At 70.8% G+C, this 115,343-nt stretch carries 96 protein-coding genes, 1 tRNA gene and 1 pseudogene (2 of these 98 only partly in view); 68 read left to right on the top strand and 30 right to left on the bottom strand.

Going from position 1 to position 115,343, the window contains the following annotated elements; all coding sequences use genetic code 11:
* From CP970_RS04430 to CP970_RS04410, 5 genes are all read left to right on the top strand, one after another.
* Nucleotides 1-1,444, top strand: partial view of a Xaa-Pro dipeptidyl-peptidase gene (locus CP970_RS04430; protein ID WP_150492979.1) — the 3' portion only. 560 nt of this gene lie to the left of the window's left edge; 1,444 of the gene's 2,004 nt are visible here — the last part of the coding sequence; its start codon lies off the left edge, out of view; its stop codon occupies nucleotides 1,442-1,444.
* Nucleotides 1,441-2,721: a M14 family metallopeptidase gene (locus CP970_RS04425; RefSeq protein WP_055545730.1), complete on the top strand. Its 1,281-nt coding sequence runs from the start codon at nucleotides 1,441-1,443 to the stop codon at nucleotides 2,719-2,721. The genes CP970_RS04430 and CP970_RS04425 overlap by 4 nt, the downstream gene beginning before the upstream one ends.
* An 83-nt stretch (nucleotides 2,722-2,804) precedes the next feature.
* On the top strand, nucleotides 2,805-4,529 hold the full coding sequence (locus CP970_RS04420) for a BCCT family transporter (protein ID WP_055545732.1): 1,725 nt from the start codon (nucleotides 2,805-2,807) through the stop codon (nucleotides 4,527-4,529).
* 143 nt (nucleotides 4,530-4,672) lie between these two features.
* A complete protein-coding gene (locus tag CP970_RS04415) occupies nucleotides 4,673-5,704 on the top strand; it encodes a hypothetical protein (protein WP_055545734.1) in 1,032 nt (343 codons plus the stop codon).
* A 41-nt stretch (nucleotides 5,705-5,745) separates the two neighbouring features.
* A complete protein-coding gene (locus CP970_RS04410) occupies nucleotides 5,746-7,398 on the top strand; it encodes an ABC-F family ATP-binding cassette domain-containing protein (RefSeq protein WP_055545736.1) in 1,653 nt (550 codons plus the stop codon).
* Between the two features lie 44 nt (nucleotides 7,399-7,442).
* Here the strand turns inward: CP970_RS04410 and CP970_RS04405 are convergent, their stop codons facing one another.
* The 3 genes from CP970_RS04405 to CP970_RS04400 form a co-directional block, all read right to left on the bottom strand.
* On the bottom strand, nucleotides 7,443-9,890 hold the full coding sequence (locus CP970_RS04405) for a Tex family protein (RefSeq protein ID WP_107098886.1): 2,448 nt from the start codon (nucleotides 9,888-9,890) through the stop codon (nucleotides 7,443-7,445).
* Nucleotides 9,891-9,970: 80 nt separating this feature from the next.
* A complete protein-coding gene (locus CP970_RS44010) occupies nucleotides 9,971-10,123 on the bottom strand; it encodes an LPFR motif small protein (RefSeq protein WP_169801217.1) in 153 nt (50 codons plus the stop codon).
* A 104-nt stretch (nucleotides 10,124-10,227) separates the two neighbouring features.
* A complete protein-coding gene (locus CP970_RS04400) occupies nucleotides 10,228-11,118 on the bottom strand; it encodes an SCO6745 family protein (protein WP_055545740.1) in 891 nt (296 codons plus the stop codon).
* Nucleotides 11,119-11,230: 112 nt separating this feature from the next.
* Here CP970_RS04400 and CP970_RS04395 point away from each other — a divergent pair, with 112 nt between their 5' ends.
* Both CP970_RS04395 and CP970_RS04390 read left to right on the top strand, forming a co-directional pair.
* Nucleotides 11,231-12,217, top strand: coding sequence for a GlxA family transcriptional regulator (locus CP970_RS04395; RefSeq protein ID WP_055545742.1), 987 nt, complete (start codon nucleotides 11,231-11,233; stop codon nucleotides 12,215-12,217).
* A 7-nt stretch (nucleotides 12,218-12,224) separates the two neighbouring features.
* A complete protein-coding gene (locus tag CP970_RS04390) occupies nucleotides 12,225-12,857 on the top strand; it encodes a DJ-1/PfpI family protein (RefSeq protein ID WP_055545744.1) in 633 nt (210 codons plus the stop codon).
* A gap of 20 nt (nucleotides 12,858-12,877) precedes the next feature.
* On the opposite strand, the gene CP970_RS04385 is transcribed toward CP970_RS04390, so the two are convergent.
* Complete coding sequence (locus tag CP970_RS04385; RefSeq protein ID WP_055545746.1) at nucleotides 12,878-13,630, bottom strand: enoyl-CoA hydratase/isomerase family protein; 753 nt, start codon at nucleotides 13,628-13,630, stop codon at nucleotides 12,878-12,880.
* Between the two features lie 80 nt (nucleotides 13,631-13,710).
* On the opposite strand from CP970_RS04385, the gene CP970_RS04380 reads away from it, so the two are divergent.
* Nucleotides 13,711-14,358 carry an HdeD family acid-resistance protein gene (locus tag CP970_RS04380; protein WP_055545748.1) on the top strand — a complete coding sequence of 216 codons (648 nt, stop codon included), beginning with the start codon at nucleotides 13,711-13,713 and terminating at the stop codon, nucleotides 14,356-14,358.
* Nucleotides 14,359-14,487: 129 nt separating this feature from the next.
* Nucleotides 14,488-14,964, top strand: coding sequence for an ATP-binding protein (locus CP970_RS04375; RefSeq protein ID WP_055545822.1), 477 nt, complete (start codon nucleotides 14,488-14,490; stop codon nucleotides 14,962-14,964).
* Between the two features lie 13 nt (nucleotides 14,965-14,977).
* On the opposite strand, the gene idi is transcribed toward CP970_RS04375, so the two are convergent.
* From idi to galE, 5 genes are all read right to left on the bottom strand, one after another.
* Nucleotides 14,978-15,571, bottom strand: coding sequence for an isopentenyl-diphosphate Delta-isomerase (gene idi / locus CP970_RS04370; protein ID WP_055545750.1), 594 nt, complete (start codon nucleotides 15,569-15,571; stop codon nucleotides 14,978-14,980).
* Nucleotides 15,572-15,713: 142 nt separating this feature from the next.
* Entirely contained in the window at nucleotides 15,714-16,973 is a 1,260-nt protein-coding gene (locus tag CP970_RS04365; protein WP_055545753.1) for a bifunctional class I SAM-dependent methyltransferase/N-acetyltransferase, read from the bottom strand.
* Between the two features lie 191 nt (nucleotides 16,974-17,164).
* Nucleotides 17,165-17,680 (bottom strand): hypothetical protein, encoded by a 516-nt coding sequence (locus CP970_RS04360; protein WP_055545754.1) that lies wholly within the window; start codon nucleotides 17,678-17,680, stop codon nucleotides 17,165-17,167.
* A 240-nt stretch (nucleotides 17,681-17,920) separates the two neighbouring features.
* The gene (locus tag CP970_RS04355; RefSeq protein WP_055545756.1) at nucleotides 17,921-18,859 is read right to left on the bottom strand and encodes a cation diffusion facilitator family transporter; all 939 of its coding nucleotides are present in this window, start codon (nucleotides 18,857-18,859) and stop codon (nucleotides 17,921-17,923) included.
* Nucleotides 18,860-19,039: 180 nt separating this feature from the next.
* Nucleotides 19,040-20,023 (bottom strand): UDP-glucose 4-epimerase GalE, encoded by a 984-nt coding sequence (galE, locus tag CP970_RS04350; protein ID WP_055545758.1) that lies wholly within the window; start codon nucleotides 20,021-20,023, stop codon nucleotides 19,040-19,042.
* A gap of 258 nt (nucleotides 20,024-20,281) precedes the next feature.
* On the opposite strand from galE, the gene CP970_RS04345 reads away from it, so the two are divergent.
* The 19 genes from CP970_RS04345 to CP970_RS04255 all read left to right on the top strand — a co-directional run bounded on the left by CP970_RS04345 (nucleotide 20,282) and on the right by CP970_RS04255 (nucleotide 41,410).
* The gene (locus tag CP970_RS04345) at nucleotides 20,282-22,075 is read left to right on the top strand and encodes a DUF5941 domain-containing protein (RefSeq protein ID WP_055545760.1); all 1,794 of its coding nucleotides are present in this window, start codon (nucleotides 20,282-20,284) and stop codon (nucleotides 22,073-22,075) included.
* Entirely contained in the window at nucleotides 22,072-22,824 is a 753-nt protein-coding gene (locus CP970_RS04340; protein ID WP_055545762.1) for a phosphocholine cytidylyltransferase family protein, read from the top strand. The genes CP970_RS04345 and CP970_RS04340 overlap by 4 nt, the downstream gene beginning before the upstream one ends.
* Nucleotides 22,812-23,876 carry an iron-containing alcohol dehydrogenase family protein gene (locus CP970_RS04335; protein ID WP_055545764.1) on the top strand — a complete coding sequence of 355 codons (1,065 nt, stop codon included), beginning with the start codon at nucleotides 22,812-22,814 and terminating at the stop codon, nucleotides 23,874-23,876. The genes CP970_RS04340 and CP970_RS04335 overlap by 13 nt, the downstream gene beginning before the upstream one ends.
* A complete protein-coding gene (locus tag CP970_RS04330) occupies nucleotides 23,854-24,633 on the top strand; it encodes a CDP-alcohol phosphatidyltransferase family protein (protein WP_079043370.1) in 780 nt (259 codons plus the stop codon). Before CP970_RS04335 ends, CP970_RS04330 begins: the two co-directional genes overlap by 23 nt.
* 20 nt (nucleotides 24,634-24,653) lie before the next feature.
* Nucleotides 24,654-25,526: a glycosyltransferase family 2 protein gene (locus CP970_RS04325; RefSeq protein WP_055545768.1), complete on the top strand. Its 873-nt coding sequence runs from the start codon at nucleotides 24,654-24,656 to the stop codon at nucleotides 25,524-25,526.
* A 95-nt stretch (nucleotides 25,527-25,621) separates the two neighbouring features.
* Nucleotides 25,622-26,569: an ABC transporter permease gene (locus tag CP970_RS04320; protein ID WP_055545770.1), complete on the top strand. Its 948-nt coding sequence runs from the start codon at nucleotides 25,622-25,624 to the stop codon at nucleotides 26,567-26,569.
* Nucleotides 26,562-27,347 (top strand): ABC transporter ATP-binding protein, encoded by a 786-nt coding sequence (locus CP970_RS04315; protein WP_191094870.1) that lies wholly within the window; start codon nucleotides 26,562-26,564, stop codon nucleotides 27,345-27,347. The genes CP970_RS04320 and CP970_RS04315 overlap by 8 nt, the downstream gene beginning before the upstream one ends.
* A gap of 347 nt (nucleotides 27,348-27,694) precedes the next feature.
* Complete coding sequence (gene hpnC, locus CP970_RS04310) at nucleotides 27,695-28,591, top strand: squalene synthase HpnC (RefSeq protein WP_055545772.1); 897 nt, start codon at nucleotides 27,695-27,697, stop codon at nucleotides 28,589-28,591.
* Nucleotides 28,588-29,538, top strand: coding sequence for a presqualene diphosphate synthase HpnD (gene hpnD, locus CP970_RS04305; protein WP_055545774.1), 951 nt, complete (start codon nucleotides 28,588-28,590; stop codon nucleotides 29,536-29,538). Before hpnC ends, hpnD begins: the two co-directional genes overlap by 4 nt.
* 124 nt (nucleotides 29,539-29,662) lie before the next feature.
* Entirely contained in the window at nucleotides 29,663-31,072 is a 1,410-nt protein-coding gene (hpnE, locus tag CP970_RS04300) for a hydroxysqualene dehydroxylase HpnE (protein ID WP_055545826.1), read from the top strand.
* A complete protein-coding gene (locus tag CP970_RS04295) occupies nucleotides 31,069-32,199 on the top strand; it encodes a polyprenyl synthetase family protein (protein WP_079043368.1) in 1,131 nt (376 codons plus the stop codon). Before hpnE ends, CP970_RS04295 begins: the two co-directional genes overlap by 4 nt.
* A 104-nt stretch (nucleotides 32,200-32,303) precedes the next feature.
* The gene (shc, locus tag CP970_RS04290; RefSeq protein WP_055545778.1) at nucleotides 32,304-34,298 is read left to right on the top strand and encodes a squalene--hopene cyclase; all 1,995 of its coding nucleotides are present in this window, start codon (nucleotides 32,304-32,306) and stop codon (nucleotides 34,296-34,298) included.
* Nucleotides 34,298-34,951 carry a phosphorylase family protein gene (locus CP970_RS04285; RefSeq protein ID WP_055545780.1) on the top strand — a complete coding sequence of 218 codons (654 nt, stop codon included), beginning with the start codon at nucleotides 34,298-34,300 and terminating at the stop codon, nucleotides 34,949-34,951. The genes shc and CP970_RS04285 overlap by 1 nt, the downstream gene beginning before the upstream one ends.
* A 5-nt stretch (nucleotides 34,952-34,956) precedes the next feature.
* The gene (gene hpnH, locus CP970_RS04280; RefSeq protein ID WP_055545782.1) at nucleotides 34,957-35,979 is read left to right on the top strand and encodes an adenosyl-hopene transferase HpnH; all 1,023 of its coding nucleotides are present in this window, start codon (nucleotides 34,957-34,959) and stop codon (nucleotides 35,977-35,979) included.
* 4 nt (nucleotides 35,980-35,983) lie between these two features.
* A complete protein-coding gene (gene ispG, locus CP970_RS04275) occupies nucleotides 35,984-37,150 on the top strand; it encodes a flavodoxin-dependent (E)-4-hydroxy-3-methylbut-2-enyl-diphosphate synthase (RefSeq protein WP_055545784.1) in 1,167 nt (388 codons plus the stop codon).
* 25 nt (nucleotides 37,151-37,175) lie between these two features.
* Nucleotides 37,176-39,086, top strand: coding sequence for a 1-deoxy-D-xylulose-5-phosphate synthase (dxs, locus tag CP970_RS04270; RefSeq protein WP_055545786.1), 1,911 nt, complete (start codon nucleotides 37,176-37,178; stop codon nucleotides 39,084-39,086).
* Nucleotides 39,083-40,492: an aspartate aminotransferase family protein gene (locus tag CP970_RS04265; RefSeq protein WP_055545788.1), complete on the top strand. Its 1,410-nt coding sequence runs from the start codon at nucleotides 39,083-39,085 to the stop codon at nucleotides 40,490-40,492. The genes dxs and CP970_RS04265 overlap by 4 nt, the downstream gene beginning before the upstream one ends.
* A 79-nt stretch (nucleotides 40,493-40,571) precedes the next feature.
* Nucleotides 40,572-41,207, top strand: coding sequence for a helix-turn-helix domain-containing protein (locus tag CP970_RS04260; protein WP_055545790.1), 636 nt, complete (start codon nucleotides 40,572-40,574; stop codon nucleotides 41,205-41,207).
* Between the two features lie 77 nt (nucleotides 41,208-41,284).
* Entirely contained in the window at nucleotides 41,285-41,410 is a 126-nt protein-coding gene (locus tag CP970_RS04255; RefSeq protein ID WP_107098888.1) for a DUF6126 family protein, read from the top strand.
* Nucleotides 41,411-41,415: 5 nt separating this feature from the next.
* On the opposite strand, the gene CP970_RS04250 is transcribed toward CP970_RS04255, so the two are convergent.
* On the bottom strand, nucleotides 41,416-42,213 hold the full coding sequence (locus CP970_RS04250; RefSeq protein WP_055545792.1) for a tyrosine-protein phosphatase: 798 nt from the start codon (nucleotides 42,211-42,213) through the stop codon (nucleotides 41,416-41,418).
* A 181-nt stretch (nucleotides 42,214-42,394) separates the two neighbouring features.
* Here CP970_RS04250 and CP970_RS04245 point away from each other — a divergent pair, with 181 nt between their 5' ends.
* Both CP970_RS04245 and CP970_RS04240 read left to right on the top strand, forming a co-directional pair.
* Entirely contained in the window at nucleotides 42,395-44,485 is a 2,091-nt protein-coding gene (locus CP970_RS04245) for an alpha-galactosidase (RefSeq protein WP_055545794.1), read from the top strand.
* A gap of 121 nt (nucleotides 44,486-44,606) precedes the next feature.
* The gene (locus tag CP970_RS04240) at nucleotides 44,607-45,440 is read left to right on the top strand and encodes an SGNH/GDSL hydrolase family protein (RefSeq protein ID WP_224058216.1); all 834 of its coding nucleotides are present in this window, start codon (nucleotides 44,607-44,609) and stop codon (nucleotides 45,438-45,440) included.
* A 110-nt stretch (nucleotides 45,441-45,550) separates the two neighbouring features.
* On the opposite strand, the gene CP970_RS04235 is transcribed toward CP970_RS04240, so the two are convergent.
* Nucleotides 45,551-46,939: an MFS transporter gene (locus CP970_RS04235; RefSeq protein WP_224058214.1), complete on the bottom strand. Its 1,389-nt coding sequence runs from the start codon at nucleotides 46,937-46,939 to the stop codon at nucleotides 45,551-45,553.
* 743 nt (nucleotides 46,940-47,682) lie between these two features.
* Here CP970_RS04235 and CP970_RS04230 point away from each other — a divergent pair.
* The 8 genes from CP970_RS04230 (at nucleotide 47,683) to CP970_RS04195 (ending at nucleotide 55,588) form a co-directional block, all read left to right on the top strand.
* On the top strand, nucleotides 47,683-48,429 hold the full coding sequence (locus CP970_RS04230; protein ID WP_063806046.1) for a tRNA-dependent cyclodipeptide synthase: 747 nt from the start codon (nucleotides 47,683-47,685) through the stop codon (nucleotides 48,427-48,429).
* A gap of 61 nt (nucleotides 48,430-48,490) precedes the next feature.
* Entirely contained in the window at nucleotides 48,491-49,408 is a 918-nt protein-coding gene (locus tag CP970_RS04225) for a 2OG-Fe(II) oxygenase family protein (RefSeq protein WP_169801218.1), read from the top strand.
* Nucleotides 49,405-50,289, top strand: a complete 885-nt coding sequence (locus tag CP970_RS04220; RefSeq protein ID WP_055545803.1) for a 2OG-Fe(II) oxygenase family protein — start codon at nucleotides 49,405-49,407, stop codon at nucleotides 50,287-50,289. The genes CP970_RS04225 and CP970_RS04220 overlap by 4 nt, the downstream gene beginning before the upstream one ends.
* Complete coding sequence (locus CP970_RS04215) at nucleotides 50,286-51,821, top strand: cytochrome P450 (RefSeq protein WP_063806045.1); 1,536 nt, start codon at nucleotides 50,286-50,288, stop codon at nucleotides 51,819-51,821. The genes CP970_RS04220 and CP970_RS04215 overlap by 4 nt, the downstream gene beginning before the upstream one ends.
* Nucleotides 51,818-52,786 carry a 2OG-Fe(II) oxygenase family protein gene (locus CP970_RS04210; protein ID WP_055545805.1) on the top strand — a complete coding sequence of 323 codons (969 nt, stop codon included), beginning with the start codon at nucleotides 51,818-51,820 and terminating at the stop codon, nucleotides 52,784-52,786. Before CP970_RS04215 ends, CP970_RS04210 begins: the two co-directional genes overlap by 4 nt.
* Nucleotides 52,787-52,903: 117 nt before the next feature.
* Entirely contained in the window at nucleotides 52,904-53,782 is an 879-nt protein-coding gene (locus CP970_RS04205; RefSeq protein WP_055545807.1) for a 2OG-Fe(II) oxygenase family protein, read from the top strand.
* The gene (locus CP970_RS04200; protein ID WP_055545809.1) at nucleotides 53,779-54,714 is read left to right on the top strand and encodes a 2OG-Fe(II) oxygenase family protein; all 936 of its coding nucleotides are present in this window, start codon (nucleotides 53,779-53,781) and stop codon (nucleotides 54,712-54,714) included. Before CP970_RS04205 ends, CP970_RS04200 begins: the two co-directional genes overlap by 4 nt.
* 139 nt (nucleotides 54,715-54,853) lie before the next feature.
* Nucleotides 54,854-55,588, top strand: coding sequence for an SIMPL domain-containing protein (locus CP970_RS04195; protein WP_055545811.1), 735 nt, complete (start codon nucleotides 54,854-54,856; stop codon nucleotides 55,586-55,588).
* 19 nt (nucleotides 55,589-55,607) lie between these two features.
* Here the strand turns inward: CP970_RS04195 and CP970_RS04190 are convergent, their stop codons facing one another.
* Both CP970_RS04190 and CP970_RS04185 read right to left on the bottom strand, forming a co-directional pair.
* Nucleotides 55,608-56,207, bottom strand: coding sequence for a TetR/AcrR family transcriptional regulator (locus CP970_RS04190; RefSeq protein WP_107098890.1), 600 nt, complete (start codon nucleotides 56,205-56,207; stop codon nucleotides 55,608-55,610).
* Between the two features lie 49 nt (nucleotides 56,208-56,256).
* Entirely contained in the window at nucleotides 56,257-56,835 is a 579-nt protein-coding gene (locus CP970_RS04185; RefSeq protein WP_055545819.1) for a carboxymuconolactone decarboxylase family protein, read from the bottom strand.
* Between the two features lie 185 nt (nucleotides 56,836-57,020).
* Here CP970_RS04185 and CP970_RS04180 point away from each other — a divergent pair, with 185 nt between their 5' ends.
* From CP970_RS04180 to CP970_RS04155, 6 genes are all read left to right on the top strand, one after another.
* Nucleotides 57,021-58,259, top strand: coding sequence for an MBL fold metallo-hydrolase (locus CP970_RS04180; protein WP_055545820.1), 1,239 nt, complete (start codon nucleotides 57,021-57,023; stop codon nucleotides 58,257-58,259).
* A 566-nt stretch (nucleotides 58,260-58,825) separates the two neighbouring features.
* Nucleotides 58,826-60,709 (top strand): sensor histidine kinase, encoded by a 1,884-nt coding sequence (locus tag CP970_RS04175; protein ID WP_150492977.1) that lies wholly within the window; start codon nucleotides 58,826-58,828, stop codon nucleotides 60,707-60,709.
* Nucleotides 60,710-60,809: 100 nt separating this feature from the next.
* Entirely contained in the window at nucleotides 60,810-61,244 is a 435-nt protein-coding gene (locus CP970_RS04170) for a roadblock/LC7 domain-containing protein (RefSeq protein ID WP_055552651.1), read from the top strand.
* A 2-nt stretch (nucleotides 61,245-61,246) separates the two neighbouring features.
* Nucleotides 61,247-61,618 (top strand): DUF742 domain-containing protein, encoded by a 372-nt coding sequence (locus CP970_RS04165; protein ID WP_055552649.1) that lies wholly within the window; start codon nucleotides 61,247-61,249, stop codon nucleotides 61,616-61,618.
* Entirely contained in the window at nucleotides 61,596-62,189 is a 594-nt protein-coding gene (locus tag CP970_RS04160; RefSeq protein ID WP_055552646.1) for a GTP-binding protein, read from the top strand. The genes CP970_RS04165 and CP970_RS04160 overlap by 23 nt, the downstream gene beginning before the upstream one ends.
* Nucleotides 62,186-62,722 carry a GAF domain-containing protein gene (locus CP970_RS04155; protein ID WP_055552644.1) on the top strand — a complete coding sequence of 179 codons (537 nt, stop codon included), beginning with the start codon at nucleotides 62,186-62,188 and terminating at the stop codon, nucleotides 62,720-62,722. Before CP970_RS04160 ends, CP970_RS04155 begins: the two co-directional genes overlap by 4 nt.
* Before the next feature lie 6 nt (nucleotides 62,723-62,728).
* Here CP970_RS04155 and CP970_RS04150 read toward each other — a convergent pair whose 3' ends face one another.
* The 3 genes from CP970_RS04150 to CP970_RS04140 form a co-directional block, all read right to left on the bottom strand.
* Nucleotides 62,729-64,612 (bottom strand): DUF2264 domain-containing protein, encoded by a 1,884-nt coding sequence (locus CP970_RS04150; protein WP_055552642.1) that lies wholly within the window; start codon nucleotides 64,610-64,612, stop codon nucleotides 62,729-62,731.
* Nucleotides 64,613-64,699: 87 nt separating this feature from the next.
* Entirely contained in the window at nucleotides 64,700-67,150 is a 2,451-nt protein-coding gene (locus CP970_RS04145; RefSeq protein WP_079043827.1) for a polysaccharide lyase 8 family protein, read from the bottom strand.
* 165 nt (nucleotides 67,151-67,315) lie between these two features.
* A complete protein-coding gene (locus CP970_RS04140) occupies nucleotides 67,316-68,407 on the bottom strand; it encodes a LacI family DNA-binding transcriptional regulator (RefSeq protein WP_055552640.1) in 1,092 nt (363 codons plus the stop codon).
* Between the two features lie 250 nt (nucleotides 68,408-68,657).
* Here CP970_RS04140 and CP970_RS04135 point away from each other — a divergent pair, with 250 nt between their 5' ends.
* The 6 genes from CP970_RS04135 (at nucleotide 68,658) to CP970_RS04110 (ending at nucleotide 77,103) form a co-directional block, all read left to right on the top strand.
* Nucleotides 68,658-70,100 (top strand): M1 family metallopeptidase, encoded by a 1,443-nt coding sequence (locus CP970_RS04135; RefSeq protein WP_224058208.1) that lies wholly within the window; start codon nucleotides 68,658-68,660, stop codon nucleotides 70,098-70,100.
* Complete coding sequence (locus tag CP970_RS04130; protein ID WP_398654557.1) at nucleotides 70,097-72,325, top strand: galactose-binding domain-containing protein; 2,229 nt, start codon at nucleotides 70,097-70,099, stop codon at nucleotides 72,323-72,325. The genes CP970_RS04135 and CP970_RS04130 overlap by 4 nt, the downstream gene beginning before the upstream one ends.
* A 144-nt stretch (nucleotides 72,326-72,469) precedes the next feature.
* The gene (locus CP970_RS04125) at nucleotides 72,470-73,654 is read left to right on the top strand and encodes a Gfo/Idh/MocA family protein (protein WP_055552108.1); all 1,185 of its coding nucleotides are present in this window, start codon (nucleotides 72,470-72,472) and stop codon (nucleotides 73,652-73,654) included.
* Nucleotides 73,655-73,792: 138 nt separating this feature from the next.
* Nucleotides 73,793-74,821, top strand: coding sequence for an L-threonine 3-dehydrogenase (gene tdh / locus CP970_RS04120; RefSeq protein ID WP_055552106.1), 1,029 nt, complete (start codon nucleotides 73,793-73,795; stop codon nucleotides 74,819-74,821).
* Between the two features lie 39 nt (nucleotides 74,822-74,860).
* Nucleotides 74,861-76,060, top strand: a complete 1,200-nt coding sequence (locus CP970_RS04115) for a glycine C-acetyltransferase (RefSeq protein WP_055552103.1) — start codon at nucleotides 74,861-74,863, stop codon at nucleotides 76,058-76,060.
* A 143-nt stretch (nucleotides 76,061-76,203) separates the two neighbouring features.
* A complete protein-coding gene (locus tag CP970_RS04110) occupies nucleotides 76,204-77,103 on the top strand; it encodes a LysR family transcriptional regulator (RefSeq protein ID WP_055552100.1) in 900 nt (299 codons plus the stop codon).
* 38 nt (nucleotides 77,104-77,141) lie between these two features.
* On the opposite strand, the gene CP970_RS04105 is transcribed toward CP970_RS04110, so the two are convergent.
* Nucleotides 77,142-77,843, bottom strand: coding sequence for a restriction endonuclease (locus CP970_RS04105; protein ID WP_055552098.1), 702 nt, complete (start codon nucleotides 77,841-77,843; stop codon nucleotides 77,142-77,144).
* A 300-nt stretch (nucleotides 77,844-78,143) separates the two neighbouring features.
* Here CP970_RS04105 and CP970_RS04100 point away from each other — a divergent pair, with 300 nt between their 5' ends.
* From CP970_RS04100 to CP970_RS04080, 5 genes are all read left to right on the top strand, one after another.
* Entirely contained in the window at nucleotides 78,144-79,022 is an 879-nt protein-coding gene (locus tag CP970_RS04100) for an ABC transporter permease (protein WP_398654554.1), read from the top strand.
* A gap of 71 nt (nucleotides 79,023-79,093) precedes the next feature.
* Nucleotides 79,094-80,122 carry an ABC transporter substrate-binding protein gene (locus CP970_RS04095; protein ID WP_055552096.1) on the top strand — a complete coding sequence of 343 codons (1,029 nt, stop codon included), beginning with the start codon at nucleotides 79,094-79,096 and terminating at the stop codon, nucleotides 80,120-80,122.
* Between the two features lie 56 nt (nucleotides 80,123-80,178).
* Nucleotides 80,179-80,973, top strand: a complete 795-nt coding sequence (locus CP970_RS04090; protein ID WP_055552110.1) for an ABC transporter ATP-binding protein — start codon at nucleotides 80,179-80,181, stop codon at nucleotides 80,971-80,973.
* A gap of 72 nt (nucleotides 80,974-81,045) precedes the next feature.
* Nucleotides 81,046-81,609: a helix-turn-helix domain-containing protein gene (locus CP970_RS04085; RefSeq protein WP_107099036.1), complete on the top strand. Its 564-nt coding sequence runs from the start codon at nucleotides 81,046-81,048 to the stop codon at nucleotides 81,607-81,609.
* Entirely contained in the window at nucleotides 81,606-82,145 is a 540-nt protein-coding gene (locus CP970_RS04080) for a GNAT family N-acetyltransferase (RefSeq protein ID WP_055552092.1), read from the top strand. Before CP970_RS04085 ends, CP970_RS04080 begins: the two co-directional genes overlap by 4 nt.
* Nucleotides 82,146-82,155: 10 nt before the next feature.
* Here the strand turns inward: CP970_RS04080 and CP970_RS04075 are convergent, their stop codons facing one another.
* A complete protein-coding gene (locus CP970_RS04075; protein ID WP_055552090.1) occupies nucleotides 82,156-83,061 on the bottom strand; it encodes a sugar phosphate isomerase/epimerase family protein in 906 nt (301 codons plus the stop codon).
* Between the two features lie 8 nt (nucleotides 83,062-83,069).
* Nucleotides 83,070-86,537 (bottom strand): ThuA domain-containing protein, encoded by a 3,468-nt coding sequence (locus tag CP970_RS04070; RefSeq protein WP_055552088.1) that lies wholly within the window; start codon nucleotides 86,535-86,537, stop codon nucleotides 83,070-83,072.
* 331 nt (nucleotides 86,538-86,868) lie between these two features.
* Here CP970_RS04070 and CP970_RS04065 point away from each other — a divergent pair, with 331 nt between their 5' ends.
* The 3 genes from CP970_RS04065 (at nucleotide 86,869) to CP970_RS04055 (ending at nucleotide 89,750) form a co-directional block, all read left to right on the top strand.
* On the top strand, nucleotides 86,869-87,867 hold the full coding sequence (locus tag CP970_RS04065; RefSeq protein ID WP_150492973.1) for an alpha/beta fold hydrolase: 999 nt from the start codon (nucleotides 86,869-86,871) through the stop codon (nucleotides 87,865-87,867).
* An 81-nt stretch (nucleotides 87,868-87,948) separates the two neighbouring features.
* Nucleotides 87,949-88,329: an MmcQ/YjbR family DNA-binding protein gene (locus CP970_RS04060; RefSeq protein ID WP_150492971.1), complete on the top strand. Its 381-nt coding sequence runs from the start codon at nucleotides 87,949-87,951 to the stop codon at nucleotides 88,327-88,329.
* A gap of 65 nt (nucleotides 88,330-88,394) precedes the next feature.
* On the top strand, nucleotides 88,395-89,750 hold the full coding sequence (locus tag CP970_RS04055; RefSeq protein ID WP_150492969.1) for an MFS transporter: 1,356 nt from the start codon (nucleotides 88,395-88,397) through the stop codon (nucleotides 89,748-89,750).
* Here CP970_RS04055 and CP970_RS04050 read toward each other — a convergent pair.
* Nucleotides 89,695-90,630 carry a transketolase family protein gene (locus CP970_RS04050; RefSeq protein ID WP_150492967.1) on the bottom strand — a complete coding sequence of 312 codons (936 nt, stop codon included), beginning with the start codon at nucleotides 90,628-90,630 and terminating at the stop codon, nucleotides 89,695-89,697. The two genes, CP970_RS04055 and CP970_RS04050, sit on opposite strands and share 56 nt — an antisense overlap.
* Nucleotides 90,631-90,722: 92 nt before the next feature.
* Complete coding sequence (locus CP970_RS04045) at nucleotides 90,723-91,445, bottom strand: thiamine pyrophosphate-dependent enzyme (RefSeq protein ID WP_150492965.1); 723 nt, start codon at nucleotides 91,443-91,445, stop codon at nucleotides 90,723-90,725.
* Nucleotides 91,446-91,583: 138 nt separating this feature from the next.
* On the opposite strand from CP970_RS04045, the gene CP970_RS04040 reads away from it, so the two are divergent.
* Nucleotides 91,584-91,657 (top strand) — tRNA-Pro (locus CP970_RS04040).
* A 100-nt stretch (nucleotides 91,658-91,757) separates the two neighbouring features.
* On the opposite strand, the gene CP970_RS04035 is transcribed toward CP970_RS04040, so the two are convergent.
* Nucleotides 91,758-92,375 carry a site-specific integrase gene (locus CP970_RS04035; RefSeq protein ID WP_224058206.1) on the bottom strand — a complete coding sequence of 206 codons (618 nt, stop codon included), beginning with the start codon at nucleotides 92,373-92,375 and terminating at the stop codon, nucleotides 91,758-91,760.
* A 351-nt stretch (nucleotides 92,376-92,726) separates the two neighbouring features.
* On the opposite strand from CP970_RS04035, the pseudogene CP970_RS04030 reads away from it, so the two are divergent.
* Nucleotides 92,727-93,494: pseudogene (locus CP970_RS04030) on the top strand (transcriptional regulator); the annotation flags it as partial.
* A 63-nt stretch (nucleotides 93,495-93,557) separates the two neighbouring features.
* Here the strand turns inward: CP970_RS04030 and cutA are convergent.
* On the bottom strand, nucleotides 93,558-93,884 hold the full coding sequence (gene cutA, locus CP970_RS04025) for a divalent-cation tolerance protein CutA (RefSeq protein ID WP_055556219.1): 327 nt from the start codon (nucleotides 93,882-93,884) through the stop codon (nucleotides 93,558-93,560).
* A gap of 482 nt (nucleotides 93,885-94,366) precedes the next feature.
* On the opposite strand from cutA, the gene CP970_RS04020 reads away from it, so the two are divergent.
* Nucleotides 94,367-95,359 (top strand): helicase associated domain-containing protein, encoded by a 993-nt coding sequence (locus CP970_RS04020; protein WP_398654549.1) that lies wholly within the window; start codon nucleotides 94,367-94,369, stop codon nucleotides 95,357-95,359.
* 159 nt (nucleotides 95,360-95,518) lie between these two features.
* On the opposite strand, the gene CP970_RS04015 is transcribed toward CP970_RS04020, so the two are convergent.
* The 7 genes from CP970_RS04015 to CP970_RS03985 form a co-directional block, all read right to left on the bottom strand.
* Entirely contained in the window at nucleotides 95,519-96,283 is a 765-nt protein-coding gene (locus CP970_RS04015; RefSeq protein ID WP_055556216.1) for an SDR family NAD(P)-dependent oxidoreductase, read from the bottom strand.
* Nucleotides 96,284-96,506: 223 nt separating this feature from the next.
* Nucleotides 96,507-97,433: a S1 family peptidase gene (locus CP970_RS04010; protein WP_150492963.1), complete on the bottom strand. Its 927-nt coding sequence runs from the start codon at nucleotides 97,431-97,433 to the stop codon at nucleotides 96,507-96,509.
* Between the two features lie 909 nt (nucleotides 97,434-98,342).
* Complete coding sequence (locus CP970_RS04005) at nucleotides 98,343-98,981, bottom strand: carbonic anhydrase (protein WP_079044106.1); 639 nt, start codon at nucleotides 98,979-98,981, stop codon at nucleotides 98,343-98,345.
* 538 nt (nucleotides 98,982-99,519) lie between these two features.
* Nucleotides 99,520-100,857, bottom strand: coding sequence for a cation:proton antiporter (locus tag CP970_RS04000; protein WP_191094868.1), 1,338 nt, complete (start codon nucleotides 100,855-100,857; stop codon nucleotides 99,520-99,522).
* Between the two features lie 9 nt (nucleotides 100,858-100,866).
* The gene (locus CP970_RS03995) at nucleotides 100,867-102,096 is read right to left on the bottom strand and encodes a beta-ketoacyl-[acyl-carrier-protein] synthase family protein (protein WP_398654546.1); all 1,230 of its coding nucleotides are present in this window, start codon (nucleotides 102,094-102,096) and stop codon (nucleotides 100,867-100,869) included.
* The gene (locus CP970_RS03990; protein ID WP_055546913.1) at nucleotides 102,093-102,374 is read right to left on the bottom strand and encodes an acyl carrier protein; all 282 of its coding nucleotides are present in this window, start codon (nucleotides 102,372-102,374) and stop codon (nucleotides 102,093-102,095) included. The genes CP970_RS03995 and CP970_RS03990 overlap by 4 nt, the downstream gene beginning before the upstream one ends.
* Nucleotides 102,375-102,476: 102 nt before the next feature.
* Nucleotides 102,477-103,490 carry a beta-ketoacyl-ACP synthase III gene (locus tag CP970_RS03985; protein ID WP_107098916.1) on the bottom strand — a complete coding sequence of 338 codons (1,014 nt, stop codon included), beginning with the start codon at nucleotides 103,488-103,490 and terminating at the stop codon, nucleotides 102,477-102,479.
* A 506-nt stretch (nucleotides 103,491-103,996) separates the two neighbouring features.
* On the opposite strand from CP970_RS03985, the gene CP970_RS03980 reads away from it, so the two are divergent.
* The 7 genes in view from CP970_RS03980 to CP970_RS03950 are tightly spaced (at most 9 nt apart) and all read left to right on the top strand, a layout consistent with a single transcriptional unit that may run on beyond the window.
* Complete coding sequence (locus CP970_RS03980) at nucleotides 103,997-105,004, top strand: GNAT family N-acetyltransferase (protein WP_150492959.1); 1,008 nt, start codon at nucleotides 103,997-103,999, stop codon at nucleotides 105,002-105,004.
* Entirely contained in the window at nucleotides 105,001-106,074 is a 1,074-nt protein-coding gene (locus CP970_RS03975; RefSeq protein ID WP_150492957.1) for an NAD-dependent epimerase/dehydratase family protein, read from the top strand. Before CP970_RS03980 ends, CP970_RS03975 begins: the two co-directional genes overlap by 4 nt.
* Nucleotides 106,067-107,860 carry a fatty acyl-AMP ligase gene (locus CP970_RS03970; protein WP_157877701.1) on the top strand — a complete coding sequence of 598 codons (1,794 nt, stop codon included), beginning with the start codon at nucleotides 106,067-106,069 and terminating at the stop codon, nucleotides 107,858-107,860. The genes CP970_RS03975 and CP970_RS03970 overlap by 8 nt, the downstream gene beginning before the upstream one ends.
* Nucleotides 107,857-108,141 (top strand): acyl carrier protein, encoded by a 285-nt coding sequence (locus tag CP970_RS03965; protein WP_055546921.1) that lies wholly within the window; start codon nucleotides 107,857-107,859, stop codon nucleotides 108,139-108,141. The genes CP970_RS03970 and CP970_RS03965 overlap by 4 nt, the downstream gene beginning before the upstream one ends.
* Nucleotides 108,134-112,000, top strand: coding sequence for a type I polyketide synthase (locus CP970_RS03960; RefSeq protein WP_055546923.1), 3,867 nt, complete (start codon nucleotides 108,134-108,136; stop codon nucleotides 111,998-112,000). The genes CP970_RS03965 and CP970_RS03960 overlap by 8 nt, the downstream gene beginning before the upstream one ends.
* A gap of 9 nt (nucleotides 112,001-112,009) precedes the next feature.
* Nucleotides 112,010-115,192 (top strand): type I polyketide synthase, encoded by a 3,183-nt coding sequence (locus CP970_RS03955; RefSeq protein WP_055546926.1) that lies wholly within the window; start codon nucleotides 112,010-112,012, stop codon nucleotides 115,190-115,192.
* A gap of 7 nt (nucleotides 115,193-115,199) precedes the next feature.
* Nucleotides 115,200-115,343 carry the 5' end (the start) of an aminotransferase class III-fold pyridoxal phosphate-dependent enzyme gene (locus CP970_RS03950; protein WP_169801226.1) on the top strand. The gene runs 2,544 nt beyond the window's last position, so the window shows 144 of its 2,688 coding nt (coding positions 1-144); its start codon is at nucleotides 115,200-115,202; the stop codon falls past the right edge of the window.

Raw genomic sequence — 115,343 nt, 5'->3', positions numbered from 1 at the left:
CGGCTACACCAGCCGCACCGGCGGTGAACCCGCGAAGGCCGCCTGGTCCAACGGCAAGACCGGAATGATCGGCAAGAGCTACGACGGCACCATCGCTAATGGTGTCGCCGCCACCGGCGTCAAGGGTCTCAAGACCATTGTGCCGATCGGCGCCATCTCCTCCTGGTACGACTACTACTTCGCCAAGGGCGCCCCGCTCTACGACAGCGGCCCCGAGTGGCTGTCGGACTACGTGGAGAGCCCCGAGGCCCGCGCCCGCTGCGGCGCGGTGCAGCAGCGCCTGGTCGACGAGGCGCCGCGCACCGGCGACTGGACCCGGCTGTGGAGCGAGCGCGACTACGTCCCCGACGCCGACAAGGTGAAGGCCAGCGTCTTCGTCGTGCACGGCATGCAGGACCTGAACGTCCGCACCAAGCACTTCGGCCAGTGGTGGGACGCCCTCGCCGAGAACGGCGTCGACCGCAAGATCTGGCTCAGCCAGACCGGCCACGTCGACCCCTTCGACTTCCGTCGCGCGGACTGGGTGCGCACCCTGCACCGGTGGTTCGACCACGAGCTCATGGGCTACGACAACGGCGTCGACCGCGAGCCGATGGCCGACATCGAGCGCGCCCCGGACCGCTGGACCACCGACCGCGTCTGGCCCCCGCGCGCCACCGACACCGTCAAGCTCCGCCCCGCCAAGGGCACGTCGCCCGGCGTCGGGACCTTCGGCCCGCGCCCGGGATCGGGCACCGAGACCTTCACCGACGACCCGAAGCTGGGCGAGACGGACTGGGCCGCGCGGATCGGCACGTCGACCCCTGAGAAGGCCGGATTCCTCAGCAAGCCGCTCGCCCGCGACCTGCGCCTGTCCGGCTCCTCCAAGGTCACCGTGACCGCGACCCCGACGACCCGCACCGCCCACCTCTCCGCGGTCCTCGTCGACCTCGGCCCCGACACCATCCGTGACTACGCCGGGTCCGGCGAGGGCATCAGCACGCTGCCCGAGCGCAGCTGCTGGGGCGCGAGCACCACGGGTGACAGCGCCTGCTTCAAGGAGACCCGCGCGAAGACCGCCGCCGTCGACTACACGATCTTCAGCCGCGGCTGGGCCGACCTCGGCAACTGGGCCGACGAGGAGAAGGGCCGCCCGCTCACCCCGGGCAAGCCGTACACCATCACCCTCGACCTCGCCGCGAGCGACCACGTCGTACCGAAGGGCCACCGCCTCGCACTGATCATCGGCGGTACGGACAAGAACCTCATCGACCCTCCCGCCGACACCCCGACGCTCGGCATCGACCTGTCCCGTACGTACGCGAAGGTCCCGCTGGTCGGCGGCGCGAAGGCGTTCACCACCTCCGCCACCGCCCCCGAAACCGTCACCCCCCGCGAATCCCGTCTCGACGGCGTGGCCCCGCCGCGTCCGCTCAACCCCGTACCGGGAGGCCGTACTTCATGACACCCCGCATCCGCACCCTGGCGCTCGCCTGCGCCACCGTCGCGCTTGCCGCGCCGCTCCTGACCGCGCCCGCACAGGCGACACCGGAGCCGCCCCGTACCGGATTCGAGGAGACGAACGGCGCCCGCTGGACGACGCAGCCCGAGGAGCAGAAGCTCCTGGCCGCCGTCGACAAGGCGAGCGACCGGGTCTCCGTCTCGCGCATCGGCACCACCAAGCAGGACCGCCCCGTCCAGCTGGTGCGCATCGGGGAACGCTCCACGAAGAACACCGTGTTGCTGATCTGCAGCCAGCACGGCGACGAACCCTCGGGCCGCGACGCCTGTCTGTCCACGATCCGCGACCTGGCGTACGCGAAGGACAAGAAGACCGAGCGGTTCCTGAACCGCACCACGCTGCTCGTGGTCCCCACCGCCAACCCGGACGGCCGCGCCGCCGACACCCGCGGCAACTCCGACGGCGTCGACATCAACCGCGACCACATCGCCCTCAAGACCGCGGAGGCCCGCGCCACGGCCGCCGTGATCCGCGACCGGCGGCCCGACGTCATCTACGACCTGCACGAGTACGGCGCCACCCCCAAGTACTACGACAAGGACCTCTTCGACCTCTGGCCGCGCAACCTCAACACCGACGAGGCCGTGCACGGCGAGGCGCAGACCCTGTCGAAGAGCTATGTGCGACCGGCCGCCGAGCACGCCGGACACACCACCGGCACGTACGGCATCTGGACCGACCCGGTCACCGGCGAGCCCATCAAGCAGACCGCGGGCGACGGCCAGGAGCGCATCCTGCGCAACGTCTCCGGGATCAAGCACGCTGCGGGCCTGCTCATCGAGAGCCGCGTCGACCCCCTGACCGACGCCGAGAAGAACGACGAGGCGCTCAACAACCGCCGCCGGGTGACGTCCCAGCAGGCGGCGCTCGGCGGCCTCTTCGACTACACCGACGAACGGCGCGCGCGCCTGGAGCGGGCCACGGACGCGGCCCGCGCCGAGGGCTACCGCGACCGCGGCCCGGTCTACCTCGGCGGCGCCGACAACGACCCCGCAGAGCCGTCCGAGATCATCCAGGACCCGCCGTGCGGCTACCGCCTCGACGCCGCCCAGTACGCCGACATCAAGGACGAACTGGCCCTGCACGGCGTCACGGTGAAGCGCCAGAAGAGCGGCGCCTACGTCCCGCTGCGGCAGTCCGCGAGGGCCCTGGTGCCGCTGCTTCTGGACGAGCGCGCGCCGTACCACCTCGCCAAAGGGCGGCCCGACATGAGCTGTTGATGAGGTGAGATGTGCGTCACATGTGGTAGGGGGTAACGGAGGACAAAGTCCCGACGTAATCAACCCCTCGAAAGGTGTCACTTGTGACGCAGGATCATCAGAAAGCGGACGACGGGGGAGGATCGCCGGACATCGCGGCGACCGCCCCCGTCGACCGGCACCCACAGACGGACAAGGTGGTGTTCGGTGTCACCGCCGTGCTCACCCTGGCGTTCGTGGTCTGGGGCGGGGTGGCGACGGACTCGCTCCAGAACGTCTCCACGGACATGCTCAACGGCCTGATGCACAACGGCGGTTGGTTCTTCATGCTGACCGCCACGGGCTTCGTGGTCTTCGCGCTCTGGCTGGCCGTCAGCCGGTACGGGAAGATCACGCTGGGCCAGGAGGGCGAGGAGCCGGAGTTCAAGACCGTCTCCTGGGTCGCGATGATGTTCAGCGCCGGTATGGGCATCGGTCTGATGTTCTACGGCGTGAGCGAGCCGCTCTCCCACTTCATGACGCCACCGCCGGGCACCGACCCGGCGGACTCCGCGGCGAAGATGGAAACGGCCATGGCCACCACCCTCTTCCACTGGACGCTCCACCCGTGGGCGATCTACGCGGTCGTGGGCCTCGCCATCGCGTACAGCACCTTCCGCCGTCAGCGCAGGCAGACCATCAGTGCCGTCTTCGAGCCGCTCATCGGCGAGAAGCACGCCCACGGCACCTGGGGCAGGATCATCGACATCCTCGCCATCTTCGCCACGCTCTTCGGCTCGGCCGCGTCGCTCGGCCTCGGCGCCCTGCAGATCGGCAGCGGCATCGAGGTGCTCGACTGGATGGACGAAGCGAGCACCGGGCTGCTCGTCGTCATCATCGCCGTACTGACCCTGGCCTTCGTGGCGTCCGCCATCTCCGGTGTGGAGAAGGGCGTGCAGTGGCTCTCGAACATCAACATGGTGCTCGCCGGGGTGCTCGTGCTCTTCGTCTTCATCGCGGGCCCGACCGTCATCATGCTCGACATGCTGCCGACCTCGCTGGGCGCCTATCTCGACGACCTCCCGCAGCTGATCGGCCGCACCGAGGCGGCCAGCGGCAAGGGCGTCGCCGACTGGCTCAGCGCCTGGACGGTCTTCTACTGGGCCTGGTGGATCTCCTGGACGCCCTTCGTCGGCATGTTCATCGCGCGCATCAGCCGCGGCCGTACGATCCGTCAGTTCGTCGGCGGCGTCATCCTGGTGCCCAGCACGGTCAGCCTGATCTGGTTCTGCGTCTTCGGCGGCAGCGCCATGACGGTCGCCGACCGGGGCGGGCTCAAGGGTGACACGACACCGGAGGCGCAGCTCTTCGGCCTGCTGCACGAGTACCCCATCGCCACGGCCACCAGCCTGCTCGTGATGATCCTCGTCGGCATCTTCTTCGTCTCCGGCGCGGACGCGGCGTCCATCGTGATGGGCACGCTCTCGCAGAAGGGCGCACTCGAACCCGGCCGGTTCGTCGTGGTCTTCTGGGGCATCGTCACCGGCGCCGTCGGCGCGATCATGCTGCTCATCGGCGACGGCTCCGACGACGCGCTGACAGGTCTGCGCAACCTCACCATCCTGGTCGCGGCGCCGTTCACCATCGTGATGATCGGGATGTGCGTGTCCCTCATGCGCGACCTGCGCCACGACCCGCTGATCGTGCGCGGCGAGCACGGCACCGAAGCCGTCGAGAAGGCCGTGATCGCGGGCCACGAGCAGTACGACGGCGAATTCGAGATCCGGATCGGCCCCGCCCAGGACGAGGAGGGTCCCGAGGCCGACAACGCCACCGTCGAGACCCGCTGATCCGGGTCGGCCAGGCAGCTTGAGGAGGCGGCGGTCGCCGGACGCGCCGCCTCCTGGGTCGCATCGTCACCACTCATCCCAGGAACGCGGCGGAATGTGCGATGCCGTGCTCACATCACACATCAGGTGGGGATACTCCAAGCATGTCTGCCGAGTACGCGACCTTCGGTCTGGCACCGGCCATGCGCGCCGGTGGAGTTCTCGCCAACGGTGACTATCAAGTGCACCGCGATTTCGTCGACTTCATCGTCGACGGGCGGCCCCTCCTCTTCCAGCTCTCCGACCTCGACGCCGTGTCCCCGCTGGCCTCCGACATCCCACCCGCGATCTTCACCGCGCACGTGCGCAGACTCCTCCTGGAAGCGGAGGCACCACTGCGCGACGGCCGGTACGTCATCTACGGCTGCCCCGAGTGCGAGGGCCTGGACTGCGGGGCCGTCACCGCCGTCATCGAGCGCGCCGCCGACGGGGCCGACGACTTCGTCTGGCGCGACTTCGCCTGGCAGACGGCCGAACCCGCCGATCTGGAGCTCAACGGCTACCACGGCATAGGGCCCTTCCGCTTCCGCGGCGCCGAATACCGCACGGCGCTGGGCCAGTTGCTCGCCGCCGACGAACCCCCCGCCCGCCGCAGGGTCCTGCTGATCGGGGCCCGGGTCGCCGTACTCGCCAAGCTGGCCGCCGCCCTGCGCACCATCGGCATCGGCGCGGAGATCGCGGCGGACGCGGCCGGGGTCCCGCCGGACGAGCTGCGCACCTACGGGGCCGTCGCCTTCGGCCGCGCCGTGCCCTCCGCCGACCGCGACGCCGTGCGCGCCGCGTTCGACTCGGCGGGCGTCGGCGTCGCCTACGTGGACGGGCTCGCGCCCATCATTCCGCTCCTGGTGGCCCAGATAGAGCACGCCCTGGACCGCAGCCCCGGGGACCTGCGCCGCCTCACCCGGCTCGCGGCCACTCCCGGCACGGCATCGGTCGAGGTCACGTCGACGTGCCGGGTCCAGCTCATCGCGTACCGCCTCGACCGCCTCTACCGCACCCACACCCAGGAACTCCTCGACGCCGTCCTCGAACCGGGCGAGCACCGGGTCCCGCTCTCCGCGAAGGCCACCAAGGGCGAGTCGTACGTGGTGGCCCGCACCACCGGCAGCGTCCTGGTCGCCCCCACATCGGCCTGACCTCCGCGTGACCTCCGGGCTCGCCTAGAATCACGTCCCTGATGACCGCAACCCTCGTCGCCAAAGACCTCGCCGCCGGCCACGGCGACCGCACCCTGTTCGCCGGCCTTGAACTGGTCGTCGCCCCCGGCGACGTCATCGGCCTGGTGGGCGCCAACGGAGCGGGGAAGTCCACCCTCCTGCGGCTGCTCGCGGGCCTGGACACCCCGGAGGGCGGCGAGCTGCGGCTCTCGCCGCCGACCGCCGCGGTGGGCCATCTGCCGCAGGAACCCGACCGCCGCCCCGGCGAGAGCATCCGGGCGTTCCTGGCCCGCCGCACCGGCGTCGCCGAGGCGCAGCGCGTCATGGACGAGGCCACCCAGGCCCTGGTCGACGGCGCCCCCGGTGCCGACGACGCCTACGCCGAGAGCCTGGAGCGCTGGCTCGCACTCGGCGGCGCCGACCTGGACGAGCGGGCCGACGAGGTCACGGATTCGCTCGGCCTCGCCGTCGGCCTCGACCAGCCGATGACCTCGCTCTCCGGAGGCCAGGCCGCCCGCGCGGGACTCGCCTCGCTGCTCCTGTCCCGCTACGACGTGTTCCTCCTGGACGAGCCGACCAACGACCTGGACCTCGCGGGTCTGGAACGCCTGGAGAGCTTCGTGCGCGGCCTGCGCGCGGGCACCGTCGTGGTCAGCCACGACCGCGAGTTCCTCACCCGCACAGTCACCAAGGTCCTCGAACTCGACCTGGCCCAGCAGCAGATCAACCTCTACGGCGGCGGCTACGACGCCTACCTGGAGGAGCGGGAAGTGGCCCGCCGCCACGCCCGCGACGACTACGAGGAGTACGAGGGCAAGAAGTCGGCGCTCCAGGGCCGCGCCCAGATGCAGCGTTCCTGGGCGGACAAGGGCGTCAAGAACGCCCGCCGCAAGGCCGCCAAGGGCGGCGACAACGACAAGATCGGCCGGAACTTCCGCAGCGACACCAGCGAGAAGCAGGCCGCCAAGGCCCGCCAGACCCAGCGCATGATCGAGCGCCTCGACGTGGTCGAGGAGCCCCGCAAGGAGTGGGAGCTGCGCATGGAGATCGCGGCGGCACCGCGCTCAGGATCGGTCGTCGCGTCCCTGCGCGAGGCGGAGGTGCGCCGCGGTGCCTTCACGCTCGGCCCCGTCACCCTGCAGATCGACTGGGCGGACCGGGTCGCGATCACCGGCGCCAACGGCTCGGGCAAGTCGACGCTGCTCGGCGCCCTGCTCGGCCGGGTCCCGCTGGACGCGGGCCACGCGGCGCTCGGCTCGGGCGTCCTGGTCGGCGAGGTCGACCAGGCCCGCGCGCTCTTCCACGGCGAGGAGTCGCTGCTCGACGCGTTCTGCGCGGCCGTGCCCGACACCGAGCCCGCCGAGGTCCGCACGCTGCTCGCCAAGTTCGGCCTGAAGGCGGAGCACGTGCTGCGCTCCGCCGCCACGCTCTCACCGGGCGAGCGCACCCGCGCGGCGCTCGCGCTGCTCCAGGGCAGGGGCGTCAACCTGCTCGTCCTCGACGAGCCGACGAACCATCTCGACCTGCCCGCCATCGAACAGCTGGAGGCGGCCCTCGACTCCTACGAGGGCACGCTGCTCCTGGTCACGCACGACCGCAGGATGCTCGACGCGGTGCGGGTGACGCGGCGCGTCGAGGTCGCGGAGGGCAAGGTGACGGAGCTGTCACTGTGACGTGACCGCGCTGCCCCCTCGCCCTCGTCCGGACTCCCGGTGCCTCAGCGGCGCTTGGGATCGACGAGCCCTGCCTTGCGCAGCGCCTCGGCCATCGCGTCGTTCGCCGGCGGCGGGCCCTGGCGCTGCGGCTTCTGACCGCCGCGCTGGCCCCCGCCGCGCTGACCGCCACCACGCTGTCCGCCGCCGCGCTGGCCCTGGCCCTGGCCCTGTCCTTGGCCCTGACCCTGCTGTCCCTGCTGGCGCTGCTGCGGCGGACGGCCGCCCCGCTTGGGGCGTGCGTCGCCCTCGGGGGCCGCCTCGTCGTCCAGGCGCAGCGTCAGCGAGATCCGCTTGCGCGGAATGTCGATGTCCATCACCTTGACCTTGACGATGTCGCCGGGCTTGACGACGTCGCGCGGGTCCTTGACGAACGTCTTGGACATCGCCGAGACGTGTACGAGACCGTCCTGGTGCACGCCCACGTCCACGAAGGCACCGAAGGCGGCCACGTTCGTGACGACCCCTTCGAGCACCATCCCCGCGGCCAGGTCCGAGATCTTCTCGACGCCGTCCTTGAAGGTCGCCGTCTTGAAGGCGGGTCGCGGGTCGCGGCCGGGCTTCTCCAGCTCCTTGAGGATGTCCGTCACCGTCGGCAGACCGAAGACGTCGTCCACGAAGTCGTCGGGCCGCAGCGAGCGCAGCGCCGCCGCGTCACCGATCAGCGAGGCGACCTCGCCGCCCGACGACTTCACCATCTTGCGCACCACGGGATACGCCTCAGGGTGCACGCTGGAGGCGTCGAGCGGGTCGTCGCCGCCGCGGATGCGGAGGAAGCCCGCGCACTGCTCGTACGCCTTGGGGCCGAGCCGCGCCACGTCCTTGAGGCCCTTGCGGCTCGTGAACGGGCCGTTGGCGTCGCGGTGCGCCACGATGTTCTCCGAGAGGCCCGCGCCGATGCCGGAGACCCGGGCGAGCAGCGGGGCGGACGCCGTGTTCACGTCCACGCCGACGCCGTTCACACAGTCCTCGACGACCGCGTCGAGGGAGCGCGACAGCTTCACCTCGGAGAGGTCGTGCTGGTACTGCCCGACGCCGATCGACTTCGGGTCGATCTTCACCAGCTCGGCGAGCGGGTCCTGGAGGCGGCGCGCGATGGAGACCGCGCCGCGCAGCGACACGTCCATGTCCGGCAGCTCCTGCGAGGCGAACGCGGAGGCCGAGTACACCGAGGCGCCCGCCTCGGACACCATCACCTTCGTGAGCTTCAACTCCGGGTGCTTGGTGATCAGTTCACCGGCGAGCTTGTCCGTCTCGCGCGACGCGGTGCCGTTGCCGATGGCGATCAGGTCGACCGCATGCTCGGCGGCGAGCCGCGCGAGCTTGGCGATCGCCTCGTCCCACTTGTTCGCGGGCACGTGCGGGTGGATCACGTCCGTCGCGACGACCTTGCCGGTGGCGTCCACGACGGCGACCTTCACGCCGGTACGGAAACCGGGGTCGAGCCCCAGCGTCGCGCGCGTGCCCGCGGGCGCCGCGAGCAGCAGGTCGCGCAGGTTCGACGCGAAGACCCGCACCGCCTCGTCCTCGGCGCCCGTCCGCAGCCGAAGGCGCAGGTCGATGCCGAGGTGCACGAGGATCCGGGTCCGCCACGACCAGCGCACCGTGTCCTTGAGCCACTTGTCGCCGGGGCGGCCGCGGTCGGCCACGCCGAAGCGGTGGGCCACGATCCCCTCGTACGACGAAGGGGTACCGGGCTCGGCGGCCTCCTCGGGCTCCAGGACCAGGTCGAGGACCTCCTCCTTCTCGCCGCGCAGCATCGCGAGGACGCGGTGCGAGGGAAGCTCGGTGAAGGGCTCGGCGAAGTCGAAGTAGTCGGCGAACTTGGCGCCCGCCTCCTCCTTGCCTTCGCGGACCTTCGCGGCGAGGCGGCCGCGCACCCACATCCGTTCGCGCAGCTCGCCGATGAGGTCGGCGTCCTCGGAGAACCGCTCGGCGAGGATCGCGCGGGCGCCGTCCAGGGCGGCCTGCGCGTCCGCGACGCCCTTGTCGGCGTCCACGAACGCGGCGGCCGCGGCCACCGGCTCCACGCCCGGGTCGCCGAGCAGCCCGTCGGCCAGCGGCTCGAGTCCCGCCTCGCGGGCGATCTGTGCCTTGGTGCGCCGCTTCGGCTTGAACGGCAGGTAGATGTCCTCCAGGCGCGCCTTGGTGTCCGCCTCGCGGATCCGCGCCTCCAGTTCGTCGGTGAGCTTGCCCTGCTCACGGACCGAGTCGAGGATCGCGGCGCGCCGCTCCTCCAGCTCGCGCAGATACCGCAGCCGCTCCTCGAGCGTGCGCAGCTGCGCGTCGTCGAGCATCTCGGTCGCTTCCTTGCGGTAGCGCGCGATGAAGGGCACCGTGGAGCCGCCGTCGAGCAGGTCGACGGCGGCCTTCACCTGCCGCTCCCGTACGCCGAGTTCTTCGGCGATCCTGCTTTCGATGGACGCTGGAGTGGACGTCGTCAAAGCTGCCACGTTCCGGTACCGCCTTCTCACAGAGGTTGCCGGGCAATTGTGGCAGGTGGCGCCGACAACGCATGATCAGACCCGGCTGATCAGGCCCGGCGCGCCCGCCCTCCTCGGCCGCCACGTCCCGCGGAACCGGAGGCTCCGCCGAACAGCCGGGCCAGCGCCCGGAAGGGCAGGGTGACGACCGTGGCGATGGCGCCCGCGATCTGGCGCAGAACATCCGCGATGGCACGGAACATGTGTGTTCCCCTTTCGTCTCCCGGTCCGGCCGGGGTGGCGCGGCCGGGTGACGGGCGGGTACCTCGGTGGGCGACGGCCATGCCCCGCCGGTGCGCTTCGGCGCTCAGGCCTTGCCGAGCATGTCCGCGGGGAACGCCCCGGCCTGCAGCGCCGTCCCGATGAACGCCGTGCCGAGCTCGGTGAGGCGCTCCACGCCCGCCTCGCCCAGGTGCTCGTAGGGCGCCCGGTCCAGGCGGTCCGTCTCCGCCTCGATGTGCCGACGCAACTCCACGCCCGACTCGGTCAACTCGCCCTCGCCGTCGATGAGTCCGCGGTCACGGAGCCTCTCGGTCGCCGCTTCCCACTCCTCCTGGTTCCAGCCGCGCGTCGCGAAGTTCCACTTCGGCGTCATGCCCTTGCCGGTCGCGGTGTGACTCACCAGCGCCTCGATGCCGTCGAGTTCGGCGCCGAGCAGCGCGCTGACGTGCCCGTCGCCGCGGTGCTCGCGCAGCAGCGTCGCCGCGTGCCAGTACGCCAGGTGCGGCGCGTCGGGCACCGGCAGGTCGGCGTGGGCGGAGTAGAGCGGGCGCGCGGAGCGCGAGCAGGCCTCGGTGGCGCGCAGCGCGAGCCCGGCGGCCTCGGCCATCTCGGGCGAGGAGACGACCTCGTCGCCGAGGAGCCTGCGCAGTGTCGTGTCGACGCCACGCGCGCGTGCCGCGAGGACGTCCTCGGGCGAGGCCGTGCGCCACACCGCGGGCAGGTGCTCGGCGACGAGCGCGTGCTTGTAGTTGTAGAAGGCTGCGGTCACCACTCCGGCGCCGACGGGGCCAAGCGCGGCCGCCCGCACGGCGAAGTTGACCGCGCTGGGGTGGGTGATGCCGAGCCCGGCGAGCTCCCGCGACACGTCGGGGGAGAAGTAGTGCGTCGAGTGGAGCCCGTTCAGCACGTTGTGACAGCGGCGTCCGGCGCGCGGGGGCAGCGCGGCGTGCGTGGGGGAGGTCGTCGAAGAGGTCATGGGAGCACGGTACCTACTGGTTGGTATGTCGGTCAGGGTGCTGCCGTCGATGGCAGGAAAAGTGGGGAACTCGTCATTGCGGCCATCCGTGCCCCCGTCAAGAATCGGGGTCATGGAGCAGCGAACCGTCCTGGTCGTCCTCTTCGAAGGCGTCCAGAGTCTTGATGTCACCGGCCCCGTGGAGGTCTTCGCGGGTGCGGCCCACGCCATCGGCGACCCCGACGGCGCGTACCGCCTCCACACCGCCTCGCTGGACGGCGGCCCGGTGCGCACCTCCGGCGGGCTCACGCTGCTGCCTGACTCCTCGCTCGCGGACGCCCCCGCCCCGCACACGCTGCTCGTGCCGGGCGGCCAGGGCACCCGCCCCGAGGACCGCGGGCTGATCGACTGGCTGCGCGAGCACGGCCCGCGCGCCGAGCGCCTGGTGTCGGTCTGCACCGGCGCCATCAGGCTCGCCGAGGCGGGCCTCCTGGAAGGGCGCAGGGTGACCACGCACTGGGCGTACTGCGACCAGCTCGCCAAGGACTTCCCCGGCATCGAGGTCGACCCGGACCCCATCTACGTACGCGATGGCCACGTGGCGACGTCCGCGGGGGTCACCGCGGGCATCGATCTCGCCCTGGCCCTGGTCGAGGAGGACCTGGGCAGACAGGCGGCGCTCACCATCGCCCGCTATCTGGTCGTCTTCCTGCGCCGACCGGGAAACCAGGCGCAGTTCAGCGCCCAGCTCGCCGCGCAGACCGCACGGCGCGAACCGCTGCGCGAGGTCCAGCAGTGGATCACCGAGCACCCGGACGACGACCTCTCGGTCGACGCGCTCGCCGTCCGCGCCCGCCTCTCGCCCCGCCACTTCGCCCGTGCCTTCCAGGCGGAGACCGGCATGACACCCGGCAAGTACGTCGAGCGGGTCCGCATCGAGCACGCGCGCCGCCTCCTGGAAGACACCGCCGACGGGGTGGAGGAGGTCTCGCGCGCCTGTGGATACGGCACTCCGGAGGCGATGCGCCGCTCCTTCGTCAAGACGCTCGGTGCCTCGCCCGCCGAGTACCGGCGCCGTTTCCACCGCACACCGCACGTCACATCCACCACTCACCGATAGGGACACCATGCAGATCGCCATCGCCCTGTACGAGCGCTTCACCGTCCTGGACGCGATCGGTCCTTACCAGACCCTCAGCAGCCTGCCCGGCGCCGAGACCGTCTTCGTGGCCGCGCAGGCGGGCCCGGTGCGCGACGACAGCGGCAACCTCGCGCTCGTCGCCGACAAGTCGTTCGACGAGGTCAGGCGGCCCGACATCGTGGTCGTGCCCGGCGGACCCGGGCAGAGCGACCAGATGGAGAACGCGCCGCTCCTGGACTGGCTGCGCGCCGTGGACCCCACCACGACCTGGACGACGTCGGTGTGCACGGGCTCCCTGGCGCTCGCCGCGGCCGGACTGCTCAAGGGCCGCCGCGCCACCTCGCACTGGCTGGCCCTGACCGAGCTGGAGCGGCTCGGCGTCGAGTCGACGGGGGAGCGGGTGGTCTTCGACGGCAAGTACGTCACCGGGGCCGGTGTCTCGGCGGGCATCGACATGGGGCTCACCCTGGCGGGGAAGATCGCGGGCGACGAGCACGCGCAGACCGTGCAGCTGCTCACCGAGTACGACCCGCAGCCGCCCTACGACGCCGGGTCTCCGGAGAAGGCGCCCGCGCACATCGTGGCCAAGTTCCGCGACGGAAGCCGCTTCGACCAGTAAGGGCCGGAGCAGGGGGGAGTTCAGTCGGCGGCCGGGCTCCACGTGAAGCGCGGCCGCCTGCGCTCCAGGAAGGCGGCGACACCCTCGGCGGTGTCGTCGCTGCCGCGCGCCTGCTCCGCCCAGTACGCGTCCCGGTCCGCGCGGCCCGCCGCGAACTCCTTCGCCGCCGCCTGGGTGAGCTGGGAGCGCGCGGCGAGGACCCGGGTGAACTCCGCGACCCGCTTGTCGAGTTCGTCCGCGGGCAGCACCTCGTCCACCAGGCCGGTGCGCAGGGCCCGCTCGGTGTCGATCAACTCGCCCGAGAAGAGCAGGTACTTGGCGGTGGCGGGCCCCACGAGCGACACCAGGCGCCGGGTGGTCGACGCCGGGTACACGATGCCGAGCTTCGCCGGGGTGACCCCGAAGGAGGCGTCATCGGCCGCGAACCTCAGGTCGCACGCCGCGGCCAGCTGGCAGCCGCCGCCCACGCAGTAGCCCCGCACCACGGCGAGCGTCGGCTTGGGGAAGGCCGCCAGGGCCTCCTCGGCCCGCACCGCGAGGTCCTGGGCGGACCCGGCCGACTCCCGGAGCGAGGAGATGTCGGCGCCCGCGCAGAAGGTGTCGCCCGCCCCGGTGAGCACGACCGCGCGTACGGCGGGGTCGGCGGCGAGCCCCGCGAAGAGCGGCGGCACCTGGCCCCACATCCGCGTGGTCATGGCATTGCGCTTGGCCGGGTGATCGATGACGACGGTGGCGACGCCGTCCGTGACGGTGTGCCTCAGCTGCGGCTCCATGCGCCGGATGCTATCCGCACCCCTCGAACGTACGATCAAGAAGGGGGCGGTCCGCAAGACCGTACGGGACGGAGACGCTGATGGCCCGATCCAAGGACGCCGGTGCCCCCCGGCAGGAGACCGGCTCGCCCGCGGCCAAGGGCGCCCGGCTCAGCCGCAGCTTCGGCTGGCTGGCGCTGCTCGGCGCGATCCTGGCGGTGGCCGGACTCGTCGGCCTCGTCTACACCGGCCTCGCCACGCTCACCTCGATGCTCCTGTTCGGCTGGCTGCTGCTGATCGGCGGCTTCGTCGGCCTGCTGCACGCCGTTCAGTCGCGCGGCAGCAACTTCTTCTGGCTGGGCGTCGTCGTCGCGGCGCTGAACCTCGCGGCGGGCGTCGTCGTCATCCGCAGGCCCGAGGTGGCCGCGGAGGCGCTGACCATGTTCGCGGCGCTGCTCTTCCTCACCGGCGGAGTGTTCCGCCTCGTCGGCAGCCTGGTGGTGCGCGGCCCGCAGTTCGGCTGGACGCTGGTGCAGGGCGCCTTCGGCCTGCTGCTCGGCATCCTGGTGCTCGGCGGGTGGCCCAGCGACAGCCAGTACGTGATCGGCTGCTTCTTCTCCCTCTCGCTGCTCTTCGACGGCCTCGGCCTGATCGCCACGGGCGTCGGCGGGCGCCGCATCGTCAGCCTCGTACAACCTGAAGAAAGCTTGAAGCCGGAAGAGGAAGGACAGGATCAGTCGCACAGCTGACGGGGTCAAGCGCCGACGGTCAAATCGCGTCGATAGTCGCTGACTTCTGGTCAGTAGCGGGGTCCGGACCTGAGCATTCCCAACACTCGATGTGTGGTGACAATCGAGCGCAAGGGCGGCGACCGGACGATGGAGAACGACGGGAGGGGGTCCTGCCTACCTCCCAGGGGGGAGGGAACGGTCCCGTACGAGGGTGTCTGGCGCTTCACCGCCCCCGCAGTCGACGCCTCCGTGCCCCAGGCGCGGCACGCCGTGCGGGATCTGCTCGCCAGGCAGGGAGTACCCGCGTCCGACGACCTCATTCATGGCCTGCTGGTCATCGTCTCCGAACTGGTCACCAACGCGGTGCGGCATGCGGCTCTGCTCTCGCCGATGCTCGCCGTGGAAGTGGCGGTCGGCGCCGAATGGGTGCGGGTCTCCGTGGAGGACAACCACCCCTACCGCCCGACGGCCCTGGTGGCGGACCACGGCCAGACGGGCGGGCGGGGGCTGCTGCTCGTCCGCGAGATCACGGCGGAGGCGGGCGGCGCCTGCGACGTCGAGCACACGGCGAGCGGGGGCAAGGTCATCTGGGCGGCCCTGCCCCTGAAGCCCGACGAGGATTAGCGCGGGATGGTGGCTACCAGCCCGCTGAGGGGCCGGTCAGCTCCTTGATCGCGGGGCGCGCGGCGTCGAGGACGGTCATGAACCAGGCGGAGAACGGGCCCTGCGCGTGCCGGGCCGCGAGCTCCTCCGCGGTCACGAACGCGGTCTCGCCGACCTCGGAGGGGTCGGGGCGCAGCGGCGACTGGACCATGCCGACGAAGAGGTGGTTGAACTCCTGCTCCACCAGGCCCGAGTCCGGGTCCGGGTGGTTGTAGCGCACCGTGCCCGCCTCGGCGAGCAGCGAGGGCGAGACCCCCAGCTCCTCGTACGTACGCCGGGCGGCCGCGGCGAACGGCGCCTCGCCGGGGTACGGGTGCCCGCAGCAGGTGTTCGACCAGACGCCGGGGGAGTGGTACTTGCCGAGCGCGCGCTGCTGCAGGAGCAGCCGCCCCTGTTCGTCGAAGAGGAAAACGGAGAACGCCCGGTGCAGCTGCCCGGGCGCCTGATGCGCGGAGAGTTTCTCCGCTGTGCCGATCGTCCTGCCGTCCTCGTCGACGAGTTCGAGCAAGATCGCTTCTCCGGTGCCGTTCGACGAGCTGTTCGTCGCGGTGGCAGGTGTGATCGGCATACCCATCCTTCGCTTCGGTCTTCGAGCCTCAAGTCTGCCGTACGTTTCGGACACTCCCGGCACTCCCGGGGCCCGCATGTCCGCCGTGCGAGGGCACGGCGGACATGCGGAGGGCGTCAGGAACGCCTGCGCCCGGGGCGTGTCAGACGCCGAAAGCGGCCGGATAACTGATGGTGCCCCGCGGTACGCACGAGGAATCGTCCGGACCGTTCAGGACGAGCGCCATCATGGCCTCGTCGGGCACCTCGAACCCTGGCCGGATTCCGTACCCGGAAGCGGGGCTGAAACCGAACCTCGGGTAGTACTCGGGATGCCCGAGCACGAGGACGAGACGCTCCCCACGCGCGCGTGCCGCGTCGAGCACCGCGCGGATGACGGCCGAACCGGCCCCCGTCCGCTGGTACTTCGGCAGGACGGCGCAGGGGGCGAGGGCGAGGGCGGGTGCCCCGTCCACCCGGCAGCGGGTGATCAGCGCGTGTGCCGCGACCTCGCCGTCCGGCGCCTGCGCGACGTACGACAGGCCGGGCAGCCAGGCATCGGCGTCCCCGCGCAGCGCGTCGACCAGGTCGGCCTCGTCCTCGGTGTCGAAGGCGGCGGCGTTCACGGCGTGCACGGCGGCGACGTCGGAGCCGGTCTCGGGCCGACAGGGCCACGCGTCCACGGGACGCAGGACGTAGCCCGCGTAGCCGAACTCCGTTCCGTGCTCGCGCCGCATCGCGATCTCCTCGCGCGTGGCGGCGAGCGCCTCGGCCATGCCCGGAGCCGCCGGTTCCGCGGCGTCCGCGCGGGCGGCCAGCGGCCCGTAGTACTCGTCCCAGTCGGACTCGGGCTGCGCGTGCACGCCGAGCACGGAGTAACCGGCGCCGGTGGCGGCCCGGAGGTTCTCCTCGCCCGTACGCAGCGGGTAGTGCTGGTCCCAGAACGCGCGCGCGGCGGCGGAAGGACCGGCGGTCGTCCACTCGCACTCGGTGACGACGAGTGCCCCACCGGGGGCGAGCAGTCGGCGCCAGGCGCGCAGGGCGGTGTCGAAGCCGATGTTGTAGACCGAGCTCTCCGCCCAGATGAGGTCGAACGAACCGTCCGGATGGGGGAGTTCGGTCATGTCGGCGTTGACGGCGGTGATCGATCCGGCGAGCCCGCGCGCCTTGGCGGACGCGCGGAGCTCGTCGAGGAACGGCTCGTGCAGATCGACGGCGGTCACCTCGGCGCCGGTCTCGGCGGCGAGCAGGAGCGCGGCGCGGCCCGGGCCGCAGCCCAGGTCGAGCACGCGCGGACGCTCGGGCAGTGCCCCCACGAGGGAGAGCAGCTGCCGGGTTGTGGCGTCGGAGCCCGGGCCCTGCCGCGGCAGACCGTGGTGCAGGGCGAAGAAGGCGTCGTGGATGCTGGAAGTGTTGTCAGACAACGGGAAATCCTTGAGTGAAGGACGCGCCGACCCGACGTACGACTGGCGTACGAAGGTCAGACGTGCGCCCGGAAGGTGGGGATGCACGTGTCGCCGCGCAGAGCAGCGCAAGCCACGACAGTCATCAACCCACCTCCTAGGAACTCAAGAACTCTGGCCACTGTAACACCGTCCGTGACGGAGCCGCGCGGCTATCCGTCGGCGAAGCTGTTCTCCGCCACGACCTGCCGCACCCCGTTCGCGTCGTTCTGCAGGCGCTTGATCTGCATCACCACCGTGTTCTCCTCGGTCGTCCTGAAGCAGTAGGACTGGCCGATCTCGATGGTGGCCGACGTCATCTCCGTGTCGGAGACGCGCTTGCGGCACTCCTCCACCGTCGGTTTGCCGTGCGTGGTGATGACGGCCATCGTCGCGCCGTTCATCGCCGCGAGGGTGTCCCGGTCGCTCCCGGCGACCTGCACGTCCGAGCCCGAGACCCGTGCGTCGGCGTGCGCCCACGGGCTGTCCAGGTCGTAGGGCTGGGCGGGCACGTTGAGGAAGAACTCGGTGCCGGACTTCCAGGGCTGTGCGGGCTTGGCGGCCCGGTGCTCGGGCGATGTCGTCGGCGGTGCGGTGGTCGGGCCGGGATCGCCGCCGCTGTCGGAGAGCTTGACGCCGATGACGGCCGCTGCCACCGCCCCGAGAGCGCCGATGACGGCGGCGGCCATCTGCCAGAACGGCCGCGGGCGGCCTACGAAATCGGGATCGTGCGCAGGCCGCGGCGGACCGGGCGGGGCAGGAGGTTGTGGATGTGACACTGCTTTCCCCCGGAGCAAGTGCGTTTGTGAACTCTCCGTCGACTGTCCCACAAGAGCACAGGGGCGTGAAGGGAATTCCGGACTGTCAGGGGGCGCACGGAGGTGCGTCGACGGGGCCCCTCAGCGGCAGGGGTCCGACGACGGAGTCCGTCAGTGGCAGAGCTTCGCCTCGTGCTCCGCGTGGCCGCTCGGCTCCAGCTGGAAGGTGCAGTGCTCCAGGTCGAAGTGGTCGCCGAGGCAGCCCTGCAGTTCGTGCAGCATCTTCTCGTGGCCGATCGCGTCGAGCGCGTCGGAGCTGACGACCACGTGCGCGGAGAGCACGGGCATGCCCGAGGTGATCGTCCAGGCGTGCAGGTCGTGGACGTCCTCGACGCCGGGCAGGTCGAGCATGTGGGCCCGCACCTCACCCATGTCGACGTCCTTGGGCGCCGATTCGAGCAGGACGTTCAGGGTCTCCTTGAGCAGCTTCACCGTGCGCGGGACGATCATGACGCCGATGACGAGCGAGGCGATCGGGTCGGCGGCCTGCCAGCCGGTGAGCATGATGACGCTCGCCGCGATGATCACCGTCAGCGAGCCCAGGGTGTCCGCGAGGACCTCCAGGAAGGCGCCGCGCACATTGAGGCTGTCCTTCTGGCCGCGCATGAGCAGCGACAGCGAGATCATGTTCGCCACGAGCCCGAAGACGCCGAAGAAGACGGCGAGTCCGCCCTCCGTCTGCGCGGGCGTGATGAACCGCTCGACCGCCTCGTAGAGCACGTAGCCGCCGACGCCGAGCAGCAGCAGACAGTTGGCGAGCGCGGCGAGGATCTCGGCGCGCGCGTAGCCGAAGGTGCGGTTCGCGGTGGGCGGTCTGTTCGCGAAGTGAATCGCGAGCAGGGCCATGCCGAGCCCGAGCGCGTCCGTCGCCATGTGCGCCGAGTCCGCGATGAGCGCGAGCGAGTCGGCCATGATGCCGCCGATGATCTGGGCGAACATCACGATGATCGTGATGGTGAGTGCTATGCGCAGCCGCCCCTTGTAGGCGTTGGCCGCCGTGCCCGTGGTCGGTGCCCCGTGTGTGTGTCCGTGATCGTGCCCAGCCCCCATGGAGCCGCCCTCCCGCAGTCGGTCATCGGTCTGCTCTTCGCTGGTCGCGCGAGAGCAGTGAACTACGGGTGGGGGGTATCGCGCAACGCGGCACTGAACACCGTTGTCATCTGCCCTGACCTGCGAAAATGGCAATGATTGCCGGTAGTGGAAGGGGTGCAGGTCAGGGCTCCGCGACGATCACACGCGAGGGGCTCCCGGGTGGTGCAGACACCATCCCGCCCACGCCGAATCGACCATCTCGCGCACCCCGCGCCGGGCGGCCCAGCCCAGTTCGCGCGCGGCGAGCGAGGCGTCGGCGACGGCGCGCGGGGCGTCCCCGGCGCGCATCGGCTCCACCACGGCGGGGCGGCGGTCGCCGCTCACCTCGCCGATGAGGGTGACCAGTTCGCGTACGGAAACACCCTCGCCCCTGCCGATGTTCACCGTCAGATCGCCCCCGTCGGCGCTCGCGAGCCGACGGGCCGCCGCCAGATGGGCCTCCGCGAGGTCGGACACGTGGATGTAGTCCCGCACGCAGGTGCCGTCCGGGGTCGGATGGGTGTCGCCGAAGATCCGCGGCGCCTCGTCGCGGGTCAGCCGGTCGAAGACCATCGGGATCACGTTGTAGACACCGGTGTCCGCGAGCTCGGGGCTCGCCGAGCCCGCCACGTTGAAGTAGCGCAGGCACACGGTCGCCATGCCGTGCGCCCGCCCGGCCGCCCGCACCAGCCACTCACCGGCGAGCTTCGTCTCGCCGTACGGGCTCACCGGAACGCACGGGGTGTCCTCGGAGACCAGGTCCACGTCCGGCGGGTTGCCGTACACCGCGGCCGACGAGGAGAACACGAACCGCCGCACACCGGCCTCGGCCGCCGCTTCGAGCAGCGTCGTCAGGCCGCCCAGGTTCTCCCGGTAGTAGCGCAGCGGCTGCTCCACGGACTCCCCGACCTGCTTGCGGGCGGCCAGGTGCACGATGCCCGTCACGTCGTGTTCGGCGAAGACCCGGCGCAGCAGCTCCGCGTCGAGCGATGAGCCCTTGATGAGCGGGACGTCCCCCGGCAGCCGCCGCGGCACCCCCGAGGAAATGTCGTCGAGTACGACGACGTCCTCCCCGGCAGCGGCCATCACCCGCGCCACATGTGCCCCGATATATCCTGCTCCGCCTGTGATCAGCCATGTCATGGGCGCCCACCCTAAGCGAACGGTATGCGGGCAAGACGGACGCGGTTTGTGGGGGCGGCCCCCCATCGACCATGATGATCGCGAACGCCGAGGCCCTGGCAGGTCGCGTTGATCGGGCCGTGAACGGGTGGTGAATTCCCGCTCCCCAGCATCCGATAGCCTCTGCCGACATGCCGCCGGGCCAGTCATGGCCAGGGGCGTTCCCCTTCACGCATGCGCCCGGCGCGAGCCGCGCCGGGATTCAAGGAGTGAGTTCGTCTGTCGACCGCCATCCTCACCGGACAGCCGGTCCCCGGGTCGCCGCTCGAAGGTGATCTGCGGTCCCTCGGCTTCGACGTGCGGGTCGCCTCGGACGCGGCGGACGCGGAGACGCTGCTCGCGGCGGTGCCCGTCGACCAGCGGGTCGCGGTCGTCGACGCGCGCTTCGTCGGCCACGTCCACGCCCTGCGCCTCGGTCTCACCGACCCCCGCTTCGCCACCGCGGCGGTGCCCGGCGCCGTCACGGCCAAGCCCGAGGCCCGCAGGGAACTGACGAGCGCCCTGCGCGCCACGGCGGGAACCGCGGGCGGCGTCGTGACGCTCGACGCGCTCCCCGACTCGATCGCCTCGGCGCTGGAGTCGGCCGACGCCGCCGTGCACCGCCCCGAGCTCGGCACCCTCGTCGCCACCGTGCCCAGCGACCCGCAGGCCCGCAACGAGGCACGGCAGGCCGTCGCCGCCGTCGACGACGAGGCCGTACGCCTGCGCACCGCGGTCAAGTCGCGGGACGGCTTCTTCACGACGTACTGCATCTCCCCGTACTCCCGCTACCTCGCCCGCTGGTGCGCCCGCCGGGGCCTGACCCCGAACCAGGTCACCACGGCCTCGCTGCTCACCGCGCTGATCGCGGCGGGCTGCGCGGCGACCGGCACCCGCGGCGGCTTCGTCGCGGCGGGCCTCCTCCTCCTCTTCTCCTTCGTCCTGGACTGCACGGACGGGCAGCTCGCCCGCTACTCCCTGCAGTACTCGACGCTCGGCGCCTGGCTGGACGCGACGTTCGACCGCGCCAAGGAGTACGCCTACTACGCGGGCCTCGCGCTCGGCGCGGCCCGCGGCGGCGACGACGTATGGGCACTGGCGCTCGGCGCGATGGTCCTGCAGACCTGTCGGCACGTCGTGGACTTCTCCTTCAACGAGGCGAACCACGACGCCACCGCCAACACCAGCCCCACCGCCGCCCTCTCGGACAAGCTCGACAGCGTCGGGTGGACGGTCTGGGTGCGCCGGATGATAGTGCTGCCGATCGGCGAGCGCTGGGCGATGATCGCCGTGCTCACCGCGGTCACCACCCCGCGCGTCACCCTCGTCGTCCTGATCATCGGCTGCGCGCTCGCCGCCTGCTACACCACGGCAGGACGCGTCCTTCGCTCGCTGACCCGCAAGGCGACCCGCACCGACCGCGCCGCGCTCGCCCTCGGCGAGCTCGCCGACAACGGCCCGCTGGCCTCGGCGTTCGCCGCGCTCAAGCGGACGGGCCTGCCGGTGCCCGCGCCCGTCATCGCCTTCGTCGGCGGCGCCGCGGTGGTCGCGGTGGCCGCCTTCACCTCCTACGGCAGCCCGTGGGTGGTCGTCGCCGCCGTGGCCTACGTCATCACCTCGGGCCTCGCGCTCTCGCGCTCCCTCAAGGCCCCCCTCGACTGGCTGGTGCCGCCGTTCTTCCGGGCGGCCGAGTACGGCACGGTCCTGGTACTGGCGGCCAAAGCCGATGTGAACGGAGCGCTGCCCGCGGCTTTCGGGCTGGTGGCCGCGGTCGCCTACCATCACTACGACACGGTGTACCGCATCAAGGGCGGCACCGGCGCGCCCCCGCGCTGGCTGGTGCGGGCCATCGGCGGCCAAGAAGGCAGGACCCTCGTGGTCGTGCTCGCCGCCGCCCTGCTGCCCACCACAGATTTCACCGTCGCGCTCACGGCACTCGCCGTGGCCGTGGCACTCGTGGTGCTCGTCGAGAGCATCCGCTTCTGGGTCTCCTCCGGAGCACCCGCCGTACACGATGAAGGAGAACCCGCATGATCGGCCTCGTGCTGGCGGCCGGCGCCGGACGGCGTCTTCGCCCCTACACCGACACCCTGCCCAAGGCCCTGGTGCCGGTGGGTCCGGAGGGCAACGAGGACAGCCTCACCGTCCTGGACCTCACCCTCGGCAACTTCGCCGAGATCGGCCTGACCGAGGTCGCGATCATCGTCGGGTACCGCAAGGAGGCGGTCTACGAGCGCAAGGCGGCGCTCGAGGCCAAGTACAACCTCAAGCTGACCCTGATCGACAACGACAAGGCCGAGGAGTGGAACAACGCCTACTCCCTGTGGTGCGGCCGTGACTCGATCAAGCACTCGGTGATCCTCGCCAACGGCGACACCGTGCACCCGGTCTCCGTCGAGAAGACGCTGCTCGCCGCCCGCGGCGACGGCAAGAAGATCATCCTCGCCCTCGACACGGTGAAGAACCTCGCCGACGAGGAGATGAAGGTCATCGTGGACCCCGCCAAGGGCGTCCAGAAGATCACCAAGCTCATGGACCCGGCGACGGCCACCGGTGAGTACATCGGCGTCACCCTCATCGAGGGCGAGGCGGCCGACGAGCTCGCCGACGCGCTGAAGACCACCTTCGAGCGCGACCCCGACCTCTACTACGAGGACGGCTACCAGGAGCTCGTGAACCGCGGCTTCAAGATCGACGTGGCGCCGATCGGTGACGTCAAGTGGGTCGAGATCGACAACCACGAGGACCTCGCCAAGGGCCGGGAGATCGCGTGCCAGTACTGACGAGGCTCATCCCCTCGCCGGTCGTCGTCGACATCCGGCCGGGGGCGCTCAACGACCTGGCCGGGGTCCTCGCCGACCAGCGGATCTGCTCGTCGACCGGCAAGCTCGCCATCGCCATCAGCGGTGGCTCCGGCGCGGTCCTGCGGGACCGCCTGATGTCGTCGCTGCCCGGCGCCGAGTGGTTCGAGGTGGGCGGCGGCACCCTCGACGACGCCATCAAGCTCGCCGACGCCATGAAGAAGGGCCGCTACGACGCGGTCGTCGGCCTCGGCGGCGGCAAGATCATCGACTGTGCCAAGTTCGCCGCGGCGCGCGTCGGCCTGCCGCTGGTCGCCGTCGCGACGAACCTGTCGCACGACGGCCTCTGCTCGCCCGTCGCGACCCTCGACAACGACGCGGGCCGCGGTTCCTACGGCGTACCGAACCCCATAGCGGTCGTCATCGACCTCGACGTCATCCGTGAGGCGCCGGTCCGCTTCGTTCGCTCCGGCATCGGTGACGCCCTGTCCAACATCTCCGCGATCGCGGACTGGGAGCTCGCCGCCCGCGAGCGCGGCGAGGACATCGACGGCCTCGCGGCCGCGATGGCCCGCCAGGCCGGCGAGGCCGTGCTCCGCCACCCCGGCGGCGTCGGCGACGACGCCTTCCTCCAGGTCCTCGCCGAGGGTCTCGTCCTCACGGGCATCGCGATGTCGGTCTCGGGTGACTCCCGCCCGGCGTCCGGCGCCTGTCACGAGATCAACCACGCCTTCGACCTCCTCTTCCCCAAGCGCGCCGCGAGCCACGGCGAGCAGTGCGGCCTCGGCGCGGCCTTCGCGATGCACCTGCGCGGTGCCCGCGAGGAGTCCGGGTACATGGCCTCGGTGCTGCGCCGCCACGGCCTGCCCGTGCTGCCGGAGGAGATCGGTTTCACCGTGGACGAGTTCGTGCAGGTCGTGGAGTTCGCTCCGCAGACCAGGCCGGGCCGCTACACGATCCTCGAACACCTCGACCTGTCCACCGACCAGATCAGGGACGCATACGCCGACTATGCAAAAGCCATCGGTAGCTGAGCTCCGCCCGGTTGTTCACCCCCCGGGGGTGAAGGACCGACGGAGCGGCGAGCACTGGGGCGGACGGCTCTACATGCGCGAGATCTCGCTGCGCATCGACCGTCACCTGGTGAACACCAAGGTCACGCCCAACCAGCTGACCTACCTGATGACCGTCTGCGGCGTCCTCGCGGCCCCGGCCCTGCTCGTGCCGGGCATCTGGGGCGCGGTCCTCGGTGTCGTCGCGGTCCAGCTGTATCTGTTGCTCGACTGCGTCGACGGCGAGATCGCCCGGTGGCGCAAGCAGTACTCGCTGGCCGGTGTCTGGATGGACCGCGTCGGCGCCTACCTCACCGACGCGGCCGTCCTCGTGGGCTTCGGCCTGCGCGCCGCCGACCTGTTGGGCTCGGGCCGGATCGACTGGCTGTGGGCGTTCCTCGGTACGCTCGCCGCGCTCGGCGCCATCATGATCAAGGCCGAGACGGACCTGGTCGCCGTGGCCCGTGCGCAGAACGGCAAGGAGCAGGTGAAGGAGACCGCGTCCGAGATGCGCGGCTCCGGCATGGCCCTGGCCCGCAAGGCCGCCGCCGCGCTGAAGTTCCACCGGCTGATCCTGGGCATCGAGGCGTCCCTCCTCATCCTGGTCCTGGCGATCGTGGACCAGGTCCGGGGCGACCTGTTCTTCACGCGGCTCGGCGTCGCCGTGCTGGCCGGGATCGCGGTCCTGCAGACCCTGCTGCACCTCGTGTCCATCCTGGCTTCGAGCAGGCTCAAGTGAGTACGACAGGGGAGCGGACGATGAAGGTCGGCGCCGTCATCATCACGATGGGCAACCGGCCCCAGGAGCTGCGCGCCCTCCTCGACTCGGTCGCCAAGCAGGACGGCGACCCGGTCGAGGTGGTCGTGGTCGGCAACGGCGCCCCCGTGCCGGACGTCCCCGCGGGCGTACGCACCGTCGAGCTGCCCGAGAACCTCGGCATCCCCGGCGGTCGCAACGTCGGCATCGAGGCCTTCGGCCCCGGCGGCACCGACGTCGACATCCTGCTCTTCCTGGACGACGACGGCCTGCTCGCGAACATGGACACGGCCCAGCTGTGCCGCGAGGCCTTCGCCGCCGACCCGGAGCTCGGCATCATCAGCTTCCGCATCGCGGACCCGGAGACGGGGGAGACGCAGCGCCGCCACGTGCCGCGCCTGCGCGCCGCCGACCCGATGCGCTCCTCGCGCGTGACGACCTTCCTCGGCGGCGCCAACGCCGTCCGCACCAAGGTCACCGAGGAGGTCGGCGGGCTGCCCGACGAGTTCTTCTACGCCCACGAGGAGACCGACCTCGCCTGGCGTGCCCTCGACGCGGGCTGGATGATCGACTACCGCGCCGACATGGTGCTCTTCCACCCGACGACCGCCCCCTCGCGGCACGCGGTCTACCACCGGATGGTCGCCCGCAACCGCGTCTGGCTGGCCCGTCGCAACCTCCCCGCCCCGCTGGTCCCCGTCTACCTCGGGGTCTGGCTGCTCCTGACCCTGGCCCGGCGCCCCTCGCGGCCCGCGCTCAAGGCCTGGTTCGGCGGTTTCAAGGAGGGCTGGACCACGCCCTGCGGACCTCGGCGTCCCATGAAGTGGCGTACGGTGTGGCGGCTGACCCGACTGGGCCGCCCTCCCGTCATCTGACAAGCTCGGGTCTGAGAGCATCTGGGCCATACCCCGGTCCCTGGCCCACGCCTACGCCCGACCGGCTGCGCTTCTGAAGACGAAAGTTTCCACTCGTGAGTGAGACAACGCATGACGGCGGGGTCGCGGTGACTGCGTCACCGTCGACTCCGTCGCCCGATGACGGGCTCTCCCGGGCCGAACTCGCCGCCAAGTACGGTCTGACCGTCAGCGGCGCACGGCCCGGACTTTTCGAGTACGTCCGCCAGCTCTGGGGACGGCGTCACTTCATCCTCGCCTTCTCGCAGGCGAAGCTGACCGCCCAGTACAGCCAGGCCAAGCTCGGCCAGTTGTGGCAGGTGGCGACGCCCCTGCTGAACGCGGCGGTCTACTTCTTCATCTTCGGACTCCTGCTCGGTGCCAGGAAGGGCATCCCGCACGAGATCTACGTGCCGTTCCTGGTGACGGGCGTGTTCGTCTTCACGTTCACCCAGAGCTCGGTCATGGCGGGCGTGCGGGCGATCTCGGGCAACCTCGGCCTGGTGCGGGCGCTGCACTTCCCGCGCGCCTCGCTGCCGATCTCCTTCGCGCTCCAGCAGCTCCAGCAGCTGCTCTTCTCGATGCTCGTGCTCGTGCTGATCATGGTCGGGTTCGGCATCTTCCCGACCTGGTCCTGGCTCCTCGTGCTGCCCGCGCTCGCCCTCCAGTTCGTCTTCAACACGGGCCTCGCGCTGATCTTCGCCAGGATGGGCAGCAAGACGCCCGACCTCGCGCAGCTGATGCCGTTCGTGATGCGGACCTGGATGTACGCGTCGGGCGTCATGTTCAGCATCCCCGCGATGCTCGCGGACAAGAAGGGCGTGCCCGAGTGGGTCGGGGACGTGCTCCAGTGGAACCCCGCCTCCATCTACATGGACCTGATCCGCTTCGCCATGATCGACGACTACGGGTCCTCGTACCTGCCGCCGCACGTGTGGGCCTTCGCCGCGGGCTGGGCCGTCGTGATCGGTGCGCTCGGTTTCGTGTACTTCTGGAAGGCTGAGGAGCGTTACGGCCGTGGCTGACGACATCGGCGTCGACAAGACGCACATCCCCACCGTCATCGCCGACGAGCTGCACATCGTCTACCGCGTCAACGGCGCGAAGACGGGCAAGGGCAGTGCCACCTCCGCCCTCAGCCGCATCCTCAAGCGGGGCGAGGAGCGCGGTGTCCGCAAGGTGCACGCGGTGCGAGGCGTCAGCTTCACCTCCTACCGAGGCGAGGCCATCGGCCTGATCGGCTCGAACGGCTCCGGCAAGTCCACGCTGCTGCGCGCCATCGCGGGCCTGCTGCCCGCCGAGAAGGGCAAGGTCTACACCGATGGCCAGCCCTCGCTGCTCGGTGTGAACGCGGCCCTGATGAACGACCTGACCGGCGAGCGCAACGTCATCCTCGGCGGGCTCGCGATGGGCATGTCCCGCGAGCAGATCAAGGCGCGCTACCAGGAGATCGTCGACTTCTCGGGCATCAATGAGAAGGGCGACTTCATCACCCTGCCGATGCGCACCTACTCCTCCGGCATGGCGGCGCGCCTGCGCTTCTCCATCGCGGCGGCCAAGGACCACGACGTCCTCATGATCGACGAGGCCCTGGCCACCGGCGACCGCAAGTTCCAAAAGCGCTCCGAGGCCCGCATCCGCGAGCTCCGCAAGGAAGCGGGAACGGTCTTCCTGGTCAGCCACAACAACAAGTCCATCCGCGACACCTGCGACCGCGTGCTCTGGCTGGAACGCGGCGAGCTGCGCATGGACGGGCCGACCGACGAGGTCATCAAGGAGTACGAGAAGTTCACGGGCAAGTAGCCCGATCGCGCCACGCGGCGCCCACTCGTTCGGCGGCGGGGCCCCACCGGGAGCAGTCCGGTGGGGCCCCGCCGCGTGCCCGGTCGGCTGGAGTCCCAGAAATCCCTCAACTCACTTGCGTTCAGGGAAGATTGACGCCAATCGGTGTGTTGTTGTGACGTGCGGAACACCCCGACGATGCGTGCTGGGTTGTACAACGTAAGCTGTACCGGTGCTGATTCGCGGCAAGTGGGGCGAAATGGCGCGGCGCCCCGGTTCCCGGCATGTTCCGCCTTGGGGAGGGATGGGCGGCGTGTCCGAAATAGGATGTATTGGGTCGGCAGTGTAGAACGGGAGATGTGACGGCAATGGGTACGGATGATCTCCAGCTCCGCGATGCATCAGCCGTCCTCGACAAGGCCGCGGACGAGAACTTCCCCGTGGCGCCCTTCTTCCTGCCCAGGGCCTGGCGCGAAGACCTCATGGCCGTGTACGGCTACGCCCGCCTCGTCGACGACATCGGCGACGGCGACCTGGCCCCCGGCGGCGCGGACGCCCGCTACCTCGGCGTCGACCCGGCGGCGACCGAGGACAGGATCGCCTTCCTCGACGCCTTCGAGACCGATCTGCACCGGGTCTTCGACGGCACCCCGCACCATCCGCTGCTGCGCGCGCTCCAGCCCACGGTGCGCCGCCGCGGCCTCACCCCCGAGCCGTTCCTCGGCCTGATCGAGGCCAACCGCCAGGACCAGCTCGTCAGGCGCTACGAGACGTACGACGACCTCCTGGCGTACTGCGAGCTCTCCGCCAACCCCGTCGGGCGCCTCGTCCTCGCCATCACCGGCACGGCCACCCCCGAACGCATCCGTCGCTCCGACGCCGTCTGCACCGCGCTGCAGATCGTCGAGCACCTCCAGGACGTCAGTGAGGACCTCAGGCGTGACCGTGTCTATCTGCCGGCCGAGGACATGAAGCGCTTCCATGTCCAGGAGCGCGATCTGGCCGCACCGAGCGCAGGCGCGTCGGTGCGCGCCCTGGTCGCATTCGAAGCGGAACGCGCCCGCTGCCTCCTGAATGAAGGCACCCCCCTGGTGGGTAGCGTCCACGGCAGGCTGAAGCTGCTGCTGGCGGGGTTCGTGGCAGGGGGGAGGGCGGCGGTCCAGTCGATCGCCGCCGCCGGCTACGACGTACTTCCAGGACCACCCAAGCCCACCAAGCCCCGATTGCTGCGTGCGGCCGGGGCGGTTCTGCGAGGAGAGGGGTGAGCCGGACCGTGGAGTCAGATGCGCACGTGTCCGCACCGGTACTCGCCGCGTACAGCTACTGCGAGGCCGTGACCGGACAGCAGGCCCGGAATTTCGCGTACGGCATCAGGCTGCTGCCGACGCCCAAGCGGCGCGCCATGTCCGCGCTCTACGCGCTCTCGCGGCGCGTGGACGACATCGGCGACGGCGCGCTCGCGCCGGACGTCAAGGCGGCCCGGCTCGGTGACACCCGGGCGCTGCTCGCCCGGATCCGCGAGGGCGAGGTCGAGGAGGACGACACCGACCCGGTGGCGGTCGCCCTCGCGCACGCCGCGACCCACTTCTCCATTCCGCTGGGCGGCCTGGACGAGCTCATCGACGGCGTCCTGATGGACGTACGCGGTGAGACGTACGAGACGTGGGACGACCTGAAGGTCTACTGCCGCTGTGTGGCCGGTGCCATCGGGCGGCTCTCGCTCGGCGTGTTCGGCACGGAACGGGGGGCGCTCCACGCCGAGCGCGCGCCGGAGTATGCAGACACGCTCGGCCTCGCGCTCCAACTGACCAACATTCTGCGGGACGTTCGCGAGGACGCCGAGGACGGGCGGACCTATCTGCCCGCCGAGGACCTCGCCAAGTTCGGCTGCTCCGCCGGGTTCTCGGGCTCCGAGCCGCCCGCCGGATCCGACTTCGCGGGGCTCGTGCACTTCGAGGTCAGGCGCGCGCGGGCCCTCTTCGCCGAGGGCTACCGACTGCTCCCGATGCTGGACCGGCGCAGTGGTGCCTGTGTGGCGGCCATGGCGGGGATCTACCGGCGCCTGCTCGACCGCATCGAGCGCGAACCGGAGGCGGTCCTGCGCGGCCGCGTCTCGCTGCCGGGCCGCGAGAAGGCGTACGTCGCCGTGCGCGGCCTGTCCGGGCTCGACGCGCGCAACGTCTCACGAGGGACCGTCAGGAGGCGTGCGTGATGTGCGCCCTGAGTGATCGTGGGGAAGTTGGGGCGAGCGCCGTCAAGCGGCGGGCAACCCTCCGCTCTATGGTCGCGTCCCAGACTGCAACGGCCGAAAAGGAGGGTGCGTGAACAGCGAGAACATGCAGCCCGATGGGCTGCTCGCGGACGCCGAAGGCCGCCCTGGAGGGGCGGCCGCCGTAGTGGTCGGCGGCGGGCTCGCCGGAATCACGGCAGCCCTCTCGCTCGCCGACGCCGGACTGCGCGTCACCCTGCTCGAAGGCCGCCCGCGGCTCGGCGGACTCGCCTTCTCCTTCCAGCGCGGCGACCTGACCGTCGACAACGGCCAGCACGTGTATCTGCGCTGCTGCACCGCCTACCGATGGTTCCTCGACCGCGTCGAAGGCGCGCACCTGGCACCCGTGCAGGAACGTCTCGACGTGCCCGTGCTCGACGCCGACCGCAATCGCCTCGGGCGTCTCAGGCGCACCGCGCTGCCCGTGCCGCTGCACCTGGCGGCGAGCCTCGCCACCTATCCGCACCTGTCGGTCGCCGAGCGCGCCAAGGTGGGGCGCGCGGCGCTCGCCCTCAAGGGGCTGGATCCGGCCGACCCCGTGCTCGACGGCCAGGACTTCGGCAGCTGGCTGGCCGCGCACGGCCAGTCCGCGCGCGCCATCGAGGCCCTCTGGGACCTGGTGGGCGTCGCGACGCTCAACGCCGTCGCGGGCGATGCCTCGCTCGGGCTCGCCGCGATGGTCTTCAAGACCGGGCTGCTCTCCGACCCCGGCGCCGCCGACATCGGCTGGGCCAGGGTGCCCCTCGGTGATCTGCACGACGGACTGGCCCGCAAGGCGCTCGACGCCGCGGGAGTCCGTACCGAACTGAAGACACGAGTCACCTCCATCTCCCGTACGGAGAACGGCGGTTGGAGCGTAGAGGTTCCCGGCGAGCGCATCGAGGCCGACACCGTCGTGCTCGCCGTGCCGCAGCACGAGACGCACGACCTGCTCCCGGACGGCGCGCTCGACGAGCCCGACCGGCTGCTCGACATCGACGACGCGCCGATCCTCAACATCCACGTCGTGTACGACCGCAAGGTGCTCAAGCGGCCGTTCTTCGCCGCGCTCGGCTCGCCGATCCAGTGGGTCTTCGACCGGACCGACGCCTCGGGCCTCACCTCGGGGCAGTACCTGGCGCTCTCCCAGTCGGCCGCCCAGGACGAGATCGACGCCCCCGTCGCCGCGCTGCGAGAGCGCTATCTTCCGGAGCTCGAGCGGCTGCTGCCCGCCGCGCACGGCGCCGAAGTGCGGGACTTCTTCGTGACCCGCGAGCGCACCGCCACCTTCGCGCCGACGCCCGGCGTCGGCAGGCTCAGGCCCGGGGCCCGTACGAAGGCCCCCGGCCTGTACCTCGCGGGCGCGTGGACCGCCACCGGCTGGCCCGCGACCATGGAGAGCGCGGTACGCAGCGGCATCAGCGCGGCCGAGGCCGCCCTGGCCACCCTCGACCGCCCCCGTGATCACCTCTTCGCATTCGAGGAGGCGGCGGCGTGAAGCTCGACCTTCTGGGGTCAGGTCCCCAGAACACCAGCACCGGACCAAGAGGAGAAACTGTGCCGACTGTGCCCTCGGCCGAAACGGCTGCCGACACGGTGGACGTGACCTCACTGCTCGAGCGCGGAAGGACGCTGGCCACCCCGGTGCTGCGGGCCGCGGTGGACCGCCTCGCGCCGCCCATGGACACCGTGGCCGCCTACCACTTCGGGTGGATCGACGCCGCGGGCAACCCGTCCGACGGCGACGGCGGCAAGGCGGTGCGCCCCGCGCTCGCCCTGCTCTCCGCCGAGGCGGCGGGCGCGGCCCCCGAGGTCGGCGTGCCCGGCGCGGTCGCCGTCGAGCTCGTGCACAACTTCTCGCTCCTGCACGACGACCTGATGGACGGCGACGAACAGCGCCGCCACCGCGACACCGTGTGGAAGGTGCACGGCCCCGCGCAGGCCATCCTCGTCGGCGACGCCCTCTTCGCGCTCGCCAACGAGATCCTCCTGGAGATCGGCACGGTCGAGGCGGGCCGCGCCACGCGCCGCCTCACCACCGCGACGCGCGCGCTGATCGACGGCCAGGCACAGGACATCTCCTACGAGCACCGCGAGCGGGTCACCGTCGAGGAGTGCCTGGAGATGGAGGGCAACAAGACCGGCGCCCTGCTCGCCTGCGCGGTCTCCATCGGTGCCGTGCTCGGCGGCGCGGACGACCGCACCGCCGACATCCTGGAGAAGTACGGCTACCACCTCGGCCTCGCCTTCCAGGCCGTGGACGACCTGCTCGGCATCTGGGGCGACCCCGAGGCCACCGGCAAGCAGACGTGGAGCGATCTGCGTCAGCGCAAGAAGTCCCTGCCGGTCGTCGCCGCGCTCGCCGCGGGCGGACCCGCCTCCGAGCGGCTCGGCGAACTGCTCGCCGCCGACGCCAAGAGCAGTGACTTCGAGAACTTCTCCGAGCAGGAGTTCGCCGCGCGCGCCGCCCTGATCGAAGAGGCGGGCGGGCGCGAGTGGACCGCCGAGGAGGCCCGGCGCCAGCACGCCATCGCCATCGAGGCACTGGACACCGTCCAGATGCCGGACCGGGTACGGGCGCAGCTCGTCGCGCTCGCGGACTTCGTCGTCGTACGAAAGAGATGATCACTATCGGCCGCATATGACTCGCAGTCGCCGGCCGGCGCTTCGCGTCGGCCGACGGCGGACCCACAGCAGACGTAGCCACCGCACTGCACGAAGGGGAAGCCATGACAGCGACGACCGACGGAAGCACCGGAGCGGCCCCGCCCCGCGCAGCCTCGGCCAGCCAGCCACTCGACACGACCGCCGCGACGGCAGGCACACGTGACGCCGCCGCGCGCGCCATGCAACGCTCCACGGATTTCCTGCTCTCCCGACAGGACGCCCAGGGCTGGTGGAAGGGCGACCTCGAGACCAACGTGACGATGGACGCCGAGGACCTCCTCCTGCGGCAGTTCCTCGGGATCAGGGACGAGCCGACCACGCGCGCCGCCGCGCTCTTCATCCGCGGCGAGCAGCGCGACGACGGCACCTGGGCCACCTTCTTCGGCGGGCCCGGCGAACTCTCCGCCACCATCGAGGCGTACGTCGCGCTGCGCCTGGCGGGCGACCGGCCCGACGAGCCGCACATGGTGAAGGCTTCCGCGTGGGTCAGGGAGCAGGGCGGCATCGCCGCGAGCCGGGTCTTCACCCGCATCTGGCTGGCCCTCTTCGGCTGGTGGAAATGGGACGACCTGCCCGAACTCCCGCCGGAGCTCATCTACTTCCCCAAGTGGTTCCCGCTCAACATCTATGACTTCGGCTGCTGGGCGCGGCAGACCATCGTGCCGCTCACGATCGTCTCCGCCAAGCGGCCCGTGCGCCCCGCGCCGTTCGCCCTGGACGAGCTGCACGCCGACGCGCGCCGCCCGAACCCCGTCAAACCCCTTGCGCCGGTGGCGAGTTGGGACGGGGTCTTCCAGCGGCTCGACAAGGCGCTGCATGTCTACCGCAAGGTCGCGCCGCGCCGGGTGCGCAAGGCCGCGATGAACAGCGCGGCGCGCTGGATCATCGAGCGGCAGGAGAACGACGGCTGCTGGGGCGGGATCCAGCCGCCCGCCGTCTACTCCGTGATCGCCCTGCACCTGCTCGGCTACGACCTGGACCACCCGGTCCTGAAGGCCGGGCTCGACTCGCTCGACCGGTTCGCTGTGTGGCGCGACGACGGCGCCCGGATGATCGAGGCGTGTCAGTCGCCGGTGTGGGACACCTGCCTGGCGACCATCGCGCTCGCGGACGCCGGAGTGCCCGCCGACCACCCGCAGTTGGTCAAGGCCGCGGACTGGATGCTGGGCGAGCAGATCGTCCGCCCCGGGGACTGGTCGGTGCGCAGACCGGGACTGACCCCCGGGGGCTGGGCGTTCGAGTTCCACAACGACAACTACCCCGACATCGACGACACCGCGGAAGTCGCCCTCGCGCTGCGCCGGGTCAAGCACCCGGACAAGGCGCGCATGGAGAACGCCATCGAGCGCGGGGTGCGCTGGAACCTCGGCATGCAGTCGAAGAACGGTGCCTGGGGCGCCTTCGACGTCGACAACACCAGCGCCTTCCCCAACCGCCTTCCGTTCTGCGACTTCGGCGAGGTCATCGACCCGCCGTCCGCCGACGTCACCGGGCACGTGGTGGAGATGCTCGCCGTCGAGGGCAAGTCGCACGACCCGCGCACCCGGCGCGGCATCGAGTGGCTGCTCGCCGAACAGGAGGAGAGCGGCGCCTGGTTCGGCCGCTGGGGCGTCAACTACGTCTACGGCACCGGGTCCGTGGTGCCCGCGCTCGTCGCCGCGGGGCTGCCCGCCTCGCACCGGGCGATCCGCCGCGCCGTCAGCTGGGTCGAGTCGGTGCAGAACGACGACGGCGGCTGGGGCGAGGACCTGCGCTCCTACCGCGAGCGCGGCTGGGCTGGGCACGGCACGTCGAGCGCCTCGCAGACCGCGTGGGCGCTGCTCGCGCTCCTCTCGGCCGGTGAACGCGAGGCCAAGTCCGTGGAGCGGGGCATCGCCTGGCTCGCCGAGACGCAGCGCGAGGACGGCTCCTGGGACGAGCCGTACTTCACCGGTACCGGCTTCCCCTGGGACTTCTCCATCAACTACCACCTCTACCGGCAGGTGTTCCCGCTGACCGCGCTCGGCAGGTACGTCAACGGCGAGCCGTTCACGGGCGGCTCCGGCAAGGGGAGCTGATGGCCGAGGTCCCGGCCCGCCCGCCGGGCCACCCGCCGCTGCTGATCGCCTGCGCGCTCGGCATCGAGCACCTCGCCCTGCGCACGGGTGACCGTGGCGGCGCGCCGGGCGCCACGACCGTGCTGCGTACGGGCATGGGTCCCAAGAACGCCGACAGCGCTGTCACCAAGGCGCTCGGCAAGGAGGCGCTGCGCGACGCGGCCGTCCTGGCGACCGGCTTCTGCGCCGGGCTCGCCCCCGGCATGCACCCCGGTGACCTGGTCGTCGCCGAGGAGACCAGGGACGCGCGCGGCAGCATCCGGTGCGAGGGTACAGGTCTGCTGGTCCAGGAGCTGGTGAAGGCCGTGCCCGGGCGCACGGTGCACACCGGCCCGCTGACCGGCTCCGATCACGTCGTCCGTGGCCACGAGCGGGAGGACCTGCTGGCCACGGGCGCGATCGCGGTGGACATGGAGTCCGCGGCGACACTGCACAGCGCGATGCGCGCCGGACGGCGTCCCGTTGCCGCCGTCCGGGTGGTCGTGGACGCTCCACAGCACGAACTCGTCCGCATCGGCACGGTGCGCGGTGGAATATCGGCTTTCCGCGTTCTCCGTGCCGTTCTTCCTGCATTTTTCGAATGGCACCGTTCTTCTTTGCTCCCTCGGAGGTGAGCCAGATGGCCATGCCGCTGCGCCAGACCATCAAGGTCGCGACGTATCTCTTTGAACAGAAGCTGCGCAAGCGGGAGAAGTTCCCGCTGATCGTGGAGTTGGAGCCGCTCTTCGCATGCAACCTCGCGTGCGAGGGCTGCGGGAAGATCCAGCACCCGGCCGGTGTGCTCAAGCAGCGCATGCCGGTGGCGCAGGCCGTGGGCGCCGTGCTCGAATCCGGTGCGCCGATGGTGTCCATCGCCGGTGGCGAGCCGCTGATGCACCCTCAGATCGACGAGATCGTGCGGCAGTTGGTGGCCAAGAAGAAATACGTCTTCCTGTGCACCAACGCGATGCTGCTGCGCAAGAAGCTGGAGAAATTCACGCCTTCGCCGTACTTCGCGTTCGCCGTGCACATCGACGGAATGCGGGAGCGGCACGACGAATCCGTCGCCAAGGAGGGAGTGTTCGACGAGGCGGTGGCGGCCATCAAGGAGGCCAAGAGGCGTGGTTTCCGCGTCACCACCAACTCGACCTTCTTCAGCAACGACACCCCGCAGAACATCATCGAGGTCCTCAACTACCTCAATGACGAGCTGGAAGTCGACGAGATGATGCTGTCGCCCGCGTACGCCTATGAGAAGGCGCCCGACCAGGAGCACTTCCTGGGCGTCGAGCAGACCCGCGAACTCTTCAAGAAGGCCTTCGCGGGCGGCAACAGGCGGCGCTGGCGGCTGAACCACTCGCCGCTGTTCCTCGACTTCCTGGAGGGCAAGGCGGACTTCCCGTGCACGGCGTGGGCGATCCCGAACTACTCGCTCTTCGGCTGGCAGCGACCCTGCTACCTGATGAGCGACGGGTACGTCCCCACGTACCGGCAGCTCATCGAGGAGACCGACTGGAGCAAGTACGGCCGCGGCAAGGACCCGCGCTGCGCCAACTGCATGGCCCACTGCGGCTACGAGCCGACCGCCGTCCTCGCCACCATGGGCTCCCTCAAGGAATCCATCCGCGCGGCCCGCGAGACGGTCTCCGGAAACCGCGGGTGACGTCGTGACCTCTGGAGAGCCCGTCTCTTTGGGCCTCCCCGAGCTGCCGGTCCGGCCGATCTCGGAGCGCCGCGTCTCGCGGCGCATCGAGGTCGGGCCGGTGGCTGTGGGAGGCGGTGCGCCGGTCTCGGTGCAGTCGATGACGACGACGCGTACGTCTGACATCGGTGCGACGTTGCAGCAGATCGCGGAGCTGACGGCGTCGGGCTGCCAGATCGTGCGGGTGGCGTGTCCGACGCAGGACGACGCGGACGCGCTGGCGACGATCGCGCGGAAGTCGCAGATCCCGGTGATCGCGGACATTCACTTCCAGCCGAAGTACGTGTTCGCGGCGATCGATGCGGGGTGTGCGGCGGTCCGGGTGAATCCCGGGAACATCAAGCAGTTCGACGACAAGGTCAAGGAGATCGCGAAGGCGGCTTCGGCGGCCGGGACGCCGATCCGGATCGGGGTCAACGCGGGGTCGTTGGACGCGCGGTTGCTGAAGAAGTACGGGAAGGCGACGCCGGAGGCGCTGGTGGAGTCGGCGCTGTGGGAGGCGTCGCTGTTCGAGGAGCACGGGTTCCGGGACATCAAGATCTCGGTGAAGCACAACGACCCGGTGGTGATGGTGAATGCCTACCGGCAGTTGGCGGCGGCCTGTGACTATCCGCTGCACCTGGGTGTGACGGAAGCCGGGCCCGCGTTCCAGGGCACGATCAAGTCGGCTGTGGCCTTCGGGGCGCTGCTGAGTGAGGGCATCGGCGACACGATCCGGGTGTCCTTGTCGGCGCCGCCCGCCGAGGAGGTCAAGGTCGGCATCCAGATCCTGGAGTCCCTGAACCTGCGCCAACGGCGCCTGGAGATCGTGTCGTGCCCGTCCTGCGGGCGCGCCCAGGTCGACGTCTACAAGCTGGCCGACGAGGTGACCGCGGGGCTCGACGGCATGGAGGTGCCGCTTCGGGTCGCTGTCATGGGGTGTGTCGTGAACGGTCCCGGTGAGGCCCGTGAGGCGGACCTCGGGGTCGCGTCCGGCAACGGCAAGGGGCAGATCTTCGTGAAGGGCGAGGTCATCAAGACCGTTCCCGAGTCGAAGATCGTCGAGACGCTCATCGAAGAGGCGATGAAGATCGCCGCACAGATGGAGGGCGACGGCATCCCGTCAGGGGTGCCCGACGTCACCGTGAGCTGAGAACAACCGGAGAGGGGGCCCGAGCATGACCATTCTGGACACCATTCGGGGGCCGCGCGATCTGAAGGCGCTGACCGAGGCGGAGCTCGACGAACTGGCAGAGGAGATCCGGGAGTTCCTGGTGCACGCGGTGGCCAGGACCGGCGGTCACCTCGGGCCCAACCTGGGGGTGGTGGAGCTCTCCATCGCCCTGCACCGGGTCTTCGAGTCGCCCGTCGACCGGATCGTGTGGGACACCGGCCACCAGAGCTATGTGCACAAGCTCCTGACGGGTCGGCAGGACTTCTCCAAACTGCGCGGCAAGGGCGGTCTCTCGGGCTACCCCTCGCGCGAGGAGTCCGAGCACGACATCGTCGAGAACAGCCACGCCTCCACCGCGCTCGGCTGGGCCGACGGCCTCGCCAAGGCGCGCCAGGTGCTCGGCGAGCACGGCCACGTCGTCGCCGTCATCGGCGACGGCGCGCTGACCGGCGGCATGGCCTGGGAGGCGCTGAACAACATCGCCGCCGCCAAGGACCGGCCGCTGATCATCGTCGTCAACGACAACGAGCGCTCCTACGCCCCGACCATCGGCGGCCTCGCCAACCACCTCGCCACGCTCCGCACGACGGACAGCTACGAGCAGGTGCTCGCCTGGGGCAAGGACATACTCCAGCGCACCCCCGTGGTCGGGCGCACGCTCTACGAATCGCTGCACGGCGCCAAGAAGGGCTTCAAGGACGCCTTCGCGCCGCAGGGAATGTTCGAGGACCTGGGGCTCAAGTACGTCGGTCCCATCGACGGGCACGACATCGGGGCCGTCGAGTCGGCGCTGCGGCGCGCGAAACGCTTCCACGGGCCCGTCCTGATCCACTGCCTGACCGAGAAGGGGCGCGGCTACGAGCCCGCGCTCGCCGACGAGGCCGACCGTTTCCACACCGTCGGCGTGATGGACCCGCTCACCTGCGAGCCGCTCGCGCCGTCCAACGGACCTTCCTGGACCTCGGTGTTCGGGGACGAGATCGTCCGCATCGGCGCCGAGCGCGACGACGTGGTCGCCATCACCGCGGCGATGCTGGGGCCCGTCGGCCTGACCAAGTTCGCCGAGGCGTACCCGGACCGCGTGTGGGACGTCGGCATCGCCGAGCAGCACGCCGCGGTGTCGGCCGCCGGGCTCGCGACGGGCGGGCTGCATCCCGTGGTCGCGCTCTACGCGACCTTCCTCAACCGGGCCTTCGACCAGCTCCTGATGGACGTGGCGCTGCACAAGTGCGGGGTGACCTTCGTCCTGGACCGGGCCGGTGTGACCGGCGTCGACGGGGCCTCGCACAACGGCATGTGGGACATGTCGATCCTCCAGGTCGTCCCTGGCCTGCGGATCGCGGCGCCGCGCGACGCCGACCAGCTGCGGCTGCAGCTGCGCGAGGCGGTCACGGTGGACGACGCGCCGACCCTGCTCCGCTTCCCCAAGGAGTCGGTGGGGCCCGCGATCCCGGCCGTCGACCGGCTCGGCGGGATGGACGTCCTGCTCCAGGACGACGCCGCCGATGTGCTGCTCGTCGCCGTCGGTGTGATGGCGCCGGTCTGTCTGCAGGCCGCCGAGCTGCTCCAGGCGCGCGGTCTGCGCTGCACCGTCGTCGACCCGCGCTGGGTCAAGCCGGTCGACGCGGAGCTGCCGGGGCTCGCCGGGCGCCACCGCGTCGTGGCGGTCGTCGAGGACAACAGCCGCACCGCCGGTGTCGGCGCCGCGGTCGCGCTGGCGCTCGGCGAGGCCGAAGTGGACGTACCGGTAAGGCGGTTCGGGATCCCCGAGCAGTTCCTCGCGCACGCCAAGCGCGGCGAGGTGCTCGCGGACCTCGGGCTCACGCCGGTCGAGATCGCGGGGCGGATCAGCGCCACACTGGCGGCCAAGGAGAGCTCGGGGGAGCAGGGTCCAGGCAAGGAGCACAGCGCATGACCAAGGAGTTCGACACCCAGGGCGCCAAGGAGTTCGACCTCGGCAGACTCCTCGCCGAGCGGGGCGCCGAGCGGTACGAACTGCACGCGCGCCACCTCAATCACCAACTGCCGCGCATGCTGCACACCATCGGCTTCGACAAGGTCTACGAGCGGGCCGAGGGCGCGTACTTCTGGGACGCGGACGGCAACGACTACCTCGACATGCTCGCGGGCTTCGGCGTGATGGGCCTCGGCAGGCACCACCCCGTCGTACGCAAGGCGCTGCACGACGTCCTGGACGCCTCGCTCGCCGACCTGACCCGCTTCGACTGCCAGCCGCTGCCGGGGCTGCTGGCCGAGCGGCTGCTCACGCACAGCCCGCACCTGGACCGGGTGTTCTTCGGCAACAGCGGGACCGAAGCGGTCGAGACGGCGCTGAAGTTCGCCCGGTACGTCACCGGCAGGCCACGGGTGCTCTACTGCGCGCACGCCTTCCACGGGCTGACCACCGGAGCCCTCTCCGTCAACGGCGAGGACGGCTTCCGTGACGGCTTCGCGCCGCTGCTCCCCGACACCGCCGTACCGCTCGGAGATCTGGACGCGCTGCGCAAGGAGCTGAAGAAGGGCGACGTCGCCGGTCTGATCGTCGAGCCCATCCAGGGCAAGGGGGTGCACGAGACGCCGCCCGGCTATCTGCGCGCCGCCCAGGAGCTGCTCCACCAGCACAAGGCGCTGCTGATCGTCGACGAGGTGCAGACGGGCCTCGGCAGGACCGGCGACTTCTACGCCTACCAGCACGAGGAGGGCGTCGAGCCCGATCTGGTCTGTGTCGCCAAGGCGCTGTCGGGCGGCTACGTGCCGGTCGGCGCGACCCTCGGCAAGGACTGGATCTTCAAGAAGGTCTACTCCTCGATGGACCGGGTGCTGGTGCACTCGGCGAGCTTCGGATCCAACGCGCAGGCCATGGCGGCCGGACTCGCCGTCCTGTCCGTGATGGCGGACGAGAAGGTCGTCGAGAACGCCCGGGTGACCGGGGAGCTGCTCAAGACGCGGCTCGCGGCCCTGGTGGAGCGCTATGAGCTGCTGAGCGAGGTGCGCGGCCGCGGACTCATGGTCGGCATCGAGTTCGGCAGGCCCAAGTCGCTGAAGCTGCGCGGGCGTTGGACGATGCTCCAGGCCGCGCGCAAGGGGCTCTTCGCGCAGATGGTGGTCGTACCGCTGCTCCAGAAGCACCGCATCCTCACCCAGGTGTCCGGCGATCACCTGGAGGTGATCAAGCTGATCCCGCCGCTGACGGTGGGGGAGGCGGAGGTGGACCGCTTCGTCGAGGCGTTCACCGCCGTGATGGACGACGCGCACAGCGGGGGCGGTCTGATGTGGGACTTCGGCAAGACGCTGGTGAAGCAGGCGGTCGCGAACCGATGACGTGACGGCTCACCTCTGAGGATTTTGCCTCTGGGGCAAGAAAGTTGCCCCAGAGGCAAGCCTCTGGCTCAATCGGAGCATGAGTCAAGCCGAGCCCTCGGAGCCCGCCGAGCCGTCCCCCGCGGACGAGGCGCTGCCCGCCGTCGCCCCCCAGCTGCGTGAGCTGCGCCGCCGCGCGTCGCTCACCCTGGAGGCCGCGGCCCGCACCGCCGGACTCTCGCCCGCCCATCTGTCCCGCCTGGAGACCGGGCAACGACAGCCCTCGCTGCCCATGCTGCTCGCGCTCGCACGCATCTACGGTACGACGGTCTCCGAGCTGCTCGGCGAGACGGTCGCCGACCGGGACTCGATCGTGCGCGCGGCCGCCATGGAGCCGACCCGCGCGGGCGGCTGGACCTACTGGCAGGCGGGCGCCCCCGGCCGCGGCATGCAGGCGCTGCGCGTGCACGTCCCGTACGGGGCGCAGGGCGACATCGTGCGCGTCCACCCCGGTGAGGAGTGGCTGTACGTCCTCACCGGGCGGCTGCGGCTGCGCCTCGGGGACACCGCACACCTGCTCGGGCCAGGGGACAGCGCGCACTTCGACTCGCTGACCCCCCACCGGATCGCCGCCGCCGACCAGGACGGCGCCGATCTCCTCTTCGTCCACACGTTGCTGCAGAGCCCCGCCACCGCGCTGTGCCTCGGGGGCCCCACTCAGGGAGAGTCGACATGACGGAATCCGACCCGCAGGGACCTGTCAGGGCCGAGCAGTTCGAACAGCCCGAACAGCCCGAGCAGCCCGCCAAGAAGGTGATGCGCCTTGAGGAGAAGTTCCCCCGGGCCCTATGGGTCCGGCTGATCATCTACGTGGCGGTGGGTCACATCTTCGCGGCCTTCATCTACCTGCTGTTCGAGCTGGGGGCGCAGAACCAGTAGCCGCGTCAGTCGAGCAGACGCTCGCGGAGCCGCTCGCGGGTCGCCGGGGTCACCTTGAGGCCGTCGGCGAGATAGGTGTCCACGTCGCCCCAGGTGGCGTCGATCGTCTCGAACGCCGCCGCCAGATACTCGGCGCGGGCGTCGAAGAGCGGGCTGAGCAGCTCCATGACCTCGGGGGACATCGCGTTGGGGGAGTCGTCGGTGCGGTGCACGCGGTAGCGCCGGTGCGCCGCGTTCGACGCCAGGTAGTCCGCCTCGATGGCGTCCCGCTCCACGCCGACGGCAAGCAGCGTCACGGCTATGGAGAGCCCCGCGCGGTCCTTGCCCGCCGCGCAGTGCATCAGGGCGGGCACGCTGTCCTCGGCGAGCGCGTGCAGCACCTGGCTGTGCTCGGACGTGCGCTGCTTGATGATCGAGCGGTACGAGGTCGACATGCGGTCGGCGGCCTTGCCGTCGGCGAGGACCGAGCGCAGCTGGTCGAGCTCGCCGTCGCGGACCATCTTCCAGAACTCGGCGCCGTCGGCCGGGTCGGTCAGCGGCAGGTTCACGTTGCGCACGCCGGGCAGCGTGACGTCGGGGCCCTCCAGGCGCTGGTCGGCGGCGTTGCGGAAGTCGAAGATCGTGTGCAGCCCCAGCGAGCCGAGGAAGACGGCGTCGGCCTCGGTGGCGTGCGCCAGGTGGCCGCTGCGGAAGAGCCTGCCAGGGCGGACGCGGCGGCCGTCCACGGTCGGCAGCCCGCCCACGTCACGGAAGTTGCGCACTCCGGCAAGCTCGGGCTCTGTCGACGGGACCTGCTGGGTCACGGGCTCTCCTCGGACTCTGCTGCCGGCGCGGCTCGCCGGTGGACGCGCCTTCGACGATACGACATGGGTTCCTGAGGCAATCACCCCTGCGCGGGCGTTGCCCCAGCGGCGAAACGCCCACCAGGATGTGCCCACGCGCGCGTGGCGGCGCGGACCGTGGAACCGGGCCGGTGGGGGCTTGATGATCGAGATCGGTAAGGACGGCCGCACCTGGCTGCTCTCGGGCCCCACCAGCAGCTACGCCCTGCGGCTCACGGACCGCGACGAGCTGCTGCACCTCTACTGGGGCGCACGGATCGCCCTCGCCGACGCCGAGGCCCTGGCCGCCGAGCCGCCGCCCCCGGAGCGCGGCTTCGAGTCGTGGCTCGACGGGCGCGAGGAGTATCCGGTGGAGGGCGGCCGCCGCTTCGTACGGCCCGCGTTGTCCGTCCGCGACGAACGGGTCCGCGGCACCGAGTGGCGGCACAACGGCTCGGCCGCGCACGACGACGAACTCCAGCTGCACTTCGAGGACCCCCTGCACCACCTCGTGATCAACCTCGTCCACCGGCTGCGCGGCGATGTCGTCGAGCGGTTCGTGATCCTCATCCACGAGGGAGACCACCGCACGCGGCCCTTGGAAATACTGCGCGCGGATTCCGCGACCTGGACACTGCCGCGCCGCGAACGCTGGCGGCTCTCGCAGTTGCACGGCCGGTGGGGCGCCGAGTCACGCCTGGCACGGAGCGACCTCACGTACGGCGAGCAGACCATCGGCAGCAGGCGCGGGCACACCGGTCACGCCCATCTGCCCTGGGTCGCGCTCGACGCGGAGGGCGCGAGCGAGGAGAGCGGCGAGGTCTACAGCTGCGCCCTCGCCTGGTCGGGGTCCTGGCGGATCACCGTGCACCAGCTGCCCGACGGCGCCGTGCAGATCAGTGGTGGCGTGGGCCACGACGACGCCGGGGTCACCGTCCTGCGGCCCGGCACGGCGATCGTCACGCCGGTCTTCGCCGGGTTGTGGAGCGGCGCGGGCTTCGGCGGCGCGAGCCGGGCCTGGCACGCCTACCAGCGCGCGCACGTCATCCCGGACGCGCGGACGGTCCGTCCGGTGCTCTACAACTCCTGGGAGGCCACCGGCTTCGACATCTCCGAGGAGCAGCAGCGGGCGCTCGCGCACCGGGCCGCGGACCTCGGCGTCGAGCTGTTCGTCGTCGACGACGCGTGGTTCGGCGGCCGCGTCAGCGACCGGGCGGGACTCGGCGACTGGACACCCAACCCCGACCGCTTCCCCGACGGTCTCGGGCCCCTCGCCGACGAGGTGCACGGGCTCGGCATGCGGTTCGGGATCTGGGTGGAGCCGGAGATGGTCAACCCCGACAGCGACCTCTACCGCGCACACCCCGACTGGGTGCAGCACCAGCCAGGCCGCACCCGCACGGAGTTCCGCAACCAGCTGGTGCTCGACCTCTCGCGCGCGGACGTGCGCGCGTACCTGTGGGGACAGCTCGACGGGCTGCTCTCCAGCGCGCCCATCGACTACGTGAAGTGGGACTTCAACCGGAGCTTCACCGATGCGGGACGCCCTGGCGACGCCGATCTGCCGGAGCTGTGGTGGGCCCACCCGCAGCACCTCTACGACCTCCTCGACCAGCTCAGGGCCGCGCACCCCACGGTGTCCTTCGAGTCCTGCTCGGGCGGCGGCGGACGCATCGACCTCGGCATCCTCGCCAGGACCGACCAGGTGTGGACCTCCGACAACACCGACCCGCTCGACCGGCTCGCCATCCAGCACGGCTTCAGCCAGTTGCACCCCGCGCGCGTGATGGCCGCCTGGGTCACCGACAGCCCCAACGTCCAGCTCAACGACCGGGTCAGCTCGCTGCGCTTCCGTTTCGTCAGCGCGATGGCCGGGGTGCTCGGGATCGGCGGCGACCTCACCCGGTGGGACGAGGGCGAACTCGCCGAAGCGCGCGAATGGGTGGATCTGTACAAGGAGATCAGACCCCTGGTACAACTCGGCGACCTGTACCGGCTGCGTCCTCGGGACGGCGGCCTGAGCGCCGTGCAGTACGTGCTCGGGGACCATGCCGTGGTCCTCGCCTGGCTGCCGAAACAGTCGTACGGGCAGGAGCAGGCGCCGCTGCGGCTGCGCGCGCTCGATCCGGGGGCGCTCTACGAGTGCCGGGACACCGGGGAGACCTACCGGGGCGGAGTGCTGCTGCGGCGCGGGCTGCGGACCGGCCTCCGGGGCGACCTGGACGCCGGGGTGTTTCGGCTGCGACGGATCTGACGGCGTAAGGCCCTGTCGTTATTCCGGCTTGGTTGAATCTTGACCGGTGGCTTATCTCACGCTCCGTCAACCCCTCCCTACGGTGGCGTAGGTCACTTAGGGAGGTGAAAGATGTGACTTTGTGAGCGCAGAGTCGACATCCTTCATCAATCACCCCATCAACAACGGTGTATTCAACTCCTACGCAGCGGTCGGCGACAGCTTCACGGAAGGGGTGGGCGACCCCGGTCCCGACGGTACGTTCGTCGGGTGGGCCGACCGTCTCGCCGTCCTGCTGGACGACCGGGTGCCCGAGCACACCTTCCGATACGCCAACCTCGCCGTACGCGGGAAGCTCCTCGACCAGATCGTCGAGGACCAGCTGCCGCGTGCCAAGGAGCTCGCTCCCGACCTGGTGACCTTCTGCGCCGGGGGCAACGACATCATCCGTCCCGGCACCGACCCCGACGAGGTCGCCGAGCGCTTCGAGCGGGCCGTCGCCGACCTCTCGTCGGCGGTCGGCACGGTCATGGTGACCACCGGCTTCGACACCCGGGGCGTGGCCCTCCTGAAGCACCTGCGCGGCAAGATCGCCACCTACAACATGCACGTGCGCGCGATCGCCGACCGGTACGGCTGCCCCGTGCTCGACCTCTGGTCCCTCAAGACCGTCCAGGACCGCCGGGCCTGGGACGGCGACCGTCTGCACCTCTCCGCCGAGGGGCACACGCGCGTGGCGCTGCGCGCCGGACAGGTGCTCGGCATGCAGGTGCCCGCCGACCCGGACCAGGCCTGGCCGCCGCTGCCGCCGCGCGGCACGCTGGAGGTGCGGCGCGACGACATCCACTGGGCCCGCGAGTACCTGGTGCCGTGGATCGGGCGGCGCATCCGGGGCGAGAGCTCCGGGGACCACGTGGAGGCGAAGGGCTTCCGCAACCCGCACACCATCAAGATGCAGATCGAGGCGGCCTCCTGAGTCCTCTTGACTCCTCCTGAGGACAGGAGGGCGACTCTGCCGACACCGAAGGCGTCCTTCCCTGGAAGGGCGCCTTTGTGGTGACCGCCTTTGTCGTGACCGTGGTGGAGTCACCGGCCCTCCCGCGTCCTGATCCATACGACCAGGACCAGGCACGCGGCCAGACAGCCCGACGCGGTGATCAGCAGGGCCGTGTCGGCGGCCGCCTCCGCCCCCACGCCGTGGCCCTGGTCGGTGACGGCTCCGGCCAGGCCGACGCCGAGCCCCGCGGCCACGGTGATGACCGTCTTGGTGACTCCGGACGCCTCACCGGCCCGCTCCGGCCGGATGACCCCCTGAGTGGCGATGAGCGTCAGGGAGTTGGCCACTCCGAGGACCGCACCGCCCACCGTGGCGACGGCGACGTACAGCGTGAGGGACGAGGTCAGGGCGAGGCAGCCGAGAACCAGCGCTCCCGCGCACAGGCAGGCCGTCATCAGCCGGACCGCGGCACGCGGTGGCACCCGCCCGGCGAGCGGCCCGGCAAGGGCCATGGCGAGGGCGGGGGCGAGGAACGCGGTGCCCGCGACGACGACTGACAGGTTCCACTGGCCCTGGAGTGTCAGGGGCACGACGAACAGGAACATCACCGTCGTGGTGTTGGCGGCGGCACCGGCGAGCGTGAGCGCCATGTACGGCCCGTTGCGGAAGAGCGTGAGCTGCACCAGCGGGTTGGCGGCGGACCGTTCACGTCGTACGAAGAGGGCCAGCAGGCTCGCCGTGACGGCCGCGCCCGCCAGGGTGGCGGGCCACGGCCAGCGGGGTCCGCGGTCGATGACGACGCTGAGCGCCGCGAGCGCGGCCGTGGCGCTGAGCAGTCCGCTCCAGTCGACGGTGCGGGGCGCGCTGGTGTCGAAGCTCTCGGCGGTGCGCGCGGCGCAGAGCGCGCCGAGCGCGGCGAGGGGGACGTTGAGCCAGAAGATCGCCCGCCAGGACACCGTCTCGGTCAGGGCGCCGCCGACGAAAGGGCCGCAGGCGGTGGCGATGCCGCCGATGCCGAGGGCCCAGCCCGTGGCGCGGCCGCGCAGCTCGGCCGGGTAGACGTTGGTCAGCAGGGAGAGGCCCACCGGCATGATCATGGCGGCACCCGCGCCCTGGGCGACGCGGGCGCCCACGAGGACGGGCAGGGTCGGCGCGAGCGCGCAGACCAGCGAGGCCGCGCCGAACACGGAGAGCCCCGCGACGAGGAGCCGCCGACGGCCGAACAGGTCGCCGAGTCTGCCCGTTCCCAGCATCAGCGTGCCGGTCGAGAGCAGGTAGGCGCTGATCACCCACTGGAGTCCGGCGCCGCCCGCGTCCAGGTCGCGGCCGATCCGCGGCAGCGCGAGGTTCAGGCCGAACGAGTCGAGCTGGATGCAGAACACGCCCACGGACATGGCGATCAGCGCCCATCGCCGGGCGGCGAAGGGCGACGGTGTCGCGCCGCCGGTGCCCTTCCTCACGGTCGTGCCCTCGCTCACGATGGCCCACTTCTCCTCACGGCCGCCCCTGCGGGACGGGCCTGGTCGCCGTCGCACGGGCGTGCGGCGGTCGAGATGGTGCCGGTGGCGGGGGAGAGGGTGCAGCCGAAGAGCGCTTCCGGGTACGGAGCGCCGCTGCTGGAGAAGTTGGGAGAACTGGAGAGGTCTCGAAATGCCATGTCGGCGGGGCCGGTTGCGAAGGTCGCTCTCGCAGGTCCCTCGTTCGACGACAGGTCTGTCGCTCGATGAGCGGTGGAGACGAGATCACCGTAACGGACGTGGAGGTGCTTGCCAACACGTCCCCGAAAGGCGGCTTGTCGGGCACGGAGAAAGCATTGAGCCATCACGGGCGGGGGCGGATACCAGTCCGCCCTTCGGTCGTATCGCGGTGCTCCCAGCCTGTGCGGGTGGCGCCGCGCGCACCTGCCTTCACGTCGGCAACTCCCTGCTCAGCGAGGAGCGTTGAGCGATATCCGGATCCATGTGCCGAACGGCGCCTGGAAGGGCTCCGCACGCGGTGCGACCGCACGGTGACCTTCCGTACCGAACGGTCGGGTTCATGGTGCCTACACGGACTGGATCCCTGGTCAGTTGCCGTGAAACGCCCGGAGGGTGCGGCTCCTTGACGGTGCGGCCTGAATCCAACCCGGGGTATTGGCCGCTGCTTCAACTTCCTGTTAGTAATTTCATGCGGCAGACGAATGTCATTCCTGTACCTCCCCCCATGGACCCAGGCGGATGTGATGTCGTTAGATGCGCAGGAGATCGCTGCTCCGATACCACGGATAGCGCCCACCCGCAGGACGCGCTACAAGGCGGAGATCGCGTCAGTTTCCCCGGAATCGAGCAGGAACACCTTCGAACGGCGCGATACGTGTTTTCTCGGCGTCAGCCTCGAGAACAGCAACTTCACCACTGCCAAACTCACGAGCATGGTCAAGTGGATCTCCCGGAGGTTCGACAGGTGCACCGTGCTCGTCGGCGACAGCATTCACAGGCTCACCCTGCAGTCGACTCAGGGAATGGCGCCCGAGTGTGCCCGTGAAAGGGCTCTCGCGCTCGGCCGGAGATTTGTGGAGGACGCGGGACAGGTCTTCGACGAGTACCGGGAGAGCACCGACTTCACCTTCCTGAACTGCAATGACGTGCAGAAACGGGAGGAGTACGCCCAGTTCCACAACAAACTCCTCGCCTTCTTCGACGAGAACGAAGAGTTCCGCTCCTCGGTGGAATCCTTCGGCCGCGCCTATCACCGGAAGCGGGCCGAAGGGGTCAGTGCGGACGACCTGGAAAAGCGCATCCGAATGTCCAGCGACTACTTTCTGGAAGAGTTCGCCGTCTTCGCCTGCCTCAAGGAGCAGGGGCTGCCCGTCATGGTCTATCCCGGATCGTTCAGCACTCTGTCCGAGATAGCCAAGGGTCAGCATCCCGGAGCCCCTGAAGAGCTGCGTGACCTCGTCGTGGTGTCCCTCCACCTGAAAGGCCGGTGAGATGACAGCCGAAGCCCGTGATCCGATCCCCGAGATCCGACGGGGAAAGATATACCGAGACGTGTACGCGAAGCGGTCTCCCGACAATCCCGCCCTCGGTGACGCCCACCTCGAAAGGGCCCGCATAGCCGACGGAGCCCTTGACTTCGGAGATTCCGGGGTGCGCAACCGGGCTTTCCGGGACGGCGTCTTCCTCCTGGAGATCCCGCCCGAACTCGATGTGTCGGCGGGTGACGCGTTCGCGCGGCAGTTCTACGAAGGGCCCGCCGCGACGCCGTACGGCCGGTTCCGCGACATCGGCAGCGACCGCTTCGGTGATCCGCTGCTCGGCTTCCACCAACGGATCAACCAGATCGAGCAGTTCCTCCTGGAGCGCCGGTTCTGGGCCGCCGACTATCCGCCGGAGATCGCCGCGCTCGGCGAGGCGCTCACCCGGCTCTCGCGGCAGGTGCTGCGTTCCGTCCTGGCCGAGGTGGGCATTCCCGAGGAGGACTGGCGGCGGGCGACCGGCGGCTGCTCGCAGTGCGCGGGCTCGTACCACCTGACGTTCAATCACTACCGGCCCGCGCACGAGGACATCGGGCTCAGCTCCCACAAGGACGACGGGTTCCTCACCATCCTGCGGACGACCGCCCCGGGCCTGGAGGTCAGCCGCGAGGACCACTGGGAGACCGTCCCCGCCCATCCGGACTGCCTCATCGTCAACTTCGGCCTGTCCATGGAGATCCTGACCGCCGGAAGCCGCATGCCCGTCGCCGCCATCATGCACAGGGTCGCCCGCCAACAGGAGGACCGGTCCAGCTTCGGGCACTTCAGCTCGAGCGGCTGCCTGCCCGGCGAGGACGAGGGCATCCACCGCTACGTACGCGGCAGGGGCCTGGAACGCGTCTGCGGCTCGCGCGAACTCATCGACGAGAACGACTACGAGATCTACGCGGGCACGGACGCGCCGGTCGGCGCGAAGGGCGCACGCCGATGAGCGCCGCGACCATGACCCTCCAGCGCGCCGGCGTCACGGCCACCGGCCTGTGCTTCGACGCGGCCGACGGCCTGTCCCGCGCGCTGCGCGACGGTTGCTTCCTGCTCGCCATCCCCGCCGGGTTCGATCCGGCCCCCGGCATCACCCTGTGCCGCGAGTTCCACCGTGCGCCCGACGACGGGACGGCGGCGACCCGGGCGTACCGCGGCTTCAAGGACCTGACGGGCGTCTACTTCGACCGGGAACACTTCCAGACCGAGCACCTGCTCATCGACGGCCCCGGGCGCGACCGGCACTTCCCGCGCGAACTCCTCGTCATGACCGAGCGGATGAGCGCCCTGACGCTGCTCGTACTGCGCGCTGCGATGACCGAACTCGGCATCGCCCCCTCGCTGTGGAGCGAGATCACCGGCGGCGCCGTCGACGGCCTCGGCACCCACTGGTTCGCGGCGAACCACTACCGTCCTGAGCGGGTCCAGCCGGGCTGTGCCCCGCACAAGGACACCGGATTCGTGACCGTGCTCTACAACGAGGAGCCCGGTCTCGAAGCGTCCGTCGACGGCGCCTGGGTGCCCGTCGACCCGGTGCCGGGCCACTTCGTGGTGAACTTCGGCGGCGCCTTCGAACTGCTCACCGCCGCGCTCGACCGCCCGGTGCGGGCGATCCTGCACCACGTACGGCAGTGCACCCCGGCCCCTGGCGCCGCGGACCGCTTCTCCTTCGCCGCCTTCGCCAACCCGCCCGCCACGGGCGACCTCTACCAGGTGCGCGAGGACGGCACGGCCGCCGCGGTGCGCAGCTCCGAGGACTTCCTGCGCGAGTTCAACGAGCGGACCTGGTCCGACCGGCACGCCGACTTCGGCATCGGCGGTACGTCATGAGCGTCTCCGCAGACCGTCCCCGCACCCTGCGCCGGGCCGCCGGGACCATTGCCCTGCCGCAAGGCCCCGGCGCCCCCTTCCCCGGCGTCGTCGCCCACCACGAAGGTCCGAGCCGGCGGCACGGCCACGCCCCGGCGTTCCACGAGTCGACCGTGGTGCGCGGCGAGCCCGCGTCGCACTACTTCCGCGCCAGTGGCATCAGCGCCCGCGCCGAGGAGAACGGCGGCCTGTGCACGTTCTGGATGGGGGAGAAGCTCGCCCTCTACCAGATCACCAACGAGGCCCTCGTCGGCGACGACGTCCTGGCGCCCTCCACCGACGCCAACCGCGAACTGTTCGGCGACTTCATGGGCTCCATGCCGCACGACCATCCGGATCGCCCCGCGAAGCGGGCCGCGGTCGAACGGTCCCTGGGCAATGCCAAGTTCGTCGAGCGCCTCGAGCCCGCCGTCCGGCGGCACGCGGCCGACCACCTCGGCCGCGCGGCGGGTCGCGCCGTCCCGCTCGACGACTTCGCGCTGTCCCTGACGGCGTACGTGGACAGCATGATCCCCGGTGTCCTCGACCTCACCCAGCGACCGCTGCCCGACTACCTGGACTCCGCCGAGTACGGCCGTGTGGTGCGCGGCTTCTTCGACCTCGCGTCCGACGTCATCAGCAACGACAACCCGGCGGCGATGCGCGAGTTCGATGTCATCGTGCCCTTCGTACGCGACCTCCTGACGGCCAACTTCGACGCCCTGGCCGCCGCGCCCGCGTCCAACATGATCCGGCGTCACTTCGTCCTGTGGGGCCTGCCGTTCACCCGCGCCTCCGTCGCCGCCCTCGACACCGCGCGGATCAAGGAACTCGGCACCGTCATCGTCGCCACGTACGACACGACGGCGCTCAGCCTGACCTGGGCGATCGGCTACGTGGAGGCGACGCCCGAGGTCAAGGCGGCCGTTGTGGCGGAGGCCGGACGGGGCGGCGGGGCGGGGTGCCCGCGCGCGGCCGCTTCGCCGTCCGTGATCGACCTCGCGGTCCTCGAGGCCGTACGCCTGGGCGGCAGCAATCCCAGCGCCCTGTGGCGCCGTACGACCCAACCCTTCACCCTGCACCACGAGGGCGCGGCGGTGATCGTCCCCGCGGGCACCATGATGTGGCTGGACCGGCGGCAGGCCAACCGCGACCCCGCCGTCTTCCCCGAGCCGTGCCGCTTCGCCCCCGCCAACATCGAGGCCATCGTCCGCACCGACCGGGAGACGGTCTCCTCGCTGCTCTCCCGCGGGCGCTACGAGATCAACTCGTTCAGCATGGTCAACGCCGACCGGAACCCCCGCAAATGCCCCGGCCGCCTCTTCTCGGTGCGGATGCAGTCCGTGGTCCTCGCGGAGCTGTACGGCCACTACACGGTCGCCACGCGGGGCGTCGACCTCCGCCTGAAGCGCCACGCCTCCATGCCGCGCCCCGCAAGCCCCGGAACCATCACGATCCGGCCCGACGCGGACGTGGCCCGCGATCCCGCGACCCGGAGGGAGCCGACCCCATGACCACCTCCAACTCCCGTACGGCACGGGACCTCGGCCACCCCGACACCGTCAGGCCCCCGGTCAGCCTGCCGCCGATGCCGGGCGAGCGGCAGGCGAGGACCGCCTACCCCGCGGTCGACCTCGAACGCTCCAGGATCGACGGCGACGAGCTGCTCTTCGAACGCGAAGGAGGCTTCGACCGCGCCCTGGCCATGGGGTTCTTCCTGCTGCGCATCCCCGAAGGGCTCGACACCGACGCCGGGGACCGGTTCGCCGCGCACTTCCACGAGGACCCGGCGGGCGATGCCCTCGACCGCTACCGGGGCTTCCGCGACACCGACGTACCCGGCGACTACCAGGGCTACTTCGACCGCGAGCACGACCAGTGGGAGAACTTCTACGTAGAGAAGGGCAACTGGCCGCTGCTGCCGTCCGAGGTCGCGGCCCTCGGACAGCGGATGACCGGCCTCGGCGTCGGCGTCCTCCGCGCGGTCCTGCGGCACGTGGACGTCCCGCCGCACCTGTGGAACGAGGTGTCCGGCGGCCTCTCCGAGCACGGCGGACACCAGATGCTCGCCTTCAACCACTTCCGCTCGCGCAAGGCGACCCGCGGCTGCAAGTTCCACCGTGACTCGGGGTGGGTGACCGTACTGCGCTCCACCGAGCCGGGCCTGCTCGCGCTCATCGACGGGGAGCTGGGGGCCGTGAACCCCGAACCCGGCTGCTTCATCGTGAACTTCGGCAGCTCGATCGAGGTGCTCACCTCCGCCCTGTCCCGGCCGGTGCGCGCGAACGTGCACGGCGTGGTCTCCACCGAGCGCCCCGCGGGCAGGCCCGACCGCATCTCGTACGTGACGTTCCTCGACTCCGCACTCGACGGCACCGTCTACCGGCTCGACGAGGGTACGGCGCACCCCGTGCAGTCGGTCGCGGACTTCGCCGCCCAGGAGGTGAGACGGACCTATGACGACGACGGCGCGCTGTAGCGGCGACGCGGGCACCACGGCAGGCACCGGCACAGCACCTTCGGGACCTTCAGCACCTTCGGGATCTCTGGAGCCTTCGGGATCTCTGGGAACCGACCGAGACAGGAGCGTCGCACCATGACGACGGACACCCTCACCCTCCCCGCGGCCGAGGTCGACGAGGCGGGCACCCTGCGGTTCGCCTCCCAGGCCGACGCCGAACAGTCGCTCACTCTCGGCGCGTTCAACGTGGCGGTCCCCGACGGCCTCGACGTGAGCGCGGGCCTCGCCTTCTGCCGCAGCTTCTACGAACCCGCGACCGGACACCCCGGCGAACGCCACCGAGGCCACCGCGAACACGGCCACGCGGCCTCCAAACTGGGCTACGAGGACCGGCCCGACCAGGTCGAACAGCTCCAGCTCGAAAGCTTCCTGTGGCAGGAGTACCTGCCGGACGACGTCACCGCGGTGCTGCGGTGGATGCGGCAGCTGACCCTGGACGTCCTCTACGGAGTGTTCGATACGGCGGGCGTGCCCGAGGGCGACCGCGACCTCATCACCGGCGGCGCCCGCCAGGACACCGGCCTGTGCTACACGACGGTCAACCACTACCGCGCGGGCCTGAGCGACCGTGCCGGGATCGTCGAGCACTCCGACAGCGGGTTCATCACCACGATCTGCACCGACAAGCCCGGCTACGAGATCCTCCACGAGGGCCGCTGGCTGCCGGTGCGCGAGCGCCCAGGACACTTCACCGTCAATCTCGGCGACGCCTTCCGGGTCCTGACCAGGAAGCTGCCGAGGCCCGTGACCGCCGTCTACCACCGCGTGCCGGAGCTGCGCCCGGACGCGGGCACCCCGGACCGCTCCTCCTTCACGGTCTACATGGGCCCCCGCTACGACATGTCGCTCTACCAGTACGACACCGGGGGGAGACTGCGCGAGTACCAGAGCTTCCGCGACTTCTCGGTGGAGAAGGCGGGCAAGCTCGGCTACGCATTCCACTCCCGCGTATGAGCACGGCAGCGGGACACCCGATCCCCGCCGCCGCCCTGCGGGGCTGGCAGCTGGCCGAACTGCGCGGCGGACAGCTGCACTTCACCGCCACCGACGGACTGCGGCGCGCGCTGAAGGACGGCTTCTTCTACGTGAAGCAGCCCGCCGGGACCGAACTGTCGGCGGGGGACCGCTTCGCGCGCTCCTTCTACCTGCGGGGAGGAGGAGCCGGGGACGGGCCGCAAGACTCCTACCGCGGCTTCCACCGCTGGACCTCGGAGCAACTCGGCCGACACCAGGGCTACTTCTGCCGCGACGCCGACCAGACCGAACAGTTCTTCCTGGAGAAGACCTGGTGGGACCGGGTCTATCCGGCCGCGCTCGCCCGGCAGGCCGAGCACATGCGTGACTTCGCGCTCGCCGTCCAGCGTGCGGTGCTCGCCCGCCTCGACCTGCCGCGCGCGCTGTGGGACGAGGCCACCGGGCACAGCCTGACCCCGCACGGCACGCACACCCTGACCTTCAACCACTTCCGTCCCGAGGTCGCCGCGCGCGGCCTGAACATCCACAAGGACTCGGGCTGGGTGACGGTCCTGCGGTCCACCGAGCGCGGTCTCGAGGTGGACAGGGACGGCGGCTGGCGTCCCATCGACCCGATTCCCGGCACCTTCATCGTCAACTTCGGCTGTGCGATGGAGATCCTGACCCGGCACACCGCGACGCCGGTGGCCGCGGTGGCCCACCGCGTGGTGCGCCAGCCGCCGAGCGGCGGGGCCAAGCCCGACCGCTTCTCGTACGCCCTGTTCGTGGACAGCACGCTCGACGACCGCGTCTGTCCCGGCCTGTTCGCCTACGAGCCGGGCGGCGGCCTGCGCCTGGAGGCGGGGTTCGGGACCTTCCTCGACGACATCCTCGACAACACCTACCGGGAGGACACCACGGGTCTGTACTGAGGCGGGGCGCGCACCTGGCGGCCGGTACTGGACCGGTGAGGTGACAGGGCGGGAGTGGCGCGGGCGCGGCCGCGGGCGCCGGTGCTGGGATGACCGCGAACCGTCCCTGGAGGGGCGGAGAGCCGGAAGGAACCCCCGTATGCACGCAGTACGTTCCGTCAGTGCCGTCGTCGTGGCGCTCGCCGCACTCGGACTGCCCGCCGCGCCCGCCGTCGCCGCGCCCGCCCCCGCCGCACCGGCGACCGCCCCCGCTCCCGTCACCACGGTCACCGTGACCGGCGCGGGCAGCGCGTCCGCCGCGCCCGACCTGGCCGTGCTCAGTGCGGGCGTCGAGGTCACCGAGAAGACCGCGGACAAGGCGCTGGCCGCGCAGAACTCGGCGGCGAACGCGCTGCTGGCAGCCGTCCGCAAGGCGGGCGTGGCCGACAAGGACGTCACGACGGAGAGCCTGTCGCTCGCCGCCGTCCACCAGGACGAGAACGGGTCCTCGAAGCTCACCGGCTACCAGGCGTCGCAGGCGTTCTCGATCAAGATCCGCGCGATCGACAGGACGGGCGTGGTGGTCCAGGCGGTCGTGGCCGCGACCGGTGACGCGGGGCGCGTCCACTCGGTGGCGTTCGACGTCGCGGACGCGGGCGCGCTGCGGGCCCGGGCGCGCGACGCCGCGTACAAGGACGCCCGCGCCAAGGCCGCGCAGTACGCCAAGCTGTCCGGGCGTCGCCTTGGCCGACTGGTCTCGCTCGACGAGAGTGACGGCGGGCGCCCGCGGCCGGTGCCGATGCCGGTGGCCGCGTTCGCGAAGGAGGACGTGCCGGTGGCGCCGGGACAGATCCAGGACGAGGTCTCCGTGACGGCGGTGTTCGAACTGCGCTAGCCGCCGCGGGCCCCGGGGGCTACGCCGCCCGCAAGTCGTTCTCCGACAGGCCCAGTTCACGGGCCAGGGCGGCGTCGGCCCAGGCCCGCGTCCTGGCGCGGGACACCGCGCCGTCGTACGCCGTCATCTGCACGGCGAGCCCGTCGAGCAGCGCGGTGAGCCGCAGGGCCGCGCCCTTCGGATCCGCGCAGCGGAACTCGCCCGTGGCCGTGCCCTCCTCGATGACCTCGGCGAGCGCGGCCTTCCACTGCTGGTCGAGGTCGCGCGTGACCGCCCGCAGCGCGGCCGACCAGCCCTCTATCAACAGGCGCCAGCCCTTGGCCTGCCCGGTCGGCGCGTACCAGCGCACGGCCGCGCGCAGCCTGCGCAGCGCGGAGGTGCGGCGGGTGAGGATCCCGCGCAGCCGCGCCAGGTCGGCCCGCGCCGCGTGCTCGAAGGCCGCGGCGACGAGCCGCTCCTTGGTCGAGAAGTGGTACAGGACCAGCGCGTTGCTCACCCCGAGCGACGCGGCGACATCGGCGATGCGCACGGCGGCGACTCCCCGCGCCTCGATCTGTTCGACGGTGGCGGCGAGGAGTTCCGCCCGACGCTCCGCCACGCTCAGCCGCACCCCAGTCACGCCGTGCACCCTACCCACGCGCGCGTGCGCCACCCGAATCGGCGTTCGCTCACCCGGTGACCCGGCCCTGTGCACCCCGTGCGTCCCGCAGGTCGCAGGAGTCCTTGAAGCCCTGGCTGGTGAGGCCGAGCGCGGAGTTGAAGCGCGAGCGGTAGTTCTCCATGGCGATCATCGCGGTCAGCTCGACGAAGGCGGGCTCGCCGAGGCGGATGCGTAGCCGTTCGGCGAGGTCGTCGTCGACGGTCGGCGGGTTCGCGGTCATCGCCTCCGCGTACTCCATGACGTCCCGCTCCAGCGGGGTGTACGCGTCGCTGTCGCGCCAGGCGGGCACGTCGTGCAGCTTGCGCACGTCCATGCCGTGCTTGTGCCCCTCCCAGAATCCGAAGTCCATGCACCAGGAGCAGCCGATCGAGGCGGCGGACGCCATCACGGCCAGCTGCTTGAGGCCGGCGTCCAGCTTGTTCCACTTCGCCAGGCTCTGCTCGAAGCGGAGGTAGGACCAGAGGGCGCGCGGGTTGTGGGCCAGGGCCTTGCCCGGGTCGAGGACCTTTCCGTAGACGCGCTTGGAGTACCACTCCATGATCCGGAAGAGGAGCGTGCGGCGCGGGGTGAGCGAGATGCGGGCCATGGGGGCCACCTCCGAGGTCGTACGTCGTACGTCGTACGTCGTACGTGGTGTCGTGCTCCGGTGCCGTTCACCGGGTACTGATGCGACGGATGGCGGGGCTCGGAATGTGACATCCGGGCAGGCACCCCCTGGAAGCAGCCGTAACGGCCCCCTCGGAGCGGCCGCTGTCGGAGGCCTTGGACATAATGGTGTGGCCTATCCACCCCCCTTCAGGAGGTCCCGTGTCCCGGTCCCTGATTCCCGGGCTGCGCTCCCTGCGGCCCGCCGCCTTCGGAGCGGATCCGACGGGTGCGCGGATGGCGCGGATCCGCAGGTCCCCGAACTTCTCCGTCGCGGAGGGCACGTTCCAGAACCCCGTCGGGGCGCGGACCAGGCCGACCGGGTCGACCGCGGAGTTCGCGAAGATCTACTTCCGCAAGGAGGAGCGCGTGCGGCGCGGCCCCACCGGCACGGTCCCGGTGCACGCCACGACCCTCGCCGACCTGGCGAGGCCACCGGCCGACGGGCTGCGGGTCACCTGGATGGGGCACTCCAGCGTTCTCGTCGAGATCGACGGGCGCCGGGTGCTCATCGACCCGGTCTGGGGCGAGCGCTGCTCGCCGTTCGCCTTCGCGGGGCCCAAGCGGCTGCACCCGGTGCCGGTGCCCCTCGACGCGCTCGGCCCGGTCGACGCCGTGGTGATCTCGCACGATCACTACGACCACCTGGACATGCCGACGATCAAGGCCCTGGCCGGTACGGACACGGTGTTCGCGGTGCCGCTGGGCGTCGGCGCCCACCTGGAGCGCTGGGGCGTGCCCGCCGAGCGGCTGCACGAGCTGGACTGGCACGAGTCGGCGAAGGTGGCGGACCTGACCCTGACGGCCACGCCCGCGCGGCACTTCTGCGGCCGTGGCCTGCGCAATCAGCAGCACACGCTGTGGGCGTCCTGGGTGGTCGCGGGGCCCGAGCACCGGGTGTACCACAGCGGGGACACCGGCTATATGCCTGATACACCACAGAGCGCGGCCAGCTTCAGCAGCATCGGTGCGGCTCACGGGCCCTTTGACGTCACCATGATCCAGATCGGCGCCTACAGCGATTTCTGGCCCGACATCCACATGACTCCGCAGGAGGGCATGCGGGCCCATCTGGATCTCCAGGGCGGGCGGCCGCAGGGCGTCATGCTGCCGATCCACTGGGGCACCTTCAACCTCGCCCCGCACCCGTGGTCGGAGCCCGGCGAGGGCAGCCTCGCCGCCGCGCGCGACGAAGGGGCCAGGATCGCGCTGCCCTGCCCCGGCGAGCCGTTCGAGCCCGGGTCGGACGCGGTGCCCGGTGTGCCGTGGTGGCGGGGCGTCGCGGTAGTGCCGGACGGCGGCTGGGCCACCGGCGCCGAGGCGGCCGCGGCGAGCGGGGAGCCCGAGGCGGCGCCGGTCGGATAACCCCCGGCGCCCTGTGCCTCCCGCGACGGAGGAGGCACGGCGCGCCATACCCGCACGTGGGTCGGCCCGGACGGTGGGCCGCCCGCCGTGCTTGCCCCCGCGATGGCCGACCGCTGACGGCCCCGGGTCAACTCGCCGTACGCGGTGGAGGGTTCTTCGAGAGCCGCGCGTTGACGCCGTGCCCCGCCCGGGTCGTGACGGCCGACGGGTCGACGTACGGGGGCGGCGCGAGGGCGCTCGTCCGGAGCGAATACCCGGCGTACGCACGGCAGTAGCCGTCTGAGCCCTCCCGCCGCCAGGCGGCGCGCCGTCGGCCCCCGAACGAGGCGGGAATCGGACCTGCGTACGAGGCTAATCGGACCCCCGTGCGAGGCGTCATACCAGAGCGGGACTCGGCCCGGCTGACTTTGTCAACTGCCCACCGCACATGATGCGTTGCCGACTACCGTGAGTGGCCGTCGGGCGACGCAGGGATCACATCGCGGACCTGCCGACCGGCACGGCGATGCCGCAATCAGCAGTCGGGCCGACCCCTGGACCCCCGTCGCAACGTACCGAGGACGCAGATGTCTCACCTACGCGCACCCGCCGCACGCGCAGACCGCCGTGAGGGCGGGCGGCACGGCAGGCCGGGCAGCCGTGCCGCCACGCTGCCCGAGACCCACATACGGCCCCAGCTGCTGCGCATCGCGGTGCTGCCCGCCGTCGCGGTGGGGCTGAGCGCCTGCGCGGCCGTCCTGTTCACGCTCCGCTCGACCGGCACGCGGCCGGGCCCCGCCCTGCTGGCCGTGCTCGCCGCCGCCACCGTGGTCGGGCTCTCCGGCATCGTGATCGCCGCGGTGGCCGCCGACCGCGCCGCGCGGGCCCTGCGCGACCGGGTCGGCACGCTGCGCCGCGCCACCGCGCGCGGCCAGGCCGACCTGCGCGGCGTCGTGGAGAAGCTGCGCCGCGGCGACCAGCCGCCCGCCCCCAGACCGGCCCGCCGCACCCGCCCGGGCGGCGACGAATTCGACCTGCTCTCCGACGAGTTGAACCGCGCTCACGACTCCGCCGTCGACGCCGTCGTACAGGCGGCCCAGCTCTCCAGCCAGGCGGGCAGCGAACAGAAGGTCGAGGTCTTCGTCAACCTCGCCCGGCGCCTGCAGTCGCTGGTGCACCGCGAGATCTCCCTGCTCGACGAGATGGAGAGCGAGGTCGAGGACCCCGAGCTGCTCAAGGGCCTCTTCCACGTCGACCACCTGGCGACCCGCATCCGCAGGCACGCCGAGAACCTCGCCGTGCTCGGCGGCGCCGTCTCGCGCCGCCAGTGGAGCAATCCGGTCTCCATGACGGAGGTGATGCGCTCCGCGATCGCCGAGGTCGAGCAGTACTCACGGGTCAAGCTGGTGCCGCCGATCGACGGCACGCTGCGCGGGCACGCGGTGGCCGACGTCATCCACCTGCTCGCCGAACTCGTCGAGAACGCCACCGTGTTCTCCGCGCCGCACACCCAAGTGCTGCTCCGCGCCAACCTCGTGACCGCGGGACTCGCCGTCGAGGTGGAGGACCGGGGCCTGGGCATGCCCCTCGCCGAGCAGAGCAGGATGAACCGGCTGCTCGCCGACCCCGACCAGGTCAATGTCGCAAGGCTGCTGCAGGACGGGCGGATCGGCCTCTTCGTGGTCTCCGCGCTCGCCCGCAGACACGGCGTCGCGGTCCGGCTGCAGACCAACATCTACGGCGGTGTGCAGGCCGTACTGATCGTCCCGCAGGAACTGCTCGGCGCCGAGCAGCAGATGGAGCCCGCCGAGCGGCGGCGCCCGGCGGCCGAGGCGGCGGCGCGGGGGGCAGCCGCCCCCGGGGACGTACGACGGGACGCGCCCATGCCGTCGCCGGGCGGGGCGCCCGACGGCGCACCTCCGCGGCACGACGCCCGGGCCGCGCCCGCCGCTGCCGCCACTCCCGTCGCTCCTGTCACACACGCCGCGCATGCCGCCCCCGCTCCGGCCCCCGCCCCACCGGCCCAGCCGGTAGCGACCGCCGTACCGCCGCACCAGGACCTGCCCGGGCGCGGCGGCGACGGTGCGGGACCCGCCCCGCTGCCCGTACGCGGAGCACGCGGCGCGCGGCCGACGCCCGCCGACGCCGTGCCCGGCATCCGGCCCACGGACCGGCCCGCCGCCGACGAGCACGCGGGCGCGCTCCCGACCCCCCGCAACGGCGGCGCCGTGCGCGGCCGGGTCGGCAAGCCCCAACTCCCCAAGCGGCGCGCCCAGGAGCACCTCGCGCCCCAGCTGCGCGACGCCCCCGCGCCGCGCCCCGACGCGGAGCACCCCGTCGGCCACGACCCGGGCCTGATGGCCGCGTTCCAGCGCGGCATCGGCCTCGCCCAGGCACAGGACGTCCGCGATCCCACTCCCGGGGGGCGCGGGTCCGGCGTCCCGCACGACGGGAGCGAACACGGCGGCTGACCCGCGCACCACCACGCCCGATCACCCCCCACCACTGCTGCCGAGGCGGAGCGCCGACGCAGACCTACGTACGTTCGTACCCCCAAGGAGTCGATCCACCATGGCGAGCGATGTGCCGACCGGCCATGTATCCGATCTCGACTGGCTGATGAGCGGCCTCGTCCAGCGCGTGCCGCACACCCACAGCGCCGTTCTGCTCTCCTCCGACGGACTCGTGAAGTCGGTGCACGGCCTCGACCAGGACAGCGCCGACCACATGGCGGCCCTCGCCTCGGGGCTCTACTCGCTGGGACGCAGCGCGGGCATCCGCTTCGGGGACGGCGGGGACGTCCGCCAGGTCGTCGTGGAGCTGGACTCCACCCTCCTGTTCGTCTCCACCGCGGGCTCGGGTACCTGTCTCGCCGTGCTCGCGGGCCGGGACGCGGACGCGGCCGTCCTCGGGTACGAGATGGCGATGCTGGTCAAGAGCGTGCGCCCGTACCTGATCACCGCGCCCCGGCAGCCCGCCGGGGAACCCGCTCCGATGAGGAACTGAGCATGGCGGCCCCGCACGACGGGCCCTGGCTCGACGACGCCGCGGGGCGGCTCGTCCGCCCCTACACGGTCAGCAACGGGCGGACCAGGCCGACCAGCCAACTCGACCTGCTCTCCCAGGTGATGGCCACCGGGGCGGCCCCCATCGGCTACCTCGGACCCGAACACACCACGGCCATAGGTCTGTGCGAGGCGCCCAGATCGGTCGCCGAGATCGCGGCGCAGCTGAAACTGCCCGCGGTCGTCACCAAAGTGATCCTCTCGGATCTCATCGACTGCGGGGCCCTCACCACGAAGGCTCCGGACTTCTACCACAACCCCACTGACCGGTCCTTGTTGGAGGCAGTGCTCGATGGATTACGACGACAGCTCTGACCCCTTCCCCACCGCACTGAAAATCTTGGTCGCCGGTGGCTTCGGGGTCGGCAAGACGACCTTCGTGGGCGCGGTCAGCGAGATCGCGCCGCTGAGCACGGAGGAGTTGCTCACCACGGTCAGCGAGGCCACCGACGACCTTTCGGGCGTGGAGAACAAGACCACGACGACCGTCGCCATGGACTTTGGACGGATCACGCTCGACCCGCAGCACGTGCTGTACCTCTTCGGCACGCCCGGCCAGGAGCGCTTCTGGTTCATGTGGGACGAGCTCTCCGAAGGCGCGCTCGGCGCGGTGGTGCTCGCCGACACACGGCGCCTCGAGGACTGCTTCGCCGCCGTGGACTTCTTCGAACAGCGCGGCATGGGCTTCATCGTGGCGATCAACGAGTTCGACGGCGCCCACCGCTACGAGCCCGACGAGGTCCGCTCCGCCATCGACCTCGACCCCCACGTGCCCGTGGTGCGCTGCGACGCGCGGATCTCCAGCTCCGGGATCCAGACGCTCCTGACCCTCGTCAAGCACCTGCTCAACCATGCCCCCGCGCCGAGCTATGGAGCACACACGTGATGTACGACCCGACCGCGCACCTGTTACTCACCCCCGTCGACAAGGAGGCACCCGCGCGGGTGCGGCGGTTGCGCGGTCTCGGGCTCGGACAGCGTCCGGACCCGGCCCTCGACCGGTTCGCCGACCGGCTCGCCGAGCTGACCGGGGCGCCCTACTCCATGGTCAACTTCCTCGGCGAGGACCGGCAGTTCTTCGCGGGCCTGCACACCCCCCAGGGCCCGGTCGGGGACGACTGCCGGTTCATGGCCCGCGACCACGGCTACTGCCCGCACGTGGTGGCGCGCCGCAAGGCCCTCGTCCTGGAGGACGTCCGCGACTATCCGCGGTTCGCGGGCAATCCCGTGGTGGACGAGGTCGGCATCCGCTCCTATCTGGGGGCACCGCTCATCGACCGTACGGGCGTGGTGCTCGGCACGGTCTGTGTCGTCGACGTCGAGCCGCGGCCCTGGGGGCGGGCCGGACTCGACACGATCAAGACGATGGCCGCCGATCTCGTCGGACAGATCCACCGCCGTGAGGACGGCGGGATCTGACCGTGCTCACAGGCGCAGTTCGGCCCCGTCGGGGAAGCGGACACGGACGTCGCCGTCGTCGTCGACGGCGCAGCTGACGGAGTCGCGCAGCGCCTGCGGCTCGACCGTGTCACCGGACAGCGCGACGAGCGTGACGTGCACGCTGTCGGCGCCGGGGCGGGCGGCGCACGACAGGAACGGGGTCGCCGAGTGCGGTCCGTACGCGTTGGCCGCCACCTCGCGGGCGATCCCGGCCTGTTCGTCCCAGCCGTGCAGCGCGACCACGGCGCTGGTCAGCCCCGACTCCGTACGCGTCAGGGCCCAGCCGGGGCCGAGTTCGGCGTGCGGCCGCGTCGCGTCGGCCACCGGGTGCCCGCCCTCGCGGACGGCGAGCTCCGCGGGGGCCCGCACGCGGTGTACGCGGATCTCCCACGGACCGTGCAGCGCGCTGGTCGTCCGGATGGGAAACTCGCCGTCCTGGTGCGGAAGTTGTGCGTCGTGCCGGGAAGACGCGATGCGGCCCTCGCAGGTCAGCGGGTGGATGCGGCGGCGGCGCGAGGCGGTGCCGTCCGGTGCGACGAGGGCGAAGTGGCCGTCCACGGCGCGCTCCCACGCGCGCGTGGCCGTCTCCGGGGCGGTCGCCGTGGAGTAGGCGAACTTGGCGTAGTGCGGGTCGTCCTGGGCGGGGCCTTCGAGGGGATTGTGGTCGCTGCCGTGGTTGACCAGGCGGACGATGCCGTCGTGCCGCGTGCCGTGAAGGAGCCAGCCCGGCTGGGGGAGCGCCGTGTAACGGTCGGACTCCTCGACGGGCAGCGGCACTTCGCGCGCGGTCCACACCGGGTGGTCGGCGGGGAGCAGCAGGCCGAGGAAGCCCTTGCTCGCCCAGTACGGCGATGCCGGGCCCGAGTACGCCTGGGTGGTGGAGAGGAACGTGCCGTACCAGCCGAGCGGCAGCAGACCCCGCTCGTCGGGGACGCCGCGCTCCACGAAGTGCCGTGCCGTGCCGGAGGCGAGCCGCCGGGTCAGTCCCGGCGCGAGCGGGGTGCACTCCGCGAGGGCGCCCATCCACACGGGCGCCGCGGCGGCGAACCGGTACGTCAGGGACCGGCCCTGGTGGACGGGGGCGCCGTCGCCGCCGAAGAAGTGCGGGTAGGTGGTGAGGAACTGGGTGAGACGCTCGCGGTAGACCTCGCCGCGGCCGCCGTCGTCCGTACCGGCCATGCGCGCCCACAGCAGCGGGTACAGGTGCATCGCCCAGCCGATGTAGTAGTCGAAGTTGCGTCCGTCGCCGTCGCTGTACCAGCCGTCGCCGCGGTACCAGTCCTCGATGCGGTCCAGGCCGCCGTCGATGTCCGACTGGCTGTACGGGGCGCCGACCGAGGCGAGGAACTGCTCCGAGACCACCTGGAAGAGCCGCCAGTTGTTGTCCCAGGTCTTGCCGCCGACGAACCCGGAGAACCAGTCGACCACCCGCTCCTGGACCCGCGTATCGAGCTTGTCCCAGATCCAGGGGCGGGTCTCGTGCAGCCCGATGGCGATCGAGGCGGCCTCCACCATCTGCTGGGAGCAGTCGGTGAGTTCGGGCCACGCCTCGCCGCTATCGCGGTCCGTGCCCGTTGTCAGACCCCGCGCGTAGCGTTCTACGAGGCGGGGATCCACCTCGCCGCCCGCTCCGGCGATCCGGAACGAGACGAGGAGGAATGACCGTGCGTACCCTTCGAGGCCGTCCGACACGACCCCCGACCAGCTGTTGCGTCCCGGCAGGCGGTACTGCGCGAAGCCCGGTGTCGCGTAGGGGACGAGTGCGGCCAACTGCCGGTCGGCGAGCGCCTCCCAGTGCGCCCTGGTCCAGCCGGTGAGCGGGGACAGGACGCGGTCGGTGGGCGGCAGGTGCAGGTGCGGTGCGGGCATGGGGTCCGTAACTCCTTGCGGGGTGATGCGGGTCGGGTGACCCTATGCGCGGTAGGTGCTCGCGTCGACGGCGCCGGGCGGTGGTATTCAGACCAGCTCCGCGGCATGCGTACGACCCCGGGAGCCGCCGACCTGGACGGTGACCACAGGACGCCGCCCCGGCCGCACGGCCACCGTGTCGTCCGCACGGACCACCTTCCGCACCGGAAACGGCAGTTCGACGGCGAGAGAAGTCTCCGTACGCCCCGGGTCGGCGACGGCCAGGGACACCCCCCGGTGCGAGCGCCGCACAAGAACCGTTCCGGGCCCGGAGACGGAGAGCCCTCCGACGCGGCCGGGCCCCCAGAAGTGCGCGGCCAGCACCCCGTCGCGCCGCGCCTCGACGGCCTGAACGACGTCGTTGGCGACGACCCGCACGGGCCGGGTGCGCGCCCACGCCGCCGTCGCCGCAGCGCTCGCGCCGGGCAGCAGGACGTACGCGTACGAGGCGTCGACCGGAGAGACACCGTGGTCGAACCAGAGCGTCAGATAGCGGCGTGTCACCGGAGAGGCGCTGCCGCCCGTGTCCGCGCCAGTGTTGATGTCGCGCCAGGCACCCGTGCGCTCCTCACGCAGGGCGCGCAGGCCGTGATCGTCGGCCCGGCCGGGAAAGTCGGGGAAGACGTATCCGCCGGTGCCGTCGAGATGGGCCCACCGGGCCCTTTCGAACCGCGCCGACCAGCCGTCACGGCCCGGCTGCCCGCGTCCGTCCACGGTCAGCCGCCGCGCGGGCCCGCCGAGGTGCAGATTGCGGTTCTCGACGACCGTCTCGACCGTGCGTCCTTCGCTCGCTCCGATGCCCGCGCCGAGTGCGACGACCGCGTTGTCGAGGCAGAACCACGCCTTGCGGGCCCGCAGGGTGCTGCCCTCGGCGAGCAGTTCCATGGCGGACGCGCCGTACCGGCCTTCGAGGACCGCGCCGCCCGCCACGGCGTTCTTGGGCCGGTACGTCCCGGTGCCGCCGCCGGTGCCGATGTCGTCCCGCGCGCGGGTGTCCACGGTCGTGCCCGGGAGGCGGTAGGGATCGACGGTCGCCCAGAAGGCGTCGCCGAACTGTCCGAGGTCGTCGCCGTCGTACAGATAGCTCATGCCGTCGCCCGTGTACCAGCCGTGCAGGTTCTCGCCGTTGCCCGCCTCGTAGGCGGCGATCCGCTTCGAGGAGAGCGAGAGGGCGAGCGCCCAGCCGGGCCGCCGGTGCACCACCCGGTCCATGCTGGTGAACGCGTGGTGCCCGGTGATGCGGTCCGCGGCTGGGACGGCGGGGTCGTCGAGGACGGCCTTGGCTCGGGCGATCGCGGGGATGCCGACCAGGCCGGGGTAGGGGGTGACCTTGTTGCGCCGGATCCAGCCCTTGGCGAGCGCGCGCCAGCGTTCGGCGTACGGGGCGGGGGCGCCGGAGGCCAGCTTCAGGATGTGGGAGAGCGTCGCCGCCCCGTCGTCGTGGTCGCGGGCGCGCTCCCTGGATATCGCCCGGCCGCGCACGGCGTCCATCATCAGCCCGTCGAAGACCACGGGCGAGAACGTCCGCTCCACCGCCTCGTACAGGACGGACGTCTTGGGGTCGGTGACCGCCCAGGCGGAGTCCGCGAGCAGCGCGATGAGCTGGCCGACGCCGCCGAGCAGGACACTGCCGTACGTCCCCGTGTACGCGACGGAGCCGTGCTGCACGAACGAACCGTCCTCGTAGAAGCCGTCGCCCGAAGTGACGTACTGGAAAAGGCTGTTGCGGCCGCCGTCCCTGATGTCGGAGAGGCCGTCGCGGGCGAGCGCCACCGTGGCCGCGTCACGGGCGAGCAGTCCGCGCAGGGCCACGATGACGGCTTTGTCGGCACGGTTGGCGCCGGTCTCGGCGAGGGAGGGGGAGTTGGTGCGGCGATCAGGATCCGGACAGAACCGCGCGACGGCCGCGGTGTAGGCGGCCAATTCGTCGGCGGGCAGCCGTGCCCGGAGCAGGACACAGGTGTCCATGAGGGCGCGGGGCGCGCCGATCTCCCAGAACCACCAGTTGCCGGACTCGGGGCGGCCGGGGTGGTAGGCGGTGGAGTGCAGGAAGCGCAGCGCGTCGAGGAGGGCGTCGGCGGTCTCCGCGCTGTCGCTGAGCGAGGTGCCCGGCGTGGCCCAGGCGGTGGCGAGGGTGCGCAGCCGGGTGTAGCTCTGGCCGAAGTTGCCGGGCTCCGTGGCGGGGGAGAGGTCGGCCCACAGCGCGGTCCTGCCCGTACTGCGGTCCAACTGCCGCCACCAGTCCGACGCCTGGGTGTCGAGGGCCGTGAGGGCCGCGGCGAAGTCAGGGTCGGCCGCGTCGAAGGCACCGCCGGTGAGCTGTTCGGCGGCGCGGGCCAGCAACGTGTCGTAGGAGGCGTCATACGCGTCGTCGCGGGGCGCGCCGCCCCACGCCGTACCGCCCGTGGCCGACGACACGGCGACGGCGGCCGCGCCCGCCACGAGGAGCGTGCGGCGTCTTGGCCCCTGCCCGGTGGAGTCGGAGACAGGAGTGGGCATGCGAACTCCCAGAGGTGTCGGAGGCACACGAGGCGATCCCGCGACAGCATGTAAGCGGTTGCTATGACGCGCAAGAGGGTCCGGGATCTTTCTACGTTCTTTCTGTCCTGCCAGGGGAGTGCGCGCGCCTGGCCTTGCATAAACCGCTTTCTATCGAAGGCGATCTCACGAGGGCGAACGTGCCGCCACCGAGTCGCGTACGACGATGTGCGTGCCGAGCCGCACCCCGCCGTCGACCGGCGGCCGCCACGCGTCGGACTCCGCGTCGGGCACCGCGCTGCGCACCGCCTGCCGGCCCATCTCCTCCAGCGGTACGTGCACGGTGGTGAGCCGGGGCCGCAGGGTCGCCGCCGCGGGCACGTCGTCGTACCCGACCAGCGAGATGTCGTCGGGCACGCGCAGCCCGGCCTCCTCGATGGCCCCCAGCGCCCCGATCGCCACCATGTCGTTCGCCGCGAAGACCGCGCTGAACTCCAGCCCCGAGGCGAGGAGTTCGGCCAGTCTGCGATGGCCGAAGGCCGGGCTGAACGCCCCGGTGTGCACCAGTTCGGGGGCCGCGGGCAGGCCGCGCAGCGCCAGCGCCCTGCGGTGCCCGGCGAGCCGGTCGTGGGTGGTGGAGAGGTTCGGCGGGCCGCCCAGGTAGAGGACGCGCTCGTGCCCCTGCGTGAGCAGGTGGTCGGTGAGGGCGAACGCGCCGCCCTCGTTGTCGTACTCCACCGACAGCGTCGGCACGTCGCGCCCCACCGACGGCCTGCCGCACAGGACGAGCCTGGCCCCGCCCGCGTGCAGGCTCCGTGCCCTGCGGGCGACTTCACGGGCGTACGCACGGTCCTGGTGCGCGCCGCCGACCAGGACGACCGCGTCCGCGCGCTGCTCGTGAAGGAGGTCGACGAAGGCGAGTTCGCGCCGCGGGTCGCCGTGGGAGCAGCAGACCATGCAGAGCCGCCCCGCCTCGGAGGCCGCCCGTTCCACGCCGCGGGCGATGTGGGCGAAGAACGGGTCGACGACGTCGTGCACGATGATGCCGACCGTGCGGTTGGAGGTGCCCGCGAGGGCGCGGGCGTGCGCGTTGACCACGTAGCCGAGTTCGGTCACTGCCGCGTGGACGCGAGCCCGGGTGGGGCCTGCCACGGGGTAGTTGCCGTTGAGCACCCGCGAGACGGTGGCTGACGAGACGTTGGCTCGCGCCGCGACGTCGGTGATCGTTGCCCGTCGGCGACGTGTCGGTTCCGTGCCCTCCGTTGTTGCGTCTGCCATGTTCCGTCTCTTTCCGGTGCGGGTTCGTCGTGGCTTGTCGCGCCCACGCGGCGGAGCCGCAAATGTCGCAGCCCCGCGCCCTGACGGGGCCCGGACCTCCCCGATGTTGACGGTAAGCGTGTACTGAGAATGACTCTGATACCAGAGAGTCGGTGAGGAAAATCCAAGATACCTGGGAGCTCTGGGTGTTGACGGCGACAGTAAGCGATTACTACGTTGCCGCCCCATGGCTGAGAAAAGGACCCGAACCGTGCGTGCCGCCATCGCTACGGCGGCCGCGGCCGCCACCCTCGCGCTCGCCGCCCCCGCCCAGGCCACCCCCTTCACCTCCACGCCCTTCACGCCGACCCCCGGCTCGGACGGCGTGGGCGACCCGCTGTTCCCGACGCTCGGCAACGGCGGCTACGACGTCCGCCACTACGACCTCTCCTTCGACTTCACGCCCGTCACCTACGACTTCGCCGCCACCATGAAGATCCGGGCGAGAGCCACCCAGGACCTGTCGTCCTTCAACCTCGACGTCGACTCCCTCGCCGTCGACCGGGTCACCGTGAACGGCGCGCCCGCCACCTGGGCGACCGGCCCCGGCCAGACCGGCCAGGAGCTCACCGTCACCCCCGCCCGGGCGCTGCGCGAGCGCCGCTCCTTCGACGTCGAGGTGACGTACCACGGCAACGGCAAGACGAAGCCGATCGGCCAGCCCGGCTGGCGGTACATGTCCGACGGCGGCTTCGCCTCGGCCGCCCAGGCGTCGCGCGCCGACACCTTCGCGCCGGTCAACGACCATCCGTCCGACAAGGCGACGTGGACCTTCCACCTCACCGCACCCAAGGGCTGGACGCCCGCGGCCAACGGCGACCTCACCGGGCGGCGCGGCGCGCCCGGCGCCAAGGAGACCTGGGACTTCGCCCTCAAGTCCCCGATGGCCCCTGAGCTGTTGGGGATCTCCGTCAACAAGCAGAGCTACGTCTACGGGCGCGGCCCGCACGGCGTGAAGCTGCGCCACCTCGTGCCCGAGGACCAGTTGGCGAAGTACCGCCCGATCGTCGAGGAGACCGGCGGGCAGCTCGCCTGGCTGGAGAAGACCCTCGGCGTGCGCTACCCCTTCGACACCTACGGCGTGCAGATCGTGCGCGACGGCTACGGCGACGCCCTGGAGAACCAGACCCTCTCCCTCTTCGGCCCCGGCTGGTTCGAGCGCCCCACCTACTCCACCACCATGGTCCACGAGCTGACCCACCAGTGGTTCGGCGACTCCGTCACCCCCGCGACCTGGCAGGACGCCTGGCTGAACGAGGGGCCCGCCGTCTACTACGCGGCCGTGTGGGCGGACCAGAGGGGGTTCAAGGCCATCGAGGAGAAGATGAAGGCCGCGTACGAGAAGCTCGACGCGGTCCGCAAGAGCGAAGGACCGCCCGGCAAGCCCACCGGGCTCGGCGGCTTCAACATCTACGACGGAGCCGCCGTCTCTCTCTACGCCCTCCAACAGCGGCTCGGGCAGGACGAGTTCGACGCCGTCATGAAGGCGTGGCTGACCAAGTACCGGCACGGCAACGCCTCCACCAAGGACTTCGTCGACAACGCGGTCAAGGTGACGGGGGACGCGTCCGTCCGCACCTTCCTGAACCACTGGCTGTTCGACCTCGACAACCCGCCCATGCCGGGCCACCCGGACTGGGGCGTCACCCCGTGAGGCGCCGCCCCGCCGCCCTCGCGGCGGCCCTCGTCACCGTGGCGCTCGGCGCTCTGCTCACCCCGGCGGCCGCGGCCGCGCCCGCGCCGCACGTCCTGCACGTGGCACCGCGCGGCAGCGGCGACGCGTGCTCCATGGCACGCCCCTGCTCGCCGACCGCCGCGCGGGACGCCGCACGGGACATCGCGGACCGGGACGTACGCGTCGAACTGGCCGACGGCACCTACGCGTTGACCGAGCCCCTGACGCTGGGCGAGGCCGACTCGGGGCGTGCCGGTCGCGCCGTCACCTGGACCGCTGCCCCCGGCGCCGACCCCGTCCTGTCCGGTGGCCGGGAGATCAAGGGGTGGACCAGGAACCAGGACGGGACCTGGACCGCCACCGCCCCCGAAGGCGTCGCCCCGCGCCAGCTGTTCGTGGACGGCCGCCGGGCGCAGCGCGCACGGGGCGCGGCCTGTCCCGCCGCCACCTGCGACGCGACGAAGACCGGGATGACGGGCGCGATCGCCTCGGGCGTCGCCGCCTGGCAGCGGCCCACCGGCGCGGAGGCGGTCATCAAGGTCCGCTGGCGCGACTACCACTGCCGCGTCACCGGCGTCCGAGGGGACAACCTCACCTTCGCCCAGCCGTGTTGGGCCAATTCCGCGAGCGGCACCGACCGCACGGGCCCCGCCTGGGACTCCACCACCGTCGACTCCGCCCGCTACCACGGCGTCGCCTTCTTCGAGAACGCCCGCGAACTCCTCGACGAACCGGGCGAGTTCGTGTGGGACGCCGAGGACAGGACCGTCACCTACCTGCCGCGCGCGGGCGAGAACCCGCGCCGCGCGCGCATGGTCACCCCGGTCACCGAGCGGCTCATGGTCATCGACGGCGCCCACGACGTGCGCGTCGACGGCATCGACTTCGCGTACGCCGCCTACCGTCAGCCCGGCACCGACGAGGGCTACGCGGGCACCCAGGCGGGCCTCAGCCTCACCGGGACCACCGGGCCCGTCGACCACGCGGGCCGCTACTACACCAAACCGGCCGCGGCCCTCACCGTGCGCGGAGGGCGCCAAGTGAGCGTCACCCGAGCCGAGTTCACCCATCTCGCGGGCGCGGGCGTCATCCTGGAGGAGGGCACCAAGGACTCGTCCGTCACCCGCTCCCGCTTCACGGACCTGTCGTCGGGCGCCGCCTACATCGGCGACACCGAGCCGGACCCGGAGCCCGCGCTCGCGGGGGAGCGCAACACCGTCGCGTACAACACCATCCGGCGCACCGGAGTCGAGTACACGGACTCCGTGGGCATCTGGGCGGGGTACGAGGCGGAGCTGAGCGTCGACCACAACACCCTAGAAGAGCTGCCCTACTCGGGGATCTCGGTCGGCTGGGGCTGGAACCAGCCCGAGGCGAGAGAGTCCGTCCTGCGCGACAACCGCGTCACCGCCAACCGGATCACCGACGTGATGCGCGTCGAGCACGACCAGCACGACGGCGGCGCCGTCTACACCCAGGGCGCGCAGCCGGGCACGCTCGTCGCGGGGAACTACATCAACCGCTCGGCGTACGGCAACACCGAGCGCGACGGCAACGGCATCTACCTGGACGAGCAGTCGTCACACATCCGCGTCGAGGGCAACGTGCTGACCAGGCTCGGCTACAAGTGGGTCTCCAACTGGGCGGACTACGGCATCCGGAACCACGCCACGGGCAACTGGACCGACACCGACGCACCTGCCCTGACCGGCACCGGGTCCACCATGAAGGACAACCGCACGAAGCTCGACCGGCTGCCCGCCGAAGCGCTCGCCGTGGCCCGGCGCGCGGGCGCCCACCCGGGTCCCGTCGAACAGCTGCGCCCCGACCTCGCCCGCGCGGGCACCGCGTCGCAGTCCTCCACGGACGGCGCCGCCGGAGCCTCGTACGCCCTCGACGGGGACACCTCGACCGACACCCGCACGCTCGCCGAGCCGGGTGCCTGGTGGCAGGTCGACCTCGGCGCCGTCCGGCGGGTGCGCCAGGTCGAGGTGTGGAACGCCGCGGCGATGACCACGGCGGACTTCGACGTCCAGCTGTCGCGGACCGCGGACTTCGCCGACGCCACCACCCGGCAGGTGCGGGGGAAGGCGCTGCGTCCCACGCTGCTGGAATTCACCGGGGGCGATACGGCCAGGTTCGTACGGATCAGGCTCACCGGCACCGGGCGGGTGGGCCTCGCGCACGTGCTCGTCCACCCGTAGAGATCGGGGTGCCGTCCGGCTGCCCGGCCTCTCGACACGGGCGGCCGGGGCCGGATAGATAAGGATCAAGCTCGGCCACCCACCGGCATCGAGCCCAGCACCCGCACCGGCACCCGCAACACCGGCACAAGCGAAGGAAGTTCCATGACCGACCTCCGTCTCGGCGTTCTCGGCTACGGGCTGCGCGGCTCGCTCGCCCGTACCGCCCACCGGCCGGGAGAGGGCTCGCGCGTCACCGCCCTGGCCGACCACGACGCCACCGCACGGGCCGGGGCCGCCGTGGCCTTCCCCGGCGCGCTGATATCCAGCGACCACCGCAAGGTCGTCGAGGACCCGGACGTCGACGCGATCGTCGTCCTCACGCCCGACCACACCCACGCGGCCCTCGCCTGCGAGGCGCTGCGCGAAGGCAAGCCCGTCTTCGTCGAGAAGCCGCTGGAGACGAGCGTCGAGGCGTGCGACGAGATCCTGCGCACCGCGTACGAGACCGGCACGCGCCTGTACGTCGGGCACAACATGCGACACATGCCCGTGGTCCGGCTGATGCGCGACATCATCGAGCGTGGTGAGATCGGCGCGGTCAAGACCGTCTGGGTGCGGCACTTCGTCGGCTACGGCGGCGACTGGTACTTCAAGGACTGGCACGCCGAACGGCAGCACACCACCGGCCTGTTGCTGCAGAAGGGCGCCCACGACATCGACGTCCTGCACTGGCTCGCGAACGGCTACACGCGCCGGGTGCAGGCACTCGGGGACCTCATGGTCTACGGCGACAATCCGCACCGCCGCGCGCCGGGCGAGCCCAAGACGGACGACTGGTACACCAAGGAAGGACACTGGCCGCCGCACACCCAGCGCGACCTGAACCCCGTCATCGACGTCGAGGACGTGTCGCTGGTCAACATGCGCCTGGACAACGGGGTGTTGGCGGCCTACCAGCAGTGCCACTTCACGCCCGACTACTGGCGCAACTACACCGTCATCGGCGATGCGGGGCGCCTGGAGAACTTCGGCGACGGGCCCGGGGGAGTGGTCAAGGTGTGGAACTCCCGCCGGTCCTCCTACCGGGGAGAGGCGGACGCCGAGTACCCGGTGCCGGACGCGCAGGACGACGGCGGGCACGGTGGCGCCGACCCGCTGCTCGTCGACGAGTTCGTCCGCTTCGTCCGCGCGGGCGGGCGCACCGACACCTCGCCCGTCGCGGCGCGGATGGCCGTGGCGGCGGGGGCGGGGGCGACCCAGTCGCTGCGGGACGGCGGGACGCCGCGCGAGGTGCCCGCGCTCGACCCGGAGCTGATCGCCTACTTCGAACGCGGTCAGATCCGCTGACGCGCCGTTCTGACGCGGGGGCCTGAAGGAAAGCTGCGGCGGCGCTTAAGAAATCCTCGATGGACCGGGGCGCCGCCGTAGGGAAGATTCCTGTGTCGTCGGAGGAAGAAGCGACGTACGACGACAGGAGCCGTGGCGTTGAAGGCGCTGGTCAAGGAGAAGGCGGAGCCGGGACTCCGGCTGATGGACGTACCGGAGCCGGAGATCGGCCACGGAGACGTCCTGATCAAGGTGCTCCGCACCGGGATCTGCGGCACCGATCTGCACATCCGGGCCTGGGACGGCTGGGCACAGCAGACGATCGCCGCGCCGCTGGTCGTCGGGCACGAGTTCGTCGGCGAGGTCGTCGAGACCGGCCGTGACGTCGCGGACATCAAGGCCGGCGACCTGGTCAGCGGCGAGGGCCACCTGGTCTGCGGCAAGTGCCGCAACTGCCTGGCCGGGCGGCGGCACCTGTGCCGCGCCACCGTCGGACTCGGCGTCGGAAGGGACGGCGCCTTCGCGGAGTACGTCGCGCTGCCCGCGACCAACGTCTGGGTGCACCGCGTCCCGGTGGACCTGGACGTGGCCGCGATCTTCGACCCGTTCGGCAACGCCGTGCACACCGCGCTCTCCTTCCCGCTGGTCGGCGAGGACGTGCTGATCACCGGGGCCGGGCCGATCGGCCTGATGGCGGCGGCCGTCGCCCGGCACGCGGGCGCCCGCAACATCATGATCACCGACGTCAGCGAGGAGCGCCTCGAACTGGCCCGCAAGACCGGTGTCACGCTCGCGCTCAACGTCGCCGAGACCCCGATCGCCGAGGGGCAGCGCACCCTCGGGCTCCGTGAGGGCTTCGACATCGGCCTGGAGATGTCCGGCAACCCGCGCGCGATGCGCGACATGGTCGCCAACATGACCCACGGCGGCAGGATCGCCATGCTCGGACTGCCCGCCGAGGAGTTCGCGGTCGACTGGTCCCGGATCGTCACCTCGATGATCACGATCAAGGGCATCTACGGCCGCGAGATGTTCGAGACCTGGTACGCGATGTCCGTGCTGCTCGAAGGGGGACTCGACCTGGCCCCCGTGATCACCGGCCGGTACGGCCACCGTGACTTCGAGGCCGCCTTCGACGACGCGGCCAGCGGCCGCGGCGGCAAGGTCATCCTCGACTGGACCTCCTGACGCCCTCGCCGCCCGCTGAACTCCCTTAAGGAATTACGCATGTTCGACTCCGTACGCGCAGACCTCCAGGCCACCCTCGACGAGATCGTCGCCGCCGGACTGCACAAGCCCGAGCGCGTCATCGGCACCCCGCAGTCCGCCACCGTCGCGGTGACCGCGGGCGGCCGCCCCGGTGAGGTCCTCAACTTCTGCGCGAACAACTACCTCGGTCTCGCCGACCACCCCGAGGTCGTCGCCGCGGCCCACGAGGCGCTCGACCGCTGGGGCTACGGCATGGCGTCCGTCCGCTTCATCTGCGGTACGCAGGAGGTGCACAAGGAGCTGGAGGCGCGCCTGTCCGCGTTCCTCGGCCAGGAGGACACGATCCTCTACTCCTCCTGCTTCGACGCCAACGGCGGCGTCTTCGAGACGCTGCTCGGCGCCGAGGACGCGGTGATCTCCGACGCGCTCAACCACGCGTCGATCATCGACGGCATCCGCCTGTCCAAGGCCCGCCGCTTCCGCTACGCCAACCGCGACATGGCCGAGCTGGAGAAGCAGCTCAAGGAGGCCACCGAGGGCGGCGCCCGGCGCAAGCTGATCGTCACCGACGGCGTCTTCTCCATGGACGGCTACGTCGCCCCGCTCGCCGACATCTGCGACCTCGCCGAGCGCTACGACGCGATGGTCATGGTCGACGACTCGCACGCCGTCGGCTTCGTGGGCCCCGGCGGGCGCGGCACCCCCGAGCTGCACGGCGTCATGGACCGCGTCGACATCATCACGGGCACCCTGGGCAAGGCGCTCGGCGGCGCGTCCGGCGGCTACGTCGCGGCCCGCGCGGAGATCGTCGCACTGCTGCGCCAGCGCTCGCGTCCCTACCTCTTCTCGAACACGCTCGCCCCAGTGATCGCGGCGGCCTCGCTCAAGGTCATCGACCTCCTCGAGTCGGCCGGTGACCTGCGCGAACAGCTCGCCGCCAATACGGCCCTGTTCCGCTCGCGGATGACCGAGGAGGGCTTCGACATCCTGCCCGGCGACCACGCCATCGCCCCCGTCATGATCGGCGACGCGTCGGTCGCGGGCCGCATGGCCGAGCTCCTCCTGGAGCGCGGCGTGTACGTGATCGGCTTCTCGTACCCGGTGGTGCCGCAGGGGGCGGCGCGGATCCGCGTGCAGCTGTCGGCCGCGCACTCGACGGAGGACGTCAACCGGGCGGTCGACGCGTTCGTCGCCGCGCGGGCCGAGCTGGACGTGTAGGGGCCGCACCGGGCTCCCCTCGGCCCGCCCGGTTGCCCGTCCGCGGGGCGGTGGGGGCTTGGCGCGCGGTTCCCCGCGCCCCTTCGGGGCTCTCGTGGGCTCACCGGTACGGATGTGCCGTCCGGTGAGGGAGAATCGTCCGCATGATCGAGGCACGGCGGCTGCACATCCTCCGTGCGGTGGCTGACCACCGCACGGTCACGGCCGCTGCCGCGGCCCTCTACCTCACGCCGTCCGCGGTGTCCCAGCAGCTCACCGCCCTGGAGCAGGAGACGGGACACCGCCTGGTGGAGCGCTCGGCGCGCGGCGTGCGCCTGACCGCGGCGGGGGAGATCCTGCTGACGCACACCAACGCGGTCCTCGCCCAGCTGGAGCGCGCCGAGGCGGAGCTCGCCGCGTACAGCTCGGGCGAGGCGGGGACCGTGACCGTGGCGTCCTTCGCCACCGGCATCGGCCTGGTCGTCGGCCCCGCGCTCGCCCGCCTCGCGGTCTCCGCGCCCGGGATCAGGGTCAGGGTCCAGGACGCGGAGGGTGACGCGAGCCTGCCGATGGTGCTCGACCGGCAGGTCGACGTGGCCGTCGCCGTGGAGTATCGGGGAGCGCCCGGCGCCGACGACCCGCGCCTGACCCGCGTCCCGCTCTACGCCGAGCCCTTCGACGCGGTGCTCCCGGTCGGCCACCGGCTCGCGGCCGCCGAACGCGTCGCGCTCGCCGAACTGGCCAAGGACGCGTGGATCGGCCCCTTCGCGGGCAACCCCTGCCACGACGTGGTGGTCCTCGCCTGCGAGCAGGCCGGGTTCCAGCCGCTCCTTGAGCATTGGTCGGACGACTTCCGCGCGGTGGTGGCGCTCGCGTCGGCGGGCGCGGGCGTCGCCCTCGTGCCCCGCTCGGCGCTGCGGGGCATGGAGGTGCCCGGCGTGGTCGTACGCCCCGTCGAGGGCGCGGCTCCCACGCGCAGGGTGTTCGCCGCGGTGCGCTGCGGCGCGGAGGAGCATCCGCTGATCCGCCCGGTGCTCGAGGCGCTGGGGGAAGCGGCGGGGTAGGGCGGGAAGCGGCAGGCTCCGGGCCGCCCGCGCGGACGTCAGGGGAGCGGTCGGCCCGGCGGCGGTATTCGGGGAAGCAGCTCCCACAAGGGGCGCGAGCCCGCGGCCCACGCGGTCAGGGTCCCGCGGTCCACCAGATGGAGCCGCTGGGAGCGGGCGAGGGGCGCGCACTTCGCCGAGAACCTGCCGTTCGTCACCAGGACCACCACGTCCGCGCCGTGCAGCTGGCGGGCCGTCCCGTTCAGGACGTGCAGGTCCGGTGTGCCGACCGCCGAGCCGGCCGCGCCGCGCCTGCGGTGCTTGCACTGGATGACCCAGCGACGCCCCGAGGGGTCGGTGGCCTTCACATCCGCGCCGTTGTCGTTCGCCCCGCCGACCTGCGCCGCGTCCCGGCAGCCGTCCCGCCGCATCAAGTCGCGGACGGCGTACTCGAATTCCCGGTGGTGCAGGGCGTCCAGCTGCCCTATCGCGAACCGCAGGCCCTGCGCGCGGACCCGGTCCCACCTGGCCCGCTCGGACCTCCGGTACAGCCACCCGCCACCTGCCCCGGCGGCCGCCACGCCCGCGACGAGCAGCAACCACCAGTGCGCGAGCAGCCAGTTCACCGCCACCACGACCAGGCCTGTCGCCGCCACGGCGGCCACGCACAGCACGAGGACCTCCGCGTCCCTGCCGCGCCGCGAGCGCCGTGCGCGTCGCGGCTGCCGCGTACGCCGCCTCGCGGGCGGCCGCCGCGTCATGACCGGTCCCGTCCGCACGTCCTGTTCCCCGGCATGCCGCCCCCCATTCAGCCGCTGTCCCCGCCCGACAACCCATGCTGGCAGTCACCACTGACAACGGGCAGACGAAATCGGGCTCGGCGGCCCCGGCCCGGAAACTCAGGTCCGACCTATTGACCCTGCCGCGAGCCAGTCATTAGCGTGGCCGACAGCCTGCCAGAAAGCGCTTTCTGGACGCGCTTCCCCGCTGCCCCTCCGCAGCTTCCTCCGCACTTGCGCACCTGCCGCCGAAGTTCGCCGAAGCCCGTCGAAGTCCGTCGAATGTCAGGGGAGTTCCTCGTGAGCCAGCGCGTACTGTCCCGAGCGCCCAGCAAGGCGGCGGGTGTTGTCGAGCGGGAGCGCCCCGGCATCCGGCAGCGCGCCGCCGAAGCGGCCGAGCGCGGCTGGCGCCCGCTCGCGCTGCTGCTCGTCTGCTTCGGCGCCTGGTGGCTGATCGCCGCCACCGCCATGGTCGAGCCCTATCTGGTCCCCTCGCCGGGCGCGACCCTCGACGTCATCATCGACAAGCCCGACTACCTCTGGCAGCACAGCTGGGTCACCACGTACGAGACCTTGATCGGCTTCGCCATCGCGGTCGGTGTGGGGATCGTCTCCGCCGTCCTGATGGTCGCGTCGACCACCGTCGAGAAGACCCTGTATCCGATCCTGCTCTTCGCCCAGGTCGTACCGAAGATCGCCATCGCCCCGCTGTTCGTCGTCTGGCTGGGCTTCGGCATCGCGCCCAAGATCCTCATCGCCGTCCTCATCGCCTTCTTCCCCGTCGTCATCTCGATGGTCACCGGACTCAAGGCCGTGGACCCCGAGATGCTGCAGCTCTCCGCGACGATGGGCGCACGCCCCTGGCAGACCTTCCTCAAGATCCGCTTCCCGGCCTCGCTGCCGCACCTCTTCTCCGGACTCAAGGTGGCCGTCACGCTCGCCGTGACCGGCGCCGTCGTGGGCGAGTTCGTCGGCGCGAACGAAGGGCTCGGCTATGTGATCCTCCAGGCCAACGGCAACCTCGACACCCCGATGCTCTTCGCGGGGCTGCTCGTGATGTCGCTGATCGGGGTGGTCCTCTTCGTCCTCGTCGAGATCGCCGAGAAGCTCCTGCTCCCGTGGCACGCCAGCCGCAGGGACGCGGCCGCCACCACGTACTGACCCACCCGCACCTCCATCGGCACGCACCTCCATCGCCACGCACCGACTCCCGTACGCGAGAAGGGCCGCTCATGCACGCGCGCAGACTGCTCACCGGCCTCATCCCCCTGGCGCTCGTCGCGGTGACCGCGACGGCCTGTGGCGGCGACGACGCCAGGACGAGCACCAGCGACTCCGGCAAGAAGCTCGACAGGGTGACGCTGACGCTCAACTGGTATCCGTACGGCGAGCACGCGCCGTTCTACTTCGGCAAGAAGCAGAAGATCTTCGAGAAGCACGGCATCGACCTGGAGATCAGGGCGGGCCAGGGTTCGCAGAAGACCGTGCAGGCCACCGGCGCGGGACAGACCGACTTCGGCTGGGCCGACACCCCCGCCGTGCTCGCCGGTGTCGATCAGGGCGTCAAGGTGAAGAGCCTCGGCGTGTTCCTGCAGACGACGCCCGCCTCCGTGCAGTTCTTCGACGCGGAGGGCATCACGTCGCCCGCGGGGCTCAAGGGGAAGACGATCGCGGGGACGGCGGGCGACGCGCTCACCAAGACCTTCCCGATCTTCCTGGCGAAGAACGGCATGGAACTGTCGGACGTGAAGATCCAGAACACCGACCCGGCGGGGAAGATCGCCGCGGTGATCTCCGGCAAGACGGACGCGCTGCTCGGCTACGCGAGCGACCAGGGCCCGACCATGCAGAACAAGGCGGCGAAGGACGTCTCCTATCTGCGCTTCTCCGAACACGGCCTGAACTTCTACTCCAACGGCCTCATCGCGGGCCCCAAGACCCTGCAGGGCAGGGGCGATCTGGCGAAGCGGATGACGGCGGCGGTGAGCGAGGCGTGGGCGTCGGCGCAGCGGAGCCCGGGGCCCGCGGTCGCCGCCATGGAGGGCGCTTCCGAGCAACTCCCTCCGAAGAAGGTGCTGTCGGAGCAGTTCGAGACGACGCTGACCCTGCTGCACACCGACGCCACCGAGGGCAAGGCGCCGGGCGCCAACACGGCGGCCGACTGGAAGCAGACCATCGAGGTCTTCGCCGAGGCGGGCCTGGTCGAGGAGCCCAAGTCCGTGACGGATTACTGGGACTCGGCCAAGGGGATCAAGGGATGAGCATGCCCAAGGACGCCACGCTCGCGACGGCACAGGACGTCACCGCATCGCACGTCATGACAGGGGAGGACATGGCTGCCCGGCCCGCCGTGCGGCTCGGCGACGTCGCCGTCCGCTTCCGTACGAAGAGGAAGGACGTCACCGCGCTGCGGGACGTCTCGCTCGACATCGGCGCAGGCGAGTTCGTGGCGATCGTCGGCCCTTCGGGATGCGGCAAGTCCACGCTGCTCAAACTGGTCGCGGGGCTGCTCACGCCGTCCTCGGGGGAGGTGCTCATCGGCGACGAGCACGTGCGCGGGCCGCGGCGCGACATCGGCTACGTCTTCCAGCGCGCCGCCCTCCTCGACTGGCGCTCCGCGCGGCGCAACATCCTGCTCCAGGCGGAGATGCGGAAGATGCCCGCCGCGCGGGCACGCGCGCGTGCCGACGACTTGATCCGGATGACCGGGCTCGACGGCTTCGAGGACGCCTATCCGCACGAGCTGTCGGGCGGCATGCAGCAGCGGGTCGCGCTCTGCCGCGCCCTGCTGCACGAGCCGCCCGTGCTGCTCATGGACGAGCCGTTCGGGGCGCTGGACGCGCTGACGCGCGAGCAGATGAACGTGGAGCTGAACCGGATCTGGCGCGAGACCGGCACCACGGTCCTCCTGGTGACGCACTCCATCCCGGAAGCGGTCTACCTGGCGGACCGCGTCGTCGTGATGAGCCCGCGCCCCGGCACGGTCACGGAGGTGATCGAGGTCGGCCTTCCGCCGGAACGGGAGTACGCGGCCACGCTCGTGTCTCCCGAATTCCGCACGGCGACCGGACGGATCAGGGAACTGCTCGGGGCGGTGTCCGCGCACGACTGACGGAGCATCCCGGCCTGCCAGGAGCGGCCCCCCGGTTGCCGGAATTCCCAGATCCGGGATAACGTGCCGAATATGGAACACGATGGAGTCGACGCGCGCCTCGCCGCCCGGCTGGCCGAGCTGCGTGCCGAACGCGGCTGGTCCCTGGGCGAGTTGGCGGAACAGAGCGGGATCAGCCGCTCGACCCTGTCCCGCGCCGAGCGCGCGGAGATCAGCCCCACCGCGGCCCTCCTGAACCGGCTCTGCGCGGTCTACGAGCGGACGATGTCGCAGCTCCTGAGCGAGGTCGAGGCCGAGCCCGCGCAGCTGGTGCGCGCCGTCGACCAGGCCGTCTGGACGGACGACGAAGCGGGCTTCATGCGCTGGTCGGTCTCGCCGCCGAGCACCGGTATGCGCGGCGAACTGGTCGAGGGCCGACTGCAGCCGGGCGCCGACATCGCGTACGACCGTCCGGCCGTGCCGGGTCTGGAACAGCACATCTGGGTGCTCGAAGGGGCCCTGGAGGTCACGGTCCACGGGGAGGCGCACACGCTGCGCACCGGGGACTGCCTGCGCTTCCGCCTGTGGGGCGCGTCGCGGTTCCGCTGCCAGGGAGAGACGGCCGTACGGTACGCGCTGGTGGTGGTGACGCCGTGACCGGACCGTCCACCGTCACCCGGCTCACCTCCGGTCAACTCCTGGCCTGTGCGGACGACTTGGCCGAGCTGCTGGTCGAGACGGTGCGCGGCGGCGCCTCGCTCGGCTTCCTCGCGGGCCTCGAAGGGCCCGCCGCGGCCGCCTGGTGGCGCGGGCTCGCCCCCGCGGTCGTCGAGGGACGGCTCGCCGTGTGGGCGGCCCGCGACGCCGAACGCGTCACCGGCACCGTCGGCGTCGCCTTCGTGGACAAGCCCAACGGCCGCCACCGCGCCGAGATCACCAAGCTGATGGTGCACCCGGACGCGCGCGGGCAGGGCCTGGCCCGCGCGCTCCTGTCCGCCGCCGAAGAGGCGGCGGCGGAGGCGGGCGTGACCCTGCTCGTCCTCGACACCGAGACGGACAGCCCCGCCGAAACCCTTTACGGGAAGGCGGGTTGGACCCGGGCCGGGACCATCCCGGACTACGCGACGGACCCGGCCGGCGGGCTCCACGCGACGACGCTCTTCTACAAGCGCGTCTACAAGCGCGTCGCGTAGCCGGTAGGGCTCAGTAGCGCAGCGCGGCCAGATACGCGTAGCTGTTCCGCGCCGTGGCGAACGGATCCGCCGGGGTGTCGTGCTCGACGAGCCACTGCCGTACGCCGCCCACGCGCGCGTGGGCGAACATCGCGGCGAAGTCGAGCGTCCCCGAGCCGACGTCGGCGAAGCCGCCGTCCGGCGCCATGTCCTTCACATGGAGGGCGGGGAAGCGGTGCCGATGGCGGCGGAAGTACGTCGCCGGATCGGCGCCGCCCTTCACCGCCCAGTAGACGTCCAGTTCGAAGGCGACAAGAGCGGGATCGGTCTCGGCGAGAAGGACGTCGTACAGGTTCACGCCGTCGACCACCACGTGGTCCGTGCCGTGGTTGTGGAACAGCACCGGGCCGAGGCCCGCCTCGCGCGAGGCGAGCCCGATCCGGTTGAACTGCCTTGCCGCCTCGCGGAATCCGTCCGGCGTGTGCAATGCCCCCGGCAGGCTGGGCACCACGGGCCACCGGGCGCCCAGGGTGTGCAGATCGTCCAGCGCCCCGGCCAGTCCGCTGCCGGTGAGCGTGGTGTACGCGACGTGTTCGAGGACCGCCCGCAGGCCCGTCGCGTCGAGCATCCCGCGGATGTCCCCCGCGCCGTACCCGTGCCGGCCGCTGACGCCCACGGTCGCGTACCCGATCTTGGCGAGCCGCTCCAGGGTGCCCGCGAAGTCCTCGGCGAGGACGTCGCGCATCGTGTAGAGGTGCATTCCGATGCCGCCGCGCGGGATGCGCCGCCGGTGCCCGTGCTCCGCCGCCCGCGCGGGCGACGCCCCGCCGACGGCTGCCGCGAGCCCCAGGGACGTACCGGCCGACGTACCGATGGCCGTACGGAGAAAGGCGCGTCTCGTGCCACCCGGGCGTGACGCGTTCGCTGATCCGTTCATGGCCGCCCTCACTTCGCCGTGACCCGGACGGCGCCGGTGGTCGTGTCGCCCTTGTCGTCGGTCACCGTCAGATGCGCGGTGTACGCCCCCGCGCGCGCGTACGCGTGGTCGGCGGTCGGGCCCTCCGTGCCGCCGGACGGCTTCGTGTTGTCGCCGAAGTCCCAGTGGTAGGAGGCGGCGGTGCGGCCCGCGGGCAGCTGCACCTTGCCCGTGAGCTTCACCGCGAGGGGCGGCGCGCCGCTGTCGGGAGCGGCGGTCACCGAGACCTTCGCGCCCGCGGACTTCTCGACGCCCGGGCCGTTGAAGCGCAGCCAGTCGACCGTGAGCAGGTCGGGCCCCTCGGCCGTCCAGCGCGGATTGGTGAAGACCGCGTACAGGTTCGTCGTGCCGTCGTGGTCGGCGAGTTCGGTGGTCGGCGAGATGAAGTCGCCCCACCCTCCGGTGCTCGGCACGGTCACCTTGCCGAGCAGCTTGCCCGTGGGCGATCCGGCACGGAACTCGACGTCGCCGCCGAGCCCGCCCGACGCCGCCCCGACGGTCACGGAGTCGACGCCCTTGAGGTGCACGGGGTCGAAGGAGACCCAGTCGCCGTCCTCGATCTCGATGAGCCGCTTGCCGCCCGACGCGTCCGCCCGGTCACCGATCTCGGCCCCGCCGTGCGCGCCGCCGGTGGCGGTGCGGTGCTCGGCCTCACGGAACGACGTCCGCAGCGTCAGCGAGGCCGACCCCGTCAGCGCGGGCACGGCACCCGCGCCCTTGTCCTCGTACTGGGCGGTGATGCCGTAGTACAGGTTCTGTCCCGGACCGTGGCTGTCCCCGGCGTCCGTCACGATCTCACCCGCGCAGCCGGTGTAGTTGTCCAGTGGATGCAGATGGCTGTCGTGCCCCAGCTGGGACTGGACGACGACCTTGCCGCAGTCGATCGGCCCGTCCTCCCTGTCCGTCACCTTGACCTTGAACGGGATGGTGTCGCCGAAGCTGAACGTCCCGCCGTTCGGCGGCTGTTGGATGGTCACCACGGGGCGCGTGTTGCCGACCGTGATGTCGCGTACGGCGAGCGCACTGAGGTCACCGGGTCCCGTGACCTTGAGGCGGGCGCTGAACTGGCCCTTCTTCGTGTACGTGTGGGTGGGGTTCGCCTCGGTCGAGTCGGTTGTGCCGTCGCCGTCGAAGTCCCACGCGTAGGTGACGGGCTTGCCGCCGGGCAGTCCGGATCCCTCGCTGGAGAACTTCGCGGTCAGGGGTGCCTTTCCGTTGTCCGGCGTCGCCGTGATCCGGGCGTCGGGCAGCCGTCCGTCCGCCACGTAGTCGATGCGGTAGATGCCCGCGCCCTCGTTGCTGCCGCCGCGGCCCGTGCCGCTGCCGAGCCCGAAGTCGATGACGTACAGAGCGCCGTCAGGACCGAAATCGGCGTCGAAAGGCTGATTCCACTTCATGTCGGAGAAGACGGAATTGATGGACTGCAGATCGCCCTTCTTCGCCGGTTCGAAGCGCGGATCGGTGAACGTCTGGTCCTTCTCCTGGATCGAGAAGGTCTTGAACCACTGCCGGGTCAGCTCGTAGTTGAACCACTTCCCCTCGAAGTACTCGGGGAACTTTGTCTTGTACGCGTTGTCGACGTCGTAGTCGTAGACGGGACCGCTCATCGGTCCGCCGCCGCCCGTGCCGAGTTCGGGGAACTCCGGTGAATCGGAGTACGCGTACCAGACGTTCGCGGCCTTCGCGGGCGGCAGGTCCCGCAGCCCCGTGTTGTTCGGCGAGTCGTTGGCGACCTTCGCGCAGTCGAATTTCCCCTTCGGCGTCTTGGTCGCGAAGTCGTAGTCGTTGAAGGGGGTGTTGTTCCCGACGCAGTACGGCCAGCCGTAGTTGCCCGCCTCGGTGATCCGGTCGAACTCGACCGTCCCCTCGGGTCCCCGGTCCGCGACGGCCTTCCTGGCGTCGGGCCCGTAGTCGGCGACCAGGAGCGCGCCGCTGAGCGGATCCGTGGTGATCCGGAAGGGATTGCGCAGCCCCATCGCGTAGACCTCGGAGCGCGTCTTCTCCGTGCCCGCGGGAAAGAGGTTCCCCGCAGGGACGGCATACGTTCCGTCGTCCTTGGGCGTGATCCGCAGGACCTTTCCACGCAGGTCGTTCGTATTGCCCGCCGTGCCCTGCGCGTCCCAGGCGCGGCGCCCTTCGCGCTCGTCGATCGGGGTGAAGCCGTCGGAGGCGAACGGGTCGGTGTTGTCACCCGTCGCTACGTAGAGGTCGCCCTTCTTGTCGAAGGCGATCGAGCCCGCCATGTGCGAATTCGCCCGGCCCTCGCCACGCCACGTAGGAATCGTCAACAGGCGCTTCTCCGAGGCCGGATCGATCTTTCCGCCCGCCTCGGTGAAGCGCGACAGGTTGATGCGTTTCTCGGTCTTGTCGGAGTGCAGCAGATACAGCCAGTGGTTGTCCTTGAACTTCGGATCGAGCGCGAGTCCGAGCAGCCCGTCCGACTGGCTCGTCATCTCCGGGGTGTACGCGAGGTCGAGCGCCGTGGAGACCTTCAGCGTCTCCTGGTCGATGATCTTGAGCTTCCCGGTGCGCTGGATGAAGAAGACCCGGCGATCGGGTGCCACGGCCAGCTCGAACGGGTCGGCGAGATCCTCGGTGGCGAGGGGCGTGCGCTGGAAACCACCCGTCTTCGTAGCGGTGCAGTCGCCCGGCTTGTCGCCCGCCGCCCACTGGATGCCGCCGAGGACGTGCCGCAGGAAACCCTTCTCCTGGAAGGCCGACTTGGCGTGCCCGCCCGCCGTGTACCAGGAGCGGCCGCCGTCGTAGTTCTGGCACCAGGACCAGGGCTGGTCGACGCCCTCGTCGAGGCCCGTGACACCGTCGCGCACCTTGACCTGAGCGAGGGTGTGCACCTTCCCCGTGGGGTTGGTGCGCCAGTTGTACCACTCCTCCGTACGCTCCCAGAGCTCGGGCAGCCCCTGGGTGGACGGGTGCGCGTGGTCGAGCACCTTCACCCGTCCCGTCTGTACGGCGGGGTGCTTGTCGAAGATCGCGCCGACCAGGCCCTCGTACCACTGCCAGTCGCGCTCGCTCGCCGACGCCGCGTGCAGGCCGACCCAGCCGCCGCCCGCCCTGACGTACTTCTGGAAGGCGGCGCGCTGGGCGGCGTCGAGCAGATCGCCCTTCTCCGGAGTGGAGTTGGTGTTGTTGAACACGATCGCCTGGAAGCGGGCGAGGTTGGCGTCGGTGAACGCCGACGCGTCGTCGGTGGCCTCGACCTCGAACCCGTTCTCGCTGCCGAGCTTCTTGATCGCTTCGATGCCCGCGGGGATCGAGTCGTGGGCGTAGTTCGTGACCTTGGAGAAGACCAGGACACGGAAGGCCGGTGCGGCCTCGGCGCGGGGCGGGGCGCCGATGCCGAGGCCCACGACGAGGGCGAGCAGGGCGATGAGGACGAGCAGGGGTCTTGGCGCACGCTTCGGTGCCGTGGAACTCATGGCGCTCCCTGGGCTTGGCTGATGGACGGCTGCCGGTCGCCGGGTGTGCGGTGAGTTGCGTCTGCGCTTGAGCGGGAGTGCGGCTCTGGGCAAGCACGCTAGAAAGCGCTTTCAGAGCGCGGGACTCAGCGTAGGTTCCGGTTCTGGGGAGGGTCAATGGGTCGGAAGGGGTGGGCGCGGGGCGGGAGTTGGGGGGTGGGTGGCGCGTGCGCCGGGGACACGCGCGCGTGCGGCCCGCATGAGGTCGCGCGCGTGCGGTCCGCATGAGGTCGCGCGCGTGGGGGAGGCTGAGCCGGAGGAATCCAGCCGCCATCCCAGGGAGCCCGCCCCGATGCCCGACCGCGACGACGCCCACGGCCCGACGACCACGCCCACCGCGACCTTCACCGCCGGGCTGCTCAACGCGGCGGACGGCGTGCCCGTCGCCACGTACACCTGGCTGCCGGCCGACGGCAGGCCCCGCGCCTATGTGCAGATCGCGCACGGCGCCGCCGAACACGCCCTGCGCTACGACCGGTTCGCCCGCCACCTGGCCGCACGCGGCTACGGAGTGGTCGCCTCCGACCACCGCGGCCACGGCGCCACCGCGCAGGCCACGGGCGGCTTCGGCGTGACCTCCGGGGCGGACGATGCGCGCGGCGCGGACGACGCCGACAGCTGGCGGGCGATCGTCGACGACCTCAAGGCCATCGGCGACCAAGTGCGCACCCTGCACCCCGGGCTCCCCTTCTTCCTCCTGGGCCACAGCCTCGGCTCGATGCTCGCGCGGGACTACGCGCAGGAGTACGCCGACGGGCTCGCGGGCCTGCTCCTCTCGGGCACGTTCCGGTCGCTGCCCGGCGCCGAGACGCAGGAGTCCATCGCCCGCCTCGAACGGGAGATCGCCGAGGGCGGCCGCGCGGCGCGCTCCTCGTTCGTCCCCGACCTCTTCGCCTCCTTCAACGACCCGTACCCGCACCGCACGGGCTTCGAGTGGCTCTCGCGCGACGAGGCCGAGGTCGACGCGTACGTCGCCGACGAGCGCTGCGGATTCCCGTTCGCCGCGGGGCTCTCGCTGGACTGGGTGCGGGGCGTACGCAAGATCAACGATCCGCGCAACCTCGCGCGCGTGCCCGCCGATCTGCCCATCCACCTCGCGGTCGGCGAGCAGGACCCCTGCAACCAGGGCATGACACTGGTCCACGAGCTCCTGGAGGACTTCCGGTACGTGGGCGTCGAGGACCTCACCTGGAAGGGCTACCCGGACGCCCGCCACGAGATCCTCAACGAGACCAACAGGGACGAGGTCCAGGACGACCTGACGGCCTGGCTGGACGAACGGGTGCTGTGAGGCCCGTCCGGAACGGGCCAGGCCGGGGCGGGCGCGGCCGTCGGCGGGTGAGTGTCAGTGGCGTTGGCTACGGTTCATGCCATGTCGAAGTCCAGATCCCGTGCCCGCGTCACCTCCGACGACGTGCGCCGCATCGCCCTCGCCCTGCCGGACACGGCGGAGAAGATCGCGTGGAGCATGCCCACGTTCCGTGTGGCCGGAAAGATGTTCGTGACCGTGCCCGACGACGAGACGTCCTTCGCCGTGCGCTGTCCGAAAGTGGAGCGGGACGAGCTGGTCCTCGCCGAGCCCGACAAGTTCTGGGTCGCCGACCACGAGGCGGGCTCCGCATGGGTGCGGGTGCGCCTCGCGGCGCTCGACGAGGAGGAGCTGACCGACATCCTCCAGGACTCCTGGCGCCAGGCTGCCCCGCCCCGACTCCTCGAAGCGCACCCGGAGTTGGGGGTGCCGACCACGGGCTGAACGGAAGAGAGCGCTGTCTGTCCGCCGTGGCATGATCCCCCCAGTGCCGTCGGGAGGGGATCGGGATGGGGCCGGGGAAGCGGAGCGGTACGCCGCGCCACAGCATCTGGTCGCGGGACTTCGGACTGTTCTTCGCCGCTCGTGCCGTGGCCAAGCTGGGCGACACGATGCTGCCCGTCGCCCTCGCCGCGGGCCTCCTCGAGCACGGTCACGGCGCCGGGGCCGTGGGCCTCGCGATGGCGGCGACGACCGTCTGCTTCGCGGGTCTCGTGATCTTCGGCGGGGTCTTCGCCGACCGGTTCAGCACCCGCCTGCTGATGATCGGCGCCGATGCCGTCCGGCTCGTCACCCAGGCGCTCGCGGCGGTCTTCTTCTTCACCGGACACGTCGTCCTGTGGCAGATCTGCGTGATCGGCGCGGTCAACGGCGCGGCCGCGGCGCTCTTCCAGCCGGGCGTCGCGAGCACGGTCCCGCGGCTGGCCGCCGACGTCCAGAAGGCCAACGGCGCGATACGCGTGGCCGAGTCGACGGCGTCCCTCGCGGGCCCCGCCGCCGCCGGTGTCCTGGTGGGCCTCGCCTCGCCGGGCGCGGTCTTCGCCGCGCACGCGGGGACGTACGCGCTGAGCGCGCTCTGCCTCGTCCTGCTCCGGCTGCCGCCCGCACTGCCGGGCTCGCTCCCGCAGAGCGAGGGCTTCCGGGCCGATCTGGTGCAGGGCTGGCGGGAGTTCAGGGCCCGCACCTGGCTCTGGGGCGTGATCGCCATCTTCGGCGTACTGATGATCACGACCAGCGGGCCGACCGTGCCGCTGGTGGCCACCCTCGTCGTCCAGGAACACGGTTCGGGCGCGTACGGCCTGGTCAACTCCGCCCTCGGCGCGGGCACCGTCGTCGGCGGCCTGATCGCCCTGCGCCTGCGCCCCCGCCGCATGCTGCGCGCCGGGTCCCTCGCCCTCTTCGGCTACTGCGCGTTCCCGACGGCGGTCGGCGCCCAGCTCGGCGTCCCGCTGATGGCGCTCGGCGCGGCCGTCGCGGGCGCCGGGATCTCCTTCTGGGGCGTGATGTGGGCGACGAGCGTGCAGACCCAGGTCCCGCCGGACGTCCTCAACCGCATCCACGCCTACGACGTGGCGGGCTCGCTCGCCATGCTCCCGGTCGGCCAGGCACTCGCGGGTCCCGCCGCGAGTGCCTTCGGTGCCGAGCGGGTGCTGATCACGGGCGGCGTGATGGCGGGCGTGGTGTGCCTCGCGCTGCTCTCCGTGCCCGCGATCCGCGGCCTGGTGCGCGTCGAGCCCGCCCATGGAGGACCGTCGACGGGAGTCACGGGACCCTCGACAGGATCGGCGGGAGCGACGGGCGGCCCGGCCGCTACGACACCCCGGCCCCGGCCCCGGCCGACGTCCGCTCGCCGAGGAAGCCGGTGATCCGCCCGCGCAGCGATCCCGCGTCGAGCCCGTGCGCGGCCACGTGCTCGTCCACGTCCCCGTAGCGGCGCAGCTCGCGGCGGCCGACGCCGAGGCCGAGCACCCGGTGCGGCAGATGCGCGAGCGCGTCGTTCGCGGCGCTCGTCGAGGTCCCCGCGAGGTACGGCTCGACGATCACGACATCGGCGGCAGGACCCGCCCCCACGGCGCGGCGCAGCGCCTCCCCGTCGAAGGGGCGCACGGTCGTCGCGTAGAGCACGCTCACATCGAGCCCCTCGGTCGCGGCGAGGACCTGGTCGAGCATCGGCCCGACCGCGACGACCACGCCGGAGCGCCCCTCGCGCACGGTCAGGAAGCGCGTGCCGTCGACCGCGAGGGCCTGATCATTGGACTGCACCGACAGACGTACGTACACCTTGTCGTCGCCCGCCGCGACGGCGTGCCGCAGCAGCGTCTCGGCCTCGTCGGGGTGGCCGGGCACGTGCACGGTCCAGTCGTCGAGGGTGTCGAGCAGGGCCACGTCGCCCGGCGACATGTGGGTGAAGCCGCCCGCGGGCCAGTCGAACGACGCCGCGGCGCTGACCAGGACGCCGCCCACGCCCTGGTGCCCGAAGTCGAGCTTGATCTGTTCGAAGGGACGCTCGACCAGGAAGCTGGCGAAGGTGTGCACGACGGGCCGCAGCCCGGCGAGCGCGAGCCCGGCGCCCGTGCCCACGAGCAGCTGCTCCCTGATGCCCACGTTGATCACCCGGTCCGGGTGGTCGCGCATGGCGTCGGCGAAGCCGTCCTTGCCGATCTCGGCCAGAACGACGGCGACGCGCGGGTCCTCGTCGAGCAGCCGCGTGAGGACGGGGGCGAGGCGGTCACGCATGGTGTCCATGACAGAACGGTCCTTCCGGAAAGTGCGTACGCACGGTGGTGGTGGAGGGGTGATCTCGGGTCACGCGGACCTCGGGTCACGCGGAATTCGGATCACGCGGACTTGGGCTCGCCCGCGTACTCCTTGGGCTCGACCCGCGCGACCACCACGCGCGGCCGCCCGGGGTGCGGCGCGGTGAAGGCGGCGTACAGCGCCTCGTGGTCCCGCCCGTCGACGGTCTCGGCCGACCAGCCCGCCGCCTCGAACCTGGCGGCGATCCCGCCGGGCCGCGCGTAGCTGGCCGAGGCGTTGTCGATCACGAGGACGTGCAGTCGCTCGAGACCGGCGGGCCCGGCGTAGGCCACGGCCTCGTGGTTGCTGCCCTCGTCCATCTCGGCGTCCCCGACGAGCACCCACACGCGGGCCTCCGTCTGCCCCCGTGCCTTGAGCCCGAGCGCCGTCCCCACGGCGAGCGGCAGCCCGTGCCCCAGCGACCCGCTGCCGATCTCGACACCGGGCACGAGCACCCGGTCCGGATGGTGCCCGAGCGGCGAGTCATAGGCCCCAAATCCCTCCAGCCACTCCACGGGCAGGAATCCCTTGGCCGCGAGCACCGCGTAGTACGCCATCGGCCCGTGCCCCTTGGAGAGCAGGAACCGGTCGCGCCCCGGATCGTCCATGCGCTCGGGTGTGACGTCGAGCACGCGGTCGTAGAGCACCCAGAGCGCGTCGAGCGTGGAGGTGGCCGCGGGGCCGTGCTTCTCCGCCCCGGTCATCCGTCCCATGAGGCGGGGCAGATCTGCGTAGTCGTATGCGGGTTCCGTGGTCGTCGTCATGCCGAGAAGCGTGCAACTTAAACCGCACTTGAGGTCAACAGGTGCCCGACCCGGGAAAGGCGTGAGCGATCACGGTCCGGAGTGCGGTATTGTTTCGGTGCGCGTTCGGCCAGGGGAAACCCCAGGTCACACGGGCATCGGGACGTGGCGCAGCTTGGTAGCGCACTTGACTGGGGGTCAAGGGGTCGCAGGTTCAAATCCTGTCGTCCCGACTCGTAAGAGTCGCAGGTCAGGGGCGGCTTCGGAGAATTCCGAAGCCGCCCTTTGATCATTTCTGGGGACCAGTTGGGGACCATCGTTCCTTGACCGGTGTCAGCGGGTGAGGACGGTTGGGCCGGGAAGGGAACGAGGGGCGCGCAGCACGCTGAGGTGCGCCGAGAGCGCCGTACCGGCGGCCGTGATCTTGTGGACGTCCGGGTGCAGGTAGCGCTGAGTGGTCGTCAGTGAACCGTGGCCGGCGATCCTGCGTAGTACGTGGATGGGGACTCCGGCGTCCGCGAGCCAGGTCAGTCCGGTGTAGCGGAGATCGTGGCGGCGCAGGTGCTCGTAGCCGAGCCGGGTGACGACCTCGTCCCAGTGTGTCGCGTCGCGTAGGACCGCGGTGGAGATGTGTCCCCCGCGTGGGCCGGTGAACAGTCGCGCGTCAGGGGCGGGGCCGGCGGAGAGGATGCGCTGGGCCACGAGCGGGCGGATCTCTTCGATGATGGGAACCTTCCGGGCGCGCTTGCCCTTGGTGCCCTTGTCGGTCAGTCCGCCGGGCGCGGGCGTGGTCTGGCGCTGTACCGTCCAGATCCACTGACTGGTGTCGATGTCTCCGACGCGGCACCCGGAGACTTCTCCGATCCGAGCGGCGGTGCTCGCGGCGAAGAGAACGACGTCGCCCCAGCCGGGGTACTGGTTGGAGGAGGCGGCCACAAGTGCCTCGGCCAATTGGACGAGCGTGTCCCAGTCGGGCAGGGCGAGGGGCCGTGGGTCGCGGAGTTCGTCCTCGGCCTGCTTGTAGAGCTTCTGCCAGCCGCTGACTCTGCACGGTTCGGTCGACGACGCCGTTGGTGATCATCCGTACGGCGAGGTGGCCCAGGGCGGGGATCACGCGCACCCGCCATCCCGCGAGATATGGGTCGAGGGTCTTCAACTCCAGCCCGCGCAGAGCGAGATCCATGTTTGCGTCGCCGTATTCCGCGAGCTTCATAGTGGCCAGCGACGGGGACAGGCCGGCCTGCGCGGCCTCGATGATGTCCTGGAGCCACTCCTGCGCCTCGTCCTCGTCCGCCTTTCGCAGTCGAGTCGCACCTCGATGCGATCACCGCCGCTCTGCCTCGTTCCGGCGAACATGAGCGGACCCTCACCATCGCCGCCGGGGAGACCGCCGCCCTGGCCGGATGGGTGGCGTGGGACCTGGGGGTGCGCGACAAGGCTGACGCCTATTACAAGGCCGCATCGGGGTGTGCAGAAACCGCAGGACACCCGCCGCTACGGGCCCTGGCCCTGACCTACGCCAGCTACGGTTCCCCCACTCCGCAGGAGAGGTTGGAGCTACTTTCCCGGGCTGCCGGGGATGTGCGTGGGCACGGCAACGCCACTGCTGCCGCCTGGGTGCACGGCAGGCATGCGGAGGAGACCGCGCAGTTCGGCGACGCCACCGGCGCACTGCGCGCACTGGATCGGGCGCGGTTCGCATATGACTTCGCCGACCACACCAGCGAGCAGGCGTGGGTTCGATTCGTGACCCCGTACCGAATGGATTCGCTCGCCCTGTCCGTGTACGGACAGTTGCGGCGGCAAGAGCTGACCATCATGGCAGATACCGCGGTCAAGCGCCTCGGAACTGGCCTACCCGATGGTGGCGTTGTCGTCCTCGGCGACCTGGCATCGGCGCTGTTGCGCGGAGGTGACGTCGACCAAGGTGTCTACGTGGCACGTCAGTTCGCATCCGCGACACATGCCAAGCCCAACACGATGGGCAAGGAGAGGGCCCGGACGGTGGCCAGCTGGCTCCCCGACAGTGAACAAGAACTCGCTCGCTGTCTACGGCAGTTCGCGTCCTGATCCTGCTCCGGTCGTCGACTGAGCGCAGGCTCAAGACAGGGGCGCCGACGTGCTGTCGCCGTTTCAGGACGCGGCCGTCTCCTCAACAACCCAGGACAGGTACGCCTGGGATCCGCCGGTCACGGGAAGAGTGATCCATTCCGGAACGTCGTACGAGTGCTGCTGAGCCACCCACGCGGCAAGCTCCGGGAGCCGATCCGTGGTCGTCTTGTACGAGATCCGCCATTCTTGAGCGGTTTCGATGGCGTCCTTCCATCGATAGACGGCCGTGAACGGTGCATCGATGTGGGCACACGCCGCCAGCTGCCCCTCAACTGCGCCCCGCGCCAGCGCCTCCGCCTGGCCCTCGTCGTCGATGGTCGTCTGCGCAATCACAATCTCGGTGGCCATCCAACTACCTCTCCGGCTCGGTTTGCCACGACCTTACCTAGCCGGCCACGGGCCTTCGGCTGTTGCCTGACCTACCGCTACCGGAAACAGCCCCGAAGTCCTAGCCCAGACACCGGGGAGCAAGTAACCCACTGGTGGCAGCTGCATCGTGAGACCGGACTCACCGACCAGCAGATCCAGGATGGGGTGGCCTTGGCGCAGCGAGCACGCCCGACGGCCCGAGCCCGGGGGCTAACCAGACGCAAGGGCGTTGATGCGGTTCTCGTACTCGCGGCGGGCTTTGCGCTGGGCCGGGATCGCCGTGGTGCCGTCGAGCGGCCGACAAGCAGCAGGCCCCGAGCCGCTACAAGCCTGTCAGGAAGGACGACGGGAAGAGCACCGGCGGGAGCGGCGAGGGCTCCGTAGGTGGGAGCGCGCCCGCCAAGGCGCTGCTGAAGTTCTCCGCGCCGCGCGACCCGGCCGCGCTCGCGGCGTTCATCAACTTGCGGGTCCTCAACCCGGAGCACGAGCACTGGCGGCGCGGCGTGGAGGCCGCTGTCATCTACGCCCGTGAGCACGGCGACCTCCGCGTGCCGTTCACGTTCCGCGTGCCCGCCGTCGACGGCCAGGAGGCGGAAGGCGCGGGGTGGCCGGCCTCGCGCGCCGGGTTCTCGCTGGGGCAGTGGACCTCCGATGCGCGCCGGTTCTACTCCCGCGGCGACATGGACGAGGACCGCGTCGCGCAGTTGGAGAAGCTCGGCATGGTCTGGTCGCGCTTCGACGTCGCGTGGGAGGAGGGCCTGTCCGCCGCGCGCGGGTGGGCCGCCGAACACGGGCATCTCTTGACCCCGCTGGACGCCACCTTCCAGGGCGCGAAGGTGGGCATCTTCCTGAAGAACGCGCGGGCCGCCGCCCGCAAGGCCGCCGAGAACGAGCAGCGGCGCGCGAAAGGGCTGCCGGTGGAGTCCTCGGCCGGAGCCCTGTCGGAGACACGGTGCGAGCGGCTGGAGGACATCGACGCTTCCTGGTGCCCGGCATGGCCGGTGACGTGGCAGCGCTGCTTCCACCTGGTCCGCATGCACCTGGACGCCGGTGAGGCGCTGCCCACCCAGGCGGGCGACATCCTGCGCCAAGGCGAAGACCTCGGACGGTGGGTGCAGTCGGTCCGGCTCGGCTTTGAACAGCTCACCACTGTGCAGCAATGGATATGCGAGCAGGTCCTCGGCATCCAGCCCGCGGTCGAGGACGAGAAGCCGCCCCCGCCACGTACACAGGCCAACAAATGGGCACTCAACTACCAGGCCGCCCGCCAGTTCTACGAGCGCGAGGGGCACCTTCAGGTCCCGCGGAAACACATCGAACGGATCGTCGGCGAGGGCCAGGAAGAGCGGGAACACAAGCTGGACGCCTGGATCGGAAATCAGCGCAGCCGGGCCACGACACTCACCCCGGAACGGATGGAGCAGCTGTCCGCCATCGGGATGCGATGGACCTGATGATGGGCGTCATCGTCATCGTCACCGCAGCCGCGCTCGCCACCGACGATCTGCACCGGCGCGGCCCATGGTGGAATGCCGCTGCCCGTGCCAGTCCTCGCAAGCACCTCCTGCGTGTGGTGAACGCGGGCCCCGCTGGCAACCGTTTGGCGCGGGCGGTCACAGGTTGGCGCCGCCCGTGACGTCGACCTTGGCGCCGGTGATCCAGCGCGCGTCGTCCGACGCGAGGAAGGCGACCGCGTCGGCGATGTCCGGGACCTCACCGACCCGGCCGAGGGCGGTCAGGTTGATGGTGTGCTCCAGGTGCGCCGGGTCGGCCAGCGCCGAGGCGGTCATGTCGGTGTGGGTGTAGCCGACCGCGACGGAGTTGACGGTGATGCCGCGCGGTCCGAGGTGTTTGGCCAGCGTGTGGCTGAACACGTCGAGCGCGCCCTTGGTGAGCGGATACCCGATGCCGTGGGCCGATGCGGCGCGGGTGGAGACGGACGAGATGTTGATGATCCGGCCGCCGTCGCGCAGCCGCGGCAAGAGCCGCTGGGTGAGGAAGAACGGCGCCTTCACGTTGACCGCGACCATCCGGTCGAACTCCTCGGGGGTGAGGATCTCGATCGGCCGCCCCATGATGTTGAGCCCCGCGTTGTGGACGAGGATGTCGATCGCCGACTCGCCGTACGCGCGCAGGGCGGCGTCCAGGCCGTCCGCGAGCGTGTCCACGTCCCCGGGTACGCCCAGTTCGGCGCGCACGACGAAGGCGCGGCCGCCGGCCTCGGCGATGGCCGCGGCGGTCTCCTTGGCGGCCTTCTCGTTCCTGCCGTAGTGCACGGCGACCAGCGCGCCGTCGTGGGCCAGGCGTTCGGCGATGCCCCGCCCGATGCCCCGGCTGGCGCCGGTGACCAGGGCGACCTTGCCGCTGAGGTTTCCCATGTGCACTCCTCGGTCGTGCCGTACGAACCTTTCCCTCACGCTAGGTTAGGCTAGCCTAACTAGCATGTGCCTCTCGGGGCCGGCCGCATGACGGCCCGTCAAAGTCTGTCTCCCCCACGGAGTTCGGGCCCCGGGCAGCACGGAAGAGGGCTCCCGGACCGTTCGGGTTCCGGGAGCCCTCACTCATGTGCGGTCGCCAGGGCGGCCTTGGCGAGCGGACCTGCTACTTCGCGCCGGCGGGCGAGCGGTGCTTCTGCGCCATGGCGGGCTTGGGCAGGGTGCAGCCGGGGCGGTTCAGGTCGATCTTGTTGCCGGCGCCGACGCAGGCAACGATGATGTAGGTCTGCTGGGCGTAGCCGATGCTGGGCCGGACGGTGACCTTGCCGTTCTCGTCGACCTCGCACGGGTTGTTGTCCGTGCAGCGCTGGCCGCTCTCATTGATGGTGTTGTTGACGGCGACGACCTTGCCGGTGGCGTCGTCGATCACCGGCGATCCCGAGGTGCCGCCGATGACCTGGCAGGGCTGGGTGTAGCGGAGCGAGTCCTTCCAGGTCCACTGGCCTTCCTTCAGGCGGTACGCGAAGCCGTCCGTGCTGCACCGGTACATCCGCTTCCAGTAGCCGGAGGCGACCGTGATGGCCCGGCCCGTCTGCGGGTGCGCGGCGTCCAGGTCGAGGGCCTTGATGCCGTAGCGGCTCTCGATTTCGCTGTAGGTGCTGGTCAGTTCGTACACGGAGACGTCGGTGTCGGTCATCGTGCCGTACGCGATCTTGCTGGCGCGAACGGTGCCGAGGCTGCCGCCGCTGGCGTTCAGAAGCGTGAAGCTACGGCTCGAGGCCCGGTTGACGATGACCTGCCCGGCACTGGGGAAGCCTGTCTCCAGGCAGTGGCCGTTGGAGAGCACGAGCGCCTTGTCCGTGGGCTGCGAGCTGGGCACGCGCACCACGGAGCCCGAGCAGTTGCTCAGCGCCACGGTACCCGCGAAGGTCACAGCCTTCGCCTTCACCTTCGCCTGGGTCACCGCGGCGGGTCGCGCCGCGGCCGTGCCTTTGCCGGAAACCGGCGCCTCGTTGCTCACGGCGGACGCGGGTATCGCCGTCGCACCGAGGAGCAGCGCGGTGAAGACGGCACCAACGAGAGGCTTGCTCATGTGGGGTTCCCCTCTGATGACTGTGTGACCGAAGGTCCTTCGGTTTTGTCATGCGCATTTTTGGGGCAACCCACTGCCAGGAGCAAGACCGCGTGCTCTCAAGTACGCAAGCGACACGCCTTCTTGGGCGCACGGCCGCCGGACGCGGCCCCCACGAGTCCCCCCCCGCGATCCCCATCTCCGACACCGCCCCCTTCGCCACGGCCACGCGCGAAAGGGCCGCGCGGGGCGCTCCACCCGGCGGGCTCGATGGCCCTCCACCGCTCGTCGGTGAACCGGGTGCCGCAGCCCCCTGGAAGATGGAGTCTCACCTGTTCGAGCCGATCCCAGAGCTTGGGGAGCCTCGACGTCTAAGGTTGCGGTCTTCCGTGGGTTGAGGTCGAGAAGGTGATCATGGGAGCGAGCGTCGTGACAGTCGGGCTGTGCGGCATGATCCCCGGAGGCTCCACCTTCATGGGCAAGCGTCACCCCTGATCGGATCGGGGGACTGCCCGGGATGATCGAGACTAGCCCGACTGGTGGGGGGTGAGCCAAGTCGATGCGGGCTGCCTAACGGCAGGGAATGGCCCGCTCTTTGGGGACCAGTTGGGGACCACACGGTGTGCGTGATGGCGCACGACGGGTCCCTACACGCACAACTTGCACCCGATTTAAGTCTGATATATCGCAAAAATCACCCTGCCCCTTACTCCTGGGGGTCAAGGGGTCGCAGGTTCAAATCCTGTTGTCCCGACGGAAACGTCGCAGGTAGGGGCCATCTTCGGATGGCCCCTACGTCGTGTTTGGGGGCGGGGAACCGCTCCCTGTGCTCTCAAGGAACATCTCCGCTGCCCGGTCTGGTGTACGGGGCGAGGGGTCGCACTGTCCGTCCCCTTGCCGATAGGCAGTGGCTCCGCCGACCCGTATCGGTCAGCGGCGCCTTCCGCTGCCTTCACGGGCCAAAGGTTTGAACGAGTCGTCGCGTGGCGAGTAGACCTCCGTTGTCGAGGATTCGGCCCTGTGAAACAGGGCTCGGAGGCGAAGGCGGCCGCTGTTCTGGCCGGATTCGAGCTCGGGGTACTGGGCCAAGTGCGCGAGTTGGGTGAGGAGATGTGCCTGGGCGGCGCGGTCCAGGGCTTCTTTGCCTATGGCGCCTGATGCGCGCGTGCCGACGGCGTCTTCGCAGGCCACTCGTGAGCTGCCGACGACCAGCCACCGGCGCAGCGAGGGCGAAACGCGGTTCGAGGTCTGGTTGAGCAGTGCTGCCACAGCACCGCAGCCGGAATGCCCCGCTATCACCACGTCCCGCAGATTGGTGAGTGAGAGGGCGTAGTCGATGGTGGCGATCGCGCCGGAGACGACCTTGGGGTTGTACGGCGGCACGATGTTGCCGATGTTTCGCAGTTCGAACAACTGCTCAGGGCGTGAGACGAACCGCGTGGGAGCGATCTGGGTTTCGGTGCAGGAGATGAACAGAGTCTGGTGCGGACTCTCGCCGGGGCGGGTTCCCTCGAGCCGATACGGGCGTTCAGGTGATGGGCGCGGTATCAGACCGTTCGCAGAACGCATGGTGCTGCCTTTCTGACATGACGAAGCTCGAGTCGATGTGCTGTGCGCATCGGGACTCGGTCATGTCAGATCAGCCAGCTCTGCAGCGTCGGACGAAGTGGAGCCGGGACTGCTGGCTTCGTGGGCCGCGTGAGTGTGTCAGGGGCCCTGAGTGAGGCCGGCCTGGCCATTGCCGCAGACTCCGCGATGGGAGATGGCGACAGCGAAGGCGGGTCGGCGGTAGCCGACGTGTACGGGCCCCGGCTGTGGGCAGCCGTACCGGACGTCACCTCGCAGCAGATGGTCTCGCCCGGCAGGTCGTTGTCCGAGCCGTCGATGTCGGCCTGGTTCAAGTCCGCTGCCGATGTGGCCGCGGGCGCGACTGGTGAGTCCGCGGTGGGGAGCGGGGCGACTTGCCCGAACAGGGCGTGGCCCAACAGGAGGCAGGGCAACAGTCCCTTGACTAGCACCTTCAGTAACCGCATGCATACGCGTGCCATGTACCGACCTTCCCCCGTCGATATACAAGCGTCTGGATCATGGTGCTGTGTAGGTGCGGTCAACCACCCTTGTTCGTGTACTCGTTCGACACTGTAGGCGGATCAGTCGGCTCGTGCGGCGTTGTCAGCAGACTCATGGGGCGGCGGCCGAGCGCGAGCTTGCACAAGGGCATGGCGCTGGCGGAGGTGATGAGGGCGACCAGGACGAGGAGCGAGAACGTCTTCTGGTTGATGATGCCTTCGGCCAATCCGACATTGACGAAGATGAGGATCATGAGGCCGCGGGCGTTCATCAACGCTCCCATGGCCGCTCCCTCGCGCCAGCTGAAGCCGTTCGCGCGCATCGCCGCCAGGCTGCCGCTGAACTTGCCGGCGACCGCCGCTGTCAGCAGGGCCGCAAGAGGCAGGAGCGTCCCCGCGTCGGTGATGCCGCCCATTTCCGTGTTGAGGCCGGAGAAGGCGAAGAAGACCGGAACGAGCAGCACCTGCACGGTGTCCAGGAGCCGCTGCCGGACCGCTTGTTGAAAGGCCTTCTCGCGGGGCATGGCCAGCCCGACGACGAAGCCGCCGAAGACCGCGTAGACACCTATCTCCTCGGTGAACCACCCTGCGGCCAGAACCACCATGAGTACGAGATGGAACTGACCGGTGGTCAAGTCGCCCCGCGAGCGCGCCTTCTCGCCCAGCTTGCGCAGAAGTCTGCGTCCAAGGGTCAGCATCAGCACGGCGAAGGCTGCGGACAGGACGACGACGCGAACGCTCTCGGACAGCCCGCCGTTGCTGTGAAAGGCGACGATGAAAGCCAGGAAACACCAGGCCACGGCATCGTCCACGGCTGCTGCGAGAAGAGCGAGAACTCCGAGCGGGGAACGTTCGAGCCCTTGGTCATAGAGCATGCGTGCGAGCATCGGAAACGCGGTGACAGCCAAGGCGCCACCCACGAACAGGGCGAACATGCCCGGGCTGACGTCGCCCCGGGACAGCTCCTGATGGAAGAGCAGTCCTACGCCGCAGCCAAGGAGGAGGGCCGGCACGATGCTCGAGACGGCCAGCGTCATCGCGGTGCGTTGATACCCGCGTGGTGCCTTCTCGTGATCGAGCCCCAGGCCGACGAGGAACATGAACAGCGTGAGACCGATCGTGCTCAGTACGTACAGCACCGGTTTGACCGAGGGGGTGAACAAGGACTGCTGGGCGTCGGGGAAGATCCGGCCGAAGAGGGTGGGTCCCAGGGCGATGCCGGCGATCATCTCTCCCACCACGCGGGGTTGGCCCCAGGCGACGGCAACCTTCCCACAGAGGGCGGACACGATCAGGATGACCAGGAGTGCGGGAAGAACCTCGATGACCAGCTGCACGTTTGGATCTTGAGCGGCGGCGATGGTGCTCGTCGTCATCGTCATCTCCTACGGCCGGGTGAGAACGAGTACGGCGTTCTGGCCGCCGAATCCGAAGGAATTGCTCAGCGCCGTTTCCATGGTCACGGGACGGGACGTACCCGCCACGATGTCGAGGTCGACGGCAGGGTCCTGATGTGTGAGTCCAGCGGTCATCGGGACGGTTTGGTGCTTGAGCGACAGCGCGGTGATGGCGGCCTCGACCGCACCGGCAGCGCCGAGCGAGTGCCCGGTCACTCCCTTGACCGAGGAGGTGACGGGATGGCTCCCGAGCACTCTGCGGATCATGCGGCCTTCGGCCACGTCGTTGAGCGGCGTGGATGTCCCGTGGGCGTTGACGTGAGTGACGTCGGCGGGGGAGGAATCCGCGTCTTGCAGAGCGGCGCAGACCGCCCTTTCGGCGCCCAGTCCTTCCGGGTCGGGACGGGTCTCATGTCCGGCATCGGCGGACGCGCCGTATCCACTGACGTACGCGTATGCCCGCGCCCCGCGTGCTTGTGCATGTTCAGGGCGCTCCAGGACGAGGACAGCGGAGGCCTCGGCGATAACGAAGCCGTCGCGTCCGGTGTCGAAGGGGCGGGAGGCTTTTGAAGGGCCGTCCTTGTAGTGCGAGAGGGCGCCCGCTCTGTCAAAGGCTGCCACGACCGAATGTACGAGGCTGGACTCCGCGCCCCCCGCGAGAACGATGTCGCAGGCCCCGGACCGGAGCAACTCGCGCGCCGTGCCGATGGCCGTGGCACCTGAGGCGCACGCCGAGCTCGTCACGAAGCTGGGGCCGCCGGCCTTGACGTCGGTGGCGAGTCGTCCCGCCATCATGTTGGTCAGTGACATGGGGACGGTCAGCGACGAGATGCGCTCCGCGCCGAGCTCGAGGAGCTTGCGGTGCTCACGTTCCCAGGTACCGATGCCACCGAACGCCGTTCCCAGGATGGTGCCGACACGGGTGCCGTCCCAGTCGCCCGGATCCAGGCCGGCATCCGCTACGGCGGCCCATCCGGCTGCCAGAGCCAGCTGGGTGCAACGATCCAGCCGCCATGCTGTGCGGCGCCCCAGCACTGTGTCGCCGTCGAACTCGGCCGCGCGGCAGGAGAGTTCGACGGGCAGCCCCGCCAGGGCCGGGTCCGCTGCCGCTGTGGGGCGTCCGGCCAGAACGGAGTCCCAGGTCTCATCCGTCGTCAGTCCGGCGGGGGTGACCATGCCGATCCCGGTGATGGCCGCATGAAAAGGGATGCGCATCATGCCTTCTTCCCTATGCGCTCCGGTTCGTTGAGCTTGGCCCGGATGAGGGCGGCGGCTTCGCCGATGGTCTGCTCGGCGCCGAGGTCGTCATCGGCGATGGGTACGTCGAAGAGCTCCTGCAGGACGTCGGAGAGTTCCACGAGAGCGAGTGAGTCCAGTTCGATGGCGCTGAAGGTGACGTCGGGGGCCGCGGTGGCAGCGTCGACACCGAACCGGGTCTCGAGCAGCGAGCTGATCTGCTCCTCAAGAGAGCGGGCGGAAGGGTGCAGGGAGGTCATGGCTGGTCCTTACGTCGGGTAGGCGGTGGCCGGGTGCTGAGCGGGGCCGCGGCGCACGATGTGATCCGCGCGGGGCGAGGGGGTGAGAGCGCGGCTGCCCGCTCAGGTTCGTTCCGGGGTGAGATCCGGCCATGTCAAGGCGGCAGCACCCCAGGTGGCGCCGCCGCCGAAAGCGGCCAGCAGCGCACGGTGTCCTGGTCTGAGCAGTCCGCTCGCTGCGGCGTCGGCGAGCGCCAGCGGAATGGAAGCGGCAGCGGTGTTGCCGACGTGCGCGAGGTTGACGGCGCACCGTTCCATGGGGATGCCGAGCTTTTCCACCACGGCCTGCAGGATGCGGTAGTTGGCCTGATGCGCGACGAAGCAGTCCACGTCAGATGCGGACCAGCCGGCCTGACGACGTACCTCCGTCGCGGCTCCTGCCATCCGGGCCACCGCATGTCGAAATACGGTCTTGCCCTGCATGGTGAAGTAGCGCCCAGGGTCTGGGTGCGAGTGCTTCTGGGGGTTGACCGGGAAACGCGAACCACCTGCCGGGACGGTGATCAGTTCACGCAGGGAGCCGTCACTGCCCAGGGAGGAGGGCCCCAGCGCGCCGAGCTCGTCGGGCTCTCCAGCACGCAACACGACGGCTCCGGCGCCGTCGCCGAAGATCGGGCGGGTGGTGCGGTCGCCGGGAGCCAGGATGGTCGAGAAGGTGTCGGCGCCGATGAGCAGAACGCGGTTGGCCGTACCGGCCGCGATGAATCCCCTGGCAGCGGCCAGCCCGTAGAGGAATCCGCTGCAGACGGCCGACAGGTCCCAGGCTGCGACATCGATGAGGCCCAGCCTGTGCGCCACGGCGGGTGCTGTGGCAGGACAGGGATGGTCGGGCGTGGCCGTTGCGAGGATCACCAGATCCACCGGCTCACCGCCCGCCGACTTCAGGGCGCGCCTGCCGGCCTCGACTGCGAGGTCTCCCGTTGACATGCCCGGATCGACGATGTGGCGCTGCCGGATTCCTGTTCTGGTGCGGATCCACTCGTCGCTTGTTTCCAGCTGCTCGGACAGGTCGTCATTGGTCACCACCTTCGGGGGCAACCATGCGCCTATTCCGCAGAGTATGGCGGACTTCTTCACGATCCCTTCCTTTCCGGATTTCCAATCCGACGGCAGAAGTGGACTACCTCATTCCCTCAAGTCCCGGTTCGAGTGATGGAACCTAACACGCCACATCTGCTATTTCAAAGGGGAACTCAGGCATCCGCCAATTGATTGGAAACGGTTTTCATGCCGTTCGCCAGATGAAAATGAATCCTGTATCTCAAATCTAAACATGCAGGTCAGGCTGCCTCTGTGGGGGTGAAAGCGGGGTCTGCCGAGAAAGATGGTTGATTTCCACTGGCGCGGAAGGTTGAATCCGACATCGATCGGCCGGTGAGAGATGGAAAAAGTTCAGCCAACTCCTCAAGCCGACTTTCGCTTATGTCGGCCTTCCGGCCGTAGAGGGGGAGGGAGATCTTGTGCTGTCAGTAATTCCTGTGCGCGGTCGCCAGATGGTGGACCGCTTCATTTCCTTCGCGGCGGACCTTTACGAGGAAGATGACAGATGGATCCCGCCGCTCTCTTCCGACGTGCGACGATTCATGGACCCTGAGGCCAACCCGTACTTCTCCGAGGCGGAGATCGAGCACTTCCTGGCCCTCGACTCGAGCGGCCGGGCCGTGGGGCGCATCTCCACGACGATCGACCCCGCCTACGTGGAACGCTTCGGCAAGACCGGCTTCTTCGGCTGGTTCGAGACCGTCGATGACCCCCAGGTCGCCTCAGCGCTGCTGACCGCCGCTGAAGAGTGGCTGGGCAGCCGCGGCATGGAGCGCGTCGCAGGCCCCTACTCCTACTGCGCCACGCAGGAGTTCGGTCTTCTCGTGGGCGGGTTCGACAACCAGCCGACGGTGTTCCAGCCGCACAACCCCCCGCACTATGCCGAACTCCTCTCCCAGGCCGGCTACCAGCGCGACTTCCGCACCGACACCTTCAGCTGGCGGGCCGACCACGACGCTGATGCCATGGCGAGACTCGCGCGTCGCGGAGAGAAGGTGTCCGAGCGGCTCGGTCTCAGCATCCGCGATCTGGACCCCGAACACTGGGAGAGCGAGATCGACCTCGTCCAGGAGTTGCTGGCCGCCTCGTTCGCCGACAACCACGACATGGTCGCCATCAGCAAGCCGGTGCTGCGCTTCCAACTCGGCGAGCTGCGCGAGCTCCTTGACCCCCGGCTCACCCGCTTCGTGGAGTACCAGGGGCAGACCATCGCCTTCAGCATGCTGGCCGCCGACGGCAACGAGCTGCTGAAAGTCGCCAACGGTGAAGCCACCGACGCCTTCATGGAGCGCTACCCGGAGCTCAAGGCCAACATCCGGGGAACCGTCGTACTGATGATCGGCGTACGGCCCGAACACGAGGGCCTCGGAATCGGGCGCGTCCTGGTCGGCGAGATCGCCAAGGTCGCCCTGGGGCAGATCGGCTCCTACCGCGACGTGCACACCACCTGGATCCACGAACACAACTGGCAGAGCCGCTCCTACATGGCGCAGACCGGTAACGACCCCGTCCGCACCTATGCCGTCTACGGAAAGGACCTGGTCCTGTGACCCGAGTGATGATCACTGGCGCGTCCGGGAGCCTTGGCTCCGCCTTCGCGCGCCACCTCATCGACGATGGAGCAGACGTCGTCGTTCTCCTCAAGCCGGGCGACGGCCCCGGCGGCTTGGAACACCACCTGCACCGTTGCCAGGTCCGGCGCGGCGACGTCACCGACCCCGCGTCACTCGAGGAAGCGCTGCAAGGCATCGACGAGGTGTACCACTTCGCCGGCATCGCCGTGACCCTCAACAAGCTGCACCCCCTCATGGAACAGGTCAACGTGCGGGGCTGCGCCAACCTCATCAACGCGGCACGCGCAACCGGGGTGCGCCGCATCGTGCACGCCTCCTCCATCTCCGCGATCGGCTACCCGGCCATCGGTGAACTCGCCGACGAGGACTTCGACATCTCCCGTTCCGCCTGCACCAACAGCTACATGATCACGAAACGGGCCGGGGAGCGCGAACTGCTCCGCGGCTGGCGGGCCGGCGGCCCCGAAGTGGTGATCGTCAACCTCAGCGCGTGCATCGCTCCCTACAGCGACCGGCGCTACGGCTGGGCGATGCTGGTGGAGGCCGCACGCCAGGGGAAACTGACGGCCTACCCGCTGGGAGGGGCCGCGTTCACCTCCGTCAAGGACATGAACCAGGGCCTGCGGGCAGCCATGCTGCGGGGACAGCCCGGACGCCGCTACATCATCTCCTCGGTCAACCTCACCTATCGCGAACTGTTCACGCAGGTGGCCCGCGTCATCGGATGCCCGCCGCCCAAGCGCGCGATCCCCGACTTCGCCGTCACGGTGGCCGGCCGGCTCGGCGCGATGGTCGCCGCCTTCCGTAAGGATCCCCTCAAATCCCCCTTCCTCGTCCCCGAGAACGCACAACTCACCGTCAACCAGCTCTTCTACGACACGAGCCGAGCGCAGCGTGAACTCGGCTTCCGTCCCACGCCCCTGGACGACTCCATCGCAGCGGTCGACCGCTGGCTCACGGAGATGGCTGTGGACGGAATGATCGACGCCCTCGGGGACGAGGGGAGGCCCGATGCCACCCGCCACACACCGGCCGCCCGTGTCTGACCGCCAGACCCTGGCCCATGCCCTGGCGGCGCACGCCGAGACGCGCGGCGACACTGCGGCCATTTCCTACACGACACCGCGACACGGCGAACAGGCTCTGACATACGGGCAGTTGTGCGGACGCGCCGCCGCTCTGGGGGCGGTGCTGAACGGCCTCCCGTCGCGGACACACCACCGGCCCTTCGTCCTGATCGCCCTGCCCAACGGCCTGGACTACGTGGCCTCCTTCTTCGCCTGCGCGTTCGCCGATGCCGTGGCTGTCACCTTCCACCCGCCGACGCTGTCGACGGCACGGGCCGGCCGGGCCTACGACCACCGGCTCGAACAGATCCTCCGGGACTGCGAACCCTCGGCGATCATCGCGCAACCGGACCTGCACCCAAGGCTCCGCGAGGTGAGCCGGGCAGCGGGCCTGGACCCCCTGGTTCTGGACCCGCAGGCAGCCGACAACCCCCCAAGCGGGCTGACAGGCTTCCGCGGCCCCCAGCCGAGGCCGGAGCACCTCGCACTGCTGCAGTACACCTCGGGCTCGACGTCGAACCCGAAGGGCGTGATGGTCTCGCACGCCAACCTCGTGCACAACGTGACCCGCATGAGCGCCAACCTGGGAACCGGGCCCGGACAAACGGCGGCAGGGTGGCTGCCCCTCTTTCACGACATGGGACTCATCGGCATGGTCTGCCACCCGCTGTGGGCCGGCATGAGCCTGCACATGGCGACTCCCGCAGGCTTCCTGCGCAACCCGCTGCGATGGCTGCAGACCCTCAGCCGCATCCGGGCCACCTTCACGATCGCACCCGACTTCGGATACGCCACGGCCGTACAGAAGATCACCGAAGAACAGCGCGAGGGCCTGGACCTCTCAGCGCTGCGCCACGCACTCAACGGAGCCGAACCGGTGCGCCCGCGAACCATCGAACAGTTCGCCAAGGCCTACGCCCCCCACGGCTTCGACCCGCACGCCATGATGCCCGCCTACGGTCTCGCCGAGGCCACCCTGGTGGTGAGCTGCCTGGGCCGGAAAGCCGCCCCGGCCCTGTCCGAGGTCTCCGCTGACGCACTGGGCGCCCAGCAGCGGGCGGCAGCCGTCGAAGGAACGCGCAACACCGTCCTGGTCGGATGCGGCCGCGCCCTCGCCGAGGACACCGAGATCGTGATGGTCGACCCGGTCACCCGGCTCCGCAAGCAGCCGGGCGAGGTCGGCGAGATATGGGTGCACGGGCCCAGCGTGGCGGGCGGCTACTGGGGCCGCCCGACGGAGTCGGACAGCACCTTCCGCGCCCGGTTGGCGCACGCCGTCCACCAGGACAGCGAGCGGACCTACCTGCGCACGGGAGATCTCGGTGTGTGGCACGAGGACCAGGTCTGCGTGGTGGGCCGCATCAAGGACGTCATCGTCCACCGGGGCACCAACCACTACCCCCACGACATCGAGGGCACCGTCGAAGAGAGTCACCCGCTGGCCGTGCGCGCGGCGGCGCTGAGCGTGCCGCAGGCCGACGGCGGCGAGAGGGGGCAGACCGAACAGGTCGTGCTGGTCTGCGAACTGACCGACTACGGCGATCACGTCGACTACGACGCCGTCATCGCCGCAGCGCGCAACTCGGTGCTGGAAGAACACGGCATCCCGGTGGCCGCCGTCGGCTTGCTGCGCGCCGGAGCCGTACCCCGGACCACCAGCGGAAAGGTCCGGCGCCAGGAGGCCGTCCGGCGGTGGAGCGCGGACGAGCTGAGGCCCGTCGCCCTGTGGCGCCGGGGGCTCATATCTGAGGGAGGACAGCGATGAACACCGAATCCGCCGTGCACGGGAACGAGCTCGCCATCGCGGCCATGCTGCAGGACGCGATAGCGACAGACCTCGAACTCGCCCCGGGCCAACGCCTCGACTGGCACACCTCGTTCGTCGAACTCGGACTCGACTCGGCCGCGGTCGTGGCCGTTTCGGGTGCGGCCGGCCAGCGGCTGGGACTCGAGGTGCCGCCCGAGTGGCTCTTCGACCACCCCACCATCCACGGCCTCGCGCAGTTCCTCGCCCGCAAGACCTCGCCGGAGGAGGACCGTGTCTGACACGGCGCCCGAAGCCGCCCACATCGCCGTCGTCGGGCTCGGCTGCCGGGTTCCCGGCGCGGACAGCCCGACGGCCCTCTGGCAGTTACTGCTCGAGGGACGCGACGAGATCATCCGGGTGCCCGAGGACCGCACACAGTTCACCGCCGCCCTGCGGGCGGTCGGCGAGCACGGCGCCGGCGCCCAGTGGGGCGGATTCCTCGAGGACATCGGCCGATGGGACCCGGCGTTCTTCGGGATCTCCCCGGCCGAGGCGGCCGCGATGGACCCGCAGCAGGCACTCGCCCTCGAAGTCTCCTGGCGCGCCCTGGAGAACGCGGGCGTGGTCCCCGACGAGCTGGCGGGAAGCCGCACCGGAGTCTTCTTCGGGCAGGCCACACACGATCACGCCATGCTCCTGGGCGCCCAGCCGCAGGCAGCCGCAGCCGGACCGTTCACGAACCCCGGCCTCGCCCACTCGATCACTGCGAACCGCCTGTCCTACCTGTGGGACCTGCGAGGCCCCTCGCTGGCCGTGGACACCGCTTGTTCCTCCTCGCTCGTCGCCGTGCACCTGGCCGCCCAGAGCCTGCTGACCGGCGAGTGCGACCTGGCGCTGGCCGGGGGAGTGAACGCACTGCTGTCGCCGGTGCCGCAACTGGGCGCGGCCGCTCTGACCGCCCTTGCGCCCGACGGCCGCTGCCGCACCTTCGACGCGGCAGGCAAGGGATACGTACGATCCGAGGGCGCCGGGGCCGTCGTCCTGCGACGCTTGGACGACGCGCTCGCAGACGGAGACCACATCCACGCCGTCCTCCGTGCGACCGCCGTCAACCAGGACGGCCGCACCAACGGCCTGACCGCCCCGAGCGGACGCGCCCAGACCGAGCTGATCGCCGGTGCCCTGCGGCGCGCGGGCATCACCGGCGCCGAACAGCTCGGATTCGTGGAACTGCACGGAACGGGAACCCCGCTGGGGGACCCCATCGAGGCGCGCGCCCTGGCCACAGCCCTGGCCGACACGCTCGGCGAGGACCGGCCACCGCTGGCCGTCGGCTCGATCAAGGCGAACATCGGGCACCTGGAGGCGGCCGCAGGGATCCTCGGTCTGATCAAAGCCGCACTCGTCCTCAGCCGGGGAGTCATCCCGCGCAATCCGCACTTCACCCATGTCAACCCCCGCATCGACCTCGACGCCTTCCGCCTGCGAGTCCCCTCAACGGACCTTCCCTGGCCGGACCAGGCTCACTGCGCGGCCGTGAGCTCGTTCGGCTTCGGAGGCACCAACGCCTCCGCCATCATCGCCCGCACGCCAAACCGTTCCCCCGTACGGCGAGGTGTGCGGGCGGCCTTCGGGCCCGCCCTGTTGCCGCTGTCGGCGCGCAATGAAGACGCGCTGGCCGCCCTGGCGGGCTCGTGGGCCGAACACGTACGGACAGCCGACACCTGGGCTGAGATCCAAGACGCCGCCCGTGCCGCGGCAGTGCACCGGACCCACTTCGCGTGGCGCGCCGGGCTGGTCGCAGCCGACCGAGAAGAACTCCTCGGGCAACTGGACAAAGTGGCGACGCGGAGCCGGCCGATCTCACCGACCGCTCCGGTTCCCGTCGCACGCCTGGGCTTCGTGTACTCGGGGCACGGCTCGCAGTGGAACGGCATGGGCAGGGAACTCCTGCGCACCAGCGCGGCGTTCGCACGACGCGTCGAGGAGATCGACACGGTGTTCGCGCCCCTGCTGGGATGGAGCCCGCTGCGGGCACTGCGGGGCGAGCGGAACGCCGACCTCGACGACATCTCCGTTGCCCAGCCACTGATCATGACCGTTCAGCTGGCACTCACCGCCGGCCTCGCCGAGCTGGGAATCCGACCCGACGCGGTGGTCGGCCACAGCATGGGTGAGGTGAGCGCGGCCGTCGCCGGCCAAAGGCTCGACCTGACCACGGCCTGCCGGGTCCTGCGGGCCCGCAACGACGCGGTGGAGGCCGCACGGGGCCGCGGCGGCATGGCAGTGGTCGAGGCGGGCGCCGACGAGGCCAGGACCATCCTGCGGGACGCAGGCAGCCCGGTCACCGTCGCCGCCGACAACAGCCCCCGCACCTGCGTGCTCTCGGGAGCAGCCGCCGACCTGGCCGACGCCATGACGGAGTTCGAGCGCCGGGGCCGCGACGCCCGGCTGGTCAAGGTCGACTATCCCTCGCACGGCCCCCTGATGCGCGGGCCCGCACAACGACTCGTCGACGCACTGGGACACGTCGAGCAACCCGCACAGAATCGCGCCGAAGCAATCGACTTCTACTCGTCCGTCCAGGGCGGACGCTTCGACGGCCCTTTGGACACCGCCTACTGGAAAGAGAACCTGACCAGCCCGGTCCGGGCACGGGAAGCCATCAACGCCATGGCCGACCACGGCATGACCCACCTCCTGGAAATCAGCCCGCACCCGGTCCTGCTCGCCGCGCTGGGCGAAAGCGTCGAGGGCCGCAGCCGGCCCGTCACCGCACTCGCCACGGCCTACCGGGACCGGCCCGTGCCCCACGGCCTGCACGACGTGGCCGCCGCGTTGTACGAACACGGCCGGCGCCCCGATGCGGTGGCCGACGACATCACCCGCCACTGGGCACCCCGGTTGCCGGGACATCCCTTTCAGCGGCACCAGGCCCACAAGCCCCCTCAGAGTGTGCCCGCCGCCAGGACCGTCCCCGGAGACCTGACCGAGGTGGCGCTGCAGCCGGGGACCTTCATCGCCGAACTGACCCTGCCCGCCGCCCGCGAGGAACACCATGTAGCCGGTCGGCCCGCCCTCTCGGCCGCGGAGCTGGTCGCACTGGCCTCCTGGGCAGCGGACCAGGCAGGTCTCGGCGAAGGGTGCCGGATACGCGACGTGGACCTGCGCCGACGGCTCCCGGCCGACGCCGCGGTCCCCCTCCAACTCGCCCTGCTGCGCGGCGGCGGCCACGCCCACCCGTCCTCCGCGCTGGTGTCGTTCCTCTTCCGGGAATCCGGCCGGTGGACCGCTGGCGCCACCTGCACCGTCGGGGTCGGCACGGCACCCGAGCCCTTCCCCATCCGATCAGCGATGGCCCAAGTCGAGGTGACCGTGCCCGCACAGCTGCTCACCGGCCGCCCCGCGCAAGGCCCCAGCCTCCTGGACCCCGCGCTGCCCGGCCTGGCCGATGCATTGTTCGACGCTTACGACAACCTTCCCCGGCTTGACGAGTTCACCGTTGCCCGTATCGGCTCCGCCTACCTCACCCCGCGCCTGTGGTCCGCGGACCGCGGCACCGCCTACGGCTGGCTCCATGAGGCAGACGACCAGATCAGCATCGACCTGGCCCTGGTGGACAGCGCCGGAGAGCTGCTGGCCCAGATACAAGGCGTAGCGCTGCAACACCTGTCAGAACTCCCCGGCCCGTCGGGCAGCGCACCGAGCCAGGCCCAGACGTCCGGGGAGAGCGCCTCGTCCGCCCCGTCCCCCCTGCGGGACCTGTTGGACCAGGCCACCAGCACAGAAGAGCGCCGCACCCGACTCACCGCATGGCTGCGCGCCGCGCTCGGCAGCATCCTGCCCGGCGGATTGCCTGCTGCCGACCCCGACCAGTTGCTCTTCGCGGAGCTGGGACTCGAATCCCTGATGGGCGTAGAACTGCGCAACCGGCTCGAAAGGGAACTGGGAGTGCGCCTGTCCGTCGCACTCGTGTGGTCCCACCCCACGATCAGCCAACTCTCGGCAGAACTCGCCGACGTGCTCGAACGCCGCGATGCCCCTTCAACAGCGTCCGGCAGCGGCCGGCCGACGCGCGGCGCGCAGCCCCAGCCGTCCGCGGACAACGCCTCCGATGCGCTCAACCAGCTGCTGGCCGAGCTCGACAGCACGTCCTGAAGGGGAGCCATGACCAGCGATCCGACCGACCAGACACTGCTCCGCGCCGCCGAAACCATCCGCTCCTTGCGAGGGCGCATCACCGAACTGCAAGAACAGCAGGGCCGCGCGGCCGAGCCCATCGCCATCGTCGCCGCCACCTGCCGCCTGCCCGGCGGGGCCAACAGCCCCGAAGCGTACTGGGAGTTGGTGGCCTCGGGCCGTGACGCGGTGCGTCCGCTCACCGGCGACCGCTGGCGCGGCATCGACTTCGGCGCACTGGACGATCCCGCCTTCGCCCGGCTCGCCCAGCACGCCGGGCAGATCGACGAAGTCGACGGCTTCGACGGCGAGTTCTTCGCCATCAGCGACACCGAAGCCGACCTGATGGACCCACAGCAGCGCATCCTGCTGGAGATCGCCTGGGAAGCCACCGAACGAGCAGGCTGGACACCCGACGAACTCGAACGGACGCCGACGGGGGTGTTCATCGGCGCCGGCCACCAGGACTACATGCTCGCCTCGCTCGCGGCCCGGCCCGATGTCAGCAGTCGGCTCTCCACGGGCAGCGGCGCACGGAGCCTGCTCGCCAACCGCCTGAGTTTCCAGTACGGGTTCCAGGGCCCCAGCATGACGGTCGACACGGCCTGCTCCTCCTCGCTGGTCGCCGTCCATCTCGCCTGCCAGAGCCTGCGGGCGGGCGACTGCGACCGGGCCCTGGCCGGAGGCGTCAACCTCATCCTGTCCCCGCTGTCCACCACCATGACCGGTCGTGCGCTGCCGCTGGCCCCGGACGGCCGCACCAAGGCGCTGGCCGCCGACGCGGACGGCATGGTCCGCGGTGAGGGCGCCGGACTCGTGGCACTCAAGCGCCTCTCGGACGCGCTCGCCGACGGAGATCCGATCGAAGCCGTCATCCTCGCGGACGCAACCAACCAGGACGGCAGGACCAACGGCCTGACCGCGCCCTCCGCGCTGGCCCAGGAGGCGCTGATGCGCCGCACCCTGCACGCTTCCGGGAAAAGCGCTCAGGACATCACGTTCGTCGAGATGCACGGCACCGGAACGCCCCTGGGGGACCCGATCGAGTACGAGGCGATCCGCGCCGTGTACGGAACGGGCGGCGATCAGGCACCTACTTGCTGGCTGGGTTCGGTCAAGGCCAACCTCGGTCACCTGGAGTCCGCGGCCGGGGTCGCCTCACTGATCAAGGCCGTCGGCGCGCTCCGCCACGGTCGCATACCGCAGCAGATCAACCTGGGCGAGATCAGCCCGTTCATCGATCTGGAGGGCGAGCGTTTCGCGGTCCCGCGGCGTCTGGAACCGTGGACCTCCACGGAAGCCCGTTACGCGGCCGTCAGTTCCTTCGGCTTCGGCGGCACCAACGCGCATCTGATCATCGGCCACCCCGACGCCGTGCCCGCGGTGCGCGAGTACGCCAACCGCCCGGAAAGGTCTCAGGACCCGGGCCCGGACGCCCCCGCTCTGATCCCCCTCTCCGCGCGAACCGGACCCGCCCTCGCGGCACAGCTGGAGCAATTCGCCGCGCATCTGGAGGGCATGGACGCCCCGCAGATCCAGCAGGCCGCCACAGCGGCGGCCCGGCGCCGGGGGCCCCATCCACGGCGCGCGGCTGTCTGCGCGGCCCGCCCCGAGCTGCTTCCCGACGCGTTGAGGCGTGCGGCGAACAGCCCGGCCGTCCTCGCCGCTTCCCCCGCCGCGCGGCAGAATCTGGCATTCGTCTACTCCGGGCAGTCGGCGCAATGGCCACGCATGGGCATCTCCCTCGCCGGACACGACTCCCTCATCCGCGAGGAGCTGACCGCGTGGGACGAGGCCGTCCGGCAGGCCGGCGGGCCCCCGCTCCTTGCGACGCTGGCCGGCCCGGAATCCGAACGGGCCCTGGCCGATACCCGATTCGCGCAACTCGCCATCGCCGCACTCCAGGCGGCCCTCACCGAGCGCCTGCGCGACTGGGGCCTGATCCCGGTCGCCGTGTGCGGACACAGCGTCGGCGAGGTCTCCGCAGCCGTCGCCGCCGGAGCCCTCTCCCGCGAGCAGGCCGTGCAGGTGCTGCTCGCCCGGGGCGAGGCCCTGCACCAGCACGCCGCCGGAGGCGCGATGTTGGCCGTCCGAGCACCCGCTGCCGAGGTCGCCGCGGCGCTGGCCAAGGCGCAGTCCTCGCCGTCCGCGCCGGGAACGGGCGTCGGCATCGCCGCCGTCAACAGCCCCCAGGGAACGGTTATCTCCGGCCCGGCCAAGGAGATGGAGGCACTGCGCGAGCACCTCTCCCATTGGCGCGTCACCCGCCTGGCCACCGACTACGCCTTCCACAGCCCCGGGCTCGGCCCCGTCGCGGAACAACTCCTGACAGATCTGAAGGATCTGCAACCGGCAGCCTCGCGCACCCCTGTGTACTCCTCGGTCACCGGTTCGCTCCTGCCCGGGGAACATCTGCGGGCCGGGCACTGGGCGGACAACGCCGCCCGCCCGGTCCTGTTCGGCAACGCCGTGGACGCCATGCTCGCGGACGGGGTCAGCGCCTTCGTCGAGCTGGGACCGCACCCGGCGCTGCTGCCCCATCTGCAAAGGGCCCTCGACCAGAGCGGGGTGAAGGGCGCCGCCGTAGCCACGCTGCGCAAGAACGAGGACGAACGGCTCGGGTTGCGGGCAGCCGTCGGCCAGCTGTGGTCCGCCGGGTGTGCGGTGGACTGGGCCGCGCTGCACCCGGGGCCGGCCCGCATGGTCACGCTGCCGACCTACCCCTGGCAGCGCAAGAAGCACTGGGTCACGCACGCGGACCCCGCCACCGACACGACAGCCGCCCCGACCGGCGCCGCAGCCGCTCCGGCGGGGCCCGGCCTGGACGAGAGCGCCGTGCTCGGGCGGCTCATCACGCACTTGGCCGACTTCATGCAGGCCGACGCCGAAGCCCTGGACCCGGACCGTTCGGCCAGAGACCTGGACATCGACTCCGTGTCCATCGTCGAGCTGAAGAACCGGTTGGAGAACGACCTCGGGACGCCCATCCCGATCACCGTGCTCATGGAGGGCGCGACGCTGCGGGACATCGCCCGCACCCTCACAGCAGCCGGAAACCAGCGCGGGCCGACCTCAGAGGAAGCCCGCCGTGCCCTCGAAAACCTCGATGACCTGTCCGAGGAAGAACTCGATCGACTCCTCGCGGCACTCGACTCCGAAGACGGACGGTGACCCCAACGTGGCTTCCACGCCTTTGACCAGCACGGCCGAAGAGAAGAGGGCCGCGCTTCGCGCCCGACTGAGTGGCGTCGCCGACCGCGGCGAGACCGCGGAACGCTATCGCAGGCACTCCAACCCCTACGTCGCCCGCATGCTCGACGGG

The organism is Streptomyces kanamyceticus, assembly GCF_008704495.1.
GTDB classification, from domain to species: domain Bacteria; phylum Actinomycetota; class Actinomycetes; order Streptomycetales; family Streptomycetaceae; genus Streptomyces; species Streptomyces kanamyceticus.
This window is presented reverse-complemented; position numbering and strand designations above follow the sequence as displayed.

Bases quoted from the DNA above. Each gene is read 5' to 3' on its own strand.
- CP970_RS04425 (WP_055545730.1), top strand. From the start codon at position 1,441: ATGACACCCCGCATCCGCACCCTGGCGCTCGCCTGCGCCACCGTCGCG.
- CP970_RS04415 (WP_055545734.1), top strand. From the start codon at position 4,673: ATGTCTGCCGAGTACGCGACCTTCGGTCTGGCACCGGCCATGCGCGCC.
- CP970_RS04410 (WP_055545736.1), top strand. From the start codon at position 5,746: ATGACCGCAACCCTCGTCGCCAAAGACCTCGCCGCCGGCCACGGCGAC.
- CP970_RS44010 (WP_169801217.1), bottom strand. From the start codon at position 10,123: ATGTTCCGTGCCATCGCGGATGTTCTGCGCCAGATCGCGGGCGCCATC.
- CP970_RS04400 (WP_055545740.1), bottom strand. From the start codon at position 11,118: ATGACCTCTTCGACGACCTCCCCCACGCACGCCGCGCTGCCCCCGCGC.
- CP970_RS04395 (WP_055545742.1), top strand. From the start codon at position 11,231: ATGGAGCAGCGAACCGTCCTGGTCGTCCTCTTCGAAGGCGTCCAGAGT.
- CP970_RS04390 (WP_055545744.1), top strand. From the start codon at position 12,225: ATGCAGATCGCCATCGCCCTGTACGAGCGCTTCACCGTCCTGGACGCG.
- CP970_RS04385 (WP_055545746.1), bottom strand. From the start codon at position 13,630: ATGGAGCCGCAGCTGAGGCACACCGTCACGGACGGCGTCGCCACCGTC.
- CP970_RS04380 (WP_055545748.1), top strand. From the start codon at position 13,711: ATGGCCCGATCCAAGGACGCCGGTGCCCCCCGGCAGGAGACCGGCTCG.
- CP970_RS04375 (WP_055545822.1), top strand. From the start codon at position 14,488: ATGGAGAACGACGGGAGGGGGTCCTGCCTACCTCCCAGGGGGGAGGGA.
- idi (WP_055545750.1), bottom strand. From the start codon at position 15,571: ATGCCGATCACACCTGCCACCGCGACGAACAGCTCGTCGAACGGCACC.
- CP970_RS04360 (WP_055545754.1), bottom strand. From the start codon at position 17,680: ATGGCCGCCGCCGTCATCGGCGCTCTCGGGGCGGTGGCAGCGGCCGTC.
- CP970_RS04355 (WP_055545756.1), bottom strand. From the start codon at position 18,859: ATGGGGGCTGGGCACGATCACGGACACACACACGGGGCACCGACCACG.
- galE (WP_055545758.1), bottom strand. From the start codon at position 20,023: ATGACATGGCTGATCACAGGCGGAGCAGGATATATCGGGGCACATGTG.
- CP970_RS04340 (WP_055545762.1), top strand. From the start codon at position 22,072: ATGATCGGCCTCGTGCTGGCGGCCGGCGCCGGACGGCGTCTTCGCCCC.
- CP970_RS04330 (WP_079043370.1), top strand. From the start codon at position 23,854: ATGCAAAAGCCATCGGTAGCTGAGCTCCGCCCGGTTGTTCACCCCCCG.
- CP970_RS04325 (WP_055545768.1), top strand. From the start codon at position 24,654: ATGAAGGTCGGCGCCGTCATCATCACGATGGGCAACCGGCCCCAGGAG.
- hpnC (WP_055545772.1), top strand. From the start codon at position 27,695: ATGGGTACGGATGATCTCCAGCTCCGCGATGCATCAGCCGTCCTCGAC.
- hpnE (WP_055545826.1), top strand. From the start codon at position 29,663: ATGCAGCCCGATGGGCTGCTCGCGGACGCCGAAGGCCGCCCTGGAGGG.
- shc (WP_055545778.1), top strand. From the start codon at position 32,304: ATGACAGCGACGACCGACGGAAGCACCGGAGCGGCCCCGCCCCGCGCA.
- CP970_RS04285 (WP_055545780.1), top strand. From the start codon at position 34,298: ATGGCCGAGGTCCCGGCCCGCCCGCCGGGCCACCCGCCGCTGCTGATC.
- hpnH (WP_055545782.1), top strand. From the start codon at position 34,957: ATGGCCATGCCGCTGCGCCAGACCATCAAGGTCGCGACGTATCTCTTT.
- dxs (WP_055545786.1), top strand. From the start codon at position 37,176: ATGACCATTCTGGACACCATTCGGGGGCCGCGCGATCTGAAGGCGCTG.
- CP970_RS04265 (WP_055545788.1), top strand. From the start codon at position 39,083: ATGACCAAGGAGTTCGACACCCAGGGCGCCAAGGAGTTCGACCTCGGC.
- CP970_RS04260 (WP_055545790.1), top strand. From the start codon at position 40,572: ATGAGTCAAGCCGAGCCCTCGGAGCCCGCCGAGCCGTCCCCCGCGGAC.
- CP970_RS04245 (WP_055545794.1), top strand. From the start codon at position 42,395: ATGATCGAGATCGGTAAGGACGGCCGCACCTGGCTGCTCTCGGGCCCC.
- CP970_RS04230 (WP_063806046.1), top strand. From the start codon at position 47,683: ATGTCGTTAGATGCGCAGGAGATCGCTGCTCCGATACCACGGATAGCG.
- CP970_RS04220 (WP_055545803.1), top strand. From the start codon at position 49,405: ATGAGCGCCGCGACCATGACCCTCCAGCGCGCCGGCGTCACGGCCACC.
- CP970_RS04215 (WP_063806045.1), top strand. From the start codon at position 50,286: ATGAGCGTCTCCGCAGACCGTCCCCGCACCCTGCGCCGGGCCGCCGGG.
- CP970_RS04210 (WP_055545805.1), top strand. From the start codon at position 51,818: ATGACCACCTCCAACTCCCGTACGGCACGGGACCTCGGCCACCCCGAC.
- CP970_RS04205 (WP_055545807.1), top strand. From the start codon at position 52,904: ATGACGACGGACACCCTCACCCTCCCCGCGGCCGAGGTCGACGAGGCG.
- CP970_RS04200 (WP_055545809.1), top strand. From the start codon at position 53,779: ATGAGCACGGCAGCGGGACACCCGATCCCCGCCGCCGCCCTGCGGGGC.
- CP970_RS04195 (WP_055545811.1), top strand. From the start codon at position 54,854: ATGCACGCAGTACGTTCCGTCAGTGCCGTCGTCGTGGCGCTCGCCGCA.
- CP970_RS04185 (WP_055545819.1), bottom strand. From the start codon at position 56,835: ATGGCCCGCATCTCGCTCACCCCGCGCCGCACGCTCCTCTTCCGGATC.
- CP970_RS04180 (WP_055545820.1), top strand. From the start codon at position 57,021: ATGGTGTGGCCTATCCACCCCCCTTCAGGAGGTCCCGTGTCCCGGTCC.
- CP970_RS04175 (WP_150492977.1), top strand. From the start codon at position 58,826: ATGTCTCACCTACGCGCACCCGCCGCACGCGCAGACCGCCGTGAGGGC.
- CP970_RS04170 (WP_055552651.1), top strand. From the start codon at position 60,810: ATGGCGAGCGATGTGCCGACCGGCCATGTATCCGATCTCGACTGGCTG.
- CP970_RS04165 (WP_055552649.1), top strand. From the start codon at position 61,247: ATGGCGGCCCCGCACGACGGGCCCTGGCTCGACGACGCCGCGGGGCGG.
- CP970_RS04160 (WP_055552646.1), top strand. From the start codon at position 61,596: ATGGATTACGACGACAGCTCTGACCCCTTCCCCACCGCACTGAAAATC.
- CP970_RS04150 (WP_055552642.1), bottom strand. From the start codon at position 64,612: ATGCCCGCACCGCACCTGCACCTGCCGCCCACCGACCGCGTCCTGTCC.
- CP970_RS04145 (WP_079043827.1), bottom strand. From the start codon at position 67,150: ATGCCCACTCCTGTCTCCGACTCCACCGGGCAGGGGCCAAGACGCCGC.
- CP970_RS04140 (WP_055552640.1), bottom strand. From the start codon at position 68,407: ATGGCAGACGCAACAACGGAGGGCACGGAACCGACACGTCGCCGACGG.
- CP970_RS04125 (WP_055552108.1), top strand. From the start codon at position 72,470: ATGACCGACCTCCGTCTCGGCGTTCTCGGCTACGGGCTGCGCGGCTCG.
- CP970_RS04115 (WP_055552103.1), top strand. From the start codon at position 74,861: ATGTTCGACTCCGTACGCGCAGACCTCCAGGCCACCCTCGACGAGATC.
- CP970_RS04110 (WP_055552100.1), top strand. From the start codon at position 76,204: ATGATCGAGGCACGGCGGCTGCACATCCTCCGTGCGGTGGCTGACCAC.
- CP970_RS04105 (WP_055552098.1), bottom strand. From the start codon at position 77,843: ATGACGCGGCGGCCGCCCGCGAGGCGGCGTACGCGGCAGCCGCGACGC.
- CP970_RS04100 (WP_398654554.1), top strand. From the start codon at position 78,144: ATGTCAGGGGAGTTCCTCGTGAGCCAGCGCGTACTGTCCCGAGCGCCC.
- CP970_RS04095 (WP_055552096.1), top strand. From the start codon at position 79,094: ATGCACGCGCGCAGACTGCTCACCGGCCTCATCCCCCTGGCGCTCGTC.
- CP970_RS04090 (WP_055552110.1), top strand. From the start codon at position 80,179: ATGACAGGGGAGGACATGGCTGCCCGGCCCGCCGTGCGGCTCGGCGAC.
- CP970_RS04085 (WP_107099036.1), top strand. From the start codon at position 81,046: ATGGAACACGATGGAGTCGACGCGCGCCTCGCCGCCCGGCTGGCCGAG.
- CP970_RS04075 (WP_055552090.1), bottom strand. From the start codon at position 83,061: ATGAACGGATCAGCGAACGCGTCACGCCCGGGTGGCACGAGACGCGCC.
- CP970_RS04070 (WP_055552088.1), bottom strand. From the start codon at position 86,537: ATGAGTTCCACGGCACCGAAGCGTGCGCCAAGACCCCTGCTCGTCCTC.
- CP970_RS04065 (WP_150492973.1), top strand. From the start codon at position 86,869: ATGCCCGACCGCGACGACGCCCACGGCCCGACGACCACGCCCACCGCG.
- CP970_RS04060 (WP_150492971.1), top strand. From the start codon at position 87,949: ATGTCGAAGTCCAGATCCCGTGCCCGCGTCACCTCCGACGACGTGCGC.
- CP970_RS04055 (WP_150492969.1), top strand. From the start codon at position 88,395: ATGGGGCCGGGGAAGCGGAGCGGTACGCCGCGCCACAGCATCTGGTCG.
- CP970_RS04050 (WP_150492967.1), bottom strand. From the start codon at position 90,630: ATGGACACCATGCGTGACCGCCTCGCCCCCGTCCTCACGCGGCTGCTC.
- CP970_RS04045 (WP_150492965.1), bottom strand. From the start codon at position 91,445: ATGACGACGACCACGGAACCCGCATACGACTACGCAGATCTGCCCCGC.
- cutA (WP_055556219.1), bottom strand. From the start codon at position 93,884: ATGGCCACCGAGATTGTGATTGCGCAGACGACCATCGACGACGAGGGC.
- CP970_RS04015 (WP_055556216.1), bottom strand. From the start codon at position 96,283: ATGGGAAACCTCAGCGGCAAGGTCGCCCTGGTCACCGGCGCCAGCCGG.
- CP970_RS04010 (WP_150492963.1), bottom strand. From the start codon at position 97,433: ATGAGCAAGCCTCTCGTTGGTGCCGTCTTCACCGCGCTGCTCCTCGGT.
- CP970_RS04005 (WP_079044106.1), bottom strand. From the start codon at position 98,981: ATGCGTTCTGCGAACGGTCTGATACCGCGCCCATCACCTGAACGCCCG.
- CP970_RS04000 (WP_191094868.1), bottom strand. From the start codon at position 100,857: ATGACGACGAGCACCATCGCCGCCGCTCAAGATCCAAACGTGCAGCTG.
- CP970_RS03995 (WP_398654546.1), bottom strand. From the start codon at position 102,096: ATGATGCGCATCCCTTTTCATGCGGCCATCACCGGGATCGGCATGGTC.
- CP970_RS03990 (WP_055546913.1), bottom strand. From the start codon at position 102,374: ATGACCTCCCTGCACCCTTCCGCCCGCTCTCTTGAGGAGCAGATCAGC.
- CP970_RS03980 (WP_150492959.1), top strand. From the start codon at position 103,997: ATGGACCCTGAGGCCAACCCGTACTTCTCCGAGGCGGAGATCGAGCAC.
- CP970_RS03965 (WP_055546921.1), top strand. From the start codon at position 107,857: ATGAACACCGAATCCGCCGTGCACGGGAACGAGCTCGCCATCGCGGCC.
- CP970_RS03955 (WP_055546926.1), top strand. From the start codon at position 112,010: ATGACCAGCGATCCGACCGACCAGACACTGCTCCGCGCCGCCGAAACC.